We start from the raw sequence: 111780 nt of genomic DNA, 5'->3' as shown, positions 1-111780 counted from the left end.
AACGACCATCGCTACTGAATTTCGCGACCGCCGCCAACGCGAGGAACGCAAGCACCGCCTGAACCGGGAGATCATGGCCCCGGAAGTCCGCCTGAGCGGACCCAACAACGAGCCCCTGGGTGTCGTGAGCCTGCAGGAAGCGCTGCGCCTGGCAGGCGAGGCAGACGTTGACCTGGTAGAAATTGCCGCCACTGCCAATCCGCCGGTCTGCCGGCTGATGGACTACGGCAAGTTCAAGTACCAGGAACAGAAGAAGGCCGCGGAAGCGAAGGCGAAGCAGACGGTCATCGAGATCAAGGAAGTCAAGTTCCGACCGGGCACCGACGACGGTGACTACAACATCAAGCTGCGCAACATCCGCCGCTTCCTGGCCGAAGGCGACAAGTGCAAGATCACGCTGCGCTTTCGGGGCCGCGAGATCACGCACCAGGAAATCGGCATGGCGCTGCTGCAGCGGCTGCGGGACGACCTCGGGGACACCATCCTCGTGGAGCAGTTCCCCAAGCTCGAAGGCCGGCAGATGATCATGATGATCGCGCCGGGCAAGAAGAAGCCGGGCGCTGCCAAGCCCGCGTCCGAGCCGGCGGCATCGCCGGCGACGACGGCGTAAGGACAGTTTCAAAGCCACGACGGTTGGTCGCCGCGGTGGCGGTGAAGGGAAGGCCTTTGTGCCTTTCCGGGAGCCCTCGGGCTCCGAAGTGGCGGGTCTGACCCGCCACGAAAAGTGGCTCGGGGCCATCAAGGCGCGGGAGTTTCCCGCGACGCCTCACGAGCACAAATGAAGAAGGAGCATTCACATGCCCAAGATGAAGACCAAGAGCGGAGCGAAGAAGCGCTTCCGCGTGCGTCCCGGCGGGACCGTCAAGCGCGGCCAGGCCTTCAAGCGTCACATCCTGACCAAGAAGTCCACCAAGAACAAGCGCCATCTGCGCGGCCCGACGGCCGTCCATGAGACCAATATGGGTCACATGGCGCAGATGTTGCCGTTCGCCGGCATCTAACGTAGACGAAGAAGGAGAACACACATGCCTCGCGTCAAACGTGGTGTAACCGCCCGCGCACGTCACAAGAAGGTCCTCGCGCTCGCCAAGGGTTTCCGCGGCCGCCGCGGCAACGTCTTCCGCATCGCCAAAGAAGCGGTGATGAAGGCGGGGCAGTACGCCTACCGCGACCGCCGTGCCAAGAAGCGCGTCTTCCGCCAACTGTGGATCGCCCGTATCAACGCCGCCGCGCGTGCCAACGGCCTGACCTACAGCCAGTTCGCCAACGGGATCCGCAAGGCCGGCATCGACATCGACCGCAAGGTCCTCGCCGATATCGCCTACCACGACCCCGCGGCGTTTACCGGCATCGTGAACCAGGTGAAGGCCAAGCTGGCTGCTTGAGTTCGCGGTAGCCGCCGCCCCTCGGGACAGCGGCTGGTGCAACCCATGAGACAGGGCTAGGGCTGTGAGGCGCTAGCCCTGTTTTTTTCTTCCCATGACCCAAGAATTCGATTCGATCGTCGGCAGCGCGCGTGAGGCCTTCGCCAAGGCGCAGACGCCCGCGGAGCTGGAAAACGCCAAGGCGCAGTACGTCGGCAAGTCCGGCCGCATCACCGAGCTGATGAAGGGCCTGGCCGCGCTCTCCGTGGAGGAGAAGAAATCGCGCGGCGCGGCCATCAACCAGGCCAAGCAGGCGATCGAGGGCGCGCTGAACGAGCGCCGCCAGGCGTTGGCGGACGCCGAACTGGAAGCGCAGCTGAAGGCCGAGGCGCTGGACGTCTCGCTGCCCGGCCGCGTCCGCGAGCCCGGCGGATTGCATCCCGTGAGCCTGACGATGGAGCGCATCGAGCAGATCTTCGCCAGCATGGGCTTCGACGTCGCCGATGGCCCGGAGGTCGAGAGCGACTGGCACAGCTTTACCTCGCTGAACAACCCGCCCAACCACCCGGCGCGTTCGATGCAGGACACGTTCTACGTGGACATCGACGGCGACGACGGAATCCCCTACAACCTGCGGCCGCACACGAGCCCGATGCAGGTGCGCTACGCCCACCAGCACATCAAGCGCCATGCGGACGCCGTCAAGCGCGGCGAATCCATGCCGGAAATCCGCGTGATCGCGCCGGGCCGCACCTACCGCGTGGACAGCGATGCGACCCATTCGCCCATGTTCCACCAGTGCGAAGGCCTCTGGCTGGGCGAAAACGTGAGCTTCAAGGACCTCAAGGTCGTCTTCACCGACTTCTGCCGCACCTTCTTCGAAAGTGACGACCTGGCCTTGCGCTTCCGGCCGAGCTTCTTTCCCTTCACCGAGCCGAGCGCCGAGATCGACATCCAGTTCCAGAGCGGGCCGCTGGCCGGCCGCTGGCTGGAAGTCGCCGGCTCCGGCCAGGTGCACCCGGCCGTGGTGCGCAACATGGGGCTGGACCCCGAGAAGTACATCGGTTTCGCCTTCGGCATGGGCCCCGACCGCCTGACCATGCTGCGCTACGGAGTGAGCGACCTGCGCCTGTTCTTCGACGGCGACATCCGCTTCCTGCGCCAGTTCCGCTAACCGAATCCGCTTTCCGACGAGACCATGCAATTTCCCGAGTCCTGGCTGCGCGCGTTCTGCAACCCGCCGCTGACCACGCAACAGATCGCCGACACGCTCACCATGGGTGGGCTGGAAGTGGAGGACCTGCGGCCGGTGGCGCCGCCCTTCAGCAAGGTCGTCGTGGGCGAGATCAAGGAGGCCGTGCAACATCCCAACGCCGACCGCCTCCGCGTGTGCCAGGTGGACGTGGGGCAGGGGACGCTGCTGAACGTGGTCTGCGGTGCGCCGAACGCCCGCGTGGGCATCAAGGTTCCGACGGCCCTGGTCGGCGCCGAACTGCCGCCCGGCGAGGACGGCAAGCCCTTCGTGATCAAGCTGGGCAAACTGCGCGGCGTGGAAAGCCAGGGCATGCTGTGTTCGGCCCGCGAGCTGCAGCTGTCGGAAGACCATGGCGGCCTGCTGGAGCTGGATGCTTCCTCGCCCATCGGCCAGAACGTGCGCGACGTGCTCAAGCTCGACGACCACGTCTTCACCCTGAAGCTCACCCCGAACCTCGCCCACGCGCTGTCCGTGTACGGCGTGGCGCGCGAGCTGTCCGCGCTGACCGGTGCCCCGCTGGTCGAGCCCAGCTTCGAGCCGGTGCGGCCGGAGAACGACGCGAAGCTCCAGGTCAAGGTGAGCGCGCCGGACCTGTGCGGCCGCTTCTCCGGCCGGGTGATCCGCAACGTGAACACCCAGGCGAAGACGCCCCAGTGGATGGTCGAGCGGCTCGCCGGTTGCGGCCAGCGCAGCGTGACCGCGCTGGTGGACATTTCGAACTACGTGATGTTCGAGTTCGGTCGGCCTTCGCACATCTTCGACCTCGACAAGATCCACGGCGCGCTCGACGTTCGCTGGGGCCGCAAGGGCGAGCAGCTCAAGCTGCTGAACGGCGCGACCATCGAGGTGGACGAGAAGGTCGGCGTGATCGCCGACGACGCCCAGGTGGAGTCGCTCGCCGGCATCATGGGCGGCGATGCGACGGCCGTGTCCGACGAGACGAAGCACGTCTACGTCGAGGCTGCGTTCTGGTGGCCGGAGTCCGTGCAGGGGCGCTCGCGCCGCTTCAACTTCTCCACCGACGCCGGCCATCGGTTTGAGCGCGGCGTCGACCCGGTGCAGACCGTCGAACACATCGAACACATCACGCGCCTCGTCCAGGACATCTGCGGCGGCGAAGCCGGCCCGATGGACGACCAGGTGGTGAAGCTCCCGGAGCGCAAGCCGGTGCAGCTGCGCGTCGCGCGGGCGGGCAAGGTGATCGGCATGCCCGTCACCGAGCAGCAGTGCGTGGACGCGCTGGCGCGCCTGCACCTGCCTTCGCGCTCGGACAACGGCGTCATCACCGTCACGCCACCGCTCTACCGTTTCGACCTGTCGATCGAAGAGGACCTGATCGAAGAAGTGGTGCGGGTGATCGGCTACGGCCAGCTGCCCACCACGCCACCGCTGGCGCCCATCACCGCCAAGCTGCCGCCGGAAAATCGCCGCAGCCGTTTCGCGGTCCGCCGGCAGCTCGCCGCTCTGGGCTACCAGGAAACGATCAACTTCAGCTTCGTCGAAGACCACTGGGAGAAGCAGCTGGCGGGCAACCCCGACCCGATCAGGTTGCTCAACCCGATCGCCAGCCAGATGGGCGTGATGCGTTCCTCGCTGCTCGGTTCGCTGCTGCAGGTGCTGAAATTCAACCTCGACCGCAAGGCGGAACGCGTGCGCGTGTTCGAGCTCGGGCGCGTGTTCCTGCGCGACGCCTCGGTGCAGACCACCGACACCACCGTGCGCGGCGTGCGCCAGCCGATGAAGGTGGCGGGCCTTTCCTACGGATCCGCCGACGGGCTGCAGTGGGGCCGCAAGGCGGCGCCGGTCGATTTCTACGATGCGAAGGGCGACGTGCAGGCGTTGCTGTCACCGCTGCGGGCCGAGTTCGCACCCGGCAGCCATCCCGCGATGCATCCTGGCCGCTGTGCAGTGGTCCGTGTCGGCGGCAAGGACATCGGCTTCGTGGGAGAGCTGCATCCGCGCTGGCGCCAGCAATGGGAGCTGCCGCAGACCCCCTTGCTGTTCGAACTGGACCTCGACGCCGTCACCGACCGGCAAGTTCCTGCCTTCGAAGCCGTTCCGCGCTTCCAGCCGGCGGAGCGGGACATCGCTGTGATCGTGGGCGAAAAGGTCACGCACGACCAGTTGCTGGCAGCCATCCGTTCTGCGGACACGGGCGGGCTGCTGCGGGATGCCATGCTGTTCGACGTCTACAAGCCGCAGCAAGCCACCGCCGGTCTGGCCATGCACGAGAAGAGCCTGGCCGTGCGCTTGACGCTCGCCCGCACCGACGCGACACTGACCGACGAACAAATCGAAACGGCCGTGCGCGCGGTGGTGGAGCGGGTCTCCGCGCGACTGGGCGGCCGCCTGAGGGGATGACCATGGCCGACCTCACTACAACGACAGCGCTGAAAAAAGAGGACATCATGGAGTTTGCGGTGGAGAGCCTGGAGACGCCTGCGCTCACCAAGGCACAACTCGCCGAACTGCTGTTCGAGCAGATCGGCCTCAACAAGCGCGAGTCCAAGGACATGATCGATGCCTTCTTTGACCTGGTCTCGCAGAGCCTCGTCGAGGGCAAGGACGTCAAGATCTCCGGCTTCGGCAACTTCCAGATTCGCACCAAGGCACCTCGCCCGGGGCGCAATCCACGGACCGGCGAAGCCATCCCCATCGAGGCGCGGCGCGTGGTCACGTTCCATGCCAGCCACAAGCTCAAGGAACAGATCCAGGGCGACGGAAACGGCACGGAATAAGCAACGGCCGTCGCTGCAGCGCTACCGCATGGCCCCGACGGTTTACGTGCCGTGCCGGTCGCGCTTTGCATCCGTGGCCACTTAGAGTAACCTCGAAGCTTTCTCTCCTAGTAGATTGATTTCAATGGAGAAAGGCCTCCCGGCAATCCCTGCCAAGCGCTACTTCACCATCGGTGAGGTCAGCGAGCTTTGTGGCGTCAAGCCTCACGTGCTACGGTATTGGGAGCAGGAGTTCACGCAGCTTCGGCCCATGAAGCGCCGCGGCAACCGGCGCTACTACCAGCACCACGAGGTGCTGATGATCCGCCGCATCCGCGACCTGCTTTACGACCAGGGCTTCACCATCAGCGGCGCGCGCAACAAGCTGCAAGAGATCGTGCAGGTCGAGCGCGACAAGCGCCGGGCCGGCGAGGTCATGCTCGACGGCGTCGAGGTGATCGAAGTGGAGGAGTCATCCTTCAGCGAGAGCCAGTTCGAGGATGTTCCGCCGGAAGAGAGGGACGCGATCGCGTACAAGCTGCAGATGCTCAGGCGCGAGCTCTACGAAATCCGCGATCTGCTGAGTTCCGTTCACTGAGCTGCGGAAACGCCTGCGGGCCGGGCTATAATCGCGGGCTTCGGCGTGTAGCGCAGCCTGGTAGCGCACTTGCATGGGGTGCAAGGGGTCGCGAGTTCGAATCCCGCCACGCCGACCATGACAGCAAAGAACGAAGAGCCGGCAGGGCCAAAGCCCTGCCGGCTCTTTTCGTTTTGCAGGGTGCGACGCATACAATCCCCGCGCATGGCCTCCGTCGTATTTGCTGACCTCGTTGGGAGCACAGGCATCTTCGAGCGGCTCGGTGACGAGACTGCGGGGCGCTTCGTCACCCAGCTGACGGGCGCATTGGCCAAGATCTTCGAGCAGCACAACGGCCGGGTCGTCAAGCTGCTCGGCGACGGACTCTTCGTCGTCTTTCCCGAGGAATCCCAGGCGCTCACCGCCTGCATCGCCATCCAGGAACGTCTCCAGCAACAGCCTGTCCGTCCGGGCGGCGTGGGACGGCCCGTGCAGATGCAGATGGGCATCGAGTCGGGCGAAGTCGTCGAGATCCAAGGCGACACCTACGGGGACGCGGTCAACAGCGCCGCGCGCCTGGCCGACCTGGCGGGCGCCGACCAGATCTTCACGACGCAGCGCGTCCGCGACGCGATTTCGCGTGAACAGCAGGATCAGCTGCGCAGCCTCGGCCCCATTTACCTCCGTGGCAAGGCGGAGGCGACCGAGGTCTTCCGGGTGGAATGGCAGCAGGGCCGCGACGCGGAGGCCACCGTGATGGGCGCTTCCATGTTCGGCCAGCCCTCGGAGGCTCACCTGGAGATCAGCATTGCCGGCGAAAACCGCCGCGTGGAGCCGCGCGGCGAACCGGTGACGCTGGGCCGCTCGGCGACCGCGGATCTGCTCGTGAACGACGCGCGCGTCTCGCGGCTGCACGCCAGCATCGAATGGCGTGGCGGCCACTTCGTGCTCAGCGACGCCTCCAGCTTCGGCACCTGGGTGTACTTCGGCAACCAGTCCGAGCCCGTGGTCTTGCGGCGCACGGATTGCTACCTGGTCGGCCACGGGCAGATCGCACTGGGCTGTGACCGCAACGCCGAGGCCGCTCCCATCGCGAGCTTCGCCGTCGTGGCTTAGCCATGGCCCTCGAGCTGTCCATCACCGGCCCGGGAGTGGACGTGCGCCGCCGGCTGCAACAGGGAGAACCGGCACTCATCCTCGGGCGCGACACCGACTGCGCCGTGTGCCTGCCCGATCCCGAGCGCAGCATCTCGCGCCGCCACCTGAGCGTGTGGAACGATGGCGACCAACTTCACTTCCACGTGCTGTCGGTGGTCAATGGCGTGGACGCGGCCACGGGTGAACTGCCGCCAGGCGCTCGAGGTGTGCTGGAGCCGGGCCAGACGCTGGGCCTGTCCGCATTTCGGCTCACCGTGCAGGCGGTGGGGGACGCGCCTGGGCAGTCTGCTGTCCGGCCCGATGCCTGGTCCGAGTTCGCTCGCGCCGCGGCGCGGCTCGTTCCGGACAACAGTGCCGAGACCGTTCCGGGCACGTCCGAGGCCGATCCGTTCGGCGATTGGGGATTCCAGAGCACCTTCGGCGCGGGCACGTCGGGCAGCAGCCTGGGTGCCGATCCGCAACAGAAGGCGTCGGATCTGCTCCCCTTCTTCGCCGGACTCGGGATGGACGGACCGGATGCGATGACGAACGGCGAGATGGAGATCCTGGGCCGGCTCACGCGCATCGCACTGCGGGGCTTGCTGCAGGCCTCGCAGGCCGCGGCCGCGGCGCGCCAGGAGGAGCGCTCCGGTGAGCGGACCTGGACGGAAGGACGCGAATTCAATCCGCTGCGCATGGACACGCCCGTCGACGCCAAGCTGGCCTACCTGTTGGGAGGAGAGGCCGCGGCCTCGGGCTTCCTTCCGCCCGACCGCGCGGTGGCGCAGATCGCGGCGGAACTCACCGCGCACCAGCAGGCGATGGGCGACACCGTGGCGGAAGTGGTGCAGAAGGTGATCGAAGAGTTCGAGCCGGAAGCGCTCAAGAAACGCTTGCTCGGTAGCGGTACGCGCATGTTCGAGTCGGCCCGCGCGTGGGACGCTTTCGTGCGCTACTTCGCCGATCAGCTGGCCGCCGACCCCGGATGGGCCCAGCAGCTCATGGACCGGCACTTCGTGCGCGCTTACGCGCGGGCGCTCGTGCGTGCGAAACGCAACACACCGGAACGGACCTGACCCCTGGGAACTCGGCTTTACAGGGGGGCGCGCCTAGAATGGGTTTCCATCTGTTTCCACGGCGCTGATGTGACTCTGAAGAAGTTGGGACGGTACGAAGTCATCCGGGTCCTCGGCAAGGGTGCCATGGGCGTGGTGTACGAAGGCCGTGATCCCAACCTCGATCGGCGCGTGGCGATCAAGACGGTCAAGGTGGAGAACCTGTCGGAGGAAGCGGCCGCCGAATACGAGCACCGGTTCCGCACCGAGGCACGCTCCGCCGCGCGGCTGCAGCACCCCAACATCGTCAGCGTCTACGACTCCGATCGCGATGCCGACGTCGCCTTCCTGGTGATGGAGTACATCCAGGGCGACGATCTCAAGCACCACCTGGATCGCGGGGTGCGCTATTCGCTCGAGCAGTCGCTCAAGATCATCCGCGACCTGCTCTCCGCGCTGGACTATGCGCACAAGCAGGGCATCGTGCACCGGGACATCAAGCCGGCCAACCTGCTGATCGAACCGGGCGGGCGCGTGAAGCTCACCGACTTCGGCGTCGCGCGCATCCAGGACTCCGGCGAGGCCACGCGTACGCAAGGCAGCATGGTCGGCACGCTGAAGTACATGGCGCCGGAACAGGTGCAGGGGCAGAAGATCGATTCGCGGGCGGACCTGTTCTCGGCCGGCGTGATGCTGTACCAGCTGCTGACGGACAAGCGTCCCTTCGACGGCGACAACGATTTTTCCATCATCCACCAGATCATCGGCCACGCGCCTCCTCCGCCGAGTTCCATCAATCCGCGGCTGCCCCCTGCGCTGGATGCAGTTGTGGCGCGCGCGCTGGCAAAGACGCGGGAAGAGCGATTCGCCACGGCGCGCGATTTCGCCGTCGCCCTCCAGGCTGCGATCCGCCGCGCCGAAGACCAGACCGTGGTGCCGCCGGCCAACCCGAACAAGCGCGTGGAGGCCATGCCTTCGCGGCCGCTCACCGTGCCCGGCACCGTCCCTCCCGCCAGCGGCACGTCGCCGTCCGTGGGCGGTTCCACCTCGGTGACGCAGGAGCTCGAGCTCGTCTACTGGAAGGATGTGAAGGACGCGACCGACCCGGAGGAGCTGCAAGGCTTCCTGGAGAAGTTTCCCGCCGGCATCTACGCCGACCTGGCGCGCCGGCGCCTGCGCAAGTTGTCCAGCGGCGACCAGACCTTGCTCAGCCAGCCTGGCTTGAGCACGGGCAGCACGTTTGCAGCCACGCAGTTCCCGGACAGCGAAGCGACCCGCCTTCGCGTCGATCCCTCGCAGCCCGCCGCCCGCGCGGAAGGCACCGACCTGAGTCCCGTGCACTGGGTCGACGAGGAGTACACCAAGACGCTGGCGCAGCCCAGGTCCGGCGAATCGCGTCCCGGCACCGGAACCATTCCGCTTGTGTCCGCGAACCCCAGAACGCCCGAGGGCCCGATGGCCGCGACGGTTCCGGGCATCGTGCCGGCGGCCGCGAGTGCGCCGCGGGACACTGCGGAGCCGGCGGCCCCCCCGGCCATGCCCGCCGGAGTCGAAGCATCGGCTACCCCCGTCGCCGTGGCGCCGGACGCAACGCCGGCGGCGGTTCCGGCACGCCGCGCAGTGGCCGCGGACGAAGACGACAGCGTGCCTCCGGCTCCTGCCCGCAGGAAGGTCCCTGTGGCCGTCATGGCGGGTGTCGCCGTGTTGGTGATTGCTGGTGGACTGGCCCTGGTGATGAAGAAGCAGGAGCCGTCCGCCCAGGTGGCGACCACCACCGCGCCTGCGGCCGTTCCTGCGGTTCGCACGCCCGTCCCCCCACCGTCTGCTCCTGTGGTGCTTCCGGCTGAGGCTTCCGTGACTCCTCCGGCGACTGCCGTGGCCGGCGCGCCGGCCCCGTCTGCGCAGTCCCCTGCCAAGCACGCGGCTACGGCGTCGCCCGAAGGGACAAAGAAGGTCCCCGCCGCTTCCTCCCGGACCGCCAAGGGAGTCACGCCGCCGCCGGAACCCGCGCCGCGCGTGGCCGTGGCGCCGACTCCGACGCGGGCCGATCCTGAGCCGCCGGCGCCGAAGCCCGCTACGCAGGCGGTGGTCGCCAACGCCAGCTTGCAGGCCGTAGACCAATGCAAGGAAAAATTCTTCGTCCTCCGCGAGCTCTGCCTTGCTGAGCAATGCGGCAAGGGCGGGGCGCGCAACCACCCGCTATGCGTGCGCTATCGGGAGGACGTGCGCGTGCGCGAAGAAGCAGCCAAGCAGCAGCAGATGCAGCAGCGCTGAGAAGCGGCGCAGATAAACCGCGCACCCGGGCGGCCGGGGTGGTGCTTCGCCCCGAGACTGTCAGACGATGTCCAGCGCGTGCACGCCGAACTCGCCGCGCGCGCGGTCGGCGAAGAAGCGCTCCAGCGTTTCCCTGACCGTGCGGAAGGCGATCTCCTCCCACGGGATCTCGTCCTCGCGGAACAGGCGCGCCTCGATCGTCTCGAAGCCGGGATCGAACACGTCGCTGAGCAGCCGCGCACGGTAGAACAGGTGCACCTGGCCGACGCGCGGCACGCTGAGGACGGTGAACAGGCCTTCCATCTCGATCTGCGCGCCGGCTTCTTCGTGGGTCTCGCGGGCCGCGCCCTGCGCCGTGGTCTCGCCCAGTTCCATGAAGCCCGCGGGCAGCGTCCACTTGCCCCAGCGCGGTTCGATGTTCCGTTTGCACAGCAGGACCCGGTCACCGAAGTGAGGCACGGTGCCCACCACGTTCAGCGGGTTCTCGTAGTGGATGGTGTCGCACGCGGGGCACACGGCGCGCTCGTGCGTGTCGCCGTCATCGGGGACGCGGTAGACGACGGCGGCGCCGCAGTTGCGGCAATGCTTGATGGGGCTGCGAAGGATCACGGACGAAGAGGGCTCCCAGCGGGAGCCCTCGTACTGGCGCTGATGGAAGGCAGTGTACTCAGGCCTTCGTGGTCTTGGTGTGCTTGTCGATCAGGGCGCGGGCCGTGTCCAGCAACTTGCGGCCGTCATGGCCCCGCTTGTTCATGTCCTCGACCCACTCCACCTCGATCTGGCGCGAACGGCGACGGAACTCCTGTGCGTCGTTGGCGTTGACCGTGAAGATCGTGTTGCCGCGGTCCTTGGCGGCCTTGCGGCCGGCCACGTCGCCGTTCTGCTGGACCTTGCCGAGGAAGGCCGAGGTCGCCATGCCGGAGTTGGCGTCGATCACCTTCTTCAGGTCCGGCGGCAGCGAGTTGTACTTCGCCTTGTTCATCGCCATCACGAACGTGGTGGTGTAGAGCGAGCCGCCCGCCGGATCGAATTCCGCGTGGTACTTGGTCAGCTCGTGCACCTTCACGGAAGGCACCACTTCCCACGGAATCACGCAGCCGTTGATGGTGCCCTTGGACAGGGCATCCGGGATCTGCGGCAGCGGCATGCCCACCGGCGTCGCGCCCAGCGAACCCACCAGCTTGGTCACCTGGCGGGTGGGTGCGCGCACCTTGAGGCCGCGCATGTCGCCCACGTTGTGCACCGGCTTCTCCGCCGTATGGATCACGCCGGGACCGTGGACCTGCAGCGCGATGACCTGCGTGTCCTTGAATTCGTCCGGCGCCATGGTCTGCACGTATTCCCAGTACGCCTTGGACGTGGCCTCCGCGTTGGACATCATGAACGGAAGTTCGAACACCTCCACCCGCGGGAACCGGCCCGCGGTGTTGCCCGGCAGGGTCCACACGACGTCCACCACGCCGTCGCGGGCCTGGTCGTACAGCTGCACCGGTGTGCCACCGAGCTGCATGGCCGGATAGGCCTCGAACTTGATGCGGCCGCCGGAATCCTTCTCCACCTTGTCCATCCACGCCTTGTGCATGTTCAGCCAGACGTTGGACGTCGGCGCCATGAAGGTGTGGAACTTCAGCGTGACCGATTGCTGGGCGAAGCCGGTGAGGGCGGAGCCGCCGAGCGCGACGGCCGCGCTCGACCGGAGGAGGGTTCTGCGTTGGATCATGGGGGAGGGCTCCAGGGAGGTTGCAGGAACTTAACGCATGGCGCAGCCCCCGGACTCGGGGGCTTTCCCTCAGCCTAGCTGATGTACTTCACGAGCCAGAGCGAGATCGGCGGGAACAGCAGCAGGACGATGGTGCGGATGGTGTCGCTGACCAGGAAGGGCATCACGCCGCGGTAGCTCTCGCTGATGGGAACGCCCTTGGCCATGCCGTTGACCACGTACACGTTCAGTCCAACCGGTGGGGCGAGCAGGCCGAAGCCCACCGTCATGAGCACCATGATGCCGAACCAGATGGCCGTGTATTCCTTGGACATGCCGAAGTCCAGCGCCATGATCATCGGGAAGAAGATCGGGATGGTCAGCAGGATCATCGACAGCTCGTCCATCACCGCGCCCAGCACCACGTAGAACAGCAGGATCGCGGCCACCACGGCGACCGGCGACAGGCCCCAGCCACCGACCACGTTCGCCAGTTGCGCGGGCACCTGCGTCAGCGCCAGCGCCGCGTTCATCACATCGGCACCGATGAAGATCATGAAGATCATCGCCGAGCCTTCGGCGGTGGCATAGAAGCAGTGCTTGAACTTCTGCCAGGTCATTTCGCGCTTGAGCAGCGCGGCGATGAAGGTGGCGGCCGCACCAACGGCCGCGCCCTCGGTGGGGGTGAACAGACCTCCGTAGATGCCGCCGAACACCAGGCTGAAGATGATCGCAATTGGCACTACCCCGGCCAGCGCCTTCTTGGACATGCGCATCGCCTCTTCCCGCTCCGGCGCGTGACCCGGGACCAGGCGCACGTAGACGGCGATGGCGATCATGTAGCCGACCATCGCGATCAGTCCCGGGATCATGGCCGCCGCGAACAGCTTGGCGATGTTCTGCTCGGTCAGGATGGCGTAGATCACCAGCGGAACCGAAGGCGGGATCAGGATGCCCAGCGTGCCGCCGGCGGCCAGGGTGCCGGTGGCGAGGCGCCCCGAGTAGCCGTGCCGCTTCATTTCGGGCAGCGCCACCGAGGTGATCGTCGCGGCGGTCGCCACCGAGGAACCGCAGATGGCGCCGAAGGCCGCGCAGGCCATCACGGCCGCCATGGCGAGGCCGCCGCGAAAGCGCGACATGACCGCCGCCGCGAATTCGAACAGCGCCTTGGAGATGCCGCCCTGCGTGGCGAAGTGCCCCATGAGGATGAACAGCGGAATCACCGACAGGTCGTAGCTGGCGAAGCGCGCGAAGGTCTGCGCGTTGAGGAAGTTCTCCAGCGGCCCGAGCCCGGCCTGCATCGCGTAGCCGATGCAGCCGGCGACGAACATGGAAATGGCGATGGGGGCGCGCAGCGCCATCAGCACCAGCATGATCGCGAAGATCGCTCCGGTGAGTGCGAGCGGGCTCATTCGTTCACCTCCTCGGTGAAGCCGAACAGGGCCTGCCAGACGGCGATCACCGCGGTCAGGATCATCGGCGGCACCATCGCCGCATACACGATCCACTCTGGGAAGCCGAGCATCATCGTCGTGGAATGCGAATTCCAGGAGCTCAGGCCGCCGACCACCGCGCGCCACGCGAGCAGGGCCATCGACAGGCCCAGCAGCAGGGCGCCCAGGCGATCGAGCGTCGCATTGGTGCGCTCGCTGGCGCGTGCGGTGAAGAAGTCCACGATGATGTTGCCGCGGCGGGCCTGGCACCAGGGAAGGAACAGCGCGATCGCCGCGCCCGCCGCCACGCCGGTGAGTTCGAAGTCGCCGACCAGCGTGGTGCCCGTCGTGTTGCGCCCGATCAGGCTGGCGCAGGTCATGAGCGTGATGCCGGTCAGGATGAAGCCGGCGAGGATGGCGCAGAACTTCGCCAGTTGTTCCAGGACGCGCAAGCGTGACTCCTCTTTGTCGTTCGATTCTTGGAGGCGCACCCGCGGTCAGCCGGCGGCCCGTGCAGCCGCGCGATTATGGGCCAGCGGCCGGGCTGCGCCGGCCGCTTCCGTCAGCCGGGTCTCAGACGACGCGCACGCGAAGCTCGGGCAGTCCGGCGACTCCGCCCGCCAGCGTGTCGCCCTTGACCACCGCGGCCACGCCTTCGGGCGTGCCGGTGTAGATCAGGTCGCCGGGCGCCAGCTCCCACGCGGCCGTGAGGTGCTCGATGATCTCGCCGATGTTCCAGATCAGCTTGGACACGTTGCTGCGCTGGCGGTCCTTGCCGTTCACCTGCACCCAGATCTCGGCGTTCTCGACGTCACCGGCCTGGGCGGCCGGCACGATCGGGCCGATCGGCGCGGACTGTTCGAAGCTCTTGCCGATTTCCCAGGGGCGGCCCAGCTTCTTCTGCTCGCCCTGCAGGTCGCGGCGCGTCATGTCCAGGCCGACCGCGTAGCCGTAGATGTGCTTCTTGGCATCGGCTGCCTTGATGTTCTTGCCGCCGACGCCGATGGCCGCCACCAGCTCGATCTCGTGGTGCAGGTCCTTGGTCAGGCTGGGGTAGGCGATCTCGCCCGTCTGGCCCTCGTTGACCACCACCGCGGCATCGGCGGGCTTGAAGAAGAAGAAGGGCGGCTCGCGACCGGTGAAGCCCATTTCCTTGGCGTGTTCCACGTAGTTGCGGCCGACGCAGTAGATGCGGCGCACCGGGAACCGCTCGGAGCGGCCGACGACCGGCACGCTCACGACGGGCACGGCGGGAATGACATAACTCATGACAACCTTTCTTCGGTGTGGATGCCCAGCGCCTGGTGCACCGGGCGGTCGGAAAAACTGAACAGGACACAGCCCTGCGCCGACGACAGGCGCGCAGTGTGCCATGACGGAACCACGAAGTGATCGCGTGGGCCGAAGCTGTAGCGCCACTGCTGGTCGCCACTGGAAAGGGTGACCTCGCCGGTGCCTTCCACCACGCTGTAGACGGCGCCGTCGGTCTGGCGCCAGCCCTTGCCCTCGAAGCCGGCCGGCAGCTTCTGCATGAACGTGCCGATGGTGGGCATGGTCCAGCCGCCGGTGAGCGGATTCACGTAGCGCAGCTTCACGCCATCCCACGAGTCGACGGGCGCGTTGCGCTCCAACTGTTCCAGTGCCTCGCGGCTGCGCTCGTAGGGGTAGCTGAAGATCGGCGACGTCGGGCCGAAGGGCGGGTCGCCGCGCACCGGCGCCATGTTGTGCCCGTAGCGGGCGAAGCTGGTGCCCTCCGTGCGCGTGACCTGCTGCGACTTGCTGGTGTCGTTCTGTGCGAAGCCGGCGTCGAAGAAGCGGACCATCGGGATGTCCAGGCCGTCCAGCCAGACCACGGGCTGGTCGGCCTCGTGGCCGTGGTCATGCCAGGTCCAGCTCGGCGTGATGATGAAGTCGCCCGGACGCATCGTGGTGCGCTCGCCGTCGACCGCTGTGTACGCACCTGAGCCTTCGACGATGAAGCGCAGCGCGCTCTGCGTGTGGCGATGGCTGGGCGCCACCTCGCCGGGAAGGATCAGTTGCAGCCCGGCATAGAGCGACTGCGTGACCGCCGACTGGCCGCGCAGCTGGGGGTTCTCCAGGATCAGCACGCGGCGCACGGCCTCTTCCGCCGTGATCGCCTCGCCGGCACGCATGAGGAAGGGGCGCACTTCGTCGTACTTCCAGCAGGCCGGCACGCAGGGCGTGCGCGGTTGCGGCGGCACCAATGCATGCAGGACCTCCCACAGGGGCGTGAGGTTGTGCGGGTCCATGTCGCGGTACAGCTGCTGGCGCATCTGCGCGGTGGGGTGGGGGGCGTTCATGCGGTTTCCTTCACCAGGTGCGGCCCAGGTAGGCGCCATTCTGTTCGAGCCGGGCTTGCAGGGCAGGGATGTCCACGTCGGCCGCCGTGCGGCCGTCCTTCAGCGCGAGGTCGGCCGCGCTGCCCACGGCCTGGCCCATGACGAAGCAGGCGCCGGTCACGCGGGCGGCGGACTGCGCCTCATGGGACATGGAGGCGCAGCGGCCAGCGATCCACACGTTGTCCACGCCTTGCGGCACGGTCATGCGGTAGGGCAGGTGGTTGAATCCGCGCGACTCCGGGATCTTGGGCCAGCGGAATTCCACGTCACCCTTGAGGTGCAGTTCCAGCGGCCAGCCATTCACGCCGATGGTATCGTCGAAACTTTCGCACTCCAGCACGTCGCGCTCGGTGAGCTGGTACAGGCCGCGCACGCGCCGCGTTTCGCGGATGCCGACCTGCGGTGCGATGTCGACGATGTAGCTGCCCTCGAAGCCGGGCACTTCGCGCAGGAACCCGGCCACCTCGGCGATCTGCCGGCGGCCCAGCACCTCGGCGTCGCTCAGCTCGCGTGCGTCGGTGCCGTTCATGGCGTTGCCGTCGCGGTTGGCCAGCTGCGTGAGGTTGACCCGCCATTCGATGCCGCTCTTTTGCGGCCGCACGATCGGCGTCTTGCGGGGGAATCGGTAGCGGCCTTCGGCTTCCGCCTGCAGCATGAGCTTCGGGATGACCTCCCAGGCCTTGCCCGCGCGTTCCGGATCGATGCCGTTCAGGCGGAACATCGTCGACGGATAGAGCATGTTGCCGGCACCGTCCCCGAGCTCGCTGGGGACGCCGGCCCAGGCGGCCAGGTCGCCGTCGCCGGAAGCGTCGACGAACGCCCGGCCAACGACCGCGTAGCGCCCCGACTTGGTCTCCACCAGCAGCGCCTGCACCCGTCGTTCGTCGGCCATCACGACGCCGGCGGCGAGCGCATGGAACAGCACCTCGACGCCGGAGGACAGCAGCAGGTCGTCCGCGGCGATCTTGTAGGCGGCGGTGTCGTAGGCCTGGGCCACCGTCTTGCCGAACAGGGCATGCGGCGCATTCAGGCCGCCGAGGCGGTCGATCCGCTGCAGCAATTCGTCGGCCACGCCGTGCACCACCTGGCGGATGTCGCCATGCACGTTCGCGTGCAATCCGCAGAAGTTGGTGACGCCGGCCGCCGTCCCCATGCCGCCCAGGAAGCCGTAGCGTTCGATCAGCAGCGTGCGGCGGCCGGCGCGGGCAGCCGCCACCGCCGCGGCCATGCCGGCGGGCCCGCCGCCGAGGACCACGACGTCGTATTCGCCCCAGACCGGTGTCTGGCGGCTGGGTTCCGTGAGGGTGTGCGGCATCAGTCGAACAGGTTCTTCAAATCCAGGCCTTTGTACATCCAGGACAGGCCCGCGAAGCCCGCCGCCTCCTCGCCGCTCTGGAACATGCGGTTGCGCAGTTCGCGCGTGACCCCCGAGGCGTGGTAGATGTCCCCGTAGAAACGCGCGGTGAGCTGCACGCGGCCGGTGCGCAGGTAGCGCGCCTTCTGGTACTTCTGGAACGCGCTGGCGACGTCGTTGCCCGTGTGCCTGAGCGCTTCGCCCAGCACCACGGCGTCCTCGATGGCCTGGCCGGCGCCCTGCGCCAGGTACTGCAGCATCGGGTGCGCGGCGTCGCCCAGCAGCGTCACGCGGCCGTCGCTCCAGTTCTTCACCGGCTCGCGGTCGCACAGCACCCACATCTTCCAGGTCTCGATCTTGTCCAGCAGCTCGCGCACCTGGGGAACGGCCTGCGCGAAGCGCTCCGTCAGTTCGGCGCTGTCGCCGAAGGTGTTCCAGCCCTCGTCGTACTTGTTGCTGTGGAACACGGCCACCAGGTTGAACAGCTCGCCGCGCCGCAGGGGGTAGTGCACCAGGTGCGTCTTCTCGCCGCCCCACAGCAGCACGTCGTCGCTCCAGAGGTGCGCCGGCACCTCGTCGCGCCGGAGCACCGCGCGGTACGCGATGTGGCCGGACACGCGCGGCTTGCCGTCGCCCACCACGGCCTGCCGCACCCGGCTCCACAGGCCGTCGGCACCGATCAGCGCGTCGGCTCGCACCGTTTCGCCGTCCCCGAGCTGCACCGTCACGCCCTGGCCGTCCTGTGCATACCCTTCGACCTTGGTCGAGGTGCGCAGCTTCACCGTCGGCTGTGCCTTGCAGGCCTCCAGGAACACGTTGTGGATGTCGACGCGGTAGATCACGCCGTACGGATACCCGTACGCCGCGTTCGCCATGTCGCCGAGCGGCACGCGGATCACCTGTTCGCCGGTGCGCACGTCGTTCATGGCCAGGCCCGTGGGGAAGAAGGCGACCTTGTCGATCGCTTCCGTCAGGCCCAGCAGGTCGAACATGCGGAAGATGTTGGGCCCCAGCTGGATGCCGGCGCCGATCTCGCCGAAGGCCGAAGACTGTTCCAGCACCGTGACCTCGTGGCCTTGGCGCCCCAACACGCAGGCCGCAGCGAGGCCGCCGATGCCGCCGCCCGCCACCACGATCGAAAGGGGCTTGCCCATGCTTGTCTCCTCATGGCTCCGTGAACCGGAGCGCGTCGATCATAAGCATACATATCAATTCGGCCTGGCGCAAGCCACGGGCGCGCCGCTACACTGCCGCGCATGGCGAAGAGCTTCGATTTCCAGCATGCACCGGGGCACCTGATCCGGCGCGCGCACCAGGTGGCGGTGGCGATCTTCATGGAGGAGACCGCGGGCTTCGACGTCACGCCGGTGCAATTCGCCATCCTGAACGCGCTGCTGGAGGATCCGGGCGAGGACCAGGTGACGCTGGCGGGCAAGGTCGCCTTCGATGCCGCCACTTTCGGCTCCGTGATCACGCGGCTGGAGGCCCGTGGCTGGGTGCGCCGCGAGCCGGACGGCGCCGACCGCCGCCGCAAGCTGCTGTGGGTCACGCTGCAGGGGGAGGAGATCGCCCGGAAGATGAAGCGCGCCGTGGGCAAGGTGCAGCAGCGCATCCTGGAGCCGCTGGACAGCCGCGAGCGTGCGCAACTCGTCACGCTGCTCGACCGGCTGGTGGCCGGACACGGCATCGCCGGCTCCGAAGCCGAGTAAGCAAAAGCAAATTCGGCCAAAGGCGCCCGACTGTTGATCCCGTCCTGCATCCATGCGCCCCAGTTTGTCCTTCAATGCACGGTGCCCAGCACATCAATGAAAGGATTCCCATGAAGAACCCCACCATCCGCAGCGGCCTGCTGGCAGTTGGCGCGTCGGCCCTGGTCCTGGCCGGCTGTGCCGACATGAACACCGGCATGACCAGCACCCAGAAGAACACCGCCATCGGCGCGGGCGTCGGCGCCCTGGCCGGCGCGGCGATCGGCCAGAACGCGACGGGGGCGTTGATCGGCGCCGGCGTCGGCGCCGCGGGCGGCTACATCTGGTCCAAGAACATGGAGCAGAAGAAGCAGGCCATGGAGCAGGCCACCGTCGGCAGCGGCGTGGCCGTGCAGCAGACGCCCGACAACCAGCTGAAGCTGAACGTGCCCGGCGACCTGTCCTTCGACACGGGCCGCGCGGACATCAAGCCGAACATGCGTCCGATCCTGGACCAGTTTGCCAACGGCCTGGCCGGCCAGCCGAACACCGAGGTGCGGATCATCGGCCACACCGACAGCACCGGCTCGGACGAACTGAACAACCGGCTGTCCACCGAGCGCGCACAGGCCACCAAGAACTACCTGGTGTCGCGCGGCGTGAATGCCAACCAGGTGGTCGTCGCCGGCCGTGGGGAGCATGAGCCGGTGGCGGACAACAGCACAGATGCCGGCCGCGCGCGCAACCGGCGCGTGGAGATCTTCCTGGGCGAGCGCAGCGTCGCGGCGCGCTGATGGCCTTCTTCTGAAAAGGGGCCTCGCGGCCCCTTTTCAGTTCCCGTCGCTCTTGGCGAGCAGGGTGAAGTGCTCCACCACCGGTGGCTGCGCGAAGAAGGGTCCCACGATCGCGCGCCACTCGGGGAACAAGGGGCCTTGGCGGAACGTGACGGTGTGAGATTCGAGCGTGTCCCAGAAGATCTGCAGGATGTAGCGCTCGGGCGATTCGATGCCCTTGTTCACCTTGAAGCCCCGGAAGCCTTCGGCGCGCGAGATGACGGTGCGCACGCCGCGCTCGATGGCGGCGTCGAATTCGGCCTGCTTGCCCGGCGGGATGCGGATGTCGGCGAGTTCGAGAATCATGGCGGTCCCTCAGTGCTGTGTGTCGGGCAAGTCTACCGTCAGCCCATCGAGGTCCGGCGCCAGTTCGATCTGGCAGCTCAGCCGGCTGTTCGCCTTGCGCGCGGCGGCGGTGAACTCCAGCATGCCGAGTTCGTCGCCGGAGGGCGGCGGCAATCGGCCCGCGAAGGGCTCGCGCACGTAGACGTGGCAGGTGGCGCAGGTGAGCAGGCCGCCGCAGTCGGCCTCGATGCCGCGCGCATTGGCGGCGACGGCGGCCTGCATCAGGCTTTCGCCCTCGCGGCCCTCCACGGTCGTTTCGCTCCCGTCGGGGGCGACCAGGTGAACACGGATCATCAGATGCGGCCGAAGTATTCGCGGCGCTGGAATTCGTCGGGGTCCTCGGCGGCTTCGAAGCGCTCGCGCTCGGACTGCTTGATGCGGCTGAAGTAGGCGATGAAGTCGCGCCCGAACGCCTCGCACAGGGCGGTGTCGCCCGCGAGCGCCGTGAGCGCCTCGCCCAGGCTGGTGGGCAGGCTCTCGCCGGCGCCGGCGTAGGGCGCGTCGGTGGCCGGTGGCGCCTTCAGCCCCCGGGCCATGCCGTCGAGTCCCGCGTGGACCTGCGAGGCGAAGTACAGGTAGGGATTGGCCGCTGGTTCGCCGATGCGGTTCTCGATGCGCGTGGCCGCATCGCCGCACGCGCCGATGACGCGCAGCATCGCGCCGCGGTTGTCGCGCCCCCACAGCACCGACTGCGGCGCCAGGGCGTTGGGACGGAAGCGCCCGAAGCCGTTGGTGGTGGGCGTGCAGAAAACGGTCATGCCGCGCGCGTGCTCCAGCAGGCCCGCGAGGTAGTGCTCGCCGATGTCCGACAGCGTGTGGGTCGCATGCGTCGCGTCGCTGCCGGGCGCCGGTGCGTCGCGCATGAACACGTTGCGGCCGGTGCGCGCATCCCACAGCGACTGGTGCAGGTGCCAGCCGCTGGACATGATGTTGGGAAAGGGCGGGCGGCACATGAAGGTGGCGTGGTAGCCGGCGCGGCGCAAGGCCATCTTCACGGCGTTGCGGAACAGGACCATGTTGTCCGCCGCGGTGAGTGCATCGGTGGCATCGAATACCGCCTCGACCTGGCTGGGGCCGAGCTCCACTTCCAGCGACAGCAGCGGCAGCCCGAGCGCCTGCGCCGTGTGCTGCACGATCCGAAGCGGCTCCTCGGCCAGGTCGTACCAGGCTTCGGCGAGCAGGTGGTACCCGGAGTGCACCAGGCTCACCGCAGGCGCCGGTCCCGGCCACGCGGCCTGCATCGGGTCGAGCGCAGGCTGGTGGTCCTGCAGCTTGTAGATGTGGAACTCGACTTCCAGGCCGCACTTCATCGTGAAGCCCGCGTCGGCCAGGCGGGCCAGCGCGCGTTGCAGCACGCGCCGCGTGTCCAGCTCCACCGCCTGCCCGTCCTGGAACCAGGGCTGCGCGCGCAGCCAGCCCGTGGCGGGCGTCCAGGGCAGCTGGCGAAAGCTGTCGGGATCGGCCAGCAGCAGCAGGTTGTTGGCAAAGCCGAAGCCCGGCAGGCTCGCGGTGCCGCCAGGCTCGAACACCTTGAACGCGGTGCGGTCGGAGCTGTCCTTGAGCATCAGCGTGCTCACCAGGCCCACGCCGTCGCGCAGCGCGCGCTCCACCGCTGAAGCCACCAGGGTCTTGCCGCGCAGCACGCCATGGAGGTCGCACCAGGCAAAGCGCACCAGCTCGAGGCCCTGGTCGCCGACGAGGTGGACCAGCCGCTGCAACGCCTGTTCGCGCGCCGCATCGTGCAGGCCGCAGCGTTGCGCGAAGGTGCTCACGAAGCCTGGGTCTCCTGGACCGAGGCCTGCGGCAGCCAGGGGGATCCGCCGCGCTTGGCCTGCACGCGCTCCTGCCACCACGTGCCCCAGGTGCCCGCGGGCGCGATGCCATCCACCGTATCCGGGCCCCGCATCTGCGTCGCCAGAGCCGGATCGGCCGCCCCGGGCGCCGTGCCGCCGGCCTGCACCGTCTCGATGGCCTTCAACAGGACGCGGCGGTTTGCCATGATCACCTTGTCGCTGGTGCCCAGGTGCTCGCGGGTGCGGTCCTGGATCGCGCCCATGCTCTCCACGGCCCACTGGTCGTGCACGTTGATGTCCTCCTCCCCCATGCCCAGGAAGGTCTGCGTGCGTTGCTCCTCGGCGTTGAAGCCCCAGTTGTTGTGGCGGCCGGACTTGGGGAGGTAGTCGGGCAGGGAGATGAACTGCAGGCGCTGGTTGCGCATCGCCTCCTGGTCCACCGGCCCGGCGAAGCTGGTGAAGATGGCGTACCAGTAGGTGTGCTCGTCGTCGACCGGCAAGTGCATCTGCGTGATGGTGAGAGTCTCCGACAGCGGGATCACGAAGGTGTGCGGGAAGATCGCCTGCGTGATCCGCACGTGGGTCAGCTGGTCCGTCATCGGCCGCAACGCGGTGAGCTGCAGGCCCCACGGCTTGCTCTCGAAGGAGATGTCCGGCTGGTGGAACTCGCGCATGATGCGCGTCATCGGCCACTTCTCGCCGCCGAAATCACCGGCGCTCGCGCTGCGGAACTGCTTGCCCGCCGCGTTCTCGCCGACGGATTCGAGCGATGCATCGTTCAGGAAGCGGTGCAGGAAGGATGGGTGGGCCGGGTCGATGCCGACCTCGAAGGCCTGCAGCCAGTTGCAGTGCCACAGGCCCTTGAAGGCGAAGGTGTGCGTGGCCGGCGCGGTGAAGCAGTCGAAGCCGGGGAAGGGCGGTTGCCGGCCTTCCTCGCCGAACCATCCGAACAGCACGCCGCTTTTCTCGACCACCGGGTAGCTGCGCTGCCGCACGCGCTCGCACAGCTTGCTGCCTGCGGGCTCCGCCGGGGTTTCGAGGCAGCGGCCGGTGGCGTCGAACTTCCAGCCGTGGAACGGACAGCGCAGGCCGTCCCCCTCGTGCCGGCCGAAGGAGAGGTCGGCACCGCGGTGGGGGCAGTCGCGGTCCAGCAGGCCCCAGCGGCCGGCCGCATCGCGGAACAGCACCAGGTCCTGCCCGAGGACGCGCACGGCTTTCACCGGCCGTTGCGCCATGCGCGGATCCAGGCGCGGATCGAACTCATCGACCAGCGCCACCGGCTGCCAGTAGCTGCGCAACACCGCGCCGCAAGCCGTGCCGGGACCGATGCGCGTGACCAGTTCGTTCTGTTCCGACTTCATGCCAGCCCTCCGCTCAAGAGCGTGCCACCACCGCGCACGCCAGGCGCGGGCCGGAGTTGCCGGTCGGCTGCGTCGTGAAGTCGTCCGGATCGCGGTGCACGATCAGGCCGCGGCCGACCACGTCGTTGGGACCGCTGCCCACCCGGATGGCCGTCGTGTCGAAGCTGAAGCGCGCGACGCCGCTCCCGTCCGCGCGCAGGCTCTGCAGGTCTCCCGCATGGTGCGCCGCGCCGTCGTGCCGGCCGTGCGGTGCGCCCGAAGGATTGAAATGCCCGCCGGCGCTCATGCCGTCGCCGCTGCTGCAATCCCCCTTCTCGTGCACGTGGAAGCCGTGCTCGGCGCCCGGCTTCAGGCCGCGGATCTCGCCGCTCACCTGCACCTTGTCGCCGGACTGCACGAAGCGCACCGTGCCCGCCGCGCTGTTGCCGGTGGTGGGCGCCAGGGTCGCGGTCGCGCTGGGGCCGGTGCCCATGCCGAGATTCGCGCAGGCGGCGAGCGTGAGCGCGGAGGAGGCGGTCAGGAGGGCGGCGAGGGTCTTGTTCATGGCGGTTTCCTGGGTGGACGAAAGGTGGATCAAACCAGCGCCTGCCGCAGCTGCGCGGCACAAAGCTGGACGGCGACGTTGGCTTCGTCGAGAACGCGGCCCATGAGGATGAAGCCGTGGATCTGGCGCTCGAAATTCACCAGCGCGGCACGGTTGCCCGCTTCGGACAGCTTCTGCGCGTACTGCAGGCCCTCGTCGCGCAGCGGGTCGTAGCCGGCGGTGAGGACGAAGGCCGGGGGCAGCTTCGCGTGGTTCGCGTGCAGCAGCGGCGAGGCACGCCAGTCGAGGTCCTGGCGCGGGTCGGGGAGGTAGTGGTCATGGAAGTAGTCCATGGTCTCCTTGGTGAGGAGGTAGCCCTGGCCGTTGGCGGCGTGCGAAGGCGCGCCGCGACGCTGGTCGGTGGCCGGGTAGATCAGCAGCTGGTAGGCGATGGGCAGGTCCCCCGCATCGCGCGCGGCCAGGGCGACGACCGCCGCGAGATTGCCGCCGGCACTGTCGCCCCCCACGGCGAGCCGGGAGGCGTCGACCTTCAGCGCCTGTGCCTGCGCGCGCACCCAGCGGGTGGCCGCGATCGCGTCGTCCACGGCCGCCGGGAAACGGTGCTCGGGGCCCATGCGGTAATCCACCGAGACTACCGCGCAGCCGGACAGGTTGCAAAGCTGGCGGCACAGCACGTCGTGCGTGTCCAGGTCGCCGATCACCCAGCCGCCACCGTGGAAGTAGACCAGCACCGGCAGCACGTCCGCGGCGGAGGAGCCTGCCGGCCGGTAGCTGCGCACCGGGATCGGTCCGGCGGGTCCGGTGGCCTGCAGGTCCTGCACGGAGCCGACGCCGGGTGCATCGGGCTGCGTGAAGGTGCGCCGCTCCCGGTAGAAGGCGCGCGCCTGGTCCGGCGACAGGGTGTGCGTAGGCGGCACGCCCTTTTCTTCGATCAGGCGCAGGAGCGCCCGGGCCTGGGGATGCAGCATGCGGAGTCTCCTGGTGCTTTCGCCGCAGTGTAGAGGACGGCGGTTTATGCTTGGCGCATGAAGCTGCACAACTACTTCCGCTCCTCCGCGTCGTTCCGCGTGCGCATCGCGCTCGAGCTCAAAGGCCTGGCCTACGACTATCTTCCGGTGCACCTGGTCAAGGGCGAGCACAAGACCGAGAAGTACGCGGCGATTTCCGCCTCGGGCCTGGTGCCGACGCTGGAGACCGACGACGGGGAACTCCTCAGCCAGTCGATGGCCATCATCGAGTACCTGGACGAGACCCATCCGAACCCGCCGCTGCTGCCCCAGGATGCGCTGGGGCGCGCCCGCGTGCGCGCACTGGCGCAACTGATCGCCTGCGAGATCCACCCGCTGAACAACCTGCGCGTGCTGAAGTATCTGGTGCGCGACCTGAAGGTGGAGGAAGAGGCCAAGAACACCTGGTACCGGCACTGGGTGCGCAGCGGCCTGGAACTGTTCGAGAAGGAACTGCAGCGGCTGCCGGCCGGCACCTACTGCTTCGGCGACACGCCCACGCTGGCCGACTGCTGCCTGGTGCCGCAGATCTTCAACGGCCAGCGCTTCAACGTGGACTTCGGCGGGCTGCCGCGAACGATGGCGGCGTTCGAAGCGTGCATGAAGCATCCCGCTTTCCAGAAGGCCCAGCCTTCCAGCTGCCCGGACAACGAGGGCTGACCCGTGCTGCCGCAGTGGCCCGTGCCCGCCGGCGTGCAGGCCTTCTGCAGCGAGCGCGACGGCGGCGTGTCCAAAGCGCCGTACGACTGCCTGAATCTGGGCGACCACGTCGGCGATGACCCGGCGGCGGTGGCCGAGAACCGGCGGCGCTTCGCCGGCCGTTTGGGCGCCCGGCCCGTGTTCCTGAAGCAGGTGCACGGCCGCGGCGTCGTTCGCCTGCAGGCCGCGACACCCGACGGCACCGAGGCAGATGCGTGCTGGACGACCGAGCGCGGCGTCGCCTGCACGATGATGGTGGCGGACTGCTTGCCGGTGCTGCTGGCCCCCCGCGCGGGCGGCATCGTCGGCGCCGCCCACTGCGGTTGGCGCGGGCTGGCCGATGGCGTGCTCGAAGCACTCTGGCAGGACATGGCGCCGCTGGCCGGCGCGCCCGGCGAGATGCTGGCCTGGCTGGGCCCCTGCATCGGACCGGAGGCCTTCGAGGTGGGCCCGGAGGTCCGCGCGGCCTTCGTGGACCGGGACCCAGGTGCAGCCGACGCGTTTCGCGCCCATGGGGCGGGCAAGTTTCTCGCGGACCTGCCGGCCCTCGCGCGCCGGCGGCTCGCCGCGATGGGACTGCGTGCGGTGCACGGCAATGACGGCAGCCGTGCCTGGTGCACGGTCGCCCAGTCTTCAAGGTTCTTTTCGCACCGGCGGGACCGCGTCAGCGGGCGGCTGGCGGCGAGCGTCTGGCTCGCCTGAGGCGGCGGCCGCCTCTGCCTCGCGGCGCTCGCGCGCGGCACGGCGCGCCGGCCGTCCCATGAGATACATCAGTAGAGCCACTGGCCCCACGCCATAGAGTACAAAGGTGAATGCGGCGCCCAGGAGTGTCCCGCTCGGATGGTTCGCCTCGGCGACGGCCATCATCAGCGCGACATAGGTCCAGGCGATGACGACGAGGTACACAGGCGCTCCAAAGATTCATGTTGCACCGCAACATTTTTGATGGGATACTTCGGGAAAACCCCGAATAAGACAGGAGACAATCAGATGAATTCTGACGTGGACTGGGCTGCCCATGCGAAGCGGTTCCAGCAGGACCTCGGCACGCAATGGACGCAGGCCCTGCAATCCGTCCAGCACGGCGCCCCCAGCTTGCCCTCGATCCGTTTCGCAGCCGAGAAGCTGCAGGAACTCCAGAACGCCTACGTGCAGGAGGCCAGCCAGCTCTGGAACCAGGGCTTGACGGACCGCCCCGCTCCCGCCGACAAGCGCTTCGCCGGCGACGCCTGGTCGCGCAATCCGGTGGCCGCTTTCTCCGCCTCCGTCTACCTGCTCAATGCACGCACGCTGCTCGGTCTGGCAGAGGCAGCGGACACGGACGTGAAGACCAAGGCGCGCCTGCGCTTCGCGGTCGAGCAGTGGATGGCTGCTTCCGCGCCGAGCAACTTCATGGCACTGAACGCAGAGGCCCAGCAGAAGGCGCTGGAGTCCAAGGGCGAGAGCATCGCGCGCGGCATGCAGAACCTGCTGGCGGACCTGCAGCAGGGCCACGTCTCGATGACCGACGAAAGCGCCTTCGAGGTCGGCAAGAACGTTGCGACGACGGAAGGCGCCGTGGTGTTCGAAAACGATCTGTTCCAGCTGATCGAATACAAGCCGCTCACCAAGCAGGTGTACGAGCGCCCGTACCTCGTCATTCCGCCCTGCATCAACAAGTTCTACATCCTCGACCTGCAGCCGGAGAACTCGCTGATCCGCTACCTGGCGGAGCAGGGCCACCGCACTTTCGTGGTCAGCTGGCGCAACCCCGATGCTTCGATGGAGCACATGACCTGGGACGACTACATCGCCGACGGCGCCCTGAAGGCGATCTCGGTGACGCAGGACATCTCCGGCGCCAAGCAGATCAACGCGCTGGGCTTCTGCGTCGGCGGCACCATCCTCGGCACCTCGCTGGCCGTGCTCGCCGCACGCAAGGAAAAGCCGGTGGCCAGCGCAACCTTCCTCACCACCTTCCTCGACTTCAGCGACACGGGCATCCTCGACATCTTCATCGACGAGCAAGGCGTCAAGCTGCGCGAGATGCAGATGGGCCAGAAGGGGCTGCTGAAGGGCCAGGAGCTCGCCTCCACCTTCAGCTTCCTGCGCCCGAACGACCTGGTGTGGAACTACGTGGTGGGCAACTACCTCAAGGGCGAAACGCCGCCGCCGTTCGACCTGCTGTACTGGAACAGCGACTCCACCAACCTGCCGGGCCCCATGTATGCCTGGTACCTGCGCAACACCTACCTCGAAAACAACCTGGTCAAGCCGGGCAAGGTGACGGTGTGCGGGGAAAAGCTCGACTTCTCCAAGGTGGACCTGCCGGTCTACATCTACGGCTCGCGCGAGGACCATATCGTTCCCATCGCCGGCGCCTACGGTTCGGTCAAGCACCTGCCCGGCAAGAAGCGCTTCGTGATGGGCGCTTCCGGCCACATTGCCGGCGTGATCAACCCGCCTTCGAAGAACAAGCGGTCCTACTGGACCAACGACAAGCTCCCGGCCGGCTTCGACGCCTGGCTCGCGGGGGCCAAGGAACACCCCGGCAGCTGGTGGCCCGACTGGGCGAACTGGCTCAAGGGGCATGCCGGCAAGCAGGTCGCCGCCCCCAAGTCGTACGGCAAGGGAGCCAAGTACAAGGCGATCGAGCCGGCGCCCGGCAGCTACGTGAAGGCGAAAGCCTGAGCGTCGAGCTTCCCTCCCGGCCCGGGTCCAAGGGGCGGGAGGAACCAAGAAACACCCCAATCCCAGCCCCCCAGTCCCAGCCCCAGGAGACCTCCATGGAAGACATCGTCATCGTTTCCGCCGTCCGCACCGCCGTCGGCAAGTTCGGCGGCTCGCTCGCCAAGATCCCGGCCACCGAGCTGGGCGCGATCGTGATCAAGGAGGCGCTTGCGCGCGCCAAGATCGACCCCTCGCAGGTCGGCGAAGTCATCATGGGCCAGGTGCTCGCCGCGGGCGCCGGCCAGAACCCGGCGCGCCAGGCGCTGCTGAAGGCCGGGCTGCCCAAGGAAGTGCCGGGCCTGACCATCAACGCCGTCTGCGGCTCCGGCCTCAAGGCCGTGATGCTGGCCGCGCAAGCCGTCGCCTGGGGCGATGCCGAGATCGTGGTGGCCGGCGGCCAGGAGAACATGAGCGCGGCCCCGCACGTGCTGCCCAACTCGCGCGACGGCCAGCGCATGGGCGACTGGAAGCTGCAGGACACCATGATCGTCGACGGCCTGTGGGACGTCTACAACCAGTACCACATGGGCGTCACCGCCGAAAACGTCGCCAAGGAACACAACATCGACCGTGCCGCGCAGGATGCGCTGGCGCTGGGCAGCCAGCAGAAGGCCGCCGCGGCGCAGGAAGCCGGCAAGTTCAAGGACGAGATCGTCGCGGTCAACATCCCGCAGAAGAAGGGCGACCCGATCAAGTTCGACAGCGACGAGTTCATCAACAAGAAGACCAATGCCGAGGCGCTCGCCGGCCTGCGGCCTGCGTTCGACAAGGCCGGCTCGGTGACGGCCGGCAATGCCTCGGGCCTGAACGACGGCGCCGCCGCAGTGGTGGTGATGAGCGCAAAGAAGGCCAAGGAACTGGGCCTGAAGCCGCTGGCCACCATCAAGGCCTTCGGCACCAGCGGCCTGGATCCCAAGACCATGGGCATGGGCCCGGTCCCCGCCACCAAGAAGGCGCTGCAGCGCGCCGGCTGGAAGGCCTCCGACGTGAACCTGTTCGAACTGAACGAAGCCTTCGCGGCCCAGGCCTGCGCGGTGAACAAGGCGCTGGACATCGATCCGGCCAAGGTCAACGTCAACGGCGGCGCCATCGCCATCGGGCACCCCATCGGTGCGTCCGGCGCGCGCATCCTGGTGACGCTGTTGCACGAGATGCAGCGACGCGATGCCAAGAAGGGCATCGCCGCGCTGTGCATCGGCGGTGGCATGGGGGTTTCCCTTGCCGTCGAGCGCGCCTGAGCGCGCAGAATGATTTTCCCCAACGAGACGACGAGGTGAACAAAATGGCCCAGAAAGTGGCATACGTGACCGGAGGCATGGGCGGCATCGGCACCGCCATCTGCCAGCGACTGCACAAGGAAGGCTTCAAGGTGATCGCGGGGTGCGGCCCCACGCGCGATTTCGAAAAATGGCTGGGCGAGCAGAAGGCGCTGGGCTACACCTTCCACGCTTCCGTCGGCAATGTGGGTGACTGGGACTCCACGGTCGAGGCCTTCACCAAGGCCAAGTCCGAGCACGGCTCCATCGACGTGCTGGTGAACAACGCCGGCATCACGCGCGACCGCATGTTTCTGAAGATGACCCGCGAAGACTGGGACGCGGTGATCGAGACCAACCTGAACTCCATGTTCAACGTGACCAAGCAGGTCGTGGGCGACATGGTCGAAAAGGGCTGGGGCCGCATCGTCAACATCTCGTCGGTGAACGGCGAGAAGGGCCAGGCCGGCCAGACCAACTACTCCGCGGCCAAGGCCGGCATGCACGGCTTCTCCATGGCGCTGGCGCAGGAGCTCGCGAACAAGGGCGTGACGGTCAACACGGTGAGCCCCGGCTACATCGGCACCGACATGGTCAAGGCGATCCGCCAGGACGTGCTGGACAAGATCGTCGCCACGATCCCGGTCAAGCGCCTGGGCGAGCCGAGCGAGATCGCTTCCATCATCGCCTGGCTGGCGGGTGACGAAAGCGGCTACACCACCGGCGCCGATTTCTCGGTGAACGGCGGCCTGCACATGGGGTGAACGGCCGACGGCGCAGCCCCTTCATGGCCGCGCCCACGCCACGGCTCCCACGCCAAGTCAGCACGAAGGCCCGCGCAAGCGGGCCTTTGTCATTGGCTGACCAGATCCTCGATCACCAGGAAGCGATAGCGCTGCCCGTAGCTGATGGGCGTGTCGCGCAGCACCTCCAGCACGTGGTCGGACGTCAGGGCGGCCTTCGCGTGGACGATCATCGCGTGGTGCCCCTCGTGCGCGAGGTGGCGGAAACGGCGGGCGGTCTCCATCTCGGTACCCACGGAGGGCAGGAGCACGTTCTCGTAGTCGTCGATCGCGTCGCCGATCTGGCGTTCGAAATCGGCGGGCGCGGCGAGGCACAGGTCGTCTTCCGCCACGCCGTCCCGGAGCAACAGCTCGCAGGCATGGTGCGCGTGCTGCTGCGTCGGGAACATCAGCACCATGTGGCCGGTGGGGTAGAAAACGCCTCGCATGTTGGTCATGCCGGAGGTCACGTCGAAGGGCTTCATCTGCGACTCCTGGTCGTTCCGCTTGCGCCAGCATAGGCACGGGACGGCACCGCGGAAAGGCCAAGACCCTTGCCGCGGCGCGGGGAGGCGCGATCGGGCCGGACTCAGTCCACGAGGTCTTCGATCACCAGGGTGCGGTACCGCTGCCCATAGGAGATCGGGACGCCCTGGAGGGCGGCCATGACGCGATCGGAATCTTTCTGGTGCGGTGCGTGGACCATCAACCCATGGTGGCCCTGGGCCGCCAGGTCGGTGATCTTGCGCACGGTGTCACCCTCGGTACCGGCGGACGGCAGGAGATCGTCGTCGCCTTCGGTGCCTGCGAGTTCGCGCCGGACGTCCTCCGGTGTCATCCGCATCAGCGCGTCGCCGGAGATGCCTGCCTGCTCCAGCATGCGGACGGCATCGCCGGCCTGCTGCTCGCCGGGCAGCATCAGCACCATCCAGCCCGTGGGGTAGAAGACGCCGCGCAGGGTCTTCATTTCGGATTCAAGTCGAAACGGCCGCATGCCTCATCCTTTCTCGTGGGGATTTGGCTGATTGCAGCGCACGCGGCGGGGCCGCCCTGTAGTCGGCCGCGGGCGGCCGGGGTAGGAGCGCGTCGCGGCTGGGTCGCCGCACGAGCTCAGCCGCCGGTCTCGCCGGAATGGGATCAGGTGCGGCTCTGGCGACCGTGTGCGCGGACGGCCCCGCGGCTAATGGGCGCGGAAGGCGTCCGCGTGCCCACTCAGGTGGTTCTCGCTGGCGTAGGCGTACAGCGCCAGCCGGCCGGACACGCCGAGCTTCGAGTAGATCGACGTGAGATGGTTGCGCAGGGTGTGTTCGCTGATGCACAGGCGGTCGGCGATGACTTTCACCGGCGACGCGGCGTCCGACATGACGGCGGCGAACGTCTGCCGCTCGCGCAAGGTCAGGGCGTCCAGGCGGCGAGTCTCCGCACTGCGCGCAGCGTTCGCGCCGTGCCCGGAGTCCATGCGGAGCTCCATGCGGCCGCGATCGTGCGCCACTGCGACGGCGCCGGCGCCCGGCGTGATGTACACATCGCCGTTGCCGACCAGCTCGATCGCCTTCAACAGGGTGGCGGGGCCCTCCCGCTTTTGCAGGACGCCGCGCGCGCCGGCGGCCAGCAAATCGCGCAGCAAGCCGGCGTCCGGATCGCACGTCAGCGCGAGGACCTTGAAGCGCTGCTGCATGTAGAGCTGCGAGATGTCCTGCGCCGTGTATCCGTCGTCGAAGTCCAGCACGATCAGGTCAGGGGACTGCCGTTCCAGCAGGGGCATGGCCTCCGACAGGGTGGAGGAGCAGCCGACCAGGATGAACTGCGCGCCTGCCGTCTGGATGAGCCGCTGCAAGCCCCAGCAAACCAGGGGAGGAGCGACCAGGTGCACCTGCACCGGGGCGTCGTTCAGGTCGTTCATGCTTGCCTCCGCGGGGCAAGCTGGGGGGAAGGGCTGCTAGCCCTGGATTGGGCACCCTCGCGACAATCCGTCTTCGCGCTGTTGCACATGGAGACCTCGCACGATCAAAAAATCGTTTCCATCACGCGCTGTCTCCCGGCCTGGCCTCTTTCTGTGAATGGCTTACCAGCCGCGTGTCGTTTGTTGCTCTTTTGGTTTCTTCGTCACCGCAACGCTGGCTCCCGTCCACACGTTGTAAAAGCAGTTTGACACTGTTCCCTACAATGGGAAGCCCCCTTAGTTCCTTCGGATAGGCACGCGTTGAACGATTTGGCAAAAATGCGGACCAAGCGCGTCGGAGTGAAATCCCATCGGGCCGTGCCTTCGCAGCCTTGACCGGGAGGGCGCGAAGGTTTCCCACCCTGGCGTCAATTGACCTGCGAGGTCTCCATCCGTCGCCCGTGTGAATCAAGACGTAGCATGAACAGGGGATCCTCATCGGGCGCGGCAACGCACTCGCCTGGTTGAAATGTCCCGGGACACCGGGAGGAACCTCCTGGCAAAAGGGGGCCGAATGCCCGAACTTGAAGTTCGGCGTGGCGAATGACTGAAACAGAACCGATGACCCCCACGAACGGCTGGCGCATGAGCGTCGCTCCGATGATGGACTGGACGGACCGGCACTGCCGCTATTTCCACCGGCTCCTGACCCGTCGTGCCCGCCTCTATACGGAGATGGTCACCAGCGGGGCGCTCCTGCACGGGGACGTGCGGCGCCACCTGGATTTCGATCCGGCCGAACACCCGGTTGCCCTCCAGCTGGGCGGCAGCGAGCCGGCCGACCTGGCCCGCTGCGCTCGCCTGGGGGAGCAATGGGGCTACGACGAAATCAACCTCAATTGCGGCTGTCCCAGCGAGCGGGTGCAGCGGGGCGCTTTCGGCGCCTGCCTGATGGCGGAACCGGCGCTGGTGGCGGATTGCGTGAAGGCCATGGTGGACGCCGTGGCCGTCCCGGTCACCGTGAAGCACCGGATCGGCATCGACAAGGTGGAGAGCTACGCGTTCCTCAGCGATTTCGTCGGGACGGTGGCGGACGCCGGCTGCCGCGTCTTCATCGTGCACGCGCGCAATGCCTGGCTCAAGGGCCTGTCGCCCAAGGAGAACCGCGAGGTGCCGCCGCTGCGGTACGACCTCGTGCACCAGCTGAAGAAGGACTTCCCGGGGCTCGTGATTGCCATCAACGGCGGAATCCACACCGACGAAACCGTGACGCAGCAGCTGGAAGGCCTGGACGGTGCCATGATCGGCCGCGAGGCCTACCACCATCCCTGGTGGCTGGCCCGCTGGGACGCGCTGTACTACGGCGAGACCGATTCCCCGCCGCGGCGGGAAGAGGTCGAGGAGCGCATGGTCGCGTACATGGAGCACGAGCACGCGCGGCGCGGCACGCCGTGGCACTCGGTGGCGCGCCACATGATGGGCCTCTACAACGGGCTGCCGGGCGCCCGGCGCTGGCGGCAGGTGTGGAGTGACCATCGCCTGAAGGGCGAGCCGCCGCGCGAAGTGATGCGGCTGGCGCACGAAGAGGTCGCGTTGCGGGCCTGAAGCCCAGGGCGTGGCCGCAAGGGGCCGCCCCCGGATGACACCGTCCGCCAGATGCTTTAAACTTAAAATATCTAGGTCTGGAGCAATCATGAACATCGTCTGCATCGGCGGCGGCCCGGCCGGCCTGTACTTCGGGTTGCTCATGAAGAAGCAGGACCCCACGCACCGCGTTCGGGTGGTGGAGCGCAACCGGGCCTACGACACATTCGGCTGGGGCGTCGTGTTCTCGGACCAGACCTTGGGCAACCTGCAGTCGGCCGACCCGCAGAGCGCCGCCGAGATCCTGGGCGCCTTCAACCACTGGGACGACATCGAGGTCAACATCCGCGGCCACCGCATCGTGTCGGGCGGCCATGGCTTCTGCGGCATCGGCCGCAAGCGCCTGCTCAACATCCTGCAGCGCCGCTGCGAGGAACTGGGCGTGGAACTGCTGTTCGAGCGTGACGTGCAGGGCGACGAGGAGTACCCCGATGCCGACCTGGTGATCGCCAGCGACGGCCTCAACAGCCGCATCCGCACGAAGTATTCCGACACCTACCGGCCCGACATCGACCTGCGCAAGTGCCGCTTCGTCTGGCTCGGCACCCGCAAGAAGTTCGACGCGTTCACCTTCGCCTTCGAGGAAACGCCGCACGGCTGGTTCCAGGCCCATGCCTACCAGTTCGACGGCGAGACTTCGACGTTCATCGTGGAGACGCCGGAAGAAGTGTGGCGGGGCGCCGGCCTGGACAGGATGGAGAAGGAGGAGTCGATCGCCTTCTGCGAGAGGCTGTTCGCGAAGCACCTAGACGGCCATCCCCTGATGTCCAACGCGAGCCACCTGCGGGGCTCGGCGCAGTGGATCAAGTTTCCGCGCGTGGTCTGCGGCACCTGGGTGCACCACAACGGCCGCGCGCCGGTCGTGCTGATGGGCGACGCGGCGCACACCGCGCATTTCTCCGTCGGCTCGGGCACCAAGCTGGCGCTGGAGGATTCGATCGAGCTGGCCAGGTGCATCGGGCGCAGTCCGCGGGACCTGGCATCGGCCCTGCGCCAGTACGAGGCGGTGCGCAGCGTCGAAGTGCTCAAGATCCAGAACGCGGCGCGCAATTCGACCGAGTGGTTCGAGAACGTCGCGCGCTACGTCAACCTGCCGCCGCAGCAGTTCGCCTACTCCCTGCTCACGCGCAGCCAGCGCATCAGCCACGAGAACCTGCGCCTGCGCGACCGGCAGTACGTCGAGCGCTACGAAGACTGGATCGCCGAGCGGGCCGGCATCCACCGCGGCGCGCAGCAGCAGGCGGTGCCGCCCATGTTCACGCCCTTCACGCTGCGGGGCACGACCCTGAAGAACCGCATCGTCGTGTCGCCGATGGCGCAGTACTCCTGCGTGGACGGCCTGCCCGCCGATTACCACCTGGTGCACCTGGGCGCTCGCGCCATGGGCGGCGCCGGCATGGTGGTGGCGGAGATGACGTGTACCAGCCCGGATGCCCGCATCACGCCCGGCTGCCCGGGCCTCTGGAATGCGCAGCAGCGTGATGGCTGGAAGCGCATCGTCGATTTCGTGCATGCCGGCACCGACGCGAAGATCGCCATGCAACTGGGCCATGCGGGCGCCAAGGGCTCTACCCGCGTGCCCTGGGAGGGCGAGGACCTGCCCCTGGAATCGGGCAACTGGCCGCTGCTCTCCGCGTCGCCGCAGCAATACGTCGACGGGGTCAGCGACTGGTCGCGCGCCATGACCCGGGCCGACATGGACCGCGTGCGGGACGATTTCGTGCGCAGCACGCGCTTCGCCGCCGAAGCCGGCTTCGACTGGCTGGAACTGCACTGCGCGCACGGCTACCTGCTTTCCAGCTTCATCTCGCCCCTGACCAACCAGCGCACGGACGACTACGGCGGCTCGCTGCAGAACCGGCTGCGCTTTCCGCTGGAGGTGTTCAGTGCGATGCGCGCTGCCTGGCCGGCTGACCGGCCGATGTCGGTGCGCATTTCCGCGCACGACTGGGTGGCCGGCGGCATCACGCCGGACGATGCGGTGGCGATCGCGCGCGCCTTCAGGGACGTGGGCTGCGACCTGGTCGACTGCTCCTCGGGCCAGGTCTCGAAACAGCAGCAGCCGGTGTACGGCCGCATGTACCAGACGCCCTTCGCCGATCGCGTCCGCAACGAGGCGGGCATCGCCACCATGGCGGTGGGCGCGATCTCGGAGGCGGACCACGTCAACAGCATCATCGCCGCCGGCCGCGCCGACCTGTGCGCCATTGCCCGGCCGCACCTCGCCAACCCCGCCTGGTCCTTGCTGGAGGCAGCGAAGATCGGCTACCACGACCTGCCGTGGCCCAAGCAGTACCTGTCCGGAAAGACCCAGCTCGAACGCAACCTGGAGCGCGAGCGCGCCCAGGCCCAGGAGACGACGAATGAACGCTTCAACTGAACGTGTCGATCCCGCGCTGGCCGCGGGCAACCGCGTGCAACTCGCGGACTATCGGGCCCGGCATTTCCTCTGGGAGGCGAAGGATGGCGTGGCGACCGTCACCCTCAACCGCCCGGAACGCAAGAACCCGCTCACCTTCGAGTCGTATGCGGAACTGCGCGACCTGTTCGGCCAGCTGAAGTACGCGACCGACGTGCACGCGGTGGTGGTGGCCGGCGCCGGCGACAACTTCTGCTCCGGCGGCGACGTGCACGAGATCATCGGCCCGCTGGTGCGGCTGAAGGCGCCGGAGCTGCTGATGTTCACCCGCATGACGGGCGACCTGGTGAAGGCCATGCGCGCCTGCCCGCAGCCGATCGTCGCGGCCGTGGACGGAGTCTGCGCCGGCGCCGGTGCGATCGTCGCCATGGCCTCCGACCTGCGCCTGGGAACGGCGCGCAGCAAGACCGCCTTCCTGTTCAACCGGGTCGGCCTGGCCGGCTGCGACATGGGCGCCTGCGCCATGCTGCCGCGGATCATCGGCCAGGGTCGTGCCAGCGAGCTGCTGTACACCGGTCGCTCGCTCGGTGGCGAGGAGGGCGAGCGCTGGGGTTTCTTCAATCGGCTGGTGGCGCCGGAAGCCTTGCTGGCCGAGGCGCAGGCGCTCGCGCGCCAGCTGGCGGAAGGCCCCACCTTCGCCAACGGCATCACCAAGACCATGCTGCACCAGGAGTGGGCCATGACCCTCGAGCAGGCGATCGAGGCGGAGGCGCAGGCGCAGGCCCTGTGCATGCTCACGCAGGACTTCACCCGGGCCTACGAAGCCTTCGTGGCGAAGCGCAAGCCGCGCTTCGAAGGGAACTGAAGATGCGTGAACTCGCCCACCTTGACTGGCCCTTCCTGGACGAGCGGCACGGCGTCTTCGCCGCGGAGCTCGATCGCTGGGCGCGCCAGCACGTGGCGCACGTCCACGGTCCCGACGTCGATGCGGCGTGCCGCACGCTCGTGGGCGAGCTGGGCACGGCGGGCTGGCTGCGGCACGCGGTGGGCGGTGCCCATGGCGAACAGGAAGTGATCGACACGCGGGCGATCTGCCTGGCCCGCGAGACGCTGGCGTATCACAACGGCCTGGCGGATTTCGCCTTCGCGATGCAGGGCCTCGGCTCCGGGGCCGTCAGCCTGCAGGGCACGGAGGTCCAGAAAGAGCGCTACCTGCCACGCGTGGCGCGCGGCGAGGCGATCGCCGCCTTTGCCCTGTCGGAGCCGGATGCCGGTTCGGACGTGGCGAGCCTGCAGTGCTCCGCGCGGGTCGAGGGCGATCACGCGATCCTCGACGGCGAGAAGACCTGGATCTCCAACGGCGGCATCGCCGATTTCTACGTCGTGTTCTGCCGCAGCGGCGAAGCGCCGGGCGCCCGCGGCATCTCGGCCTTCATCGTCGATGCGGGCACGCCGGGTTTCGAGATCGCCGAGCGCATCGAGGTGATCGCGCCGCATCCGCTGGCGCGGCTGCGTTTTCGCGACTGCCGCGTGCCGCTGTCGCAGCGCATCGGCGCCGCCGGTGAAGGGTTCAAGGTCGCGATGCGGACGCTGGATGTGTTCCGCACCTCGGTGGCCGCCGCCGCGCTCGGATTCGCGCGCCGGGCGCTGGACGAGGCCCTGCACCGCGCCACCACCCGCAAGATGTTCAACCAGACGCTGGCTGACTTCCAGCTCACGCAGGCCAAGCTGGCGCAGATGGCCACCACCATCGACAGCGCCGCGCTGCTGGTCTACCGGGCGGCCTGGCTGCGCGACCAGGGGCAGGGCGTCACCAAGGAAGCCGCCATGGCCAAGATGGCCGCGACCGAGGGCGCGCAGCAGGTGATCGATGCCGCCGTGCAGATGTTCGGTGGCCTGGGCGTCACCTCCGGCCATCCCGTCGAGCGGCTGTACCGGGAAATCCGCGCGCTGCGCATCTACGAAGGCGCGACCGAGGTGCAACAGCTGATCATCGCCCGCGAACTGCTCAAGGAGGTGCGTTCATGAAGCCGCAAGCCGTGCTGCCGGAAGGCTGGCCCCGTCCCCGCGGCTACGCCAACGGCGTGGTGGCCCAGGGCCGCATGTTGTTCATCGCGGGAATGATCGGCTGGGACGCCCAATGCGTCTTCCGGACCGATGACTTCGGCGGACAGGTGCGCCAGGCGCTGCAGAATGTCGCGGACGTGCTGACGGCGGCCGGCGGGACCGGCGACGATATCGTCCGAATGACTTGGTACGTGACCGACAAGCGCGAATACCTGGCTGCCTCCCAGGAGGTCGGCCGGGCCTTCCGCGACATCATCGGCAACTACGCCATCGCCATGACGGCCGTGGAGGTGAAGGCGCTGATGGAAGACCGTGCCAAGGTGGAGATCGAGGCCACGGCGGTGCTGCCGGACTGAGCGGCCTCAACCGGCCGCGGCGCGGCGCGCGGCCGGCGGCGTCGCCGCGCGCACGTCCGCCAGGAAGGCCTGCAGGCCGGCGTTGTCGTCGGCGCTGCGCCAGACGCAGAATGCTTCGGAGCGGGCGGTGGAGGGAGAGATGGCCACGAACACCGCTCCCGGGATGCCCGAGCCCGCCAGCGCCGCGGGCACCAGCGCCACGCCCAGGCCCTGTGCCACCAGCGACACCACGCTGAGCCAGTGCTGGACCTCGTGCCGCACCTCGGGATAGAAGCCGGCATCGCTGCAGATGGCCAGCACCCGCTCGTAGTAGTCCGGCGAGGCAGCGCGCGAGAACATCACGAACGGTTCCTCGCGCAGCTTCTTGAGCGCGAGCCGGCGCGAGCCGGCCAGCGGGTGGGTCCCCGGCAGACAGCACACGAAGGGCTCGCTCGAGAACAACATGCGGGACAACTCCGGCGGCGCCCGCATCGTGTGGACGAAGCCCACGTCCAGCTGGCCGTGGGCCAGCTCCATCACCTGGTCCTGCGAGGTGAGCTCGCGCAGCACCACGCCCAGCCGCGGGTGGTGCGCCTGGAATTCGCGCAGCAGCCGAGGCAGTCCGCGATACAGCATGGAGCTGACCAGCCCGACGCGCAGCCGGCCCTCGAAGCCACGGTCCACCTCGCGCGCGTGGCGCTCCGCTTCCGCGGCCTGCTCCAGCAGGGCCCGCGCGGACGCCACGAACGCCCGGCCCGCGGCGGACAGGCGAACCTCCTTGCTGTTGCGGTGGAACAGGCGCACCCCCATCGACTCCTCCAACTGCCGGATGTTGAGCGACAGCGGCGGCTGCGAAATGTGCAGCCGGCGCGCCGCCCGGCCGAAGTGGAGCTCCTCGGAGAGCGCCAGGAAATAGCGCAGGTGGCGAAATTCCATGATTTGCGAATCGTATCGTCGAAGAGGTATTCGATATTGGACACGAATGGTCGCGGCGGGAACAATGGCGCGAAGGCAGCAGACACGGGATGACAGCTTCCCCGACGGTGGTCAGGATCGGCAACTACACTGGCGTGGCATCGCCGATCGAGCTGAGCCGGACGCCGGCGACCTGCCGCCGCTCCCTTTCGCCTGAACCCCATCGCATCCAAGGACAAGACCGTGTCAAGCAAGAAAGCCGTTTTCAATTGGGCCGACCCGCTGCTGCTGGACCAGCAGATCACCGACGACGAGCGCGCGGTGCGCGACGCCGCCCAGAGCTACTGCCAGGAGAAGCTGGCGACCCGTGTGCTGGAGGCGTTCCGGCACGAGAAGACCGACGCCGGCATCTTCCGCGAGATGGGCGAGCTGGGCCTGCTGGGCCCGACCATCCCCGAGCAGTACGGCGGCGCCGGCCTGAACTACGTGTGCTACGGCCTGGTGGCGCGTGAAGTCGAGCGCGTGGACTCCGGCTACCGCTCGATGATGTCGGTGCAGTCCTCGCTGGTGATGGTGCCGATCTTCGAATTCGGCAACGAGGCGACGAAGCAGAAGTACCTGCCCAAGCTCGCCACCGGCGAGTGGATCGGCTGCTTCGGCCTGACCGAGCCGAACCACGGCTCCGACCCCGCCAGCATGATCACACGCGCCCGCAAGGTCGACGGCGGCTACAAGCTGACCGGCAGCAAGATGTGGATCACCAACTCGCCGATCGCCGACGTGTTCGTGGTCTGGGCGAAGGACGACGAAGGCGCGATTCGCGGCTTCGTGCTGGAAAAGGGCTGGAAGGGCCTGTCCGCCCCCGCGATCCACGGCAAGGTGGGCCTGCGGGCCTCCATCACCGGGGAGATCGTGCTGGAGGAAGTGTTCTGCCCCGAGGAGAACGCGTTCCCCGAGGTGCGCGGCCTGAAGGGCCCGTTCACCTGCCTGAACTCGGCCCGCTACGGCATCGCGTGGGGCGCATTGGGCGCGGCAGAGGACTGCTGGCACCGCGCTCGCCAGTACGTGCTGGATCGCAAGCAGTTCGGCAAGCCCCTGGCGGCGAACCAGCTGGTGCAGAAGAAGCTGGCCGACATGCAGACCGAGATCACGCTGGGTCTGCAGGGCTGCCTGCGCCTGGGCCGCATGAAGGACGAGGGCACGGCCTCGGTGGAGATCACCTCCATCATGAAGCGCAACTCCTGCGGCAAGTCGCTGGACATCGCCCGCGTGGCCCGCGACATGATGGGCGGCAACGGCATCAGCGACGAATTCGGCGTGGCGCGCCACCTTGTGAACCTGGAGGTGGTGAACACCTACGAGGGCACGCACGACATCCATGCGCTGATCCTGGGGCGCGCGCAGACCGGCATCGCCGCCTTCTAGCAATCCCCCGCAAAGGGGATCGTCCCGGGTCGTCTTTCCAGGAGGTGAAGCGGCTGTTCATCCGAATGGCCGATCCTCGCCCGCGCGCTATGCCGCGCTGCGTGCCGCCCGCATAATTGCGGACGCACTGCGAGGAGTGACCTTCGTGATGGACCGCCCGCCACCGGACTGGCAGCCGCCCGAGCACCCGCAAGAGCGCGTGCCCGCGTCCGCCGGGGGCTTCGCCGATGCGCACCGGCAGAAGATCTTCCTGGGGCTCTCCGTGGCGGGCACGCTGCTGCTGGGCCCGTTCGCGATCAACAATTTCTTCCAGGATCGCGTCGGGCTGGGCATCGCGACCAGCTTCGTCGTGGCCTGCCTGCTGGTCAACGCGTTCGCGATCGTCCGCGGCCGCAAGCCCATCGTCCCCGCGGCCGCGATCTTCGCCGCATCGCTGTTCGGCCTGGCCACGGCGATGTACCACAACGGATGGATCGGGATCCTGTGGGTGTATCCCGGCATCCTGCTGTTTCACTTCATGCTGCCGCGCCGGACGGCGAACATCTTCAACGTCACGCTGATCCTCGTGACCATCCCGCTGGCCTGGATGCACATCGGGCCCGAGCTCACCGCCCGGGTTGCCGTCACGCTCACGGTGCTGGTGGTGTTCAGCAACATCTTCTCCCACATCGCCGATGCGCAGCACGCCAAGGAGGTGGAGCAGCGCGAACGCCTGGATGCGCTGGTGCGCCAGCTGGAAGACCAGAACAAGACGCTGCGCGAGGCCTTCCGCATGCGCGAGGAGGTGGAACGCATCGCGCGCCACGACCTCAAGACGCCGCTGGCCAGCATCGCAACGGTGCCGCGGCTGCTGCGCGAGCGGCACACACTGGATCCGGAAGACGACGAGTTGCTGGGGATCGTGGAGCGCGCCGCGCTGCGCGTGCTGAGCATGGTGAACCTGTCGCTCGACCTGTTCCGCATGGAGGAAGGCAATTACCGGCTGCGGGCGCAGGCGGTGGACCTCGCCGCGCTGGTGCAGACCGTGACCCGTGAGCTGCAGGCCCACGCGGGTTCCAAGAAGCTGCGCATGCGGCTCGACCTGCCGTCCACGCCGGTGTTCGCGCAGGGCGAGGAACTGCTTTGCTATGCCACCCTCGCCAACCTGGTGAAGAACGCGCTGGAAGCCTCCCCGGAAGGCGGCGAGGTGCGCGTGCGCGTCGCGCGGGTGGAGGATGCCGACGGCGACTGCGTCGAAGTGGACATCCACAACGACGGGCAGGTGCCGCCGGAGGTGCGCGAGCGCTTCTTCGAGAAGTACGCCACGCATGGCAAGGCCGGCGGCACCGGGCTGGGGGCGTATTCCGCGCGGCTCATGGCGCGCGTGCAGCGCGGCTCCCTGCGCATGGCCTGCGACGGCGACGGAACCACGCTGTCGCTGCGGCTGCCCCTGTGGCATGCCCAGGTGCCCGCTGCGGTCCATGGCCGGCAACCGGTCCAGGCGAGTGCAACCGCCGGCAAGGAGTTGCCGGCGCTGTCCGTGCTGCTCGTCGACGACGACGAATACAACATCGTCGTGCTCAAGAGCCTGCTGCCCAGCCCGCCGCTGGAGGTGCGCACCGCCGTCAACGGGCGTGCGGCGCTGGACCTGGTGCGGCAGGCGCGTCCCGACGTGATCTTCCTGGACCTGGAAATGCCGATCATGGGGGGCCTGGAGGCGGTGCAACGCATTCGCGAATTGCAGCGGGAACGCGGCGAGCCGCCCAGCCGCATCGCGGCCTTCTCGGCGCACGACGACGAAGCGACGCGCCGGCAATCGCTGGCAGCGGGCTTCGACCTGTACCTCGCCAAGCCTGCATCGCGCGCGGAGGTGTTCGCGGTGCTGCGTGGCGAAGATCCAGCCCTGGCCGCCGCCGCCAGCGGGGACACGCGGGTCCGCATGGATCCCGGCCTGCTCGCCCTGATGCCCGATTTCCTGTCGTCGCGACGCAAGCTCGCGGACAATCTCGCCGCCGCGGCGGCGCAAGGCCAACGGGATGCGATCCGCACCACCGCGCACCAGTTGGCCGGAAGCCTGTCGATGTACGGGTTCCGCGAGGCCAGCCGCGCGAGCCGCGCGCTGGAACAGGCCGCCGCCACGGAGAGCCTCCCCGCCCTGTGCACGCAGGCGGACGCGCTGGTGCGCTTGCTGGAGCAGGCCGAGCCTTCGACGCGCTCCGCCTGAAGGTCCGGCGAAAGTATCGGACGGGCGGGCCGCCGCCTACCCCGATTGATTCTTGACGGTCCTGTCGAAGCAGAGCCGAATCGCCCGTCCAACAACTTTCGGCTTGCACCGGAGAGGGACATCATGCGCGACGCACGCAGGGGGCAGCACGCCCGGGTCTTCGTGGCGGCTGGATTCTTGCGCATCTGGGGCGCCGTCCTGCTCTCGGTCATCGTGTTCGCCCTCGCGGGCTGTGGCGGCGGCGGCGGCGGAGGAACCGACGCTGCCGCGCTGGCGACCATCAGCTTGCAGCCGAAGGACCAGCAGGTCGTCGAGGGCGGCACAGCGACCTTCTCGGTGGTCGCGGCCGGCGGCCTGGACTACCAGTGGCAGCGCAGCACCGACAACGGCGGCACCTTCAGCGACGTGGCCGGCGCGAGCAGCCCCAGCTTCCTGCTGCCTGCAGTGGCGCTGGCAGCGGACGGCACCCAGTTCCGGGTGAAGGTGAGCAACGCGGGTGGCAGCGTCACCAGCAGCGCCGCGCGGCTGACCGTGACGGCGCTGCAGGTTGCGCCCACCTTCAGCACGCAGCCTGCCGGCATCGCAGTGGTGGCCCCGGCCACCGCCACCTTCAGCACGGTGGCCGCGGGCCAACCGGGGCCGAGCCTGAAGTGGCAGTTGAGCGTCGACGGCGGCGCCAGCTTCTCGGACCTGCCGGGTGCCACCGGCAGCAGCTTCACCACCGCACCGACGGTGCTGGGCGACAGCGGACGCCGCTACCGCGCCGTGGCGACCAACTCCGCGGGAAGCGCCACCAGCTCGGTGGCGGTGCTCACGGTCAGTGCGGCGGCGGTGGCGCCGGCGTTCACCACGCAACCTGCGGCGGTGACCATCAACGCCGGACAGGACGCGCATTTCACGGCAGCGGCCAGTGGCACGCCGACTCCGGCCCTGCAATGGCAACGGAGCACCGATGGCGGCACCACCTTCAGCAACATCGTCGGCGCGACCGGCGGCACCCTGGACCTCGTGGGCGTGCCGCTCGCCAGCAACGGCCAACGATACCGGGCGATCGCGACAAACAGTGTGTCCAGCGCCACCAGCACGGAGGTGTTGCTGACCGTCCAGGCATCGGTCTCCAAGGCGTGGCAGGCCCAGGTGCTGATCGAGACCGACAACAGAGGCGACGCCGACCAGCCGCAGGTGGCCGCGAATGCAGCCGGGACGGCGACCGCGGTCTGGCAGCAATCGGACGGCACCTCCATCGGCATCTACGCCAACCGGTACACGCCCGGCAGCGGCTGGGGCACGGCGGTACGAATCGAGCCCGGCAACATCAATACTGCGCAGGAACCGCAGGTGGCCATGGACTCCAGCGGCAATGCCATCGCCGTCTGGATGCAGCAGGACAACTTCGGAAGCAACAAGATCTGGGCCAGTCGTTACGCCGCCGCCGGATCCACGTGGGGCACGCCCACGCGGATCGAATCGGGCGCGGGTGATGCGGGCAATCCGCAGATCGCCATGGACGGAAGCGGGAATGCCATCGCGGTCTGGTGGCAGCACCAGGGCGCACAGATGGACGTGGTGGCCAATCGTTTCGTGCCCGGGTCCGGCTGGGGCACCGAGGTCGCCATTGAAACCGACGCGTCGGACGTCAGCGCACCGCAGGTCGCGATGGATGCGGCCGGCAATGCGATGGTCGTGTGGGCAGTGGCGCGGCAGACGGGAGGCTTCAGCTTCGAATACGACGTATGGGCCAATCGGTACGTTGCGCTCACCGGCTGGGGCACGGCGAGAAGCATCGACGGAGTGAACACCACACAGCCGAATCCCGCGCCGCACGTGGCGATCGATGGCAGCGGCAATGCCATCGCGGTATGGCACCGCCCGACCGGAAGCTTCGACAGCATCTGGTCCAACCGGTTCACGGTGGCGGCAGGATGGGGCACCGCGGCCCTGATCGAGACTGACGACACCAACAGTGCGCGTCATGCGAGGGTGGCATTCGATGCGGCAGGCAATGCGTTGGCCGTGTGGATCCAGTCCGATGGCCTGCGGGACAACGTGATGGCCAATCGCTACGTCGCGGGCACCGGGTGGGGAACGCCCGTGCTGATCGAAACGGACAACGCCGGCAACGCTCTCGAAGTGCGAGTGGCGGTCGAAGCCGGCGGCGATGCCATCGCGGTCTGGTCCCAGCGCAACGTCGCGGCCTTTACCTTCAACGTCTGGGCCAACCGCTACACGGCGGGCGCGAGCTGGGGCACGGCCGTCATCATCGACAACGATCCGAATCCGGCGCGCACGCCGCAGATCGGCATCGACGGAAGCGGCAACGCGACGGTGGTATGGACCCAGTCCGACGGGTTCCGCAACAGCATCGCCGCCGGCCAGTACCGCTAAGAACAACGACCTATGCGCCGCGGCCTCCCACCGCGGCGCGCGGGTGCGGGCGCAACGCGCGTGGGTCGCCCCGTGACCTTTTACTTGCGCGGGCCGCGCGACAGCGGGTGCGCGAGGGGGCGCCCGCTAGAATCGGGCGCAGTCAACGAAGTACCTGATGGCCCCCTCCCACCCCGCCACCGCCCCTTCCGGGGAGCCCGATTTTTCCTGTGACGTGCTGGTGGTCGGCGGCGGCCCTGCCGGGTCCACGCTGGCCACGCTGCTCGCGCGACGCGGCTGTGACGTGCACCTGCTGGAAAAGGAGCACCATCCCCGGTTCCACATCGGCGAATCGCTGCTGCCGGCCAACGTGCGCCTGTTCGACGAACTGGGCGTGCGCGCCGAGGTCGAGAAGCTCGGGATGCCCAAGTGGGGCGTGGAGTTCGTCTCGCCCAACCACGAGCACCAGAGCTTCGTCGAGTTCGCCGATGCCCTCGACAAGTCGCAGCCCTACGCCTGGCAGGTGCGGCGCTCCGAGCTCGACCAGATGCTCTTCCGGACCGCCGGCGAGGCGGGCGCGCGGACGCTGGAGGGCCACCGCGCGCGCGAGGTCCGGTTCGACGCCGATGGCGCCCGGGTCGAGGTGGAGCGCGACGATGGCAGCCGGGCCACCTGGCGCTGCCGCTACCTGGTGGACGCCAGCGGCCGCGACACGCTGCTGGCCAACAAGTTCAAGACCAAGCAGAAGCATCCGGAGCACAACAGTTCCGCGCTGTTCGGGCATTTCCGCGGCGCCCGCCGGCTGGAAGGCAAGCTGGAAGGCAACATCACCATCTTCTGGTTCGACCACGGCTGGTTCTGGTTCATTCCGCTGGCCGACGGCACCACCAGCATCGGCGCGGTGGTGTGGCCCTACTACCTGAAGTCGCGCAACAAGCCGGTGGCCCAGTTCTTCCAGGACACCATCGCCATGTGCCCGCAACTGGCCGAGCGCCTGCGCGATGCGACGCTGGTCGACGGGCAGGTGCACGCCACCGGCAACTACTCCTACCTGGGAACCCACTGCGCGGGCGATCGTTACGCCATGCTGGGCGACGCATACGCGTTCGTGGATCCGGTGTTTTCGTCGGGGGTGTACCTGGCGATGAGCTCGGCGTTCGCCGCCCTGCCGCTGGTGGAGGCGACGCTGCAGCACGGGCCGGCCCGTGCCGCGCGCGAGCGTTCCGCGTTCGATCGCTTCACGCGCCAGGGTCCCAAGGAGTTCAGCTGGTTCATCTACCGCGTCACCAACCCGACGATGCGCGGCTTCTTCATGGATCCGCGCAATCCGCTGCGGATGCAGGAAGCGGTGCTCACGGTGCTGGCGGGCGACGTCCACGGCCAGACACCTTTCCGGCTGCCCCTCAGCCTGTTCAAAGGCCTGTACTACCTGGTGTCGCTCGCGCATCCGCTGCGCACCTGGAACGCGTGGCGCCGGCGCCGCGACAACATCCGTGAACTGGACGCAGCCACGCCGTGAAGCAGGCCTCCGCTGACCTCGACGTCGCACTGCCGGAGGCGGATCGCCCCGCCTGGCCCGTGCGCGTCCTGCTCGGAACGTGGCTGCTGGTGCTGCTCGCGTGGCTGGGGGTGATCTCGCTCACGTGGAACTTCATCGCCTTCCTGCTGAAGTGCGTGCTGCACGGCGCCGCCGCGCGCCGCGTCGGCCGCGCCGGCATCGCCTACGGCTACCGCTTCTACTGGGCCTGCGCCCGCGCCAGCGGACTGATGCGGCTGGAGGCGGAGAGCCTCGACGTGCTGCGCGCGCTGCCGGGCGGCATCATCATCGCGGCCAACCATCCGAGCCTGCTGGATGCGCTGATGATCATCGCGCGCCTGCCGCGCAGCGCCTGCGTGATGAAGGGCGCGCTGATGCGCAATCCCTTCCTGGGCGCCGGCGCCGGGCTGGCCGGCTACGTGGTCAACGACTCCACTCGCACGATGATCCGCACGTCGGCGGAGCGCCTGCGCGAAGGCTGCCAGCTGGTGGTGTTTCCCGAGGGCACGCGCAGCCCGGCGCCGGGGCAGATCCACCCCTTCAGCCGCAGCATCGCGCTGATCGCGCAGCGCGCGCAGGCGCCGATCCAGGCGGTGGTGATCGAAACCGACTCGCCGTACCTGGGCAAGGGCTGGCCGCTGTGGAAGCTGCCGCCGGTGCCGATCGTGTTCCGCGCCCGGCTCGGAGAGTGCTTCGCGCCGGACGCGGATGCGGAGCAGCTGTCCGCGCGGATGGAGGAGTACTTCCGCAGGGAGCTGCGCCCGTGACCGCGGCCTCGCGCACGCACCTGGTCATCATTCCCAGCTACAACACGGGGGACCGGGTGTACGAGACCGTGCGGGATGCGCGGCGGCAATGGGCGCCGGTCTGGGTGGTCGTCGACGGCAGCGACGACGGCACCGCCGAGGGACTGCAGCGGATGGCCGCGGCCGACCCGGAGTTGAAGGTCATCGTGCTGCCCGTCAACAGCGGCAAGGGCAGCGCCGTGCTGGCAGGCCTGGCCGCCGCACAGCAGGCCGGCTTCACCCACGCACTCGCGATGGACTCCGACGGCCAGCATCCCGCGCACCTGATCCCCGCTTTCATGCAGGCCTCGCAGCGGCGCCCCGACGCGATGATCCTGGGCCGCCCCGTGTTCGACGCCTCCGCGCCCCTGCTGCGCGTGCGCGGGCGCCGCGTGTCCAACGGCTGGACCAACCTCGAGACGCTGGGCGCCGGCGTCGGCGACTCGCTGTTCGGCTTTCGCGTGTATCCCATCGCGGAGCTGGTCGGCGTGATGCGGCGCCAGCCCTGGATGCGCCGCTTCGATTTCGACACCGAGGCGGTGGTCCGCCTGGCGTGGCGCGGCGTCGCGCCCGTGAACCTCGATGCGCCGGTGCGGTACCTGCGGCCGGAGGAGGGCGGCGTGTCGCACTTCCACTATGTGCGCGACAACGCCTTGCTCACCTGGATGCACACGCGGCTGATGCTCGAGTTCCTGCTGCGGCTGCCGCTGCTGCTCCGGCGGCGCCTGCGCGGCCTGCCGCCGTTCCAGTACCTCGGCCAGCCCTGAGGCCGGTCAGGCCATCCCGCCGTTGATGGAGATGACCTGGCCGGAGATGTAGCCGGCGTCGGGTCCGGCCAGGAAGGCCACCAGCGCCGCGACCTCGTCCGCCGTGCCGGCACGCTTGGCCGGAACCATGCGCGCGATCGCATCCTTGTCGAACACGCCGTCGGCCATGGCTGACGCGATGATGCCGGGGGCCACCACGTTGACCGTGATGCCGCGGCTGGCGAGTTCCAGCGACAGCGACTTGCTCGCGCCGTGGAGGGCGCCCTTGGCGGCCGCGTAGTTGGCCTGGCCGCGGTTGCCCATGATCGCGGCCACCGAGCTGATGCTGATGATGCGGCCCCAGCGCGTGCGCGCCATCGGCAGCGCCAGCGGCTGCGTCACGTGGAAGAAGCCGTGCAGCGAGACATCGATCACGCGGTGCCACTGCTCGGCCCGCATGCCGGGGAACACGGCATCGTCGTGGATGCCGGCGTTGTTGACCAGCACCTGGATCGCGCCCGCTTCCAGCAGGCGCTCCAGTGCGGCGGCGCTGGCCTGCGCATCGGTCACGTCGAAAGCGACCGCCTCGGCCGAACCGCCGTCGGCGCGGATCGCCTGCACCACGGCCTCGGCCGCGGCCAGCCGCGCGTTGGCATGGACGATCACGTGCAGGCCGTCGCGGGCGAGCCTTCGCGCGATCGCGCTGCCCAGGTCGCCGCTGCCGCCGGTGACGAGCGCGCGCTTCATGCGGGCAGCGGCGTGTCGAGCACGACGGCGAGCCGGCCATCGGCCACCGCCTCGCCGGCATGGCGCACGGTGAAGGCGTAAAGGAGCTGGCGGTCGTGTCCGGCCAGGTGCTCGGTCTCGATCGCCAGTTCGCCCGCGAGGTCGTCCAGCCGCAGCCGGTGCAGGCGCACGCCGCGCGCGCTGGCGAGGAAGCCGGGCGCGGCCGTGTGGCCGGCGGCACGCGCAGTCAGCGCGCCGTGCACCGCGGCCGCCTGCGCCGCGTATTCGATGGCGGCGCTGGCCAGCAGGCCGCTTGCGCTGCGCAGGGGATGGTCGGCCGCACCGTGGCTGGTGGCCGTGCAATGGATCCGTCGGGTGTCCCAGCCATCCACCCTCGCCAGCAGGCACATCCGGCCCGCATGCGGGATCAGGCCGGCGATGGCGTCGTGGTCCAGCGTCGCCATGGCGCTCATGGCGCGAACTCCACGTCGATCGCCAGGGCGAGCTGCGCAGAGGCGGGCAGCACCACGCGCGTGGCCTGCCGGCGGGCGATCGCCTGCAGCAAGGGCAGGGCGCGTGCCGCCGGAATGCGGAGGCGCAGGTCTTCCAGGGCCGGATCGGCGCACGGCGTCATGCTTCCCGCGCCCGCCAGGGGCAACAGCCGCGCGGACAGCCGTGCCAGCGCGCCCGGTCCGGCCGCAGGCGCCAGCACCAGGCCGACGCCCATCGTGTCCGGCAGCGGGCGGGTGGAATGCAGCGGTTCGGGGTAGGGCGTGTCGCTGGCCACCAGCAGCACGGGCGCCGCCAGTCCGGGCAACTGCGCCAGCGCGGCCATCAGCCCGGCGCCGAAGCTGTCGTCGTGCGCGCAGACGCTGGTGGACGCGTGCCGGCTGCCGACGGCGATGTGCCAGTAGCCCGCAGCCGCGTTGTGCACCGAGTTCGTGAAACGGGTCGGCGAGACCAGCCGGTCGGGGCCGGGCGGATGCGCCAGGGTCTCGCACAGCGCCTGGCAGTTGGCGCCGTCGCCGCTCGACGAAGTGAACACGGTCGCCAGCGTGGCGGGGTCGCGGTCGGCCGCACTGCAGGCGGCGTCCGCCACGCTCAGGGCGACCTTGACGGCGGCGCCGGCGCGGCGGCGTTCGGCCGCGGGCAGCCGCTGCGGCGGCGGGACCAGCGAGGGCGCGAACACGAAAGCCGTGTCGCCGCGCAGCACCGCCAGCGCCTCCGCCCACGAGGGCAATCCCGGGCCGACCAGGCCGACACCCAGTACGCTGAATGGGATGGCGGGGCTCATGCCGATCCCAGCACCAGGCTCGCGTTGGAGCCGCCGAAGCCGAAGGAATTGCTCAGCACGTGACGCAAGGGCTGCGTGCGATTCGCCTGCAGGTAGTGGATGCCCAGGGCGGGGTCGCGCTCCCGGATGTTGAGGCCGCCCGGCATCAATCCGTGCCGCAGCGCCAGCAGGCTGATCACCGCCTCGACGCCGCCGGCGGCGCCCAGCGTGTGGCCGGTCGCGCCCTTGGTGGAGCTGCACGGCAAGTCGCGGCCGAACACCGATTGCACGGCGCGATCTTCGGCGGCGTCGTTGCTGGGGGTGCCGGTGCCGTGCAGGTTGACGTAATCGATCTGCGCCGGCGCGAGGCCGGCCGCGTCCAGCGCCTGGCGCATCGCGGCCGCGGCGAGCGCGCCTTCCGGATGCGGCGCGCTCATGTGGTGGGCGTCGCTGCTCTCGCCCACGCCCAGCAGCCGGCCCAGCGCCGGTTGGCCCGCGGCGGCTTCCCGCTGCAGCAGCGCGAACGCCGCACCTTCGCCCAGCGACACGCCGCCGCGGTGCGCGTCCCAGGGACGGCAGACGTCTTCGGCGAACAGCTGCAGCGAATGGAATCCGTACAGGGTGGTGAGGCACAGGCTGTCGACGCCGCCGACAACGGCGGCGTCGATCCAGCCGGCCTCGATCAGGCGCGCGGCGTCGCCGAACACCTTGGCGCTGGAGGAGCAGGCGGTGGACACCACCCAGGCCGGGCCGGCGAGCGCCAGCGCATCGGCGACGAAGCGCGCCAGCGACGCCGTGCTGTGCGTGTGCGCGTAGTCGAAGTCCGGCGGCAGGGCGCCCGCCGCGTCGCGGCGGGTGAAGGCGTGTTCGGTTTCCAGGATGCCCGAGGTGCTGGTGCCCAGGAGCACCGCCACGCGGTGCGCGCCCCAGCGGGCCCGCGCGGCCTGGACCGCGGCCAGGAAACCGTCCTGCTGCAGGGCGAGCCACGCCAGCCGGTTGTTGCGGCAGTCGTACGCGCGCAGCGGCGCGGGCAGGGCCACGTCGTCCAGGCCGTCCACGCGGCCGATCCAGCCAGGCAGGTCGACGTCCTCGAAAGCGCAGGGCTGCAGCGCGCAGCGTTGCGCCTGCAGCGCCTCGAGATGCGCCTGGAGCCCGGCGCCCAGCGCGGTGGTGAGCGTCGCATCCGTGATCGGCAGGGGCGTCATGCGGGTTCCCGGGTCAGGCGCGTTGCGCCACCAGCAGCACGTTGGCGAAGGGCGTGCCCTGGCTCATGGGCCGCGGCTCGACCTGCATGCCCAGCCGGCGCAACTGCGCGATCCACTCGGCCAGTGGCCGGCCATACACGGGCGGCACGCTGTGCCCGCGCAGGCGCGTCACCGCGCGATCGACCCACTGGCTGATCGCGAAGCCGCGGCGGGCACTGGCGTCGCCCACCCGCAGCAGCAGCCGGCCGCCCGGGACCAGCGCGTCGTGCACGCGGCGCAGCACGGCTTCCTGTTCTGCGTGGGTCACGTAATGCAGCACATCGAGGATCACGACCGCGTGGCACGGCGGGAACGGCTCGCTGCGCATGTCGCCGCAGACGAAGCGCAGGTCGTCGCCTTCGCCCAGCGCGGTGCGCGCGCGCTCGACATCGCGCGGCATCAGTTCGATGCCGGTGAGCTGCGCACCGGCCGGCGCCGGAGGCCAGCCCCGCGGCCACTCGCCCGCCGCACGCGTCGCGGCGCAGGCGCGCAGCAGGCTGGCCAGCAGGCCCTGGCCGCAGCCGATGTCCAGCACGCGCGCGCCCTCGGGAATCAGGCCGGCGGCCAGCAGGTGGCGGAACACGGGATCGTGGCCGAGCTTGCCGCGCGCGAAGTGCCATGCGAAGCGGCCGGCACTGCGGTACGGCTCGCTGGCGCGGTCCAGCAGGCGGGTCCAGGCGGTGCGCTCGATGCCATGGTGCAGGGTCATGCAGGGGTGCTCCGGGCAGGGACGAGGGATTGCGCCAGCGTGACCGGCACGAGGTGCTGCCGCCGCAGCTCCGCCAGCAGCGCGGGCAGCACCGTGAGGATCACGGCACGCCCTTCGGCGTCGCGCGCGCAGTTGCCGTCGTGCAGCAGCAGGATGTCGCCGGCCGCCAGGCCGCGGGTGAGGCGCTGCAGCACCCGCTGCGGATCGCGCTCGCGTGTATCGAAGCCGCGCCGCGTCCAGCTGGCCAGGACGAGTCCCAGCCGGTGCAGCACCGGTGCGAGGAAGGGATTGCGCAGTCCGGCAGGGGCACGGAAGAAGCGCGGGGCGTCGCCGGCGATGCCGGCCAGGATCGTCTGCGCCGCCAGGATCTCGCGCGCGAAACCACGCGGACCGAGCAGCGAGAAGTGGTGCCCATGCACGTGGCTGTGGTTCTCGACGGCGTGGCCGCGCCGCACGATCTCGCGCACCAGCTGTGGATACAGGCGGGCGCGCTCGGCGATGCAGAAGAAGGTGGCGCGCGCACCGGCGGCATCGAGCAGGTCGAGCACCGCCGGGGTCACTTGCGGATCCGGGCCGTCGTCGATGGTCAGGGCGACTTCACGCCGCCGGGCGGCGGCGGGGGGCAGGCGCACCAGGTTCTCGCCCAGCGCCGTGGAGCGCGGCCAGAGCCCGACGGCGGTCAGCACCACGTGGTTCAAGGCGATCGCCGCCACGACCCAGGGCCATTGGTCGGGCACGGCGAGAAGGGAAAGCACGGCGCCGGCGTGGATGGCCGCCGTGGCCCACAGCAGCGGGGGCACCGGCCAGCGCGACAGGCCCGAGCGGGGAAGGACAGCGTTCACGGCAGGGTGGAAGGGCGTGGCGGACAGCAAGCCAGCTCATGTGTCGTGGCTATTGTGTCACAGGGCCTGCGGCGCTCAACGCCGGCGCACGTGAAAAAGCGGCGGCGAGCAACAGTGACAGCAAGGCGCCCGGTCCCACGGTCAGCCCGACCGCCGCCAGCGCCGGCACCTTGGCCGTTGCCAGCAGGGCGAACGAGGTCACCGTCGTCAGGTTGGCGAGCATGAGCGACGCCAGCGTGTCGGGATCGGCACTCCCGCGCTGGCGCAGCTGGTCGAAGAACAGCGCGTAGTTCGAGCCGATCGCGGCCACCAGCAGCAGGCCGATCAAGTGCAGCACCCCCAGCGCTGCGCCCGACAGGGCCAGCCCGGCCAGCACCAGCACGACGCTGGCCGCCAGCGGCAGCAGCACGCTCGCGAGCCGGCGCGCGGATCGCAGGTGCCCGGCAAGCAGGGCCAGCACGGCCAGGGCGCCCAGGGCGGCCTGCCAGCGGGCCTGGCCCAGGTAGCTGGCGTAGATCTGGTCCAGTTCGGGCTGCACCTGCACGACCCGCGCGCCGGGCAGGTCGGCGACGGCCTGGCGCAGTTCCGCGAGCGGCAGCGTGCCGTCCGGGGGAACCTGCAACAGCAACAGCGCGGTCCAGGGCGTGCCGTTCCTGCCGGCCATCAGCTGCGCGTCCAGGGCACCCGCCAGCGGCGTGCCTTGCAGGTCCGAGCGCGTGAGCGCGGGCATGTGGCGCTGCGCCTGCACGTCGGCGATGAAGGGCGCCAGCTTCGCGGCGGGCAAGGGCCCATCGCGCGTGGCGGCAGCCAGTCGCTCCTGCAGGACGTCGGCTTCCGGCAAGGCTGCGCGGCGCGCCAGCTGCGTGGCGGGGCTGGGCAGGATGCGGGCGGGCGACTGGTAGGAAGCCAGCTTGCCTGCCTGCACCAGCTGGTCCAGGCGCTGTCCGATGCGTTCGGCGGCAGCGAGCGCCCCGGCCTCGTCGGCCGCTTCCGCCGCCACCAGCACGCCGGCGTCCGATGCACCCAGGTCGCCGCGCAGCGATGCGTCGAGATCCAGCGCCTGTTGCGGCACCGGGCTGAGCGAGGACAGCGAACCGCGCCAGGGCGAAGGCAGCCAGGCCAGTGCCAGGATGGCGGCCACCGTGAGTGCGAGCAGCGGCAGCCGCGCGCGCGGCAAGGCGTGCGTGAGGACCAGCGTCATGCGGCCCAGCCGGTCCCGCAGGCCCGAGCCGGCGGCACCCTCCGGCGCCAGCACCGGCAACAGGTAGCGGGTGGTGGCAGCCGCCGCCAGCAGGCCCGCCACCGCGAAGATGCCCAGTTGCGCGAGTCCGGCCCAGCCGGAGACCACCAGCGCCGCGAACCCGGCGACCGAGGTCCAGAGGCCCAGGCGCACCGTCGGCCACTGCCCGCGCAGCCAGCCGGCGTGGCCCAGCGCCCGCGCCTGCACCAGGTAGTAGATGCCATAGTCGACGGCCTCGCCGATCAGCGTGGTGCCGAAGCCCAGCGTGAGGCCGTGCACCTGGCCCGCCGCGAGGCTGACGGCGACGATGCCGGCGATGACCCCGCTGCCCACCGGCAGGGCCGCGATGGCCAGCGGGCGCAGCGAGCCGAAGGCGAACAGCAGCAGCAGCACCATGGCGACGCTCCCGGCGATCGCCAGCCGCTCGACCTCCGACTGGATCGTGGTGCGCGATTCGACGGCAAAGACGCCGGGCCCGGTCAGCTCCAGCTGCAACCCCGGAGCGCCGAGCGCGGCGAAGCCGTCCCGCACCTGCTGTTGCGCCACCTGCTGCGCGTCCAGGTCGGCACCGTCGGCGCGGCTGCTGGCCACCAGCACGGCACGCGGCTGCGTGCGGGACATCCAGACCCCCTCCTCGACGCGCGGCGCGGCGGCCGGCAGCATGGCCTCCGCCATGCGCACGGTCTCGCCGGTGGGATCACGCCACAGCAGCGGCTTGATGCGGGCGCCGGCCGGCGTCCCCAGCAGGCCCACGGTCTCGTCGATGGCGTCGCGCAGACCCTCGACGCTGAAGCGCGCGGGCTCGACCCCCGGGCTCAGCAGGTAGCGCCGCTCGAACAGCAGGCGCCCCAGCATTTCCTGGTCGCCATCCTCGCCGTTGTGGACGGCTTCGAAGGCGCCGCTCGCGCGCAGGGACGCCGCGAGCCGACGCGACGCATCCGCGCGGGCCTGCGACGTGCCGCCGCGGATGCCGATCATCAGCACCCGCGCGGTCGCGCCGTTCTTCAGCTGCTCCAGGAGCACCCGCTGTTCGGCCGTGGGGGAAGAGGGCAGGAACGCCGACAGGTCGGCGACATAGCTGGCGCGCGCGCACAGCCAGAGTCCCAGCGCCATCGCCGCGAGCCAGATCCAGGGCACCGGCTGTCGCCAGCGCCGCGGGATGCCGTCGGGCGTCAAGGCCTGGCCGCCGCGTCGCCCGCCACCGGCTCGATGCGCATGACGGAGGTGTCGCCGTCCGCGAGCGTCATGCGCACTTCGCGCACCTGTCCCTGCCGACCGCTCAGGCGCAGGTAGGACACCTGGCCACGCAGCCGCGCCTCGCGCGGCACCAGCTCCAGCTGCCACTGCTCGGCGCTGCCCTGCACGCTGGTGTCGAAATAGCGTTCGAGCGATTCCCGGTTGCCGGTCAGCGTGCCGCGGATCGCTTCGACGATCACCGCGGCCTCGGGGACGGAGTCGAGCATCGTCGTCTGCGACCGGTTGCCGCGGCTGAGGGTGAGCTGGTTGCCCACCACGGCCATGCGTTCGTGCCGGGGCTTGAGCGTTTCGCGCACGAAGGTGTCCGGCGCGGTGAAGCTCAGGCGGCCGCTGGAGCGCAGGGTCTGGTCCAGCTGCTGCACGCGCCGGTCCTCCACGAACACGGCCTCGCCGGAGCGGGCCTGCGACAGCTGCTGCATCAGCGCAGGCAGGTCGAAGCCCGCCGCATGCGCGCAGCCGAGGGCGGCCAGTCCGAGGGCCAGCAGCGCCACCCGCAAGGCGGCGATCGGGTCAATGAGAGTCGGGGCTCGCATGGGAAGCGTCCTGCGGGCCGGGGCTGCCGGCCCAGAAATCGAAGAAGTTGAACCAGTTGGTCGGCGTGTCGCGGCACTGCTGTTCCAGCAGTTGCACATAGCGCACGACGGCTGCCTGCACGGCGGCATCGCGGGTCGCGCGGTCCACCGACGGGAGGGTGCCCGGCGCTTCGCTGAAATCCGCCAACGGCACGAAGCGAAGCTGGTAGCGGCCGCCACCGAGGTACAGGCCGGCCATGAACAGCACGGGACGGCGCAGCAGCGCGGCCAGCCGGAAGGCACCATCGGAGAAAGCAGCGGGGGTTCCGAGAAAATCGATCCAGTGGGTGCGCGAGCGGCCGGCTGCGCCCGCGGGCTGGGCCGGTCCCTGCAGCGTCCGGTCGGCCAGCAATCCGGCGACGCCGCCCGCATCGAGCCAGTCGCGCAGTTCCAGCATAGCTTCCATCCGGCCAAGGCCGATGACCTTCTGCTCGGTGCCCGGCGCGATGGCGCGCAGCGTGTCGGTCAGCAGGCGCGCATTGTGCTCGTACATCAGCATGGCCACGCGCAGGCCGCGCCGCTCCTCACCCAGCGCGCGCAGCGCCTCGAAGCTGCCCAGGTGGGCGCCCACGAGGAAGGCGCCGCGGCCCGCCTGCAGCACCGCATCGATGTGCTCCGCGCCCACCACGTCGACCTCGAACAGATCGAAATCGCCGCGCAGCAAGTACACGCGATCGAGGATGGTGCAAGCGAAATGGTGGACGTGGGCGTAGCGCTCCCGCCAGCGCGGCGTGCGGCCGAGGACGCGCTGCAGGTAGTCCGCCGAGGCGCGCGCCGCCGGGCCGCCGAACAGCAGGAAGTACAGCGTGATCGGGTGCAGCACCACGCGCGAAGCGCGGCGTCCCAGGGTCACCGCGATCCAGCGCATGAGGCGCAGGGCCGGGGCATTGCTGCGCTCGGCGTGGCTGGCCCATTCCGCAGCGGCGCCGGGGGGAGGTTGGTGTGCGGCGCTCATGGCGATGCGGCGCCCGGCTCCAGCTGCCCGCTGGCGGCGAGCTGGCCTTCCGGCGGGTCGCCTTCCGCATGCCGCCAGACCTCGAAGCGCAGGCGCTCCGCGCCCGGCGCGCTCCAGCGGATCTCCAGGCCGGCACCGGGACGCACCGGCGCCAGGAACTTCACCGCGCTGATGCAGGGCCGCGGACCGAGGGCCGCGGGTGCTTCCCGCAGCAGCAGTTCCAGCACTTCGCCGAGCAACACCACGCCGGGCAGCAGGGGCTGTCCCGGAAAGTGGCCGGCGAATGCCGGGTGGTCGCGCGCCACCTCGATGCGGCGGCTCGTCATGTCAGGCATGGCCCGAGTCTGACAGCAGCCGGGCCACGAGTTCCGTCAGGCGTCCAGCCGGCAGCTTGCCCGTAGGGTCGCGGGGCAGGCTGTCCACCCGCAGGATCCGCCGCGGCAGGAAGGCGGCGTCCACCCGCTCGCGCAGCGCCGCCAGCAGCGCATCGCGGCTGAGCTCCGGCGCCACCACCACGGCGACCAGGCGCACGACCGCTTCGCTGCTGTCGGGCGGGAGCCAGAAGGCGCCGTCGCGCACGCCCTCGATGCTGTTGAGGTGGTGGTTCAGGTGCGCCAGCGAACTGCGCTTGCCGGCCACGTTGACCAGGTCGTTGCTGCGCCCGAGCAGGCGAAAGCGCGTGGGCTCCAGCACGTCCAGCACGTCGGCCAGGCGGGTGGGCTCGGGCACATGCCCGCCGCTGACCCACGACTGTTCGCCGTCGCCCGACAGGACCAGTCCGGGGAAGGTGCGCCACTCCGGCGCTTCGGTGGTGCGCCGCGTGGCCACCTGGCCGGCCTCGGTGCAGCCGTAGATTTCCATCAAGGGCGCGCCGAGCGCCGCCTCGGCGCGTGCCGCCAGTTGCGGCGACAGCGGCGCGGTGGCGCTGATCGTCAGGTCCACCGGCGGCAGCGCGATGCCGTCGTCCAGCAAGGTCTTCAGGTGCAGCGGCGTGGTGACGAGCACGCGGGGCCGCGGCACCGAGGCGAGCACGCGCACGATGTCCTGCGCGAAGAACGGGCGCTCGGTGGCGCAGGCCGCGCCGCCCAGCAGGGCGATCAGCACGGTCGATTCGAACCCGTACATGTGGTGGGCGGGGACAGTGCCGACGATCGTGACTCCACGCAGGTCGGCACGGCCCAGGGTTTCGGCGATCCGCTGTGCTTCCGCCTGGATGTTGACCACGAGCTGGCCCCAGCGCTTGCCATGCGGCATGGGCTGGCCGGTGGATCCGGAGGTGAGCACGTGGGCCACCGCATGGTCCGCGGCAACGAGCGGCATCGCGGGCGCCTTGCCACCGGACGGCGACGGCTCGGGATAGGGGAGCGTGGGCAGGTCGAGTTGCGGCTGGCCCGTGTCGCCCAGCACGTACGCCGCGGGGAACTGGGTGTGCAGGCGGCGCACCATGTCCGGCGTGTGGTTCGGCGGCATCAGCGCGGCCTGGCCCCGCTCAACGGCCGCGCCCAGCGCCAGCGCGAACAGGTAACGGTCCGCCGTCATCGGCAGCACGGGTCCGCCGTCGGGCAGCAGGGGGGCAAGCCGGTGCACGTCGTGCAGGAACTGCCTGCGCGACAGCGGCCGGCCCGCGCGCCAGGCCAGCGGCTCGTCCAGCGAGGCGTGTCCGGCCAGCAGGGGCAGGCCGGCTGCGTGGATGGGCGATGCACTCATGACCGTGGGGCGTCGTGGATCGCGCTGCCCTTGGCGGCGCCGTGGCTGCGGTAGGCCTGCACGGCCTGCAGCAGGCCCACGCGTTCGAATTCGGGATGCAGCAGGTAGCGCACGAGGTACTCGCCGATGAAGAAGGCCGCCGTCAGCACGGGCGTCAGGATGTTCGCGAGCAGGGACCAGCGGGCGAAATCCCCGGCCGCGAACAGCGCCAGCGAGGCCGCGGCCATGCCGAGGAAATAGAGCGTCCACGCCAGCGTCACGTTGCGCGTGTAGCGTGCCATGGCCGGCGTGAGGCCGCTGTGCACGCGGCGGGCGAGGGCGCTCACCAGGGGATCGCCACCCTGCCTGAGGGTGCTGCCGAACCACGCCGCCAGCGCCAGGTGCACGCCCGCATGCTGCGCCAGGTAGAGCCAGCGCGAGGGGATGCCGTGCCCGCCGGCGGCGCGGAGCCCCAGCAGGAGCACGACGAACACCGCAGCGACCGCGAGCGCACGATGGCCGGCGCCCCAGGCAGCGGCCGCGCCCAGCACCACCAGCGGCCCGAGGACGATCACCAGGGACCAGGGGGAGTCCTGCGCCCGGGTCATCAGGGCGTGGGAGCCCGCCGCGTACGCCAGCGCCGCGACGGCAGCGGCCGCCCAGCGCGCGCGGGACCATGCGAGGCCGCCGCGCATGTCAGGTCGTCCGGTGCGCGGCGATGTGGTCCGCCAGGCTCGCGAGCGAGGCGAAGATCTTCTCGTTGTTCTCGTCGTCCGAGCGCAGCTGCACGCCATAGCGCTTGGATACCACGAGCGAGACCTCCAGCATGTCGATGGAATCGAGGCCCAGGCCGTCGCCGTAGAGGGGCTCCAGCGGGTCGATGGCCTCCGGCGCGATTTCCAGATTCAAAGCTTCGACCAGCAGGCTGGCCACTTCGTGAAGCAGTTCTTTGTTGGCGGTCATTGTGGTGCCCGAACCCCGGGCAAGTGAAACGCTGCGATTTTATGCGAGGCGGCCCTGCACCAAGACGAGGAGCGGCGGCGAAACGTAGACAATCACGTGGCGCGTGAGCCGTTCGCCACGCTCATCCACAAAAGCAGTCCCAGAATGTCCGATCCTTCACGCGAGCAGGCACCCAAGGCCTCGGTCCACCTTCCGCATGCGCCCCTGCCCGCGTACTACCGCAGCGACGATGCCGCCGCGCGCGAAGCCTTCCTGCGCCAGACCTTCGACAGCACGGCCGTGGACTACGACCGTCTGGAGAAGATCCTGGGCCTGGGCACGGGTTCGTGGTACCGGCGGCAGGCGCTGCTGCGCGCCGGCCTGCAACCCGGCATGGAGGTCGTCGACGTGGGCATGGGCACGGGCCTCGTGTCGCAGGAGATCCTGAAGATCACGGGCGAGCCGCAGCGCCTGGTCGGCGTGGACCCCAGCCCGGGGATGATGCAGCAGGCGCACTTCGCGCAGCCGGTGGAGTGCCGCATCGGCCGGGCCGAGGAGATCCCGGTGGCTTCGGCCAGCGCGGACTTCCTGGTGATGGGCTACGCGCTGCGCCACATCGCCGACTTCGCCGCGGCGGCCGCCGAATTCCGGCGCGTGCTCAAGCCGGGCGGCCGGCTGCTGGTGCTGGAGATCACGCGCGCCGAGGGCCGCGTGGCGAACCTGCTGCTGAAGGCCTACATGCGCGGCGTGGTGCCGACGATCGCCCGGCTGGTGTCGCGCTCGCCCACGACGCCCATGCTTTGGCGCTACTACTGGGACACGATCGAGGCCTGCGTTCCGCCGGCGCAGGTGCTGGAGACGCTGGCGAATGCCGGGCTGGCCGAGGTCGGCCGGCACGTCGAACTGGGCATCTTCTCGGAGTACCGCGCCCGCGGCGCATGAAGAAAACGAAAGAAGAAGAAAGAAGAATGAGAGGACATCGCTGGATCGCCACGGGCAGCTTCGCCCTGGCCGTGGTGGCTGCCGCGCCCGCAAGCGCCCAGTCCCCGCATCCCGCCGACCGCTGGGAATTCGCCGTCGAGGCAGGCTACCTGGCCAAGGTGAAGAACAACTCGCCGCACGACTACCGCATCGCGCCGGTGCAGGTGGCGTGGCGCAGCCCGTCGATGACGGACCTGTGGCGCTCGCCCGAAGGCGCGCGCCTGACGCTGCGCAACCGGTTCGCGCTGGTGGCCGAGGCGATCGTGCGGGGACCCGAGGACCACTACTTCGCAGTGTCCGGCGCACCGGTGTTCGAGCTGTGGGCGCCCGACCGCAGGACCGCCGGCTTCTTCGAAATCGGCGGCGGCGTCGGCTTCATCAACTCCAAGGGCGTGCCCGGCGGCCAAGGCCAGGACCTGGCCTTCAACTGGTACACGCAGGGCGGGCTGCGCCGCCAGCTGCGCGATGACTTCGCGTTGACGGCCGCGCTCTACTTCACCCACCACTCCAACCTGGGCATGACCAACCCGAACCCAGGCATCGACGTGCTGGGCGTGAACTTCGGCGCGGTCTGGTCCTTCCGGTAGGACTGCGCGGCAGGCTGGCGCGCGTCGCGTCCTAGGCCGACGCTGCCAGGCCGTTGGCGCGTGCAGCGCCCGTCCGGAAGGTGCGCGGGATGCCCGCGGCCGCGACGCCGCTGCGCATGGGTTCCTCGGGCAGTGCCTCGCGCAGCAGGGCACGGGCGTCCAGCAGGCGCGGCAGGGCGATGCCGGTGGTCAGGCCCATGCTCTCCAGCATGAACACCAGGTCCTCGGTGACGATGTTGCCGGAGGCGCCGGGCGCGAACGGGCAGCCGCCCAGGCCGGCCAGGCAGGCGTCGAATTCGCGGATGCCCTGTTCCAGGCCCGCGAGCGCGTTGGCCAGGCCCAGGCCCATGGTGTCGTGCAGGTGCAGCTTGGTCAGGCGCGCGCCGATCGCGTCCTGCACCTCGCGCACGGTGTCGCGCACGAGGGCGGGATGGGCATAGCCCACGGTATCGGCCAGCGCCACGCGATCGGCGCCGGTGGCGGCCAGCGCAGCGGCGACCTGCGCCACGCGCCGTCTCGGCACGTCGCCTTCCATGGAGCAGCCGAAGGCCGTGGCGGCTGCGACGTCGATGCGCATGGGGCGCGACTGCGCACGCACCCAGTCGACGATGCCGCGCACCATCTCGACCTGCGCTTCGGTGCCCTTGTTCACGTTGGCGTGGCTGTGCGTGTCGCTCACCGACACCGGGATGGCCACGACATGGGCGCCCGCTTCGTGCGCCGCGATGGCGCCCTTGAGGTTGCAGGCCAGCGCGCACACGGTCAGGCCGTCGATCGCCAGCGCGCCGCGAACCACTTCGCCCGTGTCCGCCATCTGCGGAATCATGCGCGGCGAAACGAAGCTGCCCACTTCGATCTCGCGCAAGCCGCTGTCGGCGAGCTGGCGGATCCAGCGCAGCTTGGTGTCCGTGGCCATGCGGCCCTGCGCCATCTGCAGGCCGTCGCGCGGGCCGACCTCGCAGACGGTGACCGTGGGATGCGCGCTCATTGGGTAACCTCCCCCAGGCTTGCCCGCTGCGCGGCCTGCGCCTCCCCCCTCCGCAAGCGGAGGGGGCGAGCGCCTTCGGGCGGCCGGGCGGCGCTCATTCGACCTTGATCCCGGCGGTGGTGATGATCTCGCGGGACTTCTGGATGTCGGCGCGGATGAGCGCGGCGAATTCCTCGGGCGTGCCGCCGCCGGCGTCGAAGCCCTGCGCCTGGAAGGCCGTCTTCACCTCGGGGCGCTGCAGCACCTTGTTGATGTCCGCGTTGAGCCGCGCGACGATGGGCGCCGGGATGCCGGCGGGACCCATGACGCCGTAGAAGCTGATGGCGTTGAAGTCCTTGTAGCCGAACTCGGCCACCGCGGGCACGTCCGGCAGGCTGGCGTTGCGCCTGGCGGAGGTCACGGCCAGGGCGCGCACCTTGCCGGAATGGATCATCCCGGCTGCCGACGAGATCGAGGAGCCCGCGAAGTCCAGGTGGCCGCCCAGCAGGTCGGCCAGGGCCGGCGTCGAGCCCTTGTAGGGGACGTGCTGCATCTTGACACCCGCGGTGAGCTGGAGCAGTTCCATCGCGATGTGCACGCCACCGCCGGTGCCGGAGGTGCCGTAGGTCAGCTTGCCGGGCTGCGCCTTCGCGGCCTTGAGCAGGTCCGGCAGCGTCTTGTAGGGCGAGTTCTCCTTGACCAGGATCACCAGCGGCGTGACGGCGCACAGCGCGATCGGCGTGAGGTCCTTGATCGGGTCGTAGGCGACCTTCAGCAGCAGCGGGATCAGCGAGACGTTGTCCGACTGCGCGATCACCAGCTCGTAGCCGTCCGGCTTGGCGCGCGCGGCTTCGGCCAGGCCGAGTGCGGTGCCGGCGCCGGGGCGGTTGTCCGGCACGACGTTCCAGCCGTTCAACTCCGCGAGCTTGGTGGCGATCTGCCGGCCGGTGAAGTCGGTGCCGCCGCCCGGCGTGGACGGGATGATCATGCGGATCGGCCGGGCCGGGTAGTCCTGCGCGAAGGCAGGCCAGGCGGCCAGGGCGCCCGTGGCCAGGGCGAGGCGGTGGAAATCGCGGCGGTTCATGGGGGGCTCCTTGGGCTCTTGTCGTGTCGTGTGCAGCTCAGGCGGCGACGATACCCTGGCGGACCAGGGTGTCGATCCGCGCTTCGTCCAGGCCCATGCCGCGCAGCAGCTCGCGGGTCTGCGCGCCCACGGGCTGCGGGTCCAGGCGCTTGCCGACCTTGCGGCCGTCGAATTCGATGGGCAGCGCGGCGGCGTCGACATGCTGGCCATCGGGCATGGTGGTGGGCAGCAGGGCGCCGCCTTGCTTCAGGTGCGGGTCGTCCAGCAAGTCGTGCGGCTGGCGGATCGGGCCGTACGACAGGCCGGACGCTTCCAGCGCCGCGCACAGCTCGGCCGTCTTCCAGGACTCGAGCACTTCGGCCACGGCGGGGACCAGCCAGGGGCGGGCGGCTTCGCGCTGGATGGCGGTGCGCAGGCGCGCGTCGTCGCCGAAGGATGCCGGCAGGAAGTCGCGGCAGAACGCCTGCCAGTTCGCGTCGCTCACGACGGCCACGAAAACGCGGCCGTCCTGCGTGTCGAAGATGTCGTACACGCCCCAGGGCGGCGTGCGCTTGTCGCCCATGGGGACCGGCGGCGTGCCGGTCAGCTGGTATTGCGCGATGAACTGCGCCACCAGCAGGAGGTTGTTCTCGAACAGGCCCGCCCGCACGTGCCGTCCCCGGCCGGTGCGCTGGCGGTCGTGCAGCGCCGCCAGGGCGCCGACCACGCCGAAGGTGCCGCCCAGGATGTCGTTGACCGAGGGAGCCACGCGTTGCGGCGCGCCGGTGCCGCCGTTGATGTGGGCCATGCCGCCCATCATCTGCACGACTTCGTCGAGCGCGGTGCGCTGCTTGTACGGGCCCGACAGGAAGCCCTTGAGCGAGATGTAGATCAGGCCGGGGTTGGTCGCGCTGAGCGTGGGGTAGTCGAGGCCGTACTGCACCAGGCTGTCGTCGCGGAAGTTCTCCACCAGCATGTCGCAACCCTGGGCCAGTTCGCGCACCAGCGCCTGGCCTTCGGCCGACTTGAGGTCCACCGCGAGGCTCTTCTTGTTGCGGCTGAACACGGGGAAGTAGCCGATGCCCGAGCCCTTGAGCCGGCGCGTGCGGTCGCCGTCCAGCGGCTCCACCTTGATCACCTCGGCCCCCAGGTCGGCCAGCACCAGCCCGCCGGCCGGGCCCATGATCATGTGCGACAGCTCCAGCACCTTGATGCCGCGCAGCGGCAGGGAGTCGTCGGGGAGGTAGGCGGAGGTGTCGGTCATGCAGTCTCGTGGCGGCGCGGAGCGTGCATGTTCCGCGCGGACGGCCATCGTGCCAAGCGATGGTTCGGAACTGGGGCTTTCTCGTTTCGAGACCCCGGGAAACCCCGGACGCCGGCGCCTCAGTCGATGGCGATGGCGCTGGCGCGCAGGTGGGCCACGAAGGCCTGCGCGGCCACCGGCAGCGCGTCGAGGTCGCGCACCGCCACGAAGCTGCGCGGCTGGGCCCAGGCGTCCGACAGCGGCACGAAACGCACGCCCAGTGCGCGCTCCTTGGCCGCCTTCAGGTACAGCGGCGCCACCCCAACGCCCATGCCGCGCCCGACCAGCGTGCAGATGGTCTCGAAGGAACTGACCCGCGCGCGCACGGTGCGCGACGCCCGGGCTTCGCGCGCGGCCTCGTCGAACACCTGCGCGATGCCGCTGTCGCGGCCCAGTTCCACCAGGTCGTCGTCCAGCAGGTCGACATACGCGAGGCTGCGCGCCCGGGCCTTGGCGTGCCCCGCGGGCAGCACGGCTGCCAGCACGTAGCGGCGATAGGGGAACACCTGGAGGCCTTCGTGGCTGGCGAACTCGGAAGCCACGCCCACGTCGGCGAGGCCCTCGCGCACCCCGCGGTAGATCGCCGGCGTGACCCGCTCCTCCACGTCCACCTCGATCTGCGGGCGGTCGGCGCGAAAGCGCAGGATGTCCGCCGGCAGCTCGCCGGACAGCGAGGTGACGCTGGCCAGCACCTTGATGACGCCGCGCACGCCTTCCACGTAGCCGGCCATCTCGCGCTGCATGCGGTCCATGCTTTGCAGCAGGTGGCGCGCGTGATGGGCGAGCGCCAGGCCCGGGGGTCGCCTGTGCGCCCTTGGCGCTGCGGTCGAGCAGGGGCACGCGCAGCTGCGACTCCATCTCGGCGATGCGCTTGCTGACGGCGGAGGGCACGATGTTCTCGCGCGCCGCCGCCCGGGCGATGCTGCCTTCCTCCAAAGTTGCCAGGAACAGGCGGATGGAGACCGGGTCGATGTCGCGCACGTCCGGTGCCTTACATGCCGGAGGCGTAGGGCGCGAAGCCGCGCTGGTTCTCGTCGATCTGCAGCGTGCGCCCGAGTGGCGGGAAGGCGCGCTGCGCGCAGCCCGCGCGGTCGCAGACCTTGCAGCCGGCGCCGATCAGCGTGGCGGCATCCGGGTCCACCAGGTTGACGCCCTTGGCGTACACGAGGCGTTCGGCATAACGCGCGTCGCAGCCCAGGGCCACCGCGAAGATGCGGTTGGGCGATCCGTAGCCGCCCCGCCGGTGCTCCACCGTGCGGGCGATCCACAGGTAGGTGCGGCCATCGGGCATGCGCGACAGCTGCGTGAGCATCTTGCCCGGCTGCGAGAACGCCTCGTAGACGTTCCACAGCGGGCAGGTGCCGCCGTGCCGCGAGAAGTGGAAGTCCGCGGTGGATTGCCGCTTCGACACATTGCCGGCGCGGTCGACCCGCACGAAGAAGAAGGGGATGCCGCGGCCCGGCGCGTGATGCATCGTGGACAGGCGGTGGCCGATGGTCTCGAGGCCGACGCCGAAGCGGTCGGCGAGCAGTTCGAGGTCGTAGCGCAGTGCCTCGGCCGCCTCCTGGAAGCGCCGGTTCGGCAGCACGAGCGCACCGGCGAAGTGGTTGGCGAAACCCAGGCGCGCCAGGCTGCGCGCCTGCGACGTCGTGAACGCATCGGCGGTCGTGAACGAGTCGATCAGCGGGCCGTTCTCGAGAAAGGCGAGCTGCACGCCGAGCTGGAACGCCTGCTGCCCCGGGTCCATGTCGGTGGCCAGGGCAATGGTGCGGGTGGCCGCGTCGTAGCTGCGCAGCGCCTGGTCGGACGTCCGGTTGGCCGCGGTCTCGCGCACTTCGATGCCGTGCTGCTGCCGCAGGTGCTCGCGCAGCCGCGCGAGCAGGTGCGAGCCGCCGGCCGCCGCCTCGGGCGCATCCCCGGTCACGATCTCGTACAGCTGTTCCGCGCGCTCGTCGAGCATGGCCATGTGGTGGTGGCGCGCGTAGAAGAACTCGCGCACTTCCTCGTACGGCTGCAGGGGCGGCGCGGGGTCGCCCTCGGTGCGGTCCCCGTCCGAGTCGGCCGCGAGCGACGACAGCCGGTCCTCTGCCGTGCGCGCGCGCTTGTGCAGGTGCAGCAGCACCTTGGCCACCGAAGGAAGCTGCGACGCGAGCACCTTGGCTTCCGCCTGCGGCACCGCGTCGGCCTCGCGAGGGTCGGCGAACACCGCCTGGATCTCGCTCAGCCGGCGCGCGCTCTCGTCTTCCGAAAACAGCTGCAGGTCGACGCCGTGGGCCGCCTGCAGCCGCAGCAGCACGGGCACGGTCAGGGGGCGCTGGTCGTTCTCGATCTGGTTGAGGTAGCTGGGCGAGATCTTCAGCGACGCCGCCAGGGCGGCCTGGGTCAATCGCTGCTTTTCGCGGAACGTCTTGAGCCGGACGCCCATGTAGGCCTTGGTCATCTTCGCAAGCTTCGCAAATTAACAGGCCCGAATGGGCCCCGCCGGCTAGTTTAGCCGTTGTCTTGTGCCGCCGGTTTTGCGAAGATTGCGATGTTATGAGCGAACCCAATCGACCCACGAGCACCGCGGACCTGGACCTCTGGAAAAAGGCAGCGGCCAAATCCGCGCCGGGAGGCGATCCCGCCGCCCTGGACTGGGTGACGCCCGATGGCATCACCGTCAAGCCGCTGTACACGGCGGCCGACCTGCAGGGGCTCGCGCACGTCGACACGCTGCCCGGCTTCGCGCCCTACCTGCGCGGCCCGCAGGCCACCATGTACGCGGCGCGTCCCTGGACCATCCGCCAGTACGCCGGTTTCTCCACGGCCGAAGAGTCGAACGCCTTCTACCGCAAGGGCCTCGCCGGCGGCGGCCAGGGCGTGAGCGTCGCCTTCGACCTGGCCACGCACCGCGGCTACGACAGCGACCACCCGCGCGTGGTGGGCGACGTCGGCAAGGCGGGGGTGGCGATCGATTCGGTCGAGGACATGAAGATCCTGTTCGACGGCATCCCGCTGGACAAGGTGTCGGTCTCCATGACCATGAACGGCGCCGTGCTGCCGGTGCTGGCGGGCTACGTGGTGGCCGCCGAGGAACAAGGTGTGAAACAGGACCAGCTGTCCGGGACCATCCAGAACGACATCCTCAAGGAGTTCATGGTCCGCAACACGTACATCTATCCGCCGGAACCTTCCATGCGGATCGTGGGCGACATCATCGAGTACACGGCGAAGAACATGCCGAAGTTCAACTCGATCTCGATCTCCGGCTACCACATGCAGGAGGCGGGCGCGAACCAGGCGCTGGAACTGGCCTTCACGCTGGCCGACGGCAAGGAGTACGTGAAGACCGCCACGGCCAAGGGCCTGGACGTCGATGAATTCGCCGGTCGCCTGTCCTTCTTCTGGGCCATCGGGATGAATTTCTATCTCGAGGTCGCCAAGATGCGCGCGGCGCGGCTGCTGTGGTGCCGGATCATGCGGGGCTTCGGCGCGAAGAACCCCAAGAGCCTGATGCTGCGCACGCACTGCCAGACCTCGGGCTGGTCGCTGACCGAGCAGGACCCGTACAACAACGTCGTGCGCACCACGATCGAGGCGATGGCCGCGGTGTTCGGCGGCACGCAGTCCCTGCACACCAACAGCTTCGACGAGGCCATCGCGCTGCCCACCGAATTCAGCGCCCGGATCGCCCGCAACACGCAGCTGATCATCCAGGAAGAAACGCACATCACCAACGTGATCGATCCCTGGGCCGGCAGCTACATGATGGAGAAGCTGACCCAGGACATGGCGGACGCCGCCTGGACGATCATCGAGGAAGTCGAGGCCCTGGGCGGCATGACCAAGGCCGTCGATTCCGGCTGGGCCAAGCTGAAGATCGAGGCCGCGGCGGCGCAGAAGCAGGCGCGCATCGATTCCGGCCGCGACGTGATCGTCGGGGTCAACAAGTACAAGCTGGCGCAGGAGGACGCGCTGGAGATCCGCGAAGTGGACAACGTGCAGGTGCGCGAGCAGCAGATCGCGCGCCTGCACCAGATCAAGGCGAAGCGCGACGCTGGCAAGGTGCATGCGGCGCTGGAAGCGCTGACCACCGCCGCGCGCACCGGCAAGGGCAACCTGCTGGACCTGAGCATCCAGGCGGTGCGCCTGCGGGCGACCGTGGGTGAAGTGAGCGATGCGCTCGAGAAGGTGTTCGGGCGCCATCGCGCCGATACGCAAAAGGTGACCGGTGTGTATGCAGCTGCCTATGACTCGGCCGAAGGCTGGGAGAACCTGAAGAAGGAAATCGCCGCCTTCGGCGAGGAGCAGGGCCGCCGCCCGCGCGTGATGGTCGCCAAGCTGGGCCAGGACGGCCACGACCGCGGCGCCAAGGTGGTGGCCACGGCCTACGCGGACCTGGGCTTCGACGTCGACATGGGCCCGCTGTTCCAGACGCCCGAGGAGTGCGCGCGCCAGGCCATCGAGAACGACGTGCACGCCGTGGGCATCAGCACCCTCGCCGCCGGCCACAAGACGCTCGTGCCCGCGATCATCGCGGAGCTGGAGAAGCAGGGCGCCACCGACATCATCGTGTTCGTCGGCGGCGTGATCCCGCAGCAGGACTACGAGTACCTGTACAACGCGGGCGTCAAGGGCATCTACGGCCCCGGCACCCCGATCCCGGCCAGCGCGAAGGACGTGCTGGAGCAAATCAGGAAGGCTGTCGCGCAATCGTGAACCTGGCCGCGGCCATCGTCGGAGCGCCCGGCGCTGCGCAGCGCCGCGCGATCGCCAAGGCCATCACGCTGCTGGAGTCCACCCGCGCGGATCATCGCGCGCAGGCGGACGCCTTGCTGACCGAGCTGCTGCCGCACACCGGCCACAGCTTCCGGCTCGGTATCAGCGGCGTGCCGGGCGTGGGCAAGAGCACCTTCATCGAGGCCCTGGGGCTGGCGCTGATCGCTGACGGGCACCGCGTGGCGGTGCTGGCGATCGACCCGTCCTCCAGCGTTTCCGGCGGCTCGATCCTGGGGGACAAGACGCGGATGGAGCACCTGTCGGTGCAGCCGCAGGCCTATATCCGGCCCAGCCCCTCGAGTGGAACGCTGGGCGGCGTGGCCGCCAAGACGCGCGAGGCGATGCTGGTGTGCGAGGCCGCGGGCTACGACATCGTGATCGTCGAGACGGTGGGCGTGGGCCAGAGCGAGACGGCGGTCGCGGGCATGACGGACATGTTCGTGCTGATGCAGCTGCCCAATGCCGGCGACGACCTGCAGGCGATCAAGAAGGGCGTGATGGAGCTGGCCGACCTGGTGGTGATCAACAAGGCCGACATCGATCCCGATGCGGCGACGCGCGCGCAGGCCCAGATCACCAGCGCGCTGCGCATCCTGGGCCAGCATGGCCATCCCGACCATGCGCACCACGACCAGGCGCTCTGGCACCCGCAGGTGCTGCAGCTGAGCGCGCTGAAGTCGCAGGGCGTGGACCGCTTCTGGCAGGCCGTGACGACCTTCCGAAGCCTGCAGGAATCCAGCGACCGGCTCGCGGCACGGCGGCGCCACCAGTCGCTGGACTGGATGTGGGAGCGCATCGAAAGCGGCCTGAGGCAGGCATTCCGTCAACACGCAGGCGTGAAATCGCTGCTGCCGAAGATGACCAGGGAAGTGGAACAGGGGCGCGTCGCGGCATCCACCGCCGCGCGCCAGCTGCTGCAAGCGATGCAGCGAACCGATTGAACAAGAGAGAGCCCGAGGAACAACCATGCACGACATCCTGGAACAACTGGAGAAGAAGCGCGCCGCGGCCCGCCTGGGCGGCGGCGAGCGGCGCATCGACGCGCAGCACAAGAAGGGCAAGCTGACGGCCCGGGAACGGCTCGAACTGCTGCTGGACGAGGGCACCTTCGAGGAATGGGACATGTTCGTGGAGCACCGCTGCACGGACTTCGGCATGGAGAACAGCAAGGTGCCGGGCGACGGCGTGGTCTCCGGCTACGGCATGATCAACGGACGCCTGGTGTTCGTCTTCAGCCAGGACTTCACCGTGTTCGGCGGCGCGCTGTCGGAAGCGCACGCCGAGAAGATCTGCAAGGTGATGGACCAGGCCATGAAGGTCGGCGCGCCGGTGATCGGCCTGAACGACTCCGGCGGCGCGCGCATCCAGGAGGGCGTCGCCTCCCTGGGCGGCTACGCCGACGTGTTCCAGCGCAACGTGATGGCCTCGGGCGTGGTGCCGCAGATCAGCATGATCATGGGCCCCTGCGCGGGCGGCGCGGTGTACTCCCCGGCCATGACCGACTTCATCTTCATGGTCAAGGACAGCTCGTACATGTTCGTGACCGGCCCCGAAGTGGTGAAGACCGTGACGCACGAGGAAGTGACCGCGGAAGAGCTGGGCGGCGCGAGCGCCCACACGACCAAGAGCGGCGTGGCGGACCTGGCCTTCGAGAATGACGTGGAGGCGCTGACCATGCTGCGCCGCCTGTACAACTACCTGCCGCTGAACAACCGCGAGAAACCGCCGGTGCGGCCGAGCAACGATCCGGCCGACCGCATGGACTTCTCGCTCGACACGCTGGTGCCGGACAACGCGAACAAGCCGTACGACATGAAGGAGCTGATCCTCAAGACGGTCGACGACGGCGACTTCTTCGAACTGCAGCCGGACTACGCCAAGAACATCCTGATCGGCTTCGCCCGCATGGAAGGCCAGAGCGTGGGTATCGTCGCCAACAACCCGCAGGTGCTGGCGGGCTGCCTGGACATCAAGAGCTCGATCAAGGCCGCGCGCTTCGTGCGCTTCTGCGATGCCTTCAACATCCCGGTCCTCACCTTCGTCGACGTGCCCGGCTTCATGCCCGGCACCTCGCAGGAATACGGCGGCATCATCAAGCACGGCGCCAAGCTGCTCTACGCCTATGCCGAGTGCACGGTGCCCAAGATCACGGTCATCACGCGCAAGGCCTACGGCGGCGCCTACGACGTGATGAGCTCCAAGCACCTGCGCGGCGACGTCAACTTCGCCTGGCCCAATGCCGAGATCGCGGTGATGGGCGCCAAGGGCGCGGTGGAGATCATCTTCCGCGAGGACAAGGGCGACCCGGCCAAGCTGGCCGCGCGCGAAGCCGAGTACAAGGCGCGCTTCGCCAACCCGTTCGTGGCGGGCGCGCGGGGGTTCATCGACGACGTGATCCTGCCGCACGAAACCCGCAAGCGCATCTGCCGTTCACTGGTCATGCTGCGCGACAAGAAACTGGAAAACCCGTGGCGCAAGCACGGGAACATTCCCCTCTAGGCGTCCCGCCCCGAATGGAAGTGTCCTCATGGCCCTGACCCTCCACTACCACCCGTACTCCCGCGCGGCCGGCACGATCTGGGCGCTGGAGGAGGCAGGCGTGCCCTACGAACTGAAGATCGTCGACATCCTGAAAGGCGAACAGAAGCAGCCGGGGTTCGTCGCCCTCAATCCCATGGGCAAGCTGCCGACGCTGGTCGACGGCGACGTCGTCGTGACCGAGTCCGCGGCCATCGCGCTGTACCTGGCCGACCGTTATGCAGCGGGCCGGCTCGCGCCCGCCCTGGACGATCCGCGACGCGGCACCTACCTGCGCTGGTCCTTCTTCGCCCCCAGCGTCATCGAGCCCGCCGTGATGGCGAAGGGCTCGGGCTGGGAAGTGAAGGAGGTCGCGGCAGGCTGGGGCAACTACGCGTCCGTGCTCACCGCCAGCGAAAGCGCCATTGCCAAAGGCCCGTTCCTGCTCGGCAAGGACTTTTCCATGGCCGACGTCGTGTTCGGCGGCCTGCTTCGTTTCCTCCTGTCGTTCAAGCAGATCGAACCCACGCCGGCATTCACGGCGTATGTCGATCGGCTGGACGCCCGTCCGGCCTACCAGCGCGCCGATGCGCGCAACCAGGCCATGCGCAAGGAACTGGGACTCCAGTAATCATCATGTTCAACAAGATCCTCATTGCCAATCGAGGCGAAATCGCCTGCCGCGTGATCGTCGCCGCCCGCAAGATGGGCATCAAGACCGTGGCCGTGTACTCGGACGCCGACCGCGATGCGCGCCACGTCGCGCTCGCCGACGAGTCCGTGTTCATCGGTCCGGCGCCCAGCCGCGAGAGCTACCTGGTCGCCGACAAGATCATCGCGGCCTGCAAGCAGACCGGCGCGCAGGCGGTGCATCCCGGCTACGGCTTCCTGTCCGAGAACGAGGAGTTCTCCCGGCGCGTGGAGGCCGAGGGCATCGTCTTCATCGGCCCCAAGCACTACTCCATCGCGGCCATGGGCGACAAGATCGCGTCCAAGAAGCTGGCCAAGGAAGCGAAGGTCAACACCATCCCCGGCTACAACGATGCCATCGAGACCGCCGAGCAGGCGGTGAGCATCGCCAAGGACATCGGCTACCCGGTGATGATCAAGGCCAGCGCCGGCGGCGGCGGCAAGGGCCTGCGGGTGGCCTTCAACGACAAGGAAGCCTTCGAAGGCTTCACCTCCTGCCGCAACGAGGCGCGCAACAGCTTCGGCGACGACCGCGTCTTCATCGAGAAGTTCGTGGAGGAGCCGCGGCACATCGAGATCCAGGTGCTGGGCGACTCGCAAGGCAACGTGCTGTACCTCAACGAGCGCGAGTGCTCGATCCAGCGCCGCCACCAGAAGGTGATCGAGGAGGCGCCGTCGCCCTTCATCAGCGAGGCGACGCGCAAGGCCATGGGCGAGCAGGCCGTGGCCCTGGCCAAGGCCGTGAAGTACCAGAGCGCGGGCACGGTGGAGTTCGTGGTCGGCAAGGACCAGAGCTTCTACTTCCTGGAGATGAACACCCGCCTGCAGGTGGAGCATCCGGTCACGGAATGCATCACGGGCCTGGACCTGGTGGAGCTGATGATCCGCGTGGCGGCGGGCGAGAAGCTGCCGCTGACGCAGGCCGAGGTGAAGCGCAACGGCTGGGCCATCGAGTGCCGGATCAATGCCGAGGACCCGTTCCGCAGCTTCCTGCCGTCCACCGGCCGGCTGGTGCGTTTCCAGCCGCCGAAGCCCAGCATGTGGGCCTCCGACACCGAACACCTGCAGGGGGTGCGCGTGGACACCGGCGTGGGCGAGGGCGGCGAGATCCCGATGTTCTACGACTCGATGATCGCCAAGCTGATCGTGCACGGCACCGACCGCAACGACGCGATCGCCAAGATGCGCGAGGCGCTCAACGGCTTCGTGATCCGCGGCATCTCGAGCAACATCCCTTTCCAGGCCGCGCTGCTGGCGCACCCGAAGTTCGTCGCCGGCGACTTCAACACCGGCTTCATCGCCGAGCACTACGCCAGCGGCTTCAAGGCGGAGGACGTTCCGCACCACGACGAGGACTTCCTGGCCGCCATCGCCGCCTTCGCCAACCGCAAGGCGCTGGAACGCTCGGCCGGCATCACCGGCCAGATGCGCGGCCACGAGTACAAGGTGCGCGATGAATACGTGGTGGTGAAGCTCGGCGCCGATGGCCAGCACCAGTACCAGCCCGCCATCGTGACCTCGTTCGAATCGTCGACGGGCAGCGCCGTGGTCGAAACGAACGGCAAGCGCTACGCGATCGCGAGCCGCTGGCACCTGGGCGGGCTGCGCATGCGGGGCACCGTCAACGGCGAGGCTTTCACCGCGCAGGTGGAGCGCGGCATCGGCAAGAACGCACTGGCCTATCGGATCGGCCACAACGGCACGCGCCTGGAGGCGCTGGTGCTGTCGCCGCGCGCGGCGGAGCTGTACAAGCTGATGCCCTACAAGGCTCCGCCCGACCTGAGCCGCTTCGTGCTGTCGCCGATGCCGGGCCTGCTGGTCGACGTCGCCGTGCAGCCGGGCCAGAAGGTGCAGGCCGGCGAGCGCGTGGCGGTGATCGAGGCGATGAAGATGGAGAACGTGCTCTTTGCCGCCGCCGACGGGGTGGTGGGCAAGGTGCTGGCCAGCAAGGGCGAGTCCCTGGCGGTGGACCAGCCGATCGTGGAGTTCCAGTGATGAGCGCCGCACGTCCCTTCAAGGTCCTGGGCATCCAGCAGATCGCCATCGGCGGGCCGGACAAGGTCAGGCTGCAAAAGCTCTGGGTCGACCTGTTCGGCCTGGAGGTCACCGGCACCTTCCGCAGCGAGCGCGAGAACGTGGACGAAGACATCTGCGCCCTCGGCACCGGGCCGTTCAAGGTCGAGGTGGACCTGATGCAGCCGCTGGACCCGGACAAGAAGCCCGCGGTGCACGCGACGCCCCTGAACCACATCGGCTTGTGGATCGATGACCTGCCGACGGCGGTCGAGTGGCTCACATCGCAGGGCGTGCGCTTCGCCCCCGGCGGCATCCGCCGCGGCGGCGCGGGCTTCGACATCTGCTTCGTGCACCCCAAGGGCAACGACGAGTTCCCCGTGGGCGGCGAGGGCGTGCTGATCGAACTGGTCCAGGCCCCGCCCGAGGTCACCGCTGCGTTCAAGTCGTTGGCCGCGCGCAGCTTTTAAGCAGCACTTTCGGCCGCGGGCGGCGGGTTTGCGTGCTTCCTTGCCATTTCCGCTCGCGTCTCTGCGCGGCTGCGGCCAGAATGGTCCGCAGCTCGACAATGGACCAGCCCAATCCGATCCAGCCCGGTGCCCGGGCTCCGTCATCGCCTGCGATCCGGGGCTGGCCGGGCGTTGATGCTGCCTCCAGGCGGCACAGCGGGACGCCAGGATGAGCGAAAAAGGCCTACCCGCGGGCGCCGCCGAAGCCCAGGGACCGGACGATGCCGGCGGCAACCCGTCCGCACCCCAGCCTGCTGTCTTTGCTCCCGGTGGAGAGCGTCTCTCCGAGCCGGAACTGAAGGCGCTGTCTCCCCAGGAGATCCTGTGGCGCCACCGCTCGGTGGCCGGTCTCCCGGACGCGCTGATCCTGATCGTCGACGGCGAGCTCCGCGACGGCGAGAGGATCCAGGCTTTCCTGGCCGACGCCGGCTACCGGCGCTTCGTGCAGGCGGACGACCCCGGCAAGGCCCTTGCGCTGATGCGCGGCGAACTGCCTGGCGTGCTGTTGCTGGACCTGGAACTGGCCAAGGCCGGGGGCATGCAGCTGCTGGCCAGCCTGCGCGACGACCCGGAGCTGCGGCACGTGCCGGTCATCGTGCTGTCAGGCAGCGCGGATCCGCAGGTGAAGCGGTTGGCGCTTGCCGCGGGTGCGATGGACGTCCTGTCGAAACCGGTCGATCCCGCCGAGCTCGGCCTGCGCCTGCGCAACCTGCTGGCCGCCAGCGCCTACCGCGACTACCTGGGCCAGCATGACGCGCTCACCGGTCTTCCGAACAAGCAGCGCTATCGCAAGGAGGTGGCGCAGGTGCTCGCGGCGGCCGCCAGCGCCGGCAACGACGGGGCGTTGCTGCACGTGGGCATCGATGCCCTCGGCCGCATCAACGACGCCCTCGGCCGAGCCGTCGGCGACCAGCTGCTCCAGCGGGTCGCCAGGAGCCTGGCGAGCTGCGTGCAGACCGAGGCCGGCGGCGAGCTCAGCTCGGACCGGCACAACCCGACGCTGTACCGCTTCGATGGGGACGAATTCGCGGTGATCGTCCCCTTCATGGAGGGGGTGCACAGCGCCGCGGCCTTCATCACCAAGCTGCTGGAGGACGCCACGGTCAACTTCCAGCGCCCGGGCGCGCCGGAACTGTTCGTCACCTGCAGCGTGGGCGTATCGGTGTTCCCAACCGACGGCATGGACCCGGACCGGTTGATGCGCAATGCCGGCCTGGCCCTGCGGCACGCCAAGCTGGCCGGCCCGCACCGCTACGAATTCTTCTCACCCGCCTTCGACGAGAAGGCGCAGAGCCGCCTGGACCTGGGCGCCGAATTGCGGCACGCCATCGCCCGCGACGAGATCGAGCTGATGTACGAGCCGCGGGTGGAACTCGCCACCGGCCGCGTGGTCGCCGCGCAGACCATCGTGCGTTGGAAGCACGCGTCCGGCCGCATCGTGGAGGGCGACGAGCTGATGGAACTGGCGGGTGGCTCGGAGATGGACGTGGCCCTGACGGAGTGGGCCTTCGAGCAGCTGCGCAAGCACATGAAGAACTGGCGGGGCGCCGGGCTGCAGCCGATCGCCACCGGCCTCAAGGTTTCGCTGGCCAACATGCGGCCCGGCGATCTGGGCCGGCTCGTGAACGCCGCGATCGAGGCCGGGATCGACCCGCACCACGTCACGCTCGAACTGCAGCACGTGGAGGCCATCGAGGGTCTCTCCCCGCAGGAATCCGCAGCGATGGCGGCGCTGCGCAAGAAGGGGGTGCGGCTGGCGCTCGATCGCTTCGGCGGCGACGCCTCCGTGGTGCACCTGCGCAAGTTGATGTGCGACGAAATCAAGGTGGACGCGTCCTTCGTGGCCGACCTGGAGAAGAACGCCTCGGTGCGCGGCATGCTGCTGGGCATCGGCGACCTTGCCGGCCGCGTGCACCTGTCCTGCGTGGCCTGCGGCGTGGACAATGCGGCGCAGCTCGCTTTCCTGAGCAAGAACGGCTGGGACCAAGGCCAGGGCCGCATCTTCGGCGAGCCCCTGTCGGGCCTGGCCTTCGCGGCGAAGTGGCTCACCCGCAGCGGCAAGCCGCAGCGCGTGCCGCATTTCGGCGAGAGCGCCTGAGTGAGCGCGGGCGGGCCTCGGCCGGCTAGTGGAATCCACCGAGAGCGGGGCCGCGCGCGGGGAGCGTAGACTGGACTGCGGTCCACCCGGGCCAACCGAGCTCAGGAGGCCTTCTTGCAGCCGACGAACATCGCCAATCCGGCGTACTTCCACAAGGTGGTGGATTGCCAGTGGGCGTGCCCCGCGCACACCCCCGTGCCCGAATACATCCGGCTGATCGCGCAGGGCCGCTACGGCGATGCCTACATGATCAACTGGGTGTCCAACGTGTTCCCCGGCATCCTCGGGCGCACCTGCGACCGGCCGTGCGAGCCGGCATGCCGGCGGGGCCGCGTGGAGGAGAACAACTCCGGTGACCCGGAACCGGTGGCCATCTGCCGCCTCAAGCGCGTTGCCGCCGACCTGAAGGACGACGTGCGCCAGCACATGCCCAAGCCCGCGCTGCGCAGCAACGGCAAGCGCATCGCCTGCATCGGCGCGGGACCCGCGTCGCTGACGGTCGCGCGCGACCTGGCACCGCTGGGCTACGAGGTCACGGTGTTCGACGGCGAACAGCGTCCCGGCGGCTTCATCCGCACGCAGATTCCGCGCTTCCGGCTGCCCGAGGAGGTGATCGACGAGGAAACCGGCTACGTGCTGGACCTCGGCGTGAAGTTCGTGGCGGGCCAGCGCATCGACTCGATGAAGGCGCTGCTGGCGCAGGGCTACGACGCCATCTTCGTTGGCTGCGGCGCGCCGCGCGGACGCGACCTCGAGATCCCGGGCCGGCGCGAGGCGGCGGCCCAGATCCACATCGGCATCGACTGGCTCGCGTCGGTGTCCTTCGGCCACGTCACGCAGATCGGCAAGCGCGTGATCGTCCTGGGCGGCGGCAACACCGCCATGGACTGCTGCCGCTCCGCGCGGCGGCTGGGCGGGGACGACGTGAAGGTGATCGTCCGCAGCGGCTTCGAGGAGATGAAGGCCTCGCCCTGGGAAAAGGAGGATGCCATGCACGAAGGCATCCCCATCCTCAACTACCACGTGCCCAAGTCCTTCGTCCACGACGGCGGCCGGCTCACCGGCATGAACTTCGAGGTGGTGCGCGCGGAATACGACGCGCAGGGCCAGCGCAAGCTCGTGCCCACCGGCGAGCCGGATGTCTTCTTTCCCTGCGACGAGGTGCTGATCGCGGTCGGCCAGGAAAACGCGTTTCCCTGGATGGAGCGGGATTGCGGCATCGCCTTCGACCGCTGGGGCCTGCCGCAACTGGACAAGTCCACCTTCCAGTCCACCCTGCCGCACGTGTTCTTCGGTGGCGACTCCGCCTATGGTCCGAAGAACATCATCACCGCGGTGGCGCATGGCCACGAGGCGGCAATCTCGATCGACAAGCTGCTGCACGGCGAGAACCCGCGCCTGCGGCCGGCGCCCACCGTGAACCTGATGTCGCAGAAGATGGGCATCCACGAGTGGAGCTACCACAACGAGACCTCGGTCGACGCCCGGTTCCGGGTGCCCTGGGCCGAGGCGGAGAAGGCGCTGGCGAGCATCCGGGTGGAGGTGGAGCTGGGCTTCGATGCCGCCACCGCCTTCAAGGAAGCGCAACGCTGCCTCAACTGCGACGTGCAGACGGTGTTCAACCAGAGCGCCTGCATCGAGTGCGATGCGTGCGTGGACATCTGCCCGATGGACTGCATCACCTTCACCGCGGACGGCGACGAGCCCGACCTGCGCCAGCGCCTGAAGGCGCCCGCGCTGAACCTGGCGCAGGACCTCTACGTGTCCGGCGAGCTGAAGACCGGCCGCGTGATGGTGAAGGACGAGGACGTCTGCCTGCACTGCGGACTGTGCGCCGAGCGCTGCCCCACCGGCGCCTGGGACATGCAGAAGGTGCTGTTCAAGAGCGCGATGGCGGGTGCGGGTTGCCGGGACAAGGCGCCGCATCCCACACAGGAGGCCCTGGCATGAAGCGCATCGAGGCGGTCAACGATTTCGTCGTCAAGTTCGCCAACGTCAACGGCTCGGGCTCGGCCTCGGCCAACGAGCTGTTCGCGAAGTCCATCCTGCGCATGGGCGTCCCGGTCAGCCCGCGCAACATCTTCCCCAGCAACATCCAGGGCCTGCCCACCTGGTACGAGGTGCGCGTCAGTGAGCAGGGCTGGCTGGGCCGGCGCGGCGGCGTCGACCTGATGGTGGCGATGAATCCGCAGACCTGGGATGCCGACGTCGCGGAGCTGTCACCCGGCGGCTATCTCTTCTACGACAACACGCGGCCGGTGCCGCCGGCGGCCCTGCGCGCGGACGTGCAGGTGATCGGCATGCCGCTCACGGAGATCTGCAACGCGGTCTATTCCGATCCGCGCCAGCGGCAGCTGTTCAAGAACATCGTCTACGTCGGCGCGCTGTCGGTGCTGCTGGAGATCGACCCGGCGGAAATCGAGAAGCTGTTCGGCGAGCAGTACAGGGGCAAGGAAAAGCTGCTCGCGTCCAACGTGCAGGCGCTGCAGCTGGGACGCGAGTTCGCGCAGGAGCACCTGCAGTGGCCGCTGGGCATCCGCGTCCGGCGGGCCGACCGCGTGGGCCAGCGCATCTTCGTCGACGGCAACAGTGCCGCGGCCCTCGGCTGCGTGTACGGCGGCGCGACCGTCGCCGCCTGGTATCCGATCACGCCTTCGTCCTCGGTGGCCGAAGCCTTCCAGCGCTACTGCGGCAAGTTCCGCGTCGATCCGGACACCGGGCAGAACCGCTATGCCATCGTGCAGGCGGAAGACGAGATCGCCTCCATCGGCATGGTGGTGGGCGCGGGATGGAACGGCGCGCGCGCCTTCACCGCCACGTCGGGCCCCGGTGTTTCGCTGATGACGGAGTTCATCGGGCTCGCCTATTTCGCCGAGATCCCGGTCACGATCATCGACGTGCAGCGGGGCGGCCCTTCCACCGGCATGCCCACGCGCACGCAGCAGGCCGACATCCTGTCCTGCGCCTACGCCTCGCACGGCGACACCAAGCACGTGCTGCTGCTGCCCGAGGATCCCCACGAATGCTTCGAGCACGCGGCACGGGCGCTGGACCTGGCCGATCGGCTGCAGACGCCCGTGTTCGTCATGACGGACCTGGACATCGGCATGAACCAGCGCCTGTGCGAGCCCTTCGAATGGACGGGGGACGCCTACGACAAGGGCAAGGTCATGACCGCCGAGGAACTGGAAGCCGGCAAGGACTTCGGCCGCTACAAGGACGTGGACGGCGACGGCATCCCCTGGCGCACGCTGCCTGGAACCCACCCGTCCAAGGGCTCCTACTTCACGCGTGGCACCACGCGCGATCCATATGCGCGTTATTCGGAGCGGGGCCCCGACTACGTCTACAACATGGAACGGCTGCTGCGCAAGATCCGCACGGCCGCCACGCTCGTGCCGCAGCCCCTGGTGCGGCGCGCCGGACAGGAGACGCCGCTGGGCGTCATCTACTTCGGCTCGACCAGCCCCGCGATGCAGGAGGCACTGGACGTGCTGGCGGCGCAGGGCGTGCACCTGGACGCGATGCGGCTGCGCGCCTTCCCCTTCCCGGACAGCGTCGCCGACTTCATCGCGAACCACGAGCGCGTGTTCGTGGTGGAGCAGAACCGGGATGCGCAGATGCGAACGCTGCTGGTCAATGAACTGGAGATCGATCCGGCGCGGCTGGTCAAGGTGCTCCACTACGACGGCACGCCGATCACCGCGCGCTTCATCGCGCAGGCCATCACGGCGCAGGTCGAACCGCCGGGAGAAAGCAGCATGAGCCGCCGGGCCGCTCCCCAGGCGAATACCGCAGTGCTTCGCACGGAGGTTGCCAAATGACCTACATCGCCAAGCCGCACCTGCACCATCCCAGTCTGGAGAAGAACCGGGTGGGCTACACCCGGCGCGACTACGAGGGCAAGATCTCCACGCTGTGCGCCGGCTGCGGCCACGACTCGATCTCCGCGGCCATCATCCAGGCCTGCTGGGAACTCGACATCGAGCCGCACCGGGTCGCCAAGCTCTCGGGCATCGGCTGCAGTTCCAAGACGCCCGATTATTTTCTCGGCGCCTCCCACGGTTTCAACACCGTGCACGGGCGCATGCCATCGGTGCTGACCGGCGCCAACCTCGCCAACCGTGACCTGCTGTACCTGGGCGTGTCGGGCGACGGCGACTCGGCCTCCATCGGCCTGGGGCAGTTCGCGCATGCCATGCGCCGAGGCGTGCGCATGGCCTACATCGTGGAGAACAACGGGGTTTACGGCCTCACCAAGGGGCAGTTCTCCGCCACCGCCGACAGCGGCAGCAAGAGCAAGAAGGGCGTGGTCAACAGCGACAGTCCGGTGGACCTGGTCGCCATGGCCCTCCAGCTGGGCGCGACCTACGTCGGCCGGGGCTTTTCAGGCAACAAGGCGCAGCTGGTGCCGTTGATCAAGGGCGCCATGGCACACGGCGGAGCGGCCTTCATCGACGTCATCAGCCCCTGCGTCGCCTTCAACAACCACCCCGGCAGCACCAAGAGCTACGACTACGTGCGCGAGCACAACGAGGCCGTCAGCCGCATCGACTTCATCACGCCGCGCGGCGAGATCACGGCGGAAGCGGCGCCGGGCGAGGTGGTCGACGTGCGCCAGCACGACGGCTCGCTGCTGCGCCTGCGCAGCCTGCATCCCGACTACGACCCGACGGACCGCTACGCGGCGATGGCCTTCATGCAGGCCCACCATGCGCGCGGCGAGGTCCTCACGGGGCTGCTGTACGTGGACCCGCTGGCCACCGACCTGCACACGGCGCTGAACACCACGGCGCGACCCCTCAACACGCTGGAGTCCCCGGAGCTCTGCCCGGGCCTTCCCGCGTTGAACAGAATCAACACATCGCTGCGGTAGCAGCAGATCCCCGGCACAGGGAGGCCGCCGCAGTCCACCGCAAAGGAGCTTGCCATGGCGGAACGCACCGTTTTCCAGTCCATCCCCAAGAGGCACGTCCTCAGCCTGGGTCCGCATGCGAATGTCTGGGAGGCCGCCTGCGCCATGACGCGGGCCAATTGCGGCAGCATCCTCGTGATGGAGCCGCCCGATCGCCTGCTGGGCATCGTCACCGAGCGCGACCTGATGACGCGGGTGCTGGCCCGCGCACTGGACCCCAAGCAGACCACGCTGCTGCAGATCATGACGCACCAGCCGCGCTGCGTGCCGCCCGAGACCAAGGTCTCGGATGCCGTGCTGATCATGATCGAGCGTGGCTTCCGCCACCTGCCCATCGTGGGGGCCGACCAGAAGATCCTGGGGGTCTTTTCGGTGCGCGATGCCCTGCCGCGCGAGATCGGCACGGCGCTCAGCCAGGCCGAGTTCAACGAACAGGTGAACGACGCCCTGGGCTGAACCTCGGGGCACGCCCTAGCCAGCGTTGCGCCTGGCCCGTGCGCGGGCCAGGGCGGCTTCGATCACCGCCTTCTTGCGCGCGAGTTCCGCGCCCTCGGCGCCATGGGTGAGGGCGGGCAGGTCGGCCAGCTTGGCCTGCGCCTTCTGCTCCATGCGTTCGGCATGCTCCACGGTTTCGCGCTGCTTGCGCGCGGTGCGGGCTTCGTAGCGCTGCAACGCTTCGTCGGCTTGCGCAGCGGACCACGCGTTCCAGCCCGTGCGCTCGCCGCTCGCGTTCTCCAGTGCGATGCAGTCCACGGGACAGACCGGCACGCACAGTTCGCAGCCGGTGCAATAGGGCTCGATGACGGTGTGCATGCGCTTGTTGCCGCCCAGGATGGCGTCGGTGGGGCAGGCGTCGAGGCACAGCGTGCAGCCGATGCACCAGTCCTCGTCGATGACGGCCACCGTGCGCGGGGCTTCCACGCCCAGGTCGGGATCGAGCGGAATGGGCGGCCGGCCGCTGAGTTCGGCCAGCCGCACGATGCCCTGCGCGCCGCCGGGCGGGCACCGGTTGATCGCGGCCTCGCCGGCGGCGATCGCCTCGGCGTAGCCGGCGCAATCGGGGTAGCCGCAGCGCGTGCACTGCGTCTGGGGCAGGGCGGCGTGCAGGCGCGCCGCCTGCGGGTTCACTTGCGGCGGGCGCGCGCCGTGGTCGTGGCTCGCGCCTTGACGGGGGTCTTGCGGGCGGCAGCGACCGCGGTCTTGCGCGTCGTCTTGCGGCCCGCGGCCGCCGGCTCGTTGAACCGGAGGATGAAGTCGCGCACCTGCGGATACACAACTTCGCGCCAGCGGCGGCCGCTGAAGATGCCGTAGTGGCCGGCCCCCTTCACTTCCAGGTGCTTCTGGCGGTCCTTGGGCACGTTGTAGCAAAGCTGGTGCGCCGCTTCGGTCTGGCCGGAGCCGGAGATGTCGTCGAGCTCGCCTTCGATGGTGAAGTGCGCGGTGGTGCGGATGTCCTCGGGCCGCACGCGCTCCAGTTTGCCTTCCGGGTTGCGCACGTCCCAGGTGCCGTTGACGAGGTGGAACTCCTGGAACACGACGCGGATGGTGTCGAGGTAGTAGTCCGCGTCCATGTCGAGCACGGCGTTGTACTCGTCGTAGAACTGGCGGTGCGCCTCGGCGCTGGCGTCGTCGCCCGCAATCAGGTGCTTGAAGTAGTCGTAGTGGCTCGAAAGGTGGCGGTCCGGGTTCATCGCCACGAAGCCCGAGTGCTGCAGGAAGCCGGGGTAGACGCGGCGGCCGGCGCCCGGGAAGCTGGTCGGAACGCGGTAGATCACGTTGTTCTCGAACCAGTCGTGGCTCTTGTTCATCGCCAGGTTGTTCACCGCGGTCGGCGACTTGCGCGCGTCGATCGGGCCGCCCATCATGGTCATGGTCAGCGGGGTCTTCTCGCCGCGGCTGGCCATCAGGGACACGGCGGCCAGCACCGGCACGGTGGGCTGACATACGCTGATCACGTGGCAGTTGCCGTACTCCGCCTGCAGGTGGCGGATGAACTCCTGCACGTAGTTCACGTAGTCGTCGAGCTGGAACGCGCCGCTCTCGAGCGGCACGATGCGCGCGTTGCGCCAGTCGGTGATGTAGACCTTGTGGTCGTGCAGCATGGACCGCACGGTGTCGCGCAGCAGGGTCGCGTAGTGGCCCGAAAGGGGCGCCACGATCAGCACCGCGGGCTGCTCCTTCAGCTTGCGCAGCGTTTCCGGATCGTCGGAGAAGCGCTTGAAGCGACGCAGCTCGCAGAAGGGCTTGTCGATCTCGATGCGTTCGTGGATGGCGACGTCGATGCCGTCGATGTGGACGGTGTTGATCCCGAACTCCGGCTTCTCGTAGTCCTTGCCCAGCCGGTACATCAGGTCGAAGCCGGCGGACATGCGCTGCGCGAACGGATGCTGCCCGAACGGCGAAAGGGGGTTGCTGTACAGCTTGGACGCCGCCTGCGCGAAGTCGGCAAACGGCTCCATGAGGGAGCGGTGAGCCTCGTAGATCTGGTAGAGCATGGGTGTCCTGGATTGTTGCAGTGCAATATACCAGCCGCGCGCCTGCGCCGCATCAGGTAGAACTACGGATGAGCTTACGTCGACTCGGGCGTGTCAGACTCGCGCAAGTCGCCCGCGGTCGCTGGGCAGGATGATGCAACTGAACAGACGCAGATGGATCGCGGCCGCCACGGCGGCGCTCACCGGAGGAACCGTGATGCTGGACGAAGCTGGCGCCGCCGCCGCGGCCGGGCTGGGCGGCCTGGCCCGCAGCCCGCGCATGCCGGTGCTGTTCCTGGGCCATGGCAGCCCGATGAACGCCATCGAGGACAACGAATTCCGCCGTTCCTGGCAGGCCCTGGGGCAGGAGTTCGGCAAGAGCCATCCCCGGCCGCAGCTCATCCTGTGCATTTCCGCGCACTGGCTGACGCGCGGCTGGTACCTGACCGGCATGGCGCAGCCCAAAACGATCCACGACTTCGGCGGATTTCCGCAGGAGCTGTTCGACCAGCAGTACCCCGCGCCGGGATCGCCGGCTGTGGCGAAGCAGATCGCCGCCGGCATCGCGCAACCGCAGGTCGGGCTCGATGCGCAGGAATGGGGCCTGGACCACGGCACGTGGTCGGTGCTCAAGCCCATGTTCCCGAAGGCGGACATTCCCGTGCTGCAGCTGAGCATGGACTACGCACGCCCTCCGGCGGAGCATTTCGCCCTCGGCCAGCAACTGAAAGGGCTGCGCGAGCGCGGCGTGCTGATCGTCGGCAGCGGCAACATCGTGCACAACCTGCGCGCGGTGCAGCGCAATGCCAGTGCGACCCAGGCCTATCCCTGGGCCTTCGAGTTCGATGCCAAGACGGCGGAGTTGCTCGAAAAGGGCGCCCTGGCGGAACTGGCGGACTTCCAGAAGTCGGGGACGCTGGCGCAGATGGCCCATCCCACCCACGACCACTACCTGCCGCTGCTGCACGCGGCGGGCGGCGTGCACCCCGGGGAGAAGCTGCGCTTCTTCAACGACCGCTTCCAGGCGGGATCGATCGCCATGCGTTCGGTGGTGTGGGGCTGAGGCGCGGCTAGATCGCCTGGATGACCGAGGGGCCGATGGCGTGCGGCGTCTCGCCCGCGATGCCGAGCATGGAACGCGCGACGGCTTCCGCCACCTCGATGCCGTCCACGCCGGCCGACATGATCCCGCCCGCGTAGCCCGCTCCCTCGCCGGCCGGATAGAGGCCGCGCACGTTGAGGCTCTGGTACTGACGGTTGCGCGTGATCCGCAAGGGGGACGAGGTGCGTGTTTCGACGCCCGTGAGCACGGCGTCCGCCATCGCGAAGCCCCGGATCTGGCGCTCGAACGCGGGGATGGCCTCGCGGATCGCATCGAGCACGTAGGTGGGCAGGCTCTCTTGTCCCGGCTGCGCCAGGTCGGCCATGCGCACGCCCGGCTTGTACGAGGGCTGCACGCTGCCGAGGGCGCTGCTGCGCTGCTTCTTCACGAAGTCGCCCACCAGCTGGCCGGGGGCGACGTAGCCGCCTTCACCGAGTTCGTAGGCGCGCGACTCCCAGATGCGCTGGAAGCGCATGCCGTCCAGCGGGTTGACCGGCCCTTCGGACAGGCCGTCCTGCCGGTAGTCCTGCGGCGAGATGCCGACCACGATGCCGGCATTGGCGTTGCGCTCGTTGCGCGAGTACTGGCTCATGCCGTTGGTGACCACGCGCCCGGGCTCCGAGGTCGCCGCCACCACCGTGCCGCCCGGGCACATGCAGAAGCTGTAGACGCCGCGGCCGTTGCCGGCGTGGTGGACCAGCTTGTAGTCGGCCGCCCCGAGGATCGGGTTGCCGGCGCTGGCGCCGAAGCGGGCGCGGTCGATCACGCCCTGAGGATGCTCGATCCGGAAACCCACCGAGAAGGGCTTGGCTTCCATGAAGACGCCGCGCTCGTGCAGCATGGCGAAGGTGTCGCGCGCGCTGTGCCCCAGGGCCAGCACCACGTGGTCGCTGCGCAGCTGCTCGCCTGAGGCGAGCGTCACGCCGCGCAGCTGCAGTCCCTCGCCTTCGCGCTCGATGCGCACGTCGGTGACCTGCTGGCCGAAGCGGATCTCGCCCCCCAGCGCGACGATGTCGGCCCGCATCTTCTCCACCATGCTCACCAGGCGGAAGGTGCCGATGTGCGGCTTGCTGACGAACAGGATCTCGTCGGGCGCGCCCGCCTTGACGAATTCGTTGAGCACCTTGCGGGTGAGGTGGCGAGGGTCGCTGATCTGGCTCCAGAGCTTGCCGTCGCTGAAGGTGCCGGCGCCGCCTTCGCCGAACTGCACGTTCGAGTCGGGATCCAGCACGCCGCGGCGCCACAGGCCCCAGGTGTCCTGGGTGCGCTGGCGCACCTCCTTGCCGCGTTCCAGCACGATGGGCCGCAGCCCCATCTGCGCCAGCAGCAGCGCGGCGAAGATGCCGCAGGGGCCGAAGCCGACCACCAGCGGGCGCGGGCGTTCCTGCGCGTGGAAGTCCGCCGGTGCGTGGCCCACGAACCGGTAGCGCGTGTCGGGCGCGGGCTTCACATGCGCATCGCCATACGAGGTCGTCAGCACCGCCGCTTCGTCGCGCACTTCGCAGTCGATCGTGTAGATCAGGACGATCGCCGATTTCTTGCGGGCGTCGTAGGCGCGCCGGAAGACGGTGAACGCCAGCAGGTCCGCGTCCGCGATGCCCAGGCGCGCCGCCACCGCCGGACGCAGGGCGTCCTCGGCATGGTCCAGGGGCAATCGGAGTTCGGTGATTCTCAGCATGGCGGGCGGGGCGGATCCTGAATGCAAATCGCCGCCCGCAGGCGGCGATGGCAGCAAGCTGCGGGGCTTCAGCCGCCCTTGCGGGGACGCTTGCCCGGGTTCTTCTTGCTGCGGGTGTGGGAGCCGCGCTCCAGGCTCACCTTCTGGCCGTGGCCGGTGGTGTTGGTGCGGCCGCTCGGGGCCACGGCCTTGGGAGTGGCCTTGCGGTCTGCTTCGGTGACGATCTTGTTGCCCATGACGGCTCCGTTGAGTTCTGGTTGGAAAAGGGAAGGAACCCGCGATTATCCCTCAGGCAGGGCCGGCCGCGCCGCCAGCCACCGCAGCGCCCCTTCGGCGGCCGCCCGGCCCGTGGCGAGGCAGGCGGTCAGCAGGTAGCCGCCGGTGGGCGCCTCCCAGTCCAGCATCTCGCCCGCGCAGAACACGCCGGGCAGGGCTCGCAGCATGCCGCGCGAATCCAGGGCCTCGAAGCGCACCCCTCCCGCGGTGCTGATCGCCTCATCCAGCGGGCGCGGCCGGGCCAGGGGAATGGGTAGGGCCTTCAGGGCGCGCGCGAGTTCCGCCGGATCGGCCAGCTGTTGCGGCGACAGCAGCTCGTGCAGCAGCGCCATCTTCAGTCCGGCTATGCCGAGCCGGCTCTTCAGGTGCGTGGACAGGCTGCGCGGGCCGCGCGGATGGCGCGTTTCGGCCAGCACCTGGTCGGCGCGGTGCTGCGGCAGCAGGTCGACGATGAGGGTGGCATGGCCTTCGCACGCGATCTGCTCACGCAGGCGTGCGCTCAAGGCGTAGACCAGGCTTCCTTCGATGCCGGTGTCGGTGACGACGAATTCGCCGCGCTGGGCCGTCGCATCGTCCGGCAGCCGGGCCGCGACCGTCTTCAGCGGCTGCCCGGCGAAGCGCTGTCGCAGGTGATCGCTCCAGCCGCTGCGGCCCGGCCCGGTGGGCGCGACATCGAAGCCGCAATTAGAGGGCTTCAGGGCGGCGACGTCGACACCGCGCTGCTGCAGCCACGGCACCCACGCACCATCCGAGCCGAGGCGTGCCCAGCTGGCGCCGCCCAGGGCCAGCAGCGTGGCGTCGGCCGAATGCGTCACACGGCCGGCGGACGTCGCGAAGCTCAGCGCGTCCTCATCCGTCCACCCCGTCCAGCGATGGCGCGTGTGCACCCGCACGCCCGAAGCGCGCAAGCGATGCAGCCAGGCGCGCAGCAGCGGCGCGGCCTTCATGTCGGTGGGAAAGACTCGGCCCGAGGTGCCGACAAAGGTGTCGATGCCGAGGCCCGCCGCCCATGTGCGGACGGCGTCGCCGTCGAAGGCCTCCACCGCGGTGCGCAGGGCCTCGCTGCGTTCGGCGTAACGCGCCAGCAGTTTCGCCGTCGGTTCGGAGTGGGTGAGGTTCAGGCCGCCTCGGCCCGCCAGCAGGAACTTGCGGCCCACCGAGGGCATCGCGTCGAACAGGTCGACTTGCGCGCCGCCCCGCGCCAGGACTTCCGCGGCCATCAGGCCGGCCGGCCCGCCGCCGATCACGGCGACGCGGGCGGCCGGCGGGACGTCCTTACTGGACGACCTTGGCAATGCTCTCCGCCACGTAGTCGATGTTCTTGGTGTTCAGCGCGGCGACGCAGATGCGGCCGCTCTCGATGCCGTAGACACCGAATTCGTCGCGCAGGCGGACCATCTGGTCCTTCGTGAGGCCGGAGTAGCTGAACATCCCCACCTGCTGGGCGATGAAGCTGAAGTCGCGTTGCACGCCCTTGGCCTTGAGCCTGTCCACCAGGGCCCCCCGCATCTGCTTGATGCGCACCCGCATCGCGGCCAGTTCCTTCTCCCACAGCGCGCGCAGTTCCGGGGTGTTGAGGATGGTCGCCGCGACCTGGCCACCGTGGGTGGGAGGGTTGCTGTAGTTCGTGCGGATCACGATCTTCAGCTGCGACAGCACGCGCGCGGCTTCGTCCTTGCTGGCGCACAGCACCGACAGCGCGCCGACGCGCTCGCCGTACAGGCTCAGGCTCTTGGAGAAGGAGGTGGAGACGAAGAAGTCCTCGCCCGAGGCGATGAACTTCTGCACCGCGAGGCCGTCCTCGGCGATGCCCTGGGCGAAGCCCTGGTACGCCATGTCGAGGATGGCGACGAGCTTGCGGGCCTTCACCGCGGCGATGACCTGGTCCCATTGCGCCGGCGTCATGTCGTAGCCGGTGGGGTTGTGGCAGCAGGCGTGCAGCACGACGATGGTGCCGGCGGCGGCGACGTTCAGCGCCGCCAGCATCGCGTCGAAGTGGATGCCGCGCTTGTCCGCGTCGTAATACGGGTAGGTGCCCACCTCGAAGCCGGCATCGCGGAAGATTCCGCGGTGGTTCTCCCAGCTCGGGTCGCTGATCAGCACGGTGGCCTTGGGGTTCAGCTTGTGCAGGAAGTCGGCGCCGATCTTGAGGCCGCCGGTGCCCCCGAGGGCCTGCACCGTGGCCACACGGCCGCTCTTGACCGGCTCGGATTCGGCCCCAAATACCAGGCTCTTGATCGCGGCGTCATAGGCCGCGATGCCATCGATCGGCAGGTAGCCCCGGGCCGCATGGGCCGCCATCATCTTCTCTTCCGCTTTCTGCACGCACTCCAGCAGCGGCAGCTTGCCGTTGTCGTCGTAATAGACCCCCACGCCCAGGTTCACCTTCCTGGGATTGGTGTCGGCGACGAACTGCTCGGTCAGACCCAGGATCGGATCGCGGGGCGCCATTTCGACGGCGTTGAAGAGAGACATGGGGTTCCTTGGATGCGGTGGCAAAGACGCCCGGCCTGTTGTACGCTGGCCGGCTGCCCGCAATTTTAATGGGTCGACCCAGTACATACCCGAATGAGCGCAATACCCGAGACCAAAGCAGGCCAGCAGGAAGAGAAAAAGGGCGAGTTCGTCACGTTCGACGACTCCCCGTTCGAGCTGTTCATGCCTTACCCGCCGGCCGGGGACCAGCCGCAGGCGATCGAGAAGCTGGTGGAAGGTGTCAATGACGGCGAGGTGTTCCAGACCCTGCTGGGCGTGACCGGCTCCGGCAAGACCTTCACCATGGCCAACGTGATCGCCCGCCTGGGCCGGCCGGCCATCGTGTTCGCGCCCAACAAGACGCTGGCGGCGCAGCTCTATAGCGAATTCCGCGAGTTCTTCCCGAAGAACGCCGTCGAGTACTTCGTGAGCTACTACGACTACTACCAGCCGGAGGCGTACGTCCCCCAGCGCGACCTGTTCATCGAGAAGGACAGCTCGATCAACGAGCACATCGAGCAGATGCGGCTGTCGGCGACCAAGAGCGTGCTGGAGCGGCGCGACACGGTGATCGTGGCGACGGTGTCCGCGATCTACGGCATCGGCGCCCCCGAGGACTACACGCAGATGCGCTTCATCGTGCGGGTGGGCGACAAAATCGGCCAGCGCGACGTGATCGGCCAGCTGATCCGCATGCAGTACAACCGCAACGAGCAGGATTTTTCCCGCGGCACGTTCCGTGTCCGCGGCGACACGATCGACATCTTCCCGGCCGAACACTCGGAGCTGGCGATCCGCATCGAGCTGTTCGACGACGAGATCGAGTCGCTGCAGCTGTTCGACCCGCTCACCGGCCGCATCCGGCAGAAGGTGCCGCGCTTCACGGTCTACCCGTCGAGCCACTACGTGACGCCGCGCGAGAAGGTGGTCTCGGCGGTGGAATCGATCAAGCTGGAGCTGAAGGACCGGCTGGACTTCTTCGTCAAGGCGGGCAAGCTGGTCGAGGCCCAGCGCCTGGAGCAGCGCACCCGCTTCGACCTGGAGATGCTCAGCGAGCTGGGCCACTGCAAGGGCATCGAGAACTACACGCGGCACCTGTCCGGCGCCCCGCCAGGAGCGCCGCCCTCGACCCTCACCGACTACCTGCCCAAGGACGCGCTGATGTTCCTGGACGAGAGCCACCAGATGATCGGCCAGCTGAACGGCATGTACGCCGGCGACCGCGCGCGCAAGGAGACGCTGGTGGAGTACGGCTTCCGGCTGCCGTCAGCGATGGACAACCGGCCGCTGAAGTTCGAGGAGTTCGAGACGCGCATGCGCCAGGTGATCTTCGTCTCCGCCACGCCCGCCGACTACGAGAAGACGCATGCCGGCCAGGTGGTGGAACAGCTGGTGCGCCCCACCGGCCTGATCGATCCGGAAGTGGAAGTGCGGCCGGCGACCCACCAGGTCGACGACGTGCTGCAGGAAATCCGCATGCGCGTGGACAAGCACGAGCGCGTGCTGATCACCACGTTAACCAAGCGCATGGCGGAGCAGCTCACCGACTACCTGAGCGACAACGGCGTCAAGGTGCGCTACCTGCACAGCGATATCGACACGGTGGAGCGGGTGGAGATCCTGCGCGACCTGCGGCTCGGCCAGTTCGACGTGCTGGTGGGCATCAACCTGCTGCGCGAGGGCCTGGACATCCCCGAGGTATCGCTGGTGGCCATCCTGGACGCCGACAAGGAGGGTTTCTTGCGTGCCGAGCGCTCGCTCATCCAGACCATCGGCCGTGCCGCGCGCAACCTCAACGGCAAGGCGATCCTGTACGCCGACAGGATGACGGATTCGATGAAGAAGGCCATCGACGAAACCGATCGCCGCCGGGCCCGGCAGGTGGCGCACAACGAGGCGCATGGCATCACGCCGCGCAGCATCCAGAAGCAGATCCGCGACCTCATCGACGGCGTCTACAGCGAGAAGGCGAGCAAGGAACAGGAAAAGCAGGAACTGCAACGCGCAATGGTCGAGGACCTGTCCGAGAAGGACATTTCCAAGCGGATCAAGCAGATGGAAAAGCAGATGCTGGAGCACGCCCGCAACCTGGAATTCGAGAAGGCCGCCCGGGTGCGCGACCAGCTCGCGTTGCTCAAGGAGCAGGCCTTCGGCGCCGTCGTGCACGACAACGTGGTGCCCATCGAAGCCGCCAAGAAGAAGTGAACGACATGGCTGCCATTTCTGCGTCGTGATGCGCAACGTCATCCCGCGCCACTACTCGGTGCTGATGGTCTGCATGGGCAACATCTGCCGCAGTCCAACGGCGGAAGGCGTGTTCCGGCACCTGGTGCGCCAGGCGGGCCTCGACCACCGCATCCACGTCGATTCCGCCGGCACCCACGACTACCACGTGGGCTCGCCGCCCGACGAACGCAGCCGCCGCCATGCCTCCCTGCGGGGCTATGACCTGTCGGACCTGCGTGCGCGGCAGGTGCAGGCGCGTGATTTCGAGCGCTTCGACCTGATCCTTGCCATGGACTGGGAGAACCTCACCTTGCTGGAGCAGGACTGCCCGCCGGAACACCAGCGCAAGCTCAAGCGACTGATGGCATTCGCGCCGCGCGGGCTGGGCGAGGAGGTCGCCGACCCCTACCACGGGGGGCAGCAAGGCTTCGAGACCGTGCTGGATCACGTGGAAGCCGCGTGTGCCGGACTGCTGGCGCACATCCGCGCCGAGCTCCGCGTCTGAGACAATTGGTGCACCGCAGAAAGACCTGAGTACCCGAGCTGGGCGGTGGGTTTTCGGGTATACTTGACGGAAACAGTCAGGAAACCCACTTAAGAGTCCAACACAGCCGGGCGGCGTCGTCCGGTCAGAGGGCCGGCGCCAGCCGGAGCATGGGTGGAGACGGCCTGGGCGGCGGGTGCCGCGGCAGGTAAGGCAAGCAAGCCAGCAACAAGGAGCTAGCGATGCGTCTCACGACCAAAGGCCGCTTTGCGGTCACCGCGATGATCGATTTGGCACTGCGCCAGAACAATGGTCCCGTCACCCTGGCGGCGATCAGCCAGCGCCAGCAGATCTCGCTGTCCTACCTGGAGCAGCTGTTCGGCAAGCTGCGCCGGCACGAACTCGTCGAATCCACCCGGGGCCCGGGCGGCGGCTACACGCTTGGCCGCAAGGCCGCGGAAATCACGGTGGCCGACATCATCGTCTCGGTGGACGAGCCGATCGATGCCACCCAGTGCGGCGGCAAGGAAAACTGCCAGGGCGACGGCGGCCGCTGCATGACGCACGAGCTGTGGTCGCAACTGAACCAGCGCATGGTCGAGTTCCTCGATTCCGTCACGCTGCAAAAGCTGGTGGACGACCAGCTCGCCAAGGGCATGCAGATCGAGGACAAGCCCGCGCCCAAGCGTGCGATCTCCAGCGCCCCGGTGGTCAAGCCCATTCGCGTGAACGCGCCCAACTCCGTGTTCGCGCTCGGCAATTCCCTGGTCAAGCAATAAGACAAGACGGTCAGACAACGATGGACATGACGCCCCATTTCCCGATCTACCTGGACTACGGCGCGACGACGCCCGTCGACCCGCGCGTGGTCGACGCCATGATCCCCTGGTTGCGCGAGCACTTCGGCAACCCGGCCTCCCGGAGCCACGCCTGGGGCTGGGAGGCCGAAGAGGCGGTGGAGAAGGCACGCCAACAGGTCGCCGACCTGGTCGGTGCGGACCCGCGCGAGATCGTCTGGACCTCGGGAGCCACCGAGTCCGACAACCTGGCGCTCAAGGGGGCGGCGCATTTCTACAAGACCAAGGGCAGGCACCTGATCACGGTGAAGACCGAGCACAAGGCCGTGCTGGACACCACGCGGGAGCTGGAGCGCCAGGGCTTCGAGGTCACCTACCTCGACGTGCAGGAAGACGGCATGCTGGACCTGGAGCAGTTCAAGGCGGCGATCCGTCCCGACACGATCCTGGCCTCGGTCATGTACGTGAACAACGAGATCGGCGTGATCCAGGACATCCCCACCCTCGGTGCCATCTGCCGGGAAAAGGGCGTGCTGTTCCACGTCGACGCAGCGCAGGCGACGGGCAAGGTGGACATCGACCTGAAGAAGTTGCCGGTCGACCTGATGAGCCTGGCGTCGCACAAGACCTACGGCCCCAAGGGCATCGGCGCGCTGTACGTGCGCCGCAAGCCGCGCGTGCGGCTGGAGGCGCAGATGCACGGCGGCGGCCACGAGCGCGGCATGCGCTCGGGCACGCTGCCCACCCACCAGATCGTGGGCATGGGCGAAGCCTTCCGGATCGCCAGGGAAGAAATGCAAAAGGACCGGGAACACGCCCGCCGCCTCCAGCAGCGCCTGCTGGAAGGACTGAAGGACGTGGAACAGGTCTTCATCAACGGCAACCTGGAGCACCGGGTGCCGCACAACCTGAACATGAGCTTCAACTTCGTCGAAGGCGAGTCGCTGATCATGGGCATCAAGGGCCTGGCGGTGTCGTCGGGTTCGGCCTGCACCTCGGCCTCGCTGGAGCCCAGCTACGTGCTGCGCGCGCTGGGCCGCAGCGACGAACTGGCGCACAGCAGCCTGCGCATGACCATCGGCCGCTTCACGACCGAGGAAGAGATCGACTATGCGATCGGCACGATCAGGCAGAACGTCGCCAAACTGCGGGAGCTGAGCCCCTTGTGGGAGATGTACCAGGACGGCATCGACATCAGCACCATCCAGTGGACCGCCCACTGAAGAAACGAACACCGGAGTACCACCATGGCCTATTCGCAGAAAGTCGTTGAGCACTACGAGAACCCCCGCAACGTCGGCTCCTTCGAGAAGGGGGACGAGAGCGTCGGCACCGGAATGGTCGGAGCCCCCGCCTGCGGCGACGTGATGAAGCTGCAGATCAAGGTGAACCCGCAGACCGGCGTGATCGAGGACGCGCGCTTCAAGACCTACGGCTGCGGCTCCGCCATCGCCTCCAGCTCGCTGGTGACCGAATGGGTGAAGGGCAAGACGCTGGACCAGGCCGCTTCGATCAAGAACGCCCAGATCGCCGAGGAGCTGGCGCTGCCGCCGGTGAAGATCCACTGTTCCATCCTGGCCGAGGACGCCATCAAGGCGGCCGTCGACGACTACAAGAAGAAGCACGCGAACTGAAGGCAATGGCAGTGACTTTGACCCAAGCCGCGGCGCGGCACGTGACGCGCTACCTTGCCAAACGTGGCAAGGGCGTTGGCGTGCGCCTGGGCGTGAAAACCACCGGCTGCTCCGGCCTGGCCTACAAGCTGGAGTACGTCGACGACCTGGCGCCCGAGGACATCGTCTTCGAGAACCACGGCGTCAAGCTGCTGGTGGACCCGAAGAGCCTGGCGTACATCGACGGTACCGAACTGGACTTCGTGCGCGAGGGCCTGAACGAAGGCTTCCGGTTCAACAACCCGAACGAGCGCGACCGGTGCGGCTGCGGAGAAAGTTTCAGGGTGTGACCCACCCCCGAAGCGCCTGCGGCGCTTCCCCCTCGAGGGGGCGCCACCGGCGGCCCGGCAAAGCCGGTTCCGCGGTGGCCCTGGATGTCCTTCCCTGAACATGAATCTGCACTACAGCGACTTCGAGCTCTTCGGCCTGCCGCAGCGGTTCGCGCAGGAACGCCCCGAGATCGACCAGCGCTGGAAGGAGTTGCAGCGCGAAGCCCACCCCGACCGCTTTGCCGCGCAGGGCCACACCGCGCAGCGCGCGGCGCTGCAGTGGTCCGTGCGGATCAACGAGGGCTACCAGCGCCTGAAGGACCCGCTCAAGCGCGCGGCCTACCTGTGCGAGCTGCTGGGCGCGCCGATCGACGCCCACAGCAACACCGCCATGCCGCCCGCCTTCCTGATGGAGCAGATGGAATGGCGCGAGGCCCTGGACGATGCCGATGGCGAGGAAGCGCTGGAAGCGCTGTCCGACCACGTCCTGGCGCGCCGCAAGGAGATGCTGGCGGACATCGAGCGGCTGCTGGACGTGGACGGCGACGCTGCCGCCGCGGCGCAGCAGGTGAGAGCCCTCATGTTCATCGAGCGCTTTGCGCAGGACGTGGAGTCGCGCCTCGCGCAACTGGGACAATAGCGGCCCCAGAAGAATCACCATGTCCCTGCTGCAGATCTCCGAACCGGGCGCTTCGCCCGACCCCCACCAGCGCCGCATCGCCGTCGGCATCGACCTCGGCACCACGCATTCGCTGGTGGCCGCCGTGCGCAACGGCATCGCCGAGTGCCTGCCCGATGCCGAAGGACGGGTCATCCTGCCCTCCGTCGTGCGCTACCTCGGCGGGGGTCGCCGCCAGATCGGGTTCGACGCGCACGCGGCGCAGGCCGAGGATGCGGAGAACACGGTCGCTTCGGTGAAGCGCTTCATGGGTCGCGGCCTGGCCGACATCGCCAACCGCGCCAAGCTGCCGTACCGCTTTGCCGACCACCCGGGCATGGTCACGCTGCACACGCGCGAAGGCGAGAAGTCGCCCGTGGAAGTCAGCGCGGAAATCCTCGCCACGCTGCGCCATCGCGCGGAAGACACCTTCAACGACGACCTGTACGGGGTGGTGATCACCGTCCCGGCCTACTTCGACGACGCCCAGCGCCAGGCGACCAAGGACGCCGCGCAGCTGGCCGGCCTCAACGTGCTGCGCCTGATCAACGAGCCGACCGCCGCCGCCATCGCCTATGGCCTGGACAACGGCAGCGAAGGCGTCTACGCCGTGTACGACCTGGGCGGCGGCACCTTCGACATCTCCATCCTTCGCTTGTCGCAGGGCGTGTTCGAAGTGGTGGCCACCGGCGGCGACTCCGCGCTGGGTGGCGACGACTACGACCAGGCGCTGGCCGACTGGCTGCTGCACCAGGCGAGGATCGCGCCGGAGTCGCCGTCCGAAAAGGCGGCCATCAAGATGCTGGCCAGGCGGGTCAAGGAGCAGCTGTCGCAGCAGGACGCGGTCAACGTGCCGGTGTCCGCGGGTGGCCGCACCGTGGAGGTTCGCGTCTCGCGCAAGGACTTCGAGCTGGAGACGGGCGATCTCACCGCGCGCACCATGGGTTCCGTGCGCAAGGCCTTGCGCGATGCGAAGCTGGCCAAGGACGAAGTCAAGGGCGTCGTCCTGGTGGGCGGCTCGACCCGCATGCCGCAGGTGCGCCGCGCGGTGGGCGATTTCTTCGGGCGCGAACCACTGATCAACCTGAATCCCGACGAGGTCGTCGCGCTGGGCGCCGCCATCCAGGCCAACCAGCTGGCGGGCAACAACCCGCAAGGCGAACTGCTGCTGCTGGACGTGATCCCGCTGTCGCTGGGCATCGAGACCATGGGCGGCCTGGTCGAACGCATCGTGCCGCGCAACGAGACCATCCCGACCGCCAAGGCGCAGGACTTCACGACCTTCAAGGACGGCCAGACGGCGATGGCCATCCACGTGGTGCAGGGCGAACGCGACCTGGTGGCGGACTGCCGCAGCCTGGCGCGCTTCGAACTGCGCGGCATCCCTCCCATGGCGGCGGGCGCGGCGCGCATCCGCGTCACCTTCACCGTCGACGCCGACGGCCTGTTGAACGTGTCGGCGCGCGAGCAGGGCAGCGGGGTGGAGGCGCGCATCGACGTGAAGCCCTCCTACGGATTGTCCGACGAGCAGATCGCGACGATGCTGCGGGAAAGCTTCACCACGGCCGAGGCCGACATGAAGGCCCGTGCGCTGACCGAGGCCAGGGTGGATGCCGAGCGCATGATCATCGCCACGCAGAGCGCACTGGACGCCGACCGCGACCTGCTGGACGAACAGGAGCGCCTCGACATCGAGGCGTTGATGGCCACGCTGCGCGAAACCGCAGGAGCGAGCACGGATGCCGCCGTGATCGAAGCCGCGGTGCAGGCGCTGGCCAGGGGCACCGAGGCCTTCGCCGCCCGCCGCATGAACGAGGGCATCCGCAAGGCCCTTGCAGGAAAGAACCTCGAGGCCATCTGAGTCCCATGCCCGTCATCAAGATCCTGCCCCATCCGGAATACTGTCCCAACGGTGCCGAGGTGAAGGCGCCCGCGGGCACCTCCATCTGCGAGGCGCTGCTGGACAACGGCATCGCCATCGAGCACGCCTGCGACATGAGCTGTGCCTGCACCACCTGCCACGTGATCGTCCGCGAAGGCTTCGCCTCGCTCAACGAGATGGACGAGAACGAGGAGGACATGCTGGACCGCGCCTGGGGCCTGGAGCCGAACTCGCGCCTTTCCTGCCAGGCGATCCTGGAGCAGAAGGACCTGGTGGTCGAGATTCCGAAGTACTCGATCAACCACGCCAAGGAAAAGCACTGACGCGGTGAACGCTGGGGTTCGCCTTCGGGCTCACCCCAGCCTACGAACGAGCCGCATCTGGCTCCACCCGCCTTCCCAAGAGAGACGGGACCGTCTTGAAGGGGCCGGTAGGCTGGCGGTGAGCCCGAAGGCGAACCCCAGATCTGCAAGTGACAGCGCCTACTCGTAGTTCTTCCCAGTCGCCAGCAGCTCCGGCGTGCCGATGACGGCGTTCAGCCCGTCGAAATCCAGCATCTCCTTGCGCAGGGCCGCGGTCGTTCCGTCCCGGTGCAGCGTCCCGTAATAGCGCTGCAGCGTGTGCGTCACCGCGCGCGCCGTGCCACCCGGGAAGATGACGATGCGAAAACCGAACTGCCCCAGCTCGCGGGCACTGAGGATCGGCGTCTTGCCGCCTTCCACCATGTTGGCCAGCAGGGGGACGCGCGACGCGAAGCGGCCGCAGGCGGCGCGCATCTGCTCGGGGTTGCGCAAGGCCTCGATGAAGAGGGCGTCCACCCCGGTCTCCAGGTAGCGACCGGCGCGGTCCAGGGCGGACTCCAGTCCTTCGATCGCCACGGCATCCGTGCGCGCGAGGATGAGGGTGTCGGCGCTGCGGCGCGCATCCAGTGCCGCGCGCAGCTTGCCGCACATTTCCGCCACCGGCACGACCGTCTTGCCATCGAGGTGGCCGCAGCGCTTGGGGAAGCCCTGGTCTTCCAGCTGGATCATGGCCGCGCCCGCGCGCTCGAAGTCGCGCACCGTGCGCTGCACGTTGAGCGCGTTGCCGAAACCGGTGTCCCCGTCCACGATCACCGGCAGGCGCACGCGATCCGTGATGTGGGCGAGCGTGTGCGCGACCTCGGTCGCCGTGGTCAGGCCGATGTCCGGGCGGCCCAGGCGCGTGTAGGCAATGGAAGCGCCGGACAGATAGAGCGCCTCGAGGCCGGCCTGTTCGGCGACCAGCGCGCTCAATGCGTCATAGACGCCCGGTGCGAGCAAGGGTTGCGGTCGGGCGAGCAGGGGCTTGAGGGAAGAGGGCATGAACTACTTTCGTGAGGCCAGCTGGCCGGCGGCCGTGTGCGCGGCGATCCAGCCGCCGGCGATGGCGCTGAGCAGGCCGTTGCCGGAGAGATAACCCCACACCGCGTTGCCGCTGACACCGCGCGCGGCGCCGCCGGCGGCGAGCAGGTTCGGAAAGAGCGTGCCGTCGCCGCGGCGCACGCGGCACTGCGCGTCGATGTCGAGCCCGCCCTGGGTGTGGAACAGTGCGCCGGTCACGCGCACCGCGTGGAAGGGCGGGCCGAAGCGGGCGATCTCCGGCGCCAGCGCGGACGGAGCGCAACCGACGATGGCGGCGAGTGCGTCGCGGTCCCTTGCGGTGCGCAGGGCTCCGGCGGCTTCGGCTTCGCGGAAATCGGGGAACTCGCGCGCCAGCGCCAGCTGCCGGTTGCCGAAGACGTTCCATGCGATGCCGCCCGGCTGCGCGAGCACGTCGACGGCGGCCTCCGAGTAGCCCTGCGTCTCGTCATGGAAGCGTTCGCCGCGGGCGTTGAGCTGCACGCCGCCTTCCATCATCACGGCCCAGGTCATCAGCGCGCCCTGGGGCACGACCCAGGACCCGTGTCCCTGGTAGCCGCCCAGGTCGGCCGCGGCGGCGCCCAGCGCCTGTCCCCAGAGGATGGCGCTGCCGTCGTTCCCGGCGTGGCCCGCGAAGATGGCGTCCCGCATCTCCGGCAACCAGTCGCGCACCAGTTGCGCATTGCCGCCGAAGCCGTTGCAGGCGAGCACGAGCACGTCGCAGGCGATGTGTTCCACCGCGCCGCCGGGTCGCTCCACGCCGACGCCGAGGATGCGGTCCGAGGGATCGGTCCAGAGCGTCACGACACGCGCCGAGGTCAGGACGTCGGCCCCGGCAGCAAGGGCCGCCCCATGGAGGGCCGCGACCAGGGCGGCGCCGGTACGTTCCCGCAGCGTGTGCATGCGATGGGCGCCATGCCCGGGATAGAGGAAGCTGGAGAGCACCTCGAACTCCAGGCCATGCTCGCCGAGGCGATCGAGCGCGGGCCCCACCGCCTGGGCATAGGCGCGTACGAGGTGCGGTGCCGCCGTGCCCCTGGCCTTGTGCGTGAGGTCCGCTGCGAAGCCCTCCACGCCGTCGACGATGCCCTGCGCTGCCTGGACGCGCGTGCCGGGCGCGGGGATGAAGCCGGAGGACAGCGCCGTGGAGCCGCTGGGCGTGGCATCGCGCTCCAGCACCACGCACTCGATGCCGGCATCGCGCAGGGCGATCGCCGCCATCAGCCCGCAGGCGCCGCCGCCGACGATGGCCACGGGTACGTGCACGGGCGCCGACAGGCTTTCCGCCCGCACCACGTTCGGCGTGCTGGCCATGGCCATGGTCCTCAGGCGGTGGGACGGAAGAGGTACTGGCCCCGGGGCTGGCCGATCACGCCGCGGTCGTTGGCGTAGATCTGCTCGCCGCGCAGGAAGGTGGCCTCCACGCGCGCCGACAGCTCCAGCCCCTCGAAGGGCGTGTAGCCCTGCGTCGAGGGAGATTCCTTGGCATGGATGGTCCAGGTCTTCGCGGGGTCGACCAGCGCGAGGTCGGCGTCGTAGCCTTCGGCGATGTCGCCCTTGCGATTGAGGCCGAAGCGCTGCGCCGGCGTCCAGCTGGTGACGCGGGCCATGTGGTTGTAGTCCATCCCGCGCCGCGTGCCTTCGCTCACCAGCGAGGGCAGCAGGTACTCGGTGCCGCCGAAGCCACTCTTGGCCATCCAGATGTTGCCGAAGTAGTGCTTGGGCACCTTGGTCTCGTGCCGGCAGCAGGCGTGGTCCGACACCACCCAGTCCAGCTCGCCCGCGAGCAGCGCCTGCCAGAGGTACTCCACGTCCTCGCGCGGGCGGATCGGCGGATTCACCTTCGCGAGCTCCGCCGCCTGCGACGTGATGTCCAGCATCAGGTGGCCGATGGTCACTTCGCGCTTGAAGTCGATGTGCGGGAACACGTCGGCCATCATGAGCGCCGCCTGAACCGCCTTGCGCGAGCTCAGGTGCAGCAGGTTGATGTTCGGCAGCGCCGTCTCGTTGGCGAGGTAGCTGGCGATGAACACCGCCAGGCCTTCCGAGTGCTGCGGGCGCGATGCGCTGTAGGCGGCCAAGCCCTTCAGCGAGGCGTCCTTCTCCACGATCTTGGTGTACGCCGTCATGATCTCCGCCGTCTCGCAGTGCAGCGACAGGGAGATCTGGTGCGCGCGTTCCGGCATCTGCTCGCGCGCTGCCTGGATGCCGCGCATGATGAATTCGAAGTGCGCGTAGTCGTAGCGCTGGTCCTCGCCGATCATCAGGAACTGGCGCTGCGAATCGCTTGCCCCGTGCAACCCGTGCGAGCCGTAGAACATGAAGATCTTGAAGCTGGAGACGCCATGCTTGTCGATCAGCATGGGAATCTCCTCGATGTGCTTCGCGTCCATGGGCGCCAGGTGGTAGCCGTAGTCCACGTGGAAGCGATTCTTCGACACCTCCAGCACCTCGGGATAGAAATCCGCGTAGGGCCCGCCCTTGTTCAGGTAGTACTGGCCGGTGCGGAAGTAGTTGAGGCTGGAGGTCACGCCGCCCATGGCGGCGGCCTTGGACTCGCTGACCGCGTCCTCCGCCAGCGGCGAGTAGATGCCGCTGTGCATGTGGGCATCCACCACGCCGGGGAAGGCCAGCAGCCCGCGGCCGTCCTGGACTTGCCTGGCCGATGCGGGGTCGAGGCCCGGTGCGACGCGCGCGAACTTGCCGTCGCGGATGGCGATGTCGCCCGTGTGCACCACGTTGCCGTGGGGGCGCACCACGCGCACGTTCTTGATCAGCAGGTCGTACAGGGGAGCGGTCATGTCGTCCTCGTCTGGAAGCGGGTTTGCAGTTGCGGCAGCAGCCCGCCGGCATCGATCATGTCGAGCAGGAAGGCGGGAATCGGTTCGGCCGGGAGCGTCTGCCCGTGCTGGCGCAGGACAGTGCCGGCGCGTGGGTCGAAGGCGATCTTCTCGCCTTCGTGGATCACGTCGCAGCCCGGGCAGGTGAGCAGCATCAGCCCGAGGTTGAAGGCGTTGCGGAAGAACAGGCCGGAGTACGAGGGCGCGATCACCGCCGCCACTCCCAGGTGGCGCAGCGCGGCCGCCGCCTGTTCGCGGGACGAGCCAATGCCGAAATTGCGCCCGGCCACCAGCACGTCACCCGGCTGCACGCCACTGGCGAAATCCGGACGCAGCGACTCCAGGCAGTGCTGCGCGATCACGTCCACGCCATGCTGCATCCACGTGCCGGGAGCCAGCGCGTCGGTGTCCACGTCCGAGCCGACGCGCCAGACGCGGTGCAGGTCAGCGGCGCTCATGCGAGAACCTCGCGCGGATCGATGATGTGGCCGGCCACGGCGGAAGCGGCGACGGTGTAGGGCGAAGCGAGATAGACCTGCGTGCTCGGCGGGCCCATCCGCCCCTTGAAGTTGCGGGCCGTGCTGGAGATCACCGTTTCGTTGGCGGCGAAGCTGTCGCCATAGCCGGCGCAGATGCCGCAGGCGCTGGGCAGAAGCTGGGCGCCGGCGTCCACCAGGATCTGCAGCGTGCCTTCGCGCTCGGCGGTGTCCCGGTCGGTGTGGCTCGCCGGGGCGACCAGCAGTCGCACGCCCGCCGCCACCTGCTTGCCGCGCAGCACGCGGGCGGCAAAACGCAGGTCCTCCAGCTTGGCGCCGGTGCAGGCGCCGATGTAGGCGGCCTGGATCTTCTTGCCCGCGAACTGCGAGACATCGGCCGCGTTCGCCGGGCTGAAGGGCGCGGCCACCTGCGGCGCGAGCGCGCTGCCTTCGAAGCGGTGCTCCTCCTGCACGCTGCCCTGGTCGGAGAACCAGCGCGTGGTCTCCACGTCGCGCGCACCGTGGGCCTCGAGCCACTCGCGCGTGATCTCGTCCGGTGCGATCAGGCCGACTTGCGCTCCGAGCTCCGCGCTCATGTTCGATAGCGTCATGCGCTCGTGCATCGGCAGCGCACGCACCGCCTCGCCGCAGAATTCCACCGCCTGGTAGGCGCCGCCGTTCATGCCGAACCGGCCGATCATCGCCAGCATCATGTCCTTGGCCGTCACGCCAGGACGCAGGCGCCCGTACCAGCGCATGCGGATCGTCCGGGGCACCTGCACCCAGATTTCCCCCGTTGTGATCACGCCGAGCATCTCGGTGCTGCCGACGCCGAACATGTAGGTGCCGAAGGCGCCGCCGGTGGGCGAATGCGAATCGCCGCCCACGCAGAACATGCCCGGCCTCAGGTGCCCGTGCTGCGGCACCACGACATGGCAGATGCCCACCGAGTCGTACACGTGCGGCAGTTTCTGGTCGCGGGCCCAGTCGCGTGCGATGCGAACGATGCGGCGCGCATCCTCGTTGCGTTCCGGCACGTAGTGGTCCATGACCAGGACCACCTTGTTCTTGTCCCAGATCATCGCGCCGAGCTGCTCCAGCATCGGCTGCAGCCGGCGCGGCCCGGAGGAGTCGTGGAACATCGCCAGGTCCACCTGGCAGGTGACGATTTCGCCCACGGCCACTTCCTCGCGGCCGGCCGCGCGCGCGATCAGCTTCTGGGCGAGGGACTGGGGCGTGTTCATTCCGGCTTGGCTCCGGAGTACCTGACGACCTTGGCCCAGCGCACGATCTCCTCGTGCACGTAGCGCCCGAATTCCTCGGGCGTGTTGCCCACCGGCGTGGCCCCCTCGAACTCGATGCGCTTCTTCACTTCGGCCGAGCCGATCGCCTGGCGCGCCGCATCGCTGATCCGCTTGACCAGTTCGGGCGGCATCCTGGCCGGCCCGAACAGGCCGAACCACGCGCTGGACTGGTAGCCGGGCAGCACCTCGGCGATGGCCGGGACGTCCGGGAACTGCGGCAGCCGCTTCGGGCTCGTGACGCCCAGCACCTTGAGCTTGCCGGCGCGCACATGGGCCTGCGCGTTGCCCACGTTGGCGAACATCATCTCCACCTGGCCCGCGAGCACGTCCTGGATCGCCGGCGCCGTCCCCTTGTACGGGATGTTGACGATGTAGGTGCCGGACATCATCTTGAAGGCCTCACCCGCCAGGTGCACCGAGGAACCCAGGGCGCCGATCGCGAAATTGAGCTTGCCCGGCTTCGCCTTGGCCAGCGCGATCAGTTCGCGCAGGTTGTTGGCCGGCAGGGAGGGATGCGCGACCAGCAGCGCCGGCGTCGTCGAGACCATCGTGAGCGGCGTGAAGTCCTTTTCCGGGTCGAACGGAAGGCTGGGATACAGGCTCGCGTTGATCGCATGGCTGGTGAAGCTCATGAGCAGCGTGTTTCCGTCCGGCGGCGCCTTGGCGACCATGTCGGCGGCGATGTTGCCGCCGGCTCCGGGGCGGTTCTCCACCACCACGACCCGGCCCAGGGCGCGCCCCAGTTCGGTCGCGAGTGCCCGGGCCATGGTGTCGGTGGTGCCGCCGGCAGGAGCGCCGACCAGGATGCGGACGGCGGCGGCGTTGCCTTGCGCCTGGACGGCGCCGGCGCCGGCGAGGGTGGCCGCGAGCAGCAGCGCGCGGCGGGTGAGGAGGGAGGGGGACGGCTTCATTTCAATTCAGACACCGAGGTAGGCCTGGCGCAGGCGGTCGGTCGCCAGCAGTTCGGCGCTCGTGCCGGAGAATTGGATCGAACCGTTCTCCATCACGTACGCGCGTTGCGCGATCTCCAGCGACTGCGCCACGTTCTGTTCCACGAGCAGGATGGCAAGTCCCTGCGCGTGCAGGCGGGCGATCAGCCCGAAAAGTTCTTCGACGAGCAGCGGCGACAACCCGAGCGACGGCTCGTCCAGGATCAGCAGGCGCGGCTCACCCATGAGGCCGCGGCCGATGGCCAGCATCTGCTGCTCGCCGCCGCTCATGGTGCCGGCCAGCTGGGCTGTGCGCTCCTTCAGCCGCGGGAAGATCGTGAACACGCGCTCCAGGTTCAACGCGCGGTTCGCGCGGGCGCGTGCGAAGGAGCCGAGCTCCAGGTTCTCCAGCACGGAGAGGTTGGGGAAGATCCGCCGGCCTTCCGGCACGTGGATCAGTCCCGCCGCCACCACGTCGCGGTAGTGCGCATGGGTGATGTCGCGCCCGTCGAAGTGCACGGTGCCGGCGTGGGCCGGGACGATGGCGCTGACGGTCTGGTTGAAGGTGCTCTTGCCGGCGCCATTGCTGCCGAGGAGCGCCACGATCTCGCCGGCGCGCACGTCCAGGTCGATGCCCCGCAGCACTTCCACGGCGCCGTAGCCGCTGCGCAAGCCGCGTACCGAAAGGAGGGCGTCGCTCATGCCGCCACCTTGCGCGCGAGGCGTCCCAGGCGCTCCGCGGTGCCATGGCCGAGGTAGGCCTCGATCACGCGGGGGTCGCGCGTCACCTCGCCGGGCGTGCCGGCCGCGATCAGCTGTCCTTGCGCGAGCACCCAGACGTGGGAAGCGAGATGCATCACCGCCTGCATCACGTGCTCGATCATGAGCACCGTGACGCCGCCCTGCGCGATGTCCCGCACCACCGGCACCATCTCGGAGATTTCCTGTGGATTCAATCCCGCCAGCACTTCGTCAAGCAGCAGCAGCCGTGGGCGCGTCGCGAGGGCACGGGCGAGCTCCAGTCGCTTGCGTCCCGCCACCGTCAGCTCGCCCGCGGGCCGGTCCAGCTGCGGCGCCAGGCCGACCCGCTGCGCCACCAGCTCGGCCTCGTCGAGCGCTGCGGTGCGTCCGGCGCAATGCAGGTGCACGCCCACGGCGATGTTCTCGCGCACGGTCTGCGCGGCGAAGGGCTGCACGATCTGGAAGGTGCGCGTCATGCCGCGGCGCGCGTTGAGGTGCGGCGGCTGGCCGGTGATGTCGGCGCCGGCGAATTCGATCCTTCCGGCATCGGGCACGAGGAAGCCCGACATCAGTGCGAACAGGGTCGTCTTGCCCGCGCCATTGGGGCCGATCAGCGCGCTCAGGCTGCCGGCAGCCAGTTCCAGCGACACGTCCTGCACGGCGGCCAGGCCGCCGAAGCACTTGGACACGCCCTGGAGACGCAGCAAGGGGCTAGCCACCGGTGGCCTCCCGGGGTTGGGCGCCGGCACTCTTCGCCGCGGCCTGGCGCGACCACAGCCGTCGCACCGACAGCCCGATTCCAAGCAACCCGCGCGGCGCGAACATCACGATGAGGATCAGCACCGCGCCGTAGATGATCATGTTGATGCCGGGCAGGGCGCCGAACAGGCTGCGGGTGAAGTCGGCCAGCAGGTGCAGCACGAGCGCGCCCAGCACCGGACCCCACAGCGTCCCGAGCCCGCCGACGATGGCGGCGACCAGCGCTTCCACCGACGTGTGGGGTCCGTAGGCGATGCCGGGATCGATGTATTGGAAGACCTGCACGTACAGGGCGCCCGCGGCGCCCATGAAGGCGCCCGAGACGACGATGGCCCCGAGCTTCACGCGGAAGGGATTCACGCCCACGGCACGCGCTGCGTCCTCGTTGTCGCGCACTGCCTGCAGCCAGGCGCCGAAGCGCGAATGCCGCAGCCACGTGGTGAAGAGCAGGCCGCACACCACCAGGGCGAGCGCCAGGCCGACGAAGCCCCGCCGGTCGCCGAACTGCATGTTGGCCACGCCTTCCTTCAGCGGGACCATCAGCCCGACGCCGGCGCCGGTGAAAGGCACCGACAGCGACAGGATGCGGAACACCTCGGCGAAGGCGAGCGTGACCAGCGCGAAGTAGGACCCCTTCAGGCCGTAGCGGAAGGACAGGGCGCCGATGAACAGGCCCACCAGCGCGGCGGCCGCGATCGCCAGCGGCAATGCGATCCAGGGATTGAAGCCGCCTTGCAGCTGCGCGATGGCCTGCGCGTAGGCGCCGGTGCCGAAGAACAGCGCATGGCCGAAGGAGAACTGGCCGCCGTAGCCGCCGAGCACGTTCCACGCCTGGGCCATGAGGCAGCCGTAGAGCGCCATCATGGCGAAGTTCAGCACCACGCCCGACCGCGCCGTGAAGGCGACCCCGCCCACGACGGCCGCGAACACCGCGACCTGCACCAGGTCCCGCATGGGAGAGGGCGTGCTCATGCCTTGGCCCCGAACAGCCCCTGCGGGCGGAACAGCAGCACGGCGATGAACAGCAGGAAGATGCCGATCTGCCCCAGCGACTCGCCGAACCAGAGCCCGCCGAGGGACTCCACCACGCCGATCAGGAGCCCGCCCACCAGCGCCCCCGCGAAGCTGCCCATGCCGCCCAGCACCACGATGGTGAAGGCCACCAGCACGAATCCATTGCCCACCAGCGGGTTCACGTAGTACGCGGGCAGCAGGAAGCACGCGGCGGCGCCCAGGCAGGCCAGGCCGATCCCGAAGCTCATGGCGTAGACGTGGTCGACATCGATGCCGACCAGCCGCGCACCCTGCTTCTCGCGCGCGACTGCGCGGATCGCGCGGCCCAGGTCGGTCCTGCGCACGATCCACAGCAGCACCGCCGACGTCACCACCGCGCCGGCGAACGCCACCAGCTTGGACACGGCGATCATGGCCGGGCCGATCGCCACCGTCGCCAGGGTGTAGGAGGTCTCGATCGTGCGCGTGTCCGACTTGAAGGCGAGCAGCGCGATGTTCTCCAGCACGATGGACAGGCCCAGCGTGACCAGCAGGATGTTCTCGTCCTTGCCGTGGCTGGCGCGGTTGACGATGCCGCGCTGCAGCGCGTAGCCCGCCGCGAACATGACCGCCACCATGGGCAGCAGCGCCAGGTAGGGATCGATGCCGAAGGCCTGCTTGAGGAAATAGACACCGTACAGCGCCATCATCAGCGCCGCGCCGTGCGCGAAGTTGATGATGTGCAGCACGCCGTAGATCAGCGTGAGGCCCAGGGCCACCAGCGCGTACACCGCGCCGGTGGTGAGCCCGTTGAGCACGGCCGGGAACAGGATGCCGACATCGAACATGGCCGTCCCGGTGCGCGCGCTCAGGCCTTCAGCGGGAAGACGGGATCCGCCTGCCGGTATTCGCGCGGCACGATCACCTTGATGTCGTTGTCCAGCACCTGCGTCATGAGCGGCTGCGCGCCCGTGTTCTGCCCGTTCACGAACTTGGTGGGACCGTAGGGCAGGAAGTGGTCGCTGAACGTGCTGGTCTCCAGCGCGCCGATCAGGGCGGCGCGGTCGGCCGACCTGGCGCGTTCCAGCGTGTCCGCCAGCAGGCGCATCGCCGTGTACGTGAGGAACACCTCGTAGCTGTAGAACAGGTTCTTGGCTTCGACGCGCTTCTTGAGGTCCAGGCTGCGCTTGTCCCGGGGATTGAACCAGTGGTTGCAGTCGATGATGCCGTTGGCGGCCTGCGGGAATTCCTTGACGAACTTGTAGCTGGAGGCGGCGCCGCCCAGCACGGAATAGATCGCCTTGGGCGTCACCTTCTGCTGCTGCATGGTGCGCACCAGCAGGGCGTACTCGTTGTAGTAGTTGGCCGGGATCACGATGTCGGGATTCACCGCCTTCATCCGCAGCACGATGTTGTTGAAGTCGCGCGTGGGGTTCGCGTGCTTGATGACTTCCTTGACCTCGTAGCCGTAGCCGGGCAGCTCGCGGGCGAGCAGGTTGGCGGTGCCGGTGCCAAACAGCGACTCCTCGTGGATGATCATCACCGTCTTGGCCGGCTTGCCGGCCGCCGTGTTCAGCACGTGCAGGTTGGCCAGCGCGATCTCCGCGCACTTCTTGTAGCCGGGCGCGAAGCGGAAGGTGTTCTTCAGGCCGCGTTCCACGATCTGGTCGGCCACGCCGACGTCGACGATGTGGGGCAGGTTGTACTTGGCCGCCGCCTGGGTGGTGGCCAGGCAGATGGCGGAGGCGTAGGCGCCGACGATGGCGCTGACGCCCGCCTCGTTCATCTTCTCCACTTCCGCCGTGCCTGCCGCCGGCGTCGACTGCGCGTCGCCCAGCAGCGCCTCGATCTTCGCCCCGCCCAGAGCCTTGATGCCCCCGGCTTTGTTGATGTCCTCGATCGCCATCAGCGCGCCCTCCCGGCACTGCTGCCCCGAATAGGCCAGCGCGCCGGTCACCGGATGCAGCACGCCCACGCGGACGGACTTCGGCTGGGCGCCGCCCACGAGCGGGAAAGCCAGCGCGGTGGCGGCTGCGCCCGTCTGCACGACGAAGCGGCGGCGGTTGAGGGAGGGTGCACTCATCGTTCGTTCTCCTTTGGCGTTTCAGTGGAACTGCGCGGACAACTCGCGGCTGACCCACACCTTGGCGTCGATGTCGCCGACGCGGGACAGCTGCATCTGGTACTCGTAGCGGTCGGGCCGGTACAGGCCGTGCAGCCACTGCACCGGCCGGCCGTTTTCGTCATGGATCAGGCGGCGCACGGCGAGCAGCGCCGAGCCCACGGCGATGCCCAGGTGGGACGCGACCTGGCCGTCGGCGAGCTTGGCCGAGATGGTCTGGCGAGCGCCACCCACGCGGACGCCGGATTCCTCCAGCAGCACCAGGATCGGCTTCTTCGCCAGTTCCCGCTTGCCGAAGTGGCGCGCCAAGTCGCCCGGCACCCAGGTCGTGATGTGCGACAGCGGGCCTTCGCGCGTCGATCGCACGCGCACCGCCTTCTGCACCGACACGCCGGCGGCGAGCTGCAGGGCCTGCGCGACCTCGCCGTGGGCCGCCACGCTGGTGACTTCCAGCACCCGCACGGTGGTGTTCAGGCTGGTGCTGACCAGGTTTTCCAGCAAGCCCGTCAGGCGCGTGGTGTTGACCTGGGGCGTGGCCTTGCGCTCGTCCGCGCTGCCCCGCGCAGCCCCGAGAGGGCGGGTGCCGCGGCCGCGCTCGCGCGCGATCAGCCCTTCGCCGGCGAGCTCCTGCAGCGCGCGGCGCACGGTCACCCGAGCCACCCCGAACTGCTGCATCAGCGCCAGCTCGCCCGGCAGTCCCTGGGCGAAGCGGCCCTCATGCAACTGCTCACGCAGCACCAGGTAGATCTGGTGGTACTTGGGCAGGGGGAGGGTGTCCGCCATGGCAGCGGATCGTCAGGCGGTTCCATTGTCCTGTCAATGGGACATTTGATGGGACAAATCGGAAACTGCGCCGCCGCTGGCCAGTGGTTGGGTCAGGCGGCCGAGTAGCCGCCGTCCACCGGGATCGCCGCGCCGGTGACGAAGTCGCTGGCGGCGCTGGACAGGAAGACGGCGATTCCCGCGAGGTCCTGCGCCGTGCCCCAGCGTCCGGCCGGAGTGCGGGCCAGCACGCGTTCGTTGAGGCCAGATACTTGCTGGCGCGCACCGACCGTGAGGTCGGTGTCGATCCACCCCGGCAGGACGGCGTTCGCCTGGATGCCGTCCTTCGCCCAGGCGAGCGCGAGGGACTTGGTGAACTGCACGATGCCACCCTTGCTGGCGCAGTAGGCCGGCGCGTAGGGCGCGCCGAAGATCGACAGGATCGAGCCGATGTTGATCACCTTGCCGCCGCCGGCCGCGACCATCAGCGGATAGGCCGATCGGGCGCAGAGAAAGGCGCTGGTCAGGTTGACGTCCATCACCTGGTTCCAGTCGGCGAGGCTGAAGTCCTGCGGCGCCTTGCGCACGGTGCTGCCGGCGTTGTTGACCAGGATGTGCAGGCGGCCATGCCGCTCCTGGATTCCGGCGAACAGCCGCTGCACCTCGGTTTCGCGCGCCACGTCGCACAGCACGGACTCGGAGCGCACGCCGAGCGACTGCAGTTCGCGCAACGCCGCCGCGGATTTTTCCGCGTTGCGGCCCACGATGATCACCGTGGCGCCGGCCTGGCCAATGGCCCGCGCCATGCCCAGGCCGATGCCGCCGTTTCCGCCGGTGACCAGCGCAATCCTGTCGGTCAGGTCGAACATGCGCTCAAGCATAATCCCGGCGATGCGCCAGATCGTCCTCGACACCGAAACCACGGGTTTGTCCGCAGAAAGCGGCGACCGCATCATCGAGATCGGCTGCGTGGAGCTGGTGGCCCGCAAGCTGACCGGCAACAACAAGCACTGGTACCTGAACCCCGAGCGCGACTCGCACGAGGACGCGCTGAAGGTCCACGGCATCAGCAACGAATTCCTGCGGGACAAGCCCAAGTTCGGGGCGGTCGTGGACGAGCTGATGGAGTA

Annotated in this window: 108 protein-coding genes, 1 tRNA gene and 1 pseudogene (1 of these 110 only partly in view); 53 read left to right on the top strand and 57 right to left on the bottom strand. The window is 68.9% G+C overall.

Annotation, left to right across the window (positions count from 1 at the left end; all coding sequences use genetic code 11):
* Window positions 1-7: 7 nt before the first annotated feature.
* The 11 genes from infC (at window position 8) to AC1DSA_RS11330 (ending at window position 10379) form a co-directional block, all read left to right on the top strand.
* Window positions 8-610, top strand: a complete 603-nt coding sequence (infC, locus tag AC1DSA_RS11380) for a translation initiation factor IF-3 (protein WP_477889162.1) — start codon at window positions 8-10, stop codon at window positions 608-610.
* A 187-nt stretch (window positions 611-797) separates the two neighbouring features.
* Window positions 798-1001 (top strand): 50S ribosomal protein L35, encoded by a 204-nt coding sequence (gene rpmI / locus AC1DSA_RS11375; protein ID WP_171557183.1) that lies wholly within the window; start codon window positions 798-800, stop codon window positions 999-1001.
* A gap of 24 nt (window positions 1002-1025) precedes the next feature.
* The gene (gene rplT, locus AC1DSA_RS11370) at window positions 1026-1385 is read left to right on the top strand and encodes a 50S ribosomal protein L20 (protein WP_171557186.1); all 360 of its coding nucleotides are present in this window, start codon (window positions 1026-1028) and stop codon (window positions 1383-1385) included.
* A gap of 94 nt (window positions 1386-1479) precedes the next feature.
* Window positions 1480-2538 carry a phenylalanine--tRNA ligase subunit alpha gene (gene pheS, locus AC1DSA_RS11365; RefSeq protein ID WP_477889104.1) on the top strand — a complete coding sequence of 353 codons (1059 nt, stop codon included), beginning with the start codon at window positions 1480-1482 and terminating at the stop codon, window positions 2536-2538.
* 24 nt (window positions 2539-2562) lie between these two features.
* Entirely contained in the window at window positions 2563-4980 is a 2418-nt protein-coding gene (pheT, locus tag AC1DSA_RS11360; RefSeq protein WP_477889102.1) for a phenylalanine--tRNA ligase subunit beta, read from the top strand.
* Between the two features lie 47 nt (window positions 4981-5027).
* The gene (locus tag AC1DSA_RS11355) at window positions 5028-5357 is read left to right on the top strand and encodes an integration host factor subunit alpha (protein ID WP_477889160.1); all 330 of its coding nucleotides are present in this window, start codon (window positions 5028-5030) and stop codon (window positions 5355-5357) included.
* A gap of 124 nt (window positions 5358-5481) precedes the next feature.
* Window positions 5482-5934 (top strand): MerR family transcriptional regulator, encoded by a 453-nt coding sequence (locus tag AC1DSA_RS11350; RefSeq protein WP_477889100.1) that lies wholly within the window; start codon window positions 5482-5484, stop codon window positions 5932-5934.
* 41 nt (window positions 5935-5975) lie between these two features.
* Window positions 5976-6052 (top strand) — tRNA-Pro (locus tag AC1DSA_RS11345).
* 86 nt (window positions 6053-6138) lie between these two features.
* Entirely contained in the window at window positions 6139-7029 is an 891-nt protein-coding gene (locus tag AC1DSA_RS11340) for an adenylate/guanylate cyclase domain-containing protein (RefSeq protein WP_477889098.1), read from the top strand.
* 2 nt (window positions 7030-7031) lie between these two features.
* Window positions 7032-8126 (top strand): type VI secretion system-associated FHA domain protein, encoded by a 1095-nt coding sequence (locus AC1DSA_RS11335; protein ID WP_477889096.1) that lies wholly within the window; start codon window positions 7032-7034, stop codon window positions 8124-8126.
* A 69-nt stretch (window positions 8127-8195) separates the two neighbouring features.
* A complete protein-coding gene (locus tag AC1DSA_RS11330) occupies window positions 8196-10379 on the top strand; it encodes a serine/threonine-protein kinase (RefSeq protein WP_477889094.1) in 2184 nt (727 codons plus the stop codon).
* 60 nt (window positions 10380-10439) lie between these two features.
* On the opposite strand, the gene AC1DSA_RS11325 is transcribed toward AC1DSA_RS11330, so the two are convergent.
* The 8 genes from AC1DSA_RS11325 to AC1DSA_RS11290 form a co-directional block, all read right to left on the bottom strand.
* Window positions 10440-10988, bottom strand: coding sequence for an NUDIX hydrolase (locus AC1DSA_RS11325; protein ID WP_477889092.1), 549 nt, complete (start codon window positions 10986-10988; stop codon window positions 10440-10442).
* Between the two features lie 58 nt (window positions 10989-11046).
* Window positions 11047-12099, bottom strand: a complete 1053-nt coding sequence (locus AC1DSA_RS11320; RefSeq protein ID WP_477889090.1) for a TRAP transporter substrate-binding protein — start codon at window positions 12097-12099, stop codon at window positions 11047-11049.
* Between the two features lie 74 nt (window positions 12100-12173).
* On the bottom strand, window positions 12174-13490 hold the full coding sequence (locus AC1DSA_RS11315) for a TRAP transporter large permease (protein WP_477889088.1): 1317 nt from the start codon (window positions 13488-13490) through the stop codon (window positions 12174-12176).
* Window positions 13487-13963 carry a TRAP transporter small permease gene (locus tag AC1DSA_RS11310; RefSeq protein WP_477889087.1) on the bottom strand — a complete coding sequence of 159 codons (477 nt, stop codon included), beginning with the start codon at window positions 13961-13963 and terminating at the stop codon, window positions 13487-13489. The genes AC1DSA_RS11315 and AC1DSA_RS11310 overlap by 4 nt, the downstream gene beginning before the upstream one ends.
* A 121-nt stretch (window positions 13964-14084) precedes the next feature.
* The gene (locus AC1DSA_RS11305; protein WP_477889085.1) at window positions 14085-14780 is read right to left on the bottom strand and encodes a fumarylacetoacetate hydrolase family protein; all 696 of its coding nucleotides are present in this window, start codon (window positions 14778-14780) and stop codon (window positions 14085-14087) included.
* A complete protein-coding gene (gtdA, locus tag AC1DSA_RS11300; RefSeq protein ID WP_477889083.1) occupies window positions 14777-15832 on the bottom strand; it encodes a gentisate 1,2-dioxygenase in 1056 nt (351 codons plus the stop codon). Before gtdA ends, AC1DSA_RS11305 begins: the two co-directional genes overlap by 4 nt.
* Window positions 15833-15842: 10 nt before the next feature.
* On the bottom strand, window positions 15843-17186 hold the full coding sequence (locus tag AC1DSA_RS11295; protein ID WP_477889081.1) for an FAD-dependent oxidoreductase: 1344 nt from the start codon (window positions 17184-17186) through the stop codon (window positions 15843-15845).
* A complete protein-coding gene (locus AC1DSA_RS11290) occupies window positions 17186-18379 on the bottom strand; it encodes a 3-hydroxybenzoate 6-monooxygenase (protein ID WP_477889079.1) in 1194 nt (397 codons plus the stop codon). The genes AC1DSA_RS11295 and AC1DSA_RS11290 overlap by 1 nt, the downstream gene beginning before the upstream one ends.
* A 102-nt stretch (window positions 18380-18481) precedes the next feature.
* Here AC1DSA_RS11290 and AC1DSA_RS11285 point away from each other — a divergent pair, with 102 nt between their 5' ends.
* Together AC1DSA_RS11285 and AC1DSA_RS11280 are read left to right on the top strand one after the other, a co-directional pair.
* Window positions 18482-18934 carry a MarR family winged helix-turn-helix transcriptional regulator gene (locus AC1DSA_RS11285; protein WP_477889077.1) on the top strand — a complete coding sequence of 151 codons (453 nt, stop codon included), beginning with the start codon at window positions 18482-18484 and terminating at the stop codon, window positions 18932-18934.
* 110 nt (window positions 18935-19044) lie between these two features.
* Complete coding sequence (locus AC1DSA_RS11280) at window positions 19045-19707, top strand: YiaD family glycine zipper/OmpA-like lipoprotein (protein ID WP_477889076.1); 663 nt, start codon at window positions 19045-19047, stop codon at window positions 19705-19707.
* A 36-nt stretch (window positions 19708-19743) separates the two neighbouring features.
* Here the strand turns inward: AC1DSA_RS11280 and AC1DSA_RS11275 are convergent, their stop codons facing one another.
* From AC1DSA_RS11275 to AC1DSA_RS11250, 6 genes are read right to left on the bottom strand one after another with little or no spacing between them, the layout of a single operon-like run.
* Window positions 19744-20052 (bottom strand): antibiotic biosynthesis monooxygenase family protein, encoded by a 309-nt coding sequence (locus tag AC1DSA_RS11275; RefSeq protein WP_477889075.1) that lies wholly within the window; start codon window positions 20050-20052, stop codon window positions 19744-19746.
* A 9-nt stretch (window positions 20053-20061) separates the two neighbouring features.
* The gene (locus AC1DSA_RS11270; RefSeq protein WP_477889073.1) at window positions 20062-20385 is read right to left on the bottom strand and encodes a 2Fe-2S iron-sulfur cluster-binding protein; all 324 of its coding nucleotides are present in this window, start codon (window positions 20383-20385) and stop codon (window positions 20062-20064) included.
* Window positions 20385-21863 carry a glutamine synthetase family protein gene (locus tag AC1DSA_RS11265; protein WP_477889071.1) on the bottom strand — a complete coding sequence of 493 codons (1479 nt, stop codon included), beginning with the start codon at window positions 21861-21863 and terminating at the stop codon, window positions 20385-20387. Before AC1DSA_RS11265 ends, AC1DSA_RS11270 begins: the two co-directional genes overlap by 1 nt.
* Window positions 21860-23245 (bottom strand): Rieske 2Fe-2S domain-containing protein, encoded by a 1386-nt coding sequence (locus AC1DSA_RS11260; RefSeq protein ID WP_477889070.1) that lies wholly within the window; start codon window positions 23243-23245, stop codon window positions 21860-21862. The genes AC1DSA_RS11265 and AC1DSA_RS11260 overlap by 4 nt, the downstream gene beginning before the upstream one ends.
* Window positions 23246-23258: 13 nt before the next feature.
* The gene (locus tag AC1DSA_RS11255; RefSeq protein ID WP_477889068.1) at window positions 23259-23789 is read right to left on the bottom strand and encodes a superoxide dismutase family protein; all 531 of its coding nucleotides are present in this window, start codon (window positions 23787-23789) and stop codon (window positions 23259-23261) included.
* A gap of 29 nt (window positions 23790-23818) precedes the next feature.
* A complete protein-coding gene (locus tag AC1DSA_RS11250) occupies window positions 23819-24757 on the bottom strand; it encodes an alpha/beta hydrolase (protein WP_477889066.1) in 939 nt (312 codons plus the stop codon).
* A 57-nt stretch (window positions 24758-24814) separates the two neighbouring features.
* Here AC1DSA_RS11250 and maiA point away from each other — a divergent pair, with 57 nt between their 5' ends.
* A complete protein-coding gene (gene maiA / locus AC1DSA_RS11245; RefSeq protein WP_477889064.1) occupies window positions 24815-25456 on the top strand; it encodes a maleylacetoacetate isomerase in 642 nt (213 codons plus the stop codon).
* Between the two features lie 3 nt (window positions 25457-25459).
* Window positions 25460-26197 (top strand): peptidoglycan editing factor PgeF, encoded by a 738-nt coding sequence (gene pgeF, locus AC1DSA_RS11240; RefSeq protein ID WP_477889062.1) that lies wholly within the window; start codon window positions 25460-25462, stop codon window positions 26195-26197.
* Here pgeF and AC1DSA_RS11235 read toward each other — a convergent pair.
* Window positions 26129-26362 (bottom strand): hypothetical protein, encoded by a 234-nt coding sequence (locus tag AC1DSA_RS11235; RefSeq protein ID WP_477889158.1) that lies wholly within the window; start codon window positions 26360-26362, stop codon window positions 26129-26131. The two genes, pgeF and AC1DSA_RS11235, sit on opposite strands and share 69 nt — an antisense overlap.
* A gap of 123 nt (window positions 26363-26485) precedes the next feature.
* Here AC1DSA_RS11235 and phaC point away from each other — a divergent pair, with 123 nt between their 5' ends.
* From phaC to phbB, 3 genes are all read left to right on the top strand, one after another.
* A complete protein-coding gene (gene phaC, locus AC1DSA_RS11230; RefSeq protein WP_477889060.1) occupies window positions 26486-28165 on the top strand; it encodes a class I poly(R)-hydroxyalkanoic acid synthase in 1680 nt (559 codons plus the stop codon).
* Between the two features lie 95 nt (window positions 28166-28260).
* Window positions 28261-29442 (top strand): acetyl-CoA C-acetyltransferase, encoded by a 1182-nt coding sequence (locus AC1DSA_RS11225; RefSeq protein ID WP_477889058.1) that lies wholly within the window; start codon window positions 28261-28263, stop codon window positions 29440-29442.
* Window positions 29443-29486: 44 nt separating this feature from the next.
* Window positions 29487-30224: an acetoacetyl-CoA reductase gene (gene phbB / locus AC1DSA_RS11220; RefSeq protein WP_477889056.1), complete on the top strand. Its 738-nt coding sequence runs from the start codon at window positions 29487-29489 to the stop codon at window positions 30222-30224.
* Window positions 30225-30313: 89 nt separating this feature from the next.
* Here phbB and AC1DSA_RS11215 read toward each other — a convergent pair whose 3' ends face one another.
* From AC1DSA_RS11215 to AC1DSA_RS11205, 3 genes are all read right to left on the bottom strand, one after another.
* Window positions 30314-30727, bottom strand: a complete 414-nt coding sequence (locus AC1DSA_RS11215) for an RNA-binding protein (protein ID WP_477889054.1) — start codon at window positions 30725-30727, stop codon at window positions 30314-30316.
* 104 nt (window positions 30728-30831) lie between these two features.
* Entirely contained in the window at window positions 30832-31209 is a 378-nt protein-coding gene (locus AC1DSA_RS11210) for an RNA-binding protein (protein ID WP_477889052.1), read from the bottom strand.
* Window positions 31210-31422: 213 nt separating this feature from the next.
* A complete protein-coding gene (locus AC1DSA_RS11205) occupies window positions 31423-32145 on the bottom strand; it encodes a LuxR C-terminal-related transcriptional regulator (protein ID WP_477889051.1) in 723 nt (240 codons plus the stop codon).
* Window positions 32146-32745: 600 nt separating this feature from the next.
* Here AC1DSA_RS11205 and dusA point away from each other — a divergent pair.
* The 5 genes from dusA (at window position 32746) to AC1DSA_RS11180 (ending at window position 38550) form a co-directional block, all read left to right on the top strand.
* Window positions 32746-33729, top strand: a complete 984-nt coding sequence (dusA, locus tag AC1DSA_RS11200; protein WP_477889049.1) for a tRNA dihydrouridine(20/20a) synthase DusA — start codon at window positions 32746-32748, stop codon at window positions 33727-33729.
* 88 nt (window positions 33730-33817) lie between these two features.
* Window positions 33818-36148: a bifunctional salicylyl-CoA 5-hydroxylase/oxidoreductase gene (locus AC1DSA_RS11195; RefSeq protein WP_477889047.1), complete on the top strand. Its 2331-nt coding sequence runs from the start codon at window positions 33818-33820 to the stop codon at window positions 36146-36148.
* Window positions 36132-36992 (top strand): enoyl-CoA hydratase family protein, encoded by an 861-nt coding sequence (locus AC1DSA_RS11190; RefSeq protein WP_477889045.1) that lies wholly within the window; start codon window positions 36132-36134, stop codon window positions 36990-36992. Before AC1DSA_RS11195 ends, AC1DSA_RS11190 begins: the two co-directional genes overlap by 17 nt.
* A gap of 2 nt (window positions 36993-36994) precedes the next feature.
* Window positions 36995-38155, top strand: coding sequence for an acyl-CoA dehydrogenase family protein (locus AC1DSA_RS11185; protein ID WP_477889043.1), 1161 nt, complete (start codon window positions 36995-36997; stop codon window positions 38153-38155).
* On the top strand, window positions 38152-38550 hold the full coding sequence (locus AC1DSA_RS11180) for a RidA family protein (protein ID WP_477889041.1): 399 nt from the start codon (window positions 38152-38154) through the stop codon (window positions 38548-38550). The genes AC1DSA_RS11185 and AC1DSA_RS11180 overlap by 4 nt, the downstream gene beginning before the upstream one ends.
* Window positions 38551-38556: 6 nt before the next feature.
* Here the strand turns inward: AC1DSA_RS11180 and AC1DSA_RS11175 are convergent, their stop codons facing one another.
* Window positions 38557-39465, bottom strand: a complete 909-nt coding sequence (locus tag AC1DSA_RS11175; RefSeq protein WP_477889039.1) for a LysR family transcriptional regulator — start codon at window positions 39463-39465, stop codon at window positions 38557-38559.
* A gap of 222 nt (window positions 39466-39687) precedes the next feature.
* Here AC1DSA_RS11175 and AC1DSA_RS11170 point away from each other — a divergent pair, with 222 nt between their 5' ends.
* The 6 genes from AC1DSA_RS11170 (at window position 39688) to AC1DSA_RS11145 (ending at window position 48525) form a co-directional block, all read left to right on the top strand.
* Window positions 39688-40869, top strand: a complete 1182-nt coding sequence (locus AC1DSA_RS11170) for an acyl-CoA dehydrogenase (RefSeq protein WP_477889037.1) — start codon at window positions 39688-39690, stop codon at window positions 40867-40869.
* 148 nt (window positions 40870-41017) lie between these two features.
* Entirely contained in the window at window positions 41018-43072 is a 2055-nt protein-coding gene (locus tag AC1DSA_RS11165; RefSeq protein ID WP_477889035.1) for a response regulator, read from the top strand.
* A gap of 123 nt (window positions 43073-43195) precedes the next feature.
* Window positions 43196-45457, top strand: a complete 2262-nt coding sequence (locus tag AC1DSA_RS11160; RefSeq protein ID WP_477889033.1) for a hypothetical protein — start codon at window positions 43196-43198, stop codon at window positions 45455-45457.
* Between the two features lie 157 nt (window positions 45458-45614).
* Window positions 45615-46955, top strand: coding sequence for an NAD(P)/FAD-dependent oxidoreductase (locus AC1DSA_RS11155; RefSeq protein WP_477889031.1), 1341 nt, complete (start codon window positions 45615-45617; stop codon window positions 46953-46955).
* Window positions 46952-47740: a lysophospholipid acyltransferase family protein gene (locus AC1DSA_RS11150; protein ID WP_477889029.1), complete on the top strand. Its 789-nt coding sequence runs from the start codon at window positions 46952-46954 to the stop codon at window positions 47738-47740. Before AC1DSA_RS11155 ends, AC1DSA_RS11150 begins: the two co-directional genes overlap by 4 nt.
* Window positions 47737-48525: a glycosyltransferase family 2 protein gene (locus AC1DSA_RS11145; protein ID WP_477889027.1), complete on the top strand. Its 789-nt coding sequence runs from the start codon at window positions 47737-47739 to the stop codon at window positions 48523-48525. Before AC1DSA_RS11150 ends, AC1DSA_RS11145 begins: the two co-directional genes overlap by 4 nt.
* A gap of 6 nt (window positions 48526-48531) precedes the next feature.
* Here the strand turns inward: AC1DSA_RS11145 and fabG are convergent, their stop codons facing one another.
* From fabG to AC1DSA_RS11080, 13 genes are read right to left on the bottom strand one after another with little or no spacing between them, the layout of a single operon-like run.
* A complete protein-coding gene (gene fabG / locus AC1DSA_RS11140; protein ID WP_477889025.1) occupies window positions 48532-49251 on the bottom strand; it encodes a 3-oxoacyl-ACP reductase FabG in 720 nt (239 codons plus the stop codon).
* Entirely contained in the window at window positions 49248-49703 is a 456-nt protein-coding gene (locus tag AC1DSA_RS11135) for a hotdog family protein (protein WP_477889023.1), read from the bottom strand. Before AC1DSA_RS11135 ends, fabG begins: the two co-directional genes overlap by 4 nt.
* Window positions 49700-50524: a beta-ketoacyl synthase chain length factor gene (locus tag AC1DSA_RS11130; protein WP_477889021.1), complete on the bottom strand. Its 825-nt coding sequence runs from the start codon at window positions 50522-50524 to the stop codon at window positions 49700-49702. The genes AC1DSA_RS11135 and AC1DSA_RS11130 overlap by 4 nt, the downstream gene beginning before the upstream one ends.
* Window positions 50521-51708, bottom strand: a complete 1188-nt coding sequence (locus AC1DSA_RS11125; RefSeq protein WP_477889019.1) for a beta-ketoacyl-[acyl-carrier-protein] synthase family protein — start codon at window positions 51706-51708, stop codon at window positions 50521-50523. The genes AC1DSA_RS11130 and AC1DSA_RS11125 overlap by 4 nt, the downstream gene beginning before the upstream one ends.
* A gap of 13 nt (window positions 51709-51721) precedes the next feature.
* Complete coding sequence (locus AC1DSA_RS11120) at window positions 51722-52456, bottom strand: class I SAM-dependent methyltransferase (RefSeq protein WP_477889017.1); 735 nt, start codon at window positions 52454-52456, stop codon at window positions 51722-51724.
* Window positions 52453-53298 carry a polysaccharide deacetylase family protein gene (locus tag AC1DSA_RS11115; protein WP_477889015.1) on the bottom strand — a complete coding sequence of 282 codons (846 nt, stop codon included), beginning with the start codon at window positions 53296-53298 and terminating at the stop codon, window positions 52453-52455. The genes AC1DSA_RS11120 and AC1DSA_RS11115 overlap by 4 nt, the downstream gene beginning before the upstream one ends.
* A 49-nt stretch (window positions 53299-53347) precedes the next feature.
* The gene (locus AC1DSA_RS11110; RefSeq protein ID WP_477889013.1) at window positions 53348-55714 is read right to left on the bottom strand and encodes an MMPL family transporter; all 2367 of its coding nucleotides are present in this window, start codon (window positions 55712-55714) and stop codon (window positions 53348-53350) included.
* Window positions 55711-56328 (bottom strand): LolA-related protein, encoded by a 618-nt coding sequence (locus AC1DSA_RS11105; protein ID WP_477889011.1) that lies wholly within the window; start codon window positions 56326-56328, stop codon window positions 55711-55713. Before AC1DSA_RS11105 ends, AC1DSA_RS11110 begins: the two co-directional genes overlap by 4 nt.
* Window positions 56306-57322 carry an LpxL/LpxP family acyltransferase gene (locus tag AC1DSA_RS11100; RefSeq protein ID WP_477889009.1) on the bottom strand — a complete coding sequence of 339 codons (1017 nt, stop codon included), beginning with the start codon at window positions 57320-57322 and terminating at the stop codon, window positions 56306-56308. Before AC1DSA_RS11100 ends, AC1DSA_RS11105 begins: the two co-directional genes overlap by 23 nt.
* Window positions 57319-57657: an ApeI family dehydratase gene (locus tag AC1DSA_RS11095; protein ID WP_477889007.1), complete on the bottom strand. Its 339-nt coding sequence runs from the start codon at window positions 57655-57657 to the stop codon at window positions 57319-57321. The genes AC1DSA_RS11100 and AC1DSA_RS11095 overlap by 4 nt, the downstream gene beginning before the upstream one ends.
* Window positions 57650-59029, bottom strand: a complete 1380-nt coding sequence (locus AC1DSA_RS11090; protein ID WP_477889005.1) for an AMP-binding protein — start codon at window positions 59027-59029, stop codon at window positions 57650-57652. Before AC1DSA_RS11090 ends, AC1DSA_RS11095 begins: the two co-directional genes overlap by 8 nt.
* Entirely contained in the window at window positions 59026-59703 is a 678-nt protein-coding gene (locus AC1DSA_RS11085; protein ID WP_477889003.1) for a COG4648 family protein, read from the bottom strand. Before AC1DSA_RS11085 ends, AC1DSA_RS11090 begins: the two co-directional genes overlap by 4 nt.
* Before the next feature lies 1 nt (window position 59704).
* Entirely contained in the window at window positions 59705-59971 is a 267-nt protein-coding gene (locus AC1DSA_RS11080; protein ID WP_477889001.1) for a phosphopantetheine-binding protein, read from the bottom strand.
* 144 nt (window positions 59972-60115) lie between these two features.
* Here AC1DSA_RS11080 and AC1DSA_RS11075 point away from each other — a divergent pair, with 144 nt between their 5' ends.
* The gene (locus tag AC1DSA_RS11075; protein ID WP_477888999.1) at window positions 60116-60892 is read left to right on the top strand and encodes a class I SAM-dependent methyltransferase; all 777 of its coding nucleotides are present in this window, start codon (window positions 60116-60118) and stop codon (window positions 60890-60892) included.
* Between the two features lie 26 nt (window positions 60893-60918).
* Window positions 60919-61518: an acyloxyacyl hydrolase gene (locus tag AC1DSA_RS11070; RefSeq protein WP_477888997.1), complete on the top strand. Its 600-nt coding sequence runs from the start codon at window positions 60919-60921 to the stop codon at window positions 61516-61518.
* Window positions 61519-61549: 31 nt separating this feature from the next.
* Here AC1DSA_RS11070 and AC1DSA_RS11065 read toward each other — a convergent pair whose 3' ends face one another.
* From AC1DSA_RS11065 to AC1DSA_RS11040, 6 genes and pseudogenes are all read right to left on the bottom strand, one after another.
* Window positions 61550-62506: a hydroxymethylglutaryl-CoA lyase gene (locus tag AC1DSA_RS11065; protein ID WP_477888995.1), complete on the bottom strand. Its 957-nt coding sequence runs from the start codon at window positions 62504-62506 to the stop codon at window positions 61550-61552.
* 94 nt (window positions 62507-62600) lie between these two features.
* The gene (locus AC1DSA_RS11060) at window positions 62601-63569 is read right to left on the bottom strand and encodes a Bug family tripartite tricarboxylate transporter substrate binding protein (protein WP_477888993.1); all 969 of its coding nucleotides are present in this window, start codon (window positions 63567-63569) and stop codon (window positions 62601-62603) included.
* Between the two features lie 37 nt (window positions 63570-63606).
* Window positions 63607-64812, bottom strand: coding sequence for a CaiB/BaiF CoA transferase family protein (locus AC1DSA_RS11055; protein WP_477889156.1), 1206 nt, complete (start codon window positions 64810-64812; stop codon window positions 63607-63609).
* Window positions 64813-64931: 119 nt separating this feature from the next.
* Window positions 64932-65603, bottom strand: a complete 672-nt coding sequence (locus AC1DSA_RS11050; protein ID WP_477888991.1) for a LysR substrate-binding domain-containing protein — start codon at window positions 65601-65603, stop codon at window positions 64932-64934.
* A gap of 103 nt (window positions 65604-65706) precedes the next feature.
* A pseudogene (locus AC1DSA_RS11045) lies at window positions 65707-65832 on the bottom strand (helix-turn-helix domain-containing protein); the annotation flags it as partial.
* A gap of 10 nt (window positions 65833-65842) precedes the next feature.
* Window positions 65843-67291: a short-chain fatty acyl-CoA regulator family protein gene (locus AC1DSA_RS11040; RefSeq protein ID WP_477888989.1), complete on the bottom strand. Its 1449-nt coding sequence runs from the start codon at window positions 67289-67291 to the stop codon at window positions 65843-65845.
* Between the two features lie 95 nt (window positions 67292-67386).
* On the opposite strand from AC1DSA_RS11040, the gene scpA reads away from it, so the two are divergent.
* The 11 genes from scpA to AC1DSA_RS10985 all read left to right on the top strand — a co-directional run bounded on the left by scpA (window position 67387) and on the right by AC1DSA_RS10985 (window position 82807).
* Window positions 67387-69549 carry a methylmalonyl-CoA mutase gene (gene scpA, locus AC1DSA_RS11035; RefSeq protein ID WP_477888987.1) on the top strand — a complete coding sequence of 721 codons (2163 nt, stop codon included), beginning with the start codon at window positions 67387-67389 and terminating at the stop codon, window positions 69547-69549.
* Window positions 69546-70550, top strand: a complete 1005-nt coding sequence (gene meaB, locus AC1DSA_RS11030; RefSeq protein WP_477888985.1) for a methylmalonyl Co-A mutase-associated GTPase MeaB — start codon at window positions 69546-69548, stop codon at window positions 70548-70550. Before scpA ends, meaB begins: the two co-directional genes overlap by 4 nt.
* A gap of 25 nt (window positions 70551-70575) precedes the next feature.
* Window positions 70576-72108: an acyl-CoA carboxylase subunit beta gene (locus AC1DSA_RS11025; RefSeq protein WP_477888983.1), complete on the top strand. Its 1533-nt coding sequence runs from the start codon at window positions 70576-70578 to the stop codon at window positions 72106-72108.
* Window positions 72109-72136: 28 nt separating this feature from the next.
* Window positions 72137-72757, top strand: a complete 621-nt coding sequence (locus AC1DSA_RS11020; protein WP_477888981.1) for a glutathione S-transferase family protein — start codon at window positions 72137-72139, stop codon at window positions 72755-72757.
* A 5-nt stretch (window positions 72758-72762) separates the two neighbouring features.
* A complete protein-coding gene (locus tag AC1DSA_RS11015; RefSeq protein ID WP_477888979.1) occupies window positions 72763-74811 on the top strand; it encodes an acetyl-CoA carboxylase biotin carboxylase subunit in 2049 nt (682 codons plus the stop codon).
* The gene (locus AC1DSA_RS11010; RefSeq protein ID WP_477888977.1) at window positions 74811-75299 is read left to right on the top strand and encodes a VOC family protein; all 489 of its coding nucleotides are present in this window, start codon (window positions 74811-74813) and stop codon (window positions 75297-75299) included. Before AC1DSA_RS11015 ends, AC1DSA_RS11010 begins: the two co-directional genes overlap by 1 nt.
* Window positions 75300-75507: 208 nt before the next feature.
* The gene (locus tag AC1DSA_RS11005; protein WP_477888975.1) at window positions 75508-77436 is read left to right on the top strand and encodes a putative bifunctional diguanylate cyclase/phosphodiesterase; all 1929 of its coding nucleotides are present in this window, start codon (window positions 75508-75510) and stop codon (window positions 77434-77436) included.
* A 114-nt stretch (window positions 77437-77550) separates the two neighbouring features.
* Window positions 77551-79386, top strand: a complete 1836-nt coding sequence (locus AC1DSA_RS11000; protein ID WP_477888973.1) for an FAD-dependent oxidoreductase — start codon at window positions 77551-77553, stop codon at window positions 79384-79386.
* Window positions 79383-81260 carry a 2-oxoacid:acceptor oxidoreductase subunit alpha gene (locus AC1DSA_RS10995; RefSeq protein WP_477888971.1) on the top strand — a complete coding sequence of 626 codons (1878 nt, stop codon included), beginning with the start codon at window positions 79383-79385 and terminating at the stop codon, window positions 81258-81260. The genes AC1DSA_RS11000 and AC1DSA_RS10995 overlap by 4 nt, the downstream gene beginning before the upstream one ends.
* Window positions 81257-82312, top strand: coding sequence for a 2-oxoacid:ferredoxin oxidoreductase subunit beta (locus tag AC1DSA_RS10990; RefSeq protein WP_477888969.1), 1056 nt, complete (start codon window positions 81257-81259; stop codon window positions 82310-82312). The genes AC1DSA_RS10995 and AC1DSA_RS10990 overlap by 4 nt, the downstream gene beginning before the upstream one ends.
* A 54-nt stretch (window positions 82313-82366) precedes the next feature.
* Window positions 82367-82807, top strand: coding sequence for a CBS domain-containing protein (locus tag AC1DSA_RS10985; RefSeq protein WP_477888967.1), 441 nt, complete (start codon window positions 82367-82369; stop codon window positions 82805-82807).
* Window positions 82808-82822: 15 nt separating this feature from the next.
* Here AC1DSA_RS10985 and rsxB read toward each other — a convergent pair whose 3' ends face one another.
* Window positions 82823-83479: an electron transport complex subunit RsxB gene (gene rsxB / locus AC1DSA_RS10980; protein ID WP_477888965.1), complete on the bottom strand. Its 657-nt coding sequence runs from the start codon at window positions 83477-83479 to the stop codon at window positions 82823-82825.
* On the bottom strand, window positions 83476-84846 hold the full coding sequence (locus AC1DSA_RS10975; protein ID WP_477888963.1) for a polyhydroxyalkanoate depolymerase: 1371 nt from the start codon (window positions 84844-84846) through the stop codon (window positions 83476-83478). Before AC1DSA_RS10975 ends, rsxB begins: the two co-directional genes overlap by 4 nt.
* 196 nt (window positions 84847-85042) lie before the next feature.
* On the opposite strand from AC1DSA_RS10975, the gene ygiD reads away from it, so the two are divergent.
* Window positions 85043-85888 carry a 4,5-DOPA-extradiol-dioxygenase gene (gene ygiD, locus AC1DSA_RS10970; RefSeq protein WP_477888961.1) on the top strand — a complete coding sequence of 282 codons (846 nt, stop codon included), beginning with the start codon at window positions 85043-85045 and terminating at the stop codon, window positions 85886-85888.
* Window positions 85889-85895: 7 nt separating this feature from the next.
* On the opposite strand, the gene AC1DSA_RS10965 is transcribed toward ygiD, so the two are convergent.
* From AC1DSA_RS10965 to AC1DSA_RS10950, 4 genes are all read right to left on the bottom strand, one after another.
* Window positions 85896-87605, bottom strand: a complete 1710-nt coding sequence (locus AC1DSA_RS10965; protein WP_477888959.1) for an NAD(P)/FAD-dependent oxidoreductase — start codon at window positions 87603-87605, stop codon at window positions 85896-85898.
* 68 nt (window positions 87606-87673) lie between these two features.
* Entirely contained in the window at window positions 87674-87841 is a 168-nt protein-coding gene (locus AC1DSA_RS10960; RefSeq protein WP_477888958.1) for a hypothetical protein, read from the bottom strand.
* Between the two features lie 45 nt (window positions 87842-87886).
* A complete protein-coding gene (locus tag AC1DSA_RS10955; protein ID WP_477888956.1) occupies window positions 87887-89176 on the bottom strand; it encodes a TIGR03862 family flavoprotein in 1290 nt (429 codons plus the stop codon).
* A complete protein-coding gene (locus AC1DSA_RS10950; protein ID WP_477888954.1) occupies window positions 89157-90356 on the bottom strand; it encodes an amino acid aminotransferase in 1200 nt (399 codons plus the stop codon). Before AC1DSA_RS10950 ends, AC1DSA_RS10955 begins: the two co-directional genes overlap by 20 nt.
* A 93-nt stretch (window positions 90357-90449) precedes the next feature.
* On the opposite strand from AC1DSA_RS10950, the gene uvrB reads away from it, so the two are divergent.
* From uvrB to fdx, 9 genes are all read left to right on the top strand, one after another.
* The gene (gene uvrB / locus AC1DSA_RS10945) at window positions 90450-92561 is read left to right on the top strand and encodes an excinuclease ABC subunit UvrB (protein ID WP_477888952.1); all 2112 of its coding nucleotides are present in this window, start codon (window positions 90450-90452) and stop codon (window positions 92559-92561) included.
* 28 nt (window positions 92562-92589) lie between these two features.
* Window positions 92590-93087, top strand: coding sequence for a low molecular weight protein-tyrosine-phosphatase (locus AC1DSA_RS10940; protein WP_477888950.1), 498 nt, complete (start codon window positions 92590-92592; stop codon window positions 93085-93087).
* A 221-nt stretch (window positions 93088-93308) separates the two neighbouring features.
* The gene (gene iscR / locus AC1DSA_RS10935; RefSeq protein ID WP_477888948.1) at window positions 93309-93845 is read left to right on the top strand and encodes a Fe-S cluster assembly transcriptional regulator IscR; all 537 of its coding nucleotides are present in this window, start codon (window positions 93309-93311) and stop codon (window positions 93843-93845) included.
* Between the two features lie 20 nt (window positions 93846-93865).
* Window positions 93866-95086, top strand: coding sequence for an IscS subfamily cysteine desulfurase (locus AC1DSA_RS10930; RefSeq protein ID WP_477888946.1), 1221 nt, complete (start codon window positions 93866-93868; stop codon window positions 95084-95086).
* A 24-nt stretch (window positions 95087-95110) separates the two neighbouring features.
* On the top strand, window positions 95111-95497 hold the full coding sequence (iscU, locus tag AC1DSA_RS10925) for a Fe-S cluster assembly scaffold IscU (RefSeq protein ID WP_477888944.1): 387 nt from the start codon (window positions 95111-95113) through the stop codon (window positions 95495-95497).
* Window positions 95498-95502: 5 nt separating this feature from the next.
* Window positions 95503-95826, top strand: a complete 324-nt coding sequence (gene iscA, locus AC1DSA_RS10920; RefSeq protein ID WP_477888942.1) for an iron-sulfur cluster assembly protein IscA — start codon at window positions 95503-95505, stop codon at window positions 95824-95826.
* A gap of 100 nt (window positions 95827-95926) precedes the next feature.
* Window positions 95927-96445: a Fe-S protein assembly co-chaperone HscB gene (gene hscB, locus AC1DSA_RS10915; protein ID WP_477888940.1), complete on the top strand. Its 519-nt coding sequence runs from the start codon at window positions 95927-95929 to the stop codon at window positions 96443-96445.
* A gap of 19 nt (window positions 96446-96464) precedes the next feature.
* On the top strand, window positions 96465-98324 hold the full coding sequence (gene hscA, locus AC1DSA_RS10910; protein ID WP_477888938.1) for a Fe-S protein assembly chaperone HscA: 1860 nt from the start codon (window positions 96465-96467) through the stop codon (window positions 98322-98324).
* Window positions 98325-98329: 5 nt separating this feature from the next.
* Window positions 98330-98668 carry an ISC system 2Fe-2S type ferredoxin gene (gene fdx / locus AC1DSA_RS10905; RefSeq protein ID WP_477888936.1) on the top strand — a complete coding sequence of 113 codons (339 nt, stop codon included), beginning with the start codon at window positions 98330-98332 and terminating at the stop codon, window positions 98666-98668.
* A gap of 159 nt (window positions 98669-98827) precedes the next feature.
* Here the strand turns inward: fdx and AC1DSA_RS10900 are convergent, their stop codons facing one another.
* From AC1DSA_RS10900 to AC1DSA_RS10840, 13 genes are all read right to left on the bottom strand, one after another.
* A complete protein-coding gene (locus tag AC1DSA_RS10900; protein WP_477888934.1) occupies window positions 98828-99688 on the bottom strand; it encodes an isocitrate lyase/PEP mutase family protein in 861 nt (286 codons plus the stop codon).
* A 3-nt stretch (window positions 99689-99691) separates the two neighbouring features.
* Complete coding sequence (locus AC1DSA_RS10895) at window positions 99692-101038, bottom strand: FAD-dependent oxidoreductase (RefSeq protein ID WP_477888932.1); 1347 nt, start codon at window positions 101036-101038, stop codon at window positions 99692-99694.
* Between the two features lie 11 nt (window positions 101039-101049).
* Entirely contained in the window at window positions 101050-102525 is a 1476-nt protein-coding gene (locus AC1DSA_RS10890) for a dihydroorotase (protein ID WP_477888930.1), read from the bottom strand.
* Window positions 102522-103022 (bottom strand): LeuD/DmdB family oxidoreductase small subunit, encoded by a 501-nt coding sequence (locus tag AC1DSA_RS10885; RefSeq protein ID WP_477888928.1) that lies wholly within the window; start codon window positions 103020-103022, stop codon window positions 102522-102524. Before AC1DSA_RS10885 ends, AC1DSA_RS10890 begins: the two co-directional genes overlap by 4 nt.
* On the bottom strand, window positions 103019-104284 hold the full coding sequence (locus AC1DSA_RS10880; protein WP_477888926.1) for a 3-isopropylmalate dehydratase large subunit: 1266 nt from the start codon (window positions 104282-104284) through the stop codon (window positions 103019-103021). The genes AC1DSA_RS10885 and AC1DSA_RS10880 overlap by 4 nt, the downstream gene beginning before the upstream one ends.
* A complete protein-coding gene (locus AC1DSA_RS10875; protein ID WP_477888924.1) occupies window positions 104281-105255 on the bottom strand; it encodes a tripartite tricarboxylate transporter substrate binding protein in 975 nt (324 codons plus the stop codon). Before AC1DSA_RS10875 ends, AC1DSA_RS10880 begins: the two co-directional genes overlap by 4 nt.
* A 6-nt stretch (window positions 105256-105261) precedes the next feature.
* Window positions 105262-105975: an ABC transporter ATP-binding protein gene (locus AC1DSA_RS10870; protein ID WP_477888922.1), complete on the bottom strand. Its 714-nt coding sequence runs from the start codon at window positions 105973-105975 to the stop codon at window positions 105262-105264.
* Window positions 105972-106733, bottom strand: coding sequence for an ABC transporter ATP-binding protein (locus AC1DSA_RS10865; protein WP_477888921.1), 762 nt, complete (start codon window positions 106731-106733; stop codon window positions 105972-105974). The genes AC1DSA_RS10870 and AC1DSA_RS10865 overlap by 4 nt, the downstream gene beginning before the upstream one ends.
* Window positions 106726-107745 carry a branched-chain amino acid ABC transporter permease gene (locus tag AC1DSA_RS10860; RefSeq protein ID WP_477888919.1) on the bottom strand — a complete coding sequence of 340 codons (1020 nt, stop codon included), beginning with the start codon at window positions 107743-107745 and terminating at the stop codon, window positions 106726-106728. The genes AC1DSA_RS10865 and AC1DSA_RS10860 overlap by 8 nt, the downstream gene beginning before the upstream one ends.
* Window positions 107742-108614 (bottom strand): branched-chain amino acid ABC transporter permease, encoded by an 873-nt coding sequence (locus tag AC1DSA_RS10855; RefSeq protein ID WP_477888917.1) that lies wholly within the window; start codon window positions 108612-108614, stop codon window positions 107742-107744. The genes AC1DSA_RS10860 and AC1DSA_RS10855 overlap by 4 nt, the downstream gene beginning before the upstream one ends.
* A 20-nt stretch (window positions 108615-108634) precedes the next feature.
* On the bottom strand, window positions 108635-109849 hold the full coding sequence (locus AC1DSA_RS10850; protein ID WP_477888915.1) for an ABC transporter substrate-binding protein: 1215 nt from the start codon (window positions 109847-109849) through the stop codon (window positions 108635-108637).
* Between the two features lie 21 nt (window positions 109850-109870).
* Complete coding sequence (locus tag AC1DSA_RS10845; protein WP_477888913.1) at window positions 109871-110671, bottom strand: GntR family transcriptional regulator; 801 nt, start codon at window positions 110669-110671, stop codon at window positions 109871-109873.
* 92 nt (window positions 110672-110763) lie between these two features.
* Complete coding sequence (locus AC1DSA_RS10840) at window positions 110764-111519, bottom strand: SDR family NAD(P)-dependent oxidoreductase (protein WP_477888912.1); 756 nt, start codon at window positions 111517-111519, stop codon at window positions 110764-110766.
* Window positions 111520-111541: 22 nt separating this feature from the next.
* On the opposite strand from AC1DSA_RS10840, the gene dnaQ reads away from it, so the two are divergent.
* Window positions 111542-111780, top strand: partial view of a DNA polymerase III subunit epsilon gene (gene dnaQ, locus AC1DSA_RS10835; protein WP_477888910.1) — the 5' end (the start) only. Its footprint extends 478 nt past the window's final position; 239 of the gene's 717 nt are visible here — the first part of the coding sequence; it begins with the start codon at window positions 111542-111544; the stop codon falls past the right edge of the window.

This window comes from Ramlibacter sp. P4_H7 (assembly GCF_056400765.1).
This window is presented reverse-complemented; position numbering and strand designations above follow the sequence as displayed.

Excerpts from the sequence above, each read along its gene's own strand:
- rpmI (WP_171557183.1), top strand. The coding sequence starts at position 798 with ATGCCCAAGATGAAGACCAAGAGCGGAGCGAAGAAGCGCTTCCGCGTG.
- rplT (WP_171557186.1), top strand. The coding sequence starts at position 1,026 with ATGCCTCGCGTCAAACGTGGTGTAACCGCCCGCGCACGTCACAAGAAG.
- pheS (WP_477889104.1), top strand. The coding sequence starts at position 1,480 with ATGACCCAAGAATTCGATTCGATCGTCGGCAGCGCGCGTGAGGCCTTC.
- pheT (WP_477889102.1), top strand. The coding sequence starts at position 2,563 with ATGCAATTTCCCGAGTCCTGGCTGCGCGCGTTCTGCAACCCGCCGCTG.
- AC1DSA_RS11355 (WP_477889160.1), top strand. The coding sequence starts at position 5,028 with ATGGAGTTTGCGGTGGAGAGCCTGGAGACGCCTGCGCTCACCAAGGCA.
- AC1DSA_RS11350 (WP_477889100.1), top strand. The coding sequence starts at position 5,482 with ATGGAGAAAGGCCTCCCGGCAATCCCTGCCAAGCGCTACTTCACCATC.
- AC1DSA_RS11340 (WP_477889098.1), top strand. The coding sequence starts at position 6,139 with ATGGCCTCCGTCGTATTTGCTGACCTCGTTGGGAGCACAGGCATCTTC.
- AC1DSA_RS11335 (WP_477889096.1), top strand. The coding sequence starts at position 7,032 with ATGGCCCTCGAGCTGTCCATCACCGGCCCGGGAGTGGACGTGCGCCGC.
- AC1DSA_RS11320 (WP_477889090.1), bottom strand. The coding sequence starts at position 12,099 with ATGATCCAACGCAGAACCCTCCTCCGGTCGAGCGCGGCCGTCGCGCTC.
- AC1DSA_RS11315 (WP_477889088.1), bottom strand. The coding sequence starts at position 13,490 with ATGAGCCCGCTCGCACTCACCGGAGCGATCTTCGCGATCATGCTGGTG.
- AC1DSA_RS11305 (WP_477889085.1), bottom strand. The coding sequence starts at position 14,780 with ATGAGTTATGTCATTCCCGCCGTGCCCGTCGTGAGCGTGCCGGTCGTC.
- gtdA (WP_477889083.1), bottom strand. The coding sequence starts at position 15,832 with ATGAACGCCCCCCACCCCACCGCGCAGATGCGCCAGCAGCTGTACCGC.
- AC1DSA_RS11295 (WP_477889081.1), bottom strand. The coding sequence starts at position 17,186 with ATGCCGCACACCCTCACGGAACCCAGCCGCCAGACACCGGTCTGGGGC.
- AC1DSA_RS11290 (WP_477889079.1), bottom strand. The coding sequence starts at position 18,379 with ATGGGCAAGCCCCTTTCGATCGTGGTGGCGGGCGGCGGCATCGGCGGC.
- AC1DSA_RS11285 (WP_477889077.1), top strand. The coding sequence starts at position 18,482 with ATGGCGAAGAGCTTCGATTTCCAGCATGCACCGGGGCACCTGATCCGG.
- AC1DSA_RS11280 (WP_477889076.1), top strand. The coding sequence starts at position 19,045 with ATGAAGAACCCCACCATCCGCAGCGGCCTGCTGGCAGTTGGCGCGTCG.
- AC1DSA_RS11275 (WP_477889075.1), bottom strand. The coding sequence starts at position 20,052 with ATGATTCTCGAACTCGCCGACATCCGCATCCCGCCGGGCAAGCAGGCC.
- AC1DSA_RS11270 (WP_477889073.1), bottom strand. The coding sequence starts at position 20,385 with ATGATCCGTGTTCACCTGGTCGCCCCCGACGGGAGCGAAACGACCGTG.
- AC1DSA_RS11260 (WP_477889070.1), bottom strand. The coding sequence starts at position 23,245 with ATGAAGTCGGAACAGAACGAACTGGTCACGCGCATCGGTCCCGGCACG.
- AC1DSA_RS11255 (WP_477889068.1), bottom strand. The coding sequence starts at position 23,789 with ATGAACAAGACCCTCGCCGCCCTCCTGACCGCCTCCTCCGCGCTCACG.
- AC1DSA_RS11250 (WP_477889066.1), bottom strand. The coding sequence starts at position 24,757 with ATGCTGCATCCCCAGGCCCGGGCGCTCCTGCGCCTGATCGAAGAAAAG.
- maiA (WP_477889064.1), top strand. The coding sequence starts at position 24,815 with ATGAAGCTGCACAACTACTTCCGCTCCTCCGCGTCGTTCCGCGTGCGC.
- AC1DSA_RS11235 (WP_477889158.1), bottom strand. The coding sequence starts at position 26,362 with ATGATGGCCGTCGCCGAGGCGAACCATCCGAGCGGGACACTCCTGGGC.
- phaC (WP_477889060.1), top strand. The coding sequence starts at position 26,486 with ATGAATTCTGACGTGGACTGGGCTGCCCATGCGAAGCGGTTCCAGCAG.
- AC1DSA_RS11225 (WP_477889058.1), top strand. The coding sequence starts at position 28,261 with ATGGAAGACATCGTCATCGTTTCCGCCGTCCGCACCGCCGTCGGCAAG.
- phbB (WP_477889056.1), top strand. The coding sequence starts at position 29,487 with ATGGCCCAGAAAGTGGCATACGTGACCGGAGGCATGGGCGGCATCGGC.
- AC1DSA_RS11215 (WP_477889054.1), bottom strand. The coding sequence starts at position 30,727 with ATGAAGCCCTTCGACGTGACCTCCGGCATGACCAACATGCGAGGCGTT.
- AC1DSA_RS11210 (WP_477889052.1), bottom strand. The coding sequence starts at position 31,209 with ATGAAGACCCTGCGCGGCGTCTTCTACCCCACGGGCTGGATGGTGCTG.
- AC1DSA_RS11205 (WP_477889051.1), bottom strand. The coding sequence starts at position 32,145 with ATGAACGACCTGAACGACGCCCCGGTGCAGGTGCACCTGGTCGCTCCT.
- dusA (WP_477889049.1), top strand. The coding sequence starts at position 32,746 with ATGACCCCCACGAACGGCTGGCGCATGAGCGTCGCTCCGATGATGGAC.
- AC1DSA_RS11195 (WP_477889047.1), top strand. The coding sequence starts at position 33,818 with ATGAACATCGTCTGCATCGGCGGCGGCCCGGCCGGCCTGTACTTCGGG.
- AC1DSA_RS11190 (WP_477889045.1), top strand. The coding sequence starts at position 36,132 with ATGAACGCTTCAACTGAACGTGTCGATCCCGCGCTGGCCGCGGGCAAC.
- AC1DSA_RS11185 (WP_477889043.1), top strand. The coding sequence starts at position 36,995 with ATGCGTGAACTCGCCCACCTTGACTGGCCCTTCCTGGACGAGCGGCAC.
- AC1DSA_RS11180 (WP_477889041.1), top strand. The coding sequence starts at position 38,152 with ATGAAGCCGCAAGCCGTGCTGCCGGAAGGCTGGCCCCGTCCCCGCGGC.
- AC1DSA_RS11175 (WP_477889039.1), bottom strand. The coding sequence starts at position 39,465 with ATGGAATTTCGCCACCTGCGCTATTTCCTGGCGCTCTCCGAGGAGCTC.
- AC1DSA_RS11165 (WP_477889035.1), top strand. The coding sequence starts at position 41,018 with ATGGACCGCCCGCCACCGGACTGGCAGCCGCCCGAGCACCCGCAAGAG.
- AC1DSA_RS11160 (WP_477889033.1), top strand. The coding sequence starts at position 43,196 with ATGCGCGACGCACGCAGGGGGCAGCACGCCCGGGTCTTCGTGGCGGCT.
- AC1DSA_RS11155 (WP_477889031.1), top strand. The coding sequence starts at position 45,615 with ATGGCCCCCTCCCACCCCGCCACCGCCCCTTCCGGGGAGCCCGATTTT.
- fabG (WP_477889025.1), bottom strand. The coding sequence starts at position 49,251 with ATGAAGCGCGCGCTCGTCACCGGCGGCAGCGGCGACCTGGGCAGCGCG.
- AC1DSA_RS11135 (WP_477889023.1), bottom strand. The coding sequence starts at position 49,703 with ATGAGCGCCATGGCGACGCTGGACCACGACGCCATCGCCGGCCTGATC.
- AC1DSA_RS11130 (WP_477889021.1), bottom strand. The coding sequence starts at position 50,524 with ATGAGCCCCGCCATCCCATTCAGCGTACTGGGTGTCGGCCTGGTCGGC.
- AC1DSA_RS11125 (WP_477889019.1), bottom strand. The coding sequence starts at position 51,708 with ATGACGCCCCTGCCGATCACGGATGCGACGCTCACCACCGCGCTGGGC.
- AC1DSA_RS11120 (WP_477889017.1), bottom strand. The coding sequence starts at position 52,456 with ATGACCCTGCACCATGGCATCGAGCGCACCGCCTGGACCCGCCTGCTG.
- AC1DSA_RS11105 (WP_477889011.1), bottom strand. The coding sequence starts at position 56,328 with ATGCGAGCCCCGACTCTCATTGACCCGATCGCCGCCTTGCGGGTGGCG.
- AC1DSA_RS11100 (WP_477889009.1), bottom strand. The coding sequence starts at position 57,322 with ATGAGCGCCGCACACCAACCTCCCCCCGGCGCCGCTGCGGAATGGGCC.
- AC1DSA_RS11095 (WP_477889007.1), bottom strand. The coding sequence starts at position 57,657 with ATGCCTGACATGACGAGCCGCCGCATCGAGGTGGCGCGCGACCACCCG.
- AC1DSA_RS11090 (WP_477889005.1), bottom strand. The coding sequence starts at position 59,029 with ATGAGTGCATCGCCCATCCACGCAGCCGGCCTGCCCCTGCTGGCCGGA.
- AC1DSA_RS11085 (WP_477889003.1), bottom strand. The coding sequence starts at position 59,703 with ATGCGCGGCGGCCTCGCATGGTCCCGCGCGCGCTGGGCGGCCGCTGCC.
- AC1DSA_RS11080 (WP_477889001.1), bottom strand. The coding sequence starts at position 59,971 with ATGACCGCCAACAAAGAACTGCTTCACGAAGTGGCCAGCCTGCTGGTC.
- AC1DSA_RS11075 (WP_477888999.1), top strand. The coding sequence starts at position 60,116 with ATGTCCGATCCTTCACGCGAGCAGGCACCCAAGGCCTCGGTCCACCTT.
- AC1DSA_RS11070 (WP_477888997.1), top strand. The coding sequence starts at position 60,919 with ATGAGAGGACATCGCTGGATCGCCACGGGCAGCTTCGCCCTGGCCGTG.
- AC1DSA_RS11065 (WP_477888995.1), bottom strand. The coding sequence starts at position 62,506 with ATGAGCGCGCATCCCACGGTCACCGTCTGCGAGGTCGGCCCGCGCGAC.
- AC1DSA_RS11060 (WP_477888993.1), bottom strand. The coding sequence starts at position 63,569 with ATGAACCGCCGCGATTTCCACCGCCTCGCCCTGGCCACGGGCGCCCTG.
- AC1DSA_RS11055 (WP_477889156.1), bottom strand. The coding sequence starts at position 64,812 with ATGACCGACACCTCCGCCTACCTCCCCGACGACTCCCTGCCGCTGCGC.
- AC1DSA_RS11050 (WP_477888991.1), bottom strand. The coding sequence starts at position 65,603 with ATGGACCGCATGCAGCGCGAGATGGCCGGCTACGTGGAAGGCGTGCGC.
- AC1DSA_RS11040 (WP_477888989.1), bottom strand. The coding sequence starts at position 67,291 with ATGACCAAGGCCTACATGGGCGTCCGGCTCAAGACGTTCCGCGAAAAG.
- scpA (WP_477888987.1), top strand. The coding sequence starts at position 67,387 with ATGAGCGAACCCAATCGACCCACGAGCACCGCGGACCTGGACCTCTGG.
- AC1DSA_RS11025 (WP_477888983.1), top strand. The coding sequence starts at position 70,576 with ATGCACGACATCCTGGAACAACTGGAGAAGAAGCGCGCCGCGGCCCGC.
- AC1DSA_RS11020 (WP_477888981.1), top strand. The coding sequence starts at position 72,137 with ATGGCCCTGACCCTCCACTACCACCCGTACTCCCGCGCGGCCGGCACG.
- AC1DSA_RS11015 (WP_477888979.1), top strand. The coding sequence starts at position 72,763 with ATGTTCAACAAGATCCTCATTGCCAATCGAGGCGAAATCGCCTGCCGC.
- AC1DSA_RS11010 (WP_477888977.1), top strand. The coding sequence starts at position 74,811 with ATGAGCGCCGCACGTCCCTTCAAGGTCCTGGGCATCCAGCAGATCGCC.
- AC1DSA_RS11005 (WP_477888975.1), top strand. The coding sequence starts at position 75,508 with ATGAGCGAAAAAGGCCTACCCGCGGGCGCCGCCGAAGCCCAGGGACCG.
- AC1DSA_RS10995 (WP_477888971.1), top strand. The coding sequence starts at position 79,383 with ATGAAGCGCATCGAGGCGGTCAACGATTTCGTCGTCAAGTTCGCCAAC.
- AC1DSA_RS10990 (WP_477888969.1), top strand. The coding sequence starts at position 81,257 with ATGACCTACATCGCCAAGCCGCACCTGCACCATCCCAGTCTGGAGAAG.
- AC1DSA_RS10985 (WP_477888967.1), top strand. The coding sequence starts at position 82,367 with ATGGCGGAACGCACCGTTTTCCAGTCCATCCCCAAGAGGCACGTCCTC.
- AC1DSA_RS10975 (WP_477888963.1), bottom strand. The coding sequence starts at position 84,846 with ATGCTCTACCAGATCTACGAGGCTCACCGCTCCCTCATGGAGCCGTTT.
- ygiD (WP_477888961.1), top strand. The coding sequence starts at position 85,043 with ATGCTGGACGAAGCTGGCGCCGCCGCCGCGGCCGGGCTGGGCGGCCTG.
- AC1DSA_RS10965 (WP_477888959.1), bottom strand. The coding sequence starts at position 87,605 with ATGCTGAGAATCACCGAACTCCGATTGCCCCTGGACCATGCCGAGGAC.
- AC1DSA_RS10960 (WP_477888958.1), bottom strand. The coding sequence starts at position 87,841 with ATGGGCAACAAGATCGTCACCGAAGCAGACCGCAAGGCCACTCCCAAG.
- AC1DSA_RS10950 (WP_477888954.1), bottom strand. The coding sequence starts at position 90,356 with ATGTCTCTCTTCAACGCCGTCGAAATGGCGCCCCGCGATCCGATCCTG.
- uvrB (WP_477888952.1), top strand. The coding sequence starts at position 90,450 with ATGAGCGCAATACCCGAGACCAAAGCAGGCCAGCAGGAAGAGAAAAAG.
- AC1DSA_RS10940 (WP_477888950.1), top strand. The coding sequence starts at position 92,590 with ATGCGCAACGTCATCCCGCGCCACTACTCGGTGCTGATGGTCTGCATG.
- iscR (WP_477888948.1), top strand. The coding sequence starts at position 93,309 with ATGCGTCTCACGACCAAAGGCCGCTTTGCGGTCACCGCGATGATCGAT.
- AC1DSA_RS10930 (WP_477888946.1), top strand. The coding sequence starts at position 93,866 with ATGGACATGACGCCCCATTTCCCGATCTACCTGGACTACGGCGCGACG.
- iscU (WP_477888944.1), top strand. The coding sequence starts at position 95,111 with ATGGCCTATTCGCAGAAAGTCGTTGAGCACTACGAGAACCCCCGCAAC.
- iscA (WP_477888942.1), top strand. The coding sequence starts at position 95,503 with ATGGCAGTGACTTTGACCCAAGCCGCGGCGCGGCACGTGACGCGCTAC.
- hscB (WP_477888940.1), top strand. The coding sequence starts at position 95,927 with ATGAATCTGCACTACAGCGACTTCGAGCTCTTCGGCCTGCCGCAGCGG.
- hscA (WP_477888938.1), top strand. The coding sequence starts at position 96,465 with ATGTCCCTGCTGCAGATCTCCGAACCGGGCGCTTCGCCCGACCCCCAC.
- fdx (WP_477888936.1), top strand. The coding sequence starts at position 98,330 with ATGCCCGTCATCAAGATCCTGCCCCATCCGGAATACTGTCCCAACGGT.
- AC1DSA_RS10900 (WP_477888934.1), bottom strand. The coding sequence starts at position 99,688 with ATGCCCTCTTCCCTCAAGCCCCTGCTCGCCCGACCGCAACCCTTGCTC.
- AC1DSA_RS10895 (WP_477888932.1), bottom strand. The coding sequence starts at position 101,038 with ATGGCCAGCACGCCGAACGTGGTGCGGGCGGAAAGCCTGTCGGCGCCC.
- AC1DSA_RS10890 (WP_477888930.1), bottom strand. The coding sequence starts at position 102,525 with ATGACCGCTCCCCTGTACGACCTGCTGATCAAGAACGTGCGCGTGGTG.
- AC1DSA_RS10885 (WP_477888928.1), bottom strand. The coding sequence starts at position 103,022 with ATGAGCGCCGCTGACCTGCACCGCGTCTGGCGCGTCGGCTCGGACGTG.
- AC1DSA_RS10880 (WP_477888926.1), bottom strand. The coding sequence starts at position 104,284 with ATGAACACGCCCCAGTCCCTCGCCCAGAAGCTGATCGCGCGCGCGGCC.
- AC1DSA_RS10875 (WP_477888924.1), bottom strand. The coding sequence starts at position 105,255 with ATGAAGCCGTCCCCCTCCCTCCTCACCCGCCGCGCGCTGCTGCTCGCG.
- AC1DSA_RS10870 (WP_477888922.1), bottom strand. The coding sequence starts at position 105,975 with ATGAGCGACGCCCTCCTTTCGGTACGCGGCTTGCGCAGCGGCTACGGC.
- AC1DSA_RS10860 (WP_477888919.1), bottom strand. The coding sequence starts at position 107,745 with ATGAGCACGCCCTCTCCCATGCGGGACCTGGTGCAGGTCGCGGTGTTC.
- AC1DSA_RS10855 (WP_477888917.1), bottom strand. The coding sequence starts at position 108,614 with ATGTTCGATGTCGGCATCCTGTTCCCGGCCGTGCTCAACGGGCTCACC.
- AC1DSA_RS10850 (WP_477888915.1), bottom strand. The coding sequence starts at position 109,849 with ATGAGTGCACCCTCCCTCAACCGCCGCCGCTTCGTCGTGCAGACGGGC.
- AC1DSA_RS10845 (WP_477888913.1), bottom strand. The coding sequence starts at position 110,671 with ATGGCGGACACCCTCCCCCTGCCCAAGTACCACCAGATCTACCTGGTG.
- AC1DSA_RS10840 (WP_477888912.1), bottom strand. The coding sequence starts at position 111,519 with ATGTTCGACCTGACCGACAGGATTGCGCTGGTCACCGGCGGAAACGGC.